The sequence below is a fragment of the Roseinatronobacter monicus genome (genome assembly GCF_006716865.1).
GTDB lineage: Bacteria > Pseudomonadota > Alphaproteobacteria > Rhodobacterales > Rhodobacteraceae > Roseinatronobacter > Roseinatronobacter monicus.
Genome location: NZ_VFPT01000001.1, coordinates 2,092,748 through 2,205,827, shown reverse-complemented (window position 1 = coordinate 2,205,827; position 113,080 = coordinate 2,092,748). Strand labels below are relative to the sequence as shown.

Genomic DNA, 113,080 nt, shown 5'->3' with positions numbered 1-113,080 from the left:
GTTTCGCGCGATCACTCTGCCCATGAACTATAGGCGCGGTCGTTGATTTCGGTCAAACTGGCAAAAGATTGGCGCCTCTTTGCCTGTGTTACAGGGTGAAATCACAAGTGACCCTTGCGCCCCTTGCGGCGGAACCGCTATCTGCGCGAAGAACACAGTAGAATTTACTAGCAGGATACGCGATTTCATGATGGTTTCACTCGTCATACTGGCTGCCGGACAAGGCAGTCGCATGCAATCCGATCTGCCGAAGGTTCTGCACCCGCTGGGGGCCGCACCCCTCGTCGTGCACGCCATGCGGGCAGGGCGCGCGCTGGACCCGGACCGTGTTGTCGTTGTGGTCGGACATGGGGGGGACGCTGTCGCACAAGTTGTGCACGCCGAGGATGAGGCCGCGATTGTCGTGACGCAAGAGGCGCAGCTTGGCACGGCCCATGCGGTGGCTCAGGCCGGCGCGGCCTTGGCAGGGGCACCCGGCGATGTGGTTGTGCTGTATGGCGACACACCTTTTATCCGTGGCGAAACCCTTGATGCGATGATCGCGGCGCGCAAAACCCATGATGTCGTGGTGCTCGGGTTTGAGGCGGCTGATCCGGGGCGCTATGGGCGTCTGGTCACAACAGGTGACACGCTGGAGCGGATTGTCGAATTCAAGGATGCGACCGAGGCAGAGCGCGCCATCACCCTGTGCAACAGCGGCGTGATTTGTGCGGATCGCGCCACCCTGTTCGACCTGATCGCGCAAGTGGGCAACGACAATGCCGCAGGAGAGTATTACCTGACCGATATTGTCGCACTGGCCACAGCGAAGGGCCTGTCTGCTGGCGTTGTCACCTGCCCCGAGGCAGAGACATTGGGCATCAACACCCGCGCCGAGCTGGCGCAGGCAGAAGTCTCTTTTCAGGCGCGCGCAAGGGCTGAGGCCGTGGAAGATGGCGCAATTCTCGTGGCCCCTGAAACCGTCTATTTCGCACAAGACACTGTCGTCGGGCGCGGCGCGATTGTGGAGCAGTTTGTCGTGTTCGGCCCCGGTGTGACGGTCGAGAACGGCGCGACGATCCGCGCCTTCAGCCATCTCGAAGGGGCGCATGTCAGCCGTGGGGCGGTTGTCGGCCCCTATGCGCGGTTGCGCCCCGGTGCGGAACTGTCCGAGGATGTGCGCGTCGGCAATTTCGTCGAGATAAAGAACGCCGAACTGGGCGAGGGGGCCAAGGTCAATCACCTGTCCTATGTGGGCGATGCGACCATTGGTGCGCGTGCCAATCTAGGGGCAGGGACAGTGACGTGCAATTATGATGGTGTGTTCAAGCACCATACCGAAATCGGCGAAGGCGCCTTTATCGGGTCGTCCACCATGTTGGTGGCCCCTGTGCGCGTGGGCGCAGAGGCGATGACCGGGTCCGGCTCTGTCATAACATCAGATGTGCCGGAGGGCGCATTGGCGCTGGGGCGCGCGCGGCAGGACACCAAGCCGGGCCTTGGCAAACGGCTGATGGACCGGTTGCGTGCGGCCAAGGCAGCGAAAATGAAAGGCTAGGGGCAGATGTGTGGAATTGTGGGCGTTCTGGGCAATCACGAAGTATCGCCGCAGATTTTGGATGCTCTGAAACGGCTGGAATATCGCGGCTATGACAGTGCTGGCATTGCAACTGTCCACCGCAATCAGTTGGACAGGCGGCGCGCGGTCGGCAAGCTGATCAATCTGTCCGACACGCTGGTCCATGACCCTTTGCCCGGCCGCGTCGGCATTGGCCATACGCGCTGGGCGACGCATGGCGGGCCAAGTGTGGCCAATGCGCATCCGCACCGCACGGGCCGCGTGGCTGTTGTGCATAACGGGATCATCGAGAATTACCGCGCTTTGCGTGACGAGTTGACCTTGCAAGGCGCGGAATTCAGCAGCGAAACCGACACGGAAACCATCGTGCAACTGACCAGCCATTATCTGGATCAGGGCATGACGCCCGTGCAAGCCGCGCGCGCGACCCTGAAGCGGCTGGAAGGGGCATTTGCCTTGGCCTTTCTGTTCGATGGCGAAGAAGACCTGATTATCTGCGCGCGGCGCGGCTCTCCGCTGTGCATCGGGCATGGCGAGGGTGAGATGTATCTGGGCTCAGACGCGATTGCGCTTGCTGAGATGACCGACCGCATCACCTATCTGGAAGAAGGCGACTGGGCGATACTGTCGCGTGCGGGCGTACAGATATTCGATGCCGACGATCAGCAGACCGCACGCCCCCTGACGCAGATCAATGTTGATACAGCCCGCGTGGACAAGGCAGGACACCGACATTTCATGGCCAAGGAAATGGCCGAACAACCCGCGGTGCTGAAAGCGGCGATGGGTTTTTATTCCGGGCTGGACCATGACCGCATAGACCTGCCGGATGCGATTGATTTCGCAAGCGCAGACCGCTTGATTATGGTGGCATGTGGCACGGCCTTTTATGCCTGTCAGGTGGCCAAATACTGGTTCGAGAAATATGCAGGGCTTGCGGTTGAATTGGATATCGCGTCCGAGTTTCGCTACCGTGACCCGGTGCTTGGGCTGTCAAACATGGCGCTGTTTGTCAGCCAGTCCGGCGAGACGGCGGATACATTGGCCGCGTTGCGCCATGTCCGTCCCCATGTCGCGCAGGTCTTGTCTGTGGTCAATGTGCCCACCTCGTCGATTGCGCGCGAAAGCGATGTGGCTTTGCCCATCCATGCGGGGCCAGAAATTGGCGTCGCCTCGACCAAGGCGTTCACGGCACAGTTGCAGGTGCTGGCACTTTTGGCGCTAAAGGCGGGCCTTGATCGTGGTTTCCTGAGCGGTGAGGATTTCGATGCGCGTCTGGCCGAATTGCGGTTGCTGCCGGGCTTTGTGGCGCAGGCGCTGGACCGGGAAGAAGAGATCAAACGCATGTCCGAAGCTTTGGCACAGGCGCGCGACGTGCTGTTCCTGGGGCGCGGGGTGATGTTCCCGCTTGCGCTTGAAGGTGCGTTAAAGCTTAAAGAAATCAGCTATATACACGCCGAAGCTTATGCAGCAGGTGAACTAAAGCACGGCCCCATTGCGCTGATCGACACCGATTTGCCTGTGATCGTCTTTGCCCCCCATGATGCGCTGTTTGAAAAGACAGTCTCGAACATGCAGGAAGTCATGGCGCGCCAAGGCAAAGTGTTGCTGATCTCGGACGCCAAAGGGTTGGCCGAGGCGGGGGATGTGCCTTTCCGGCTGCAAATGCCTACAGTGCCGGATTTCATCGCACCCATCGTTTACGCGGTGCCAGCGCAACTGATCGCCTATCACACCGCGCTGCACAGGGGCACCGATGTGGACCAGCCGCGCAATCTGGCGAAATCGGTGACGGTGGAATGAGCACATTTCAGGATATGATCGCCACGCTGAGCGCGATGGGCGACAGCACCAAGGCCGCCGAGATGGCAGCCTATCACAAGACGGCCCGCACCTTTTTGGGTGTGCCTGCCGCTGCGCTTGATGAGCTGGCGCGCGGCTTGCGCGCGGATCTGGACTTGGCGGAGCGCTGCGCCTTGGCGCAAGAGTTGTGGCAAGGCGAGGTGCATGAGGGCGGCATTCTGGCGGCCAAATTGCTGACACAGGCGCGTATCCGACCCGATGACGCGCCGGTTTGGGACATTATTTCCCAGTGGGCGCAGGGGTTTGACAGTTGGGCACTGGCCGATGCGGCCTCTATTGCGGGTGCGAAGCGTTTGCAGGCCGTGCCTGCGCGGCTGGACGCGGTGGATGGGTGGACACAAAGCGCCAATATGTGGACCCGTCGTGCCGCTTTGGTCATGACCCTGCCATGGGCGCGTCTGCCCCACCCGAAAGCTGATGATCTGGCCGTGCGCGAGCGCGTGCTGGGTTGGGCAGAAGGCTATGTGCCCGACCGCGACCGCTTTATCCAGAAAGCCATTGGATGGTGGCTGCGCGAGTTGTCGCGCCGCGATCCGGATCGTGTTGTGCAATTTCTCGAAGGGCCGGGTGCTGCGCTGACCAAAGGGGCCAAGACCGAAGCAATGCGCCTGATTATGCCGCAGTAGCGCTTAGCCTTTCAGGACGGCCAGCGCTTCGGCCAGATCCAGCTTGCCATCATACAGCGCGCGCCCGGAAATGGCACCGTCCAGCTTTGCGCCGCAATCGCGCAGTGCGATCAGGTCTTCCAGCCGCGATACCCCGCCCGAGGCGATGACCGGAATTGTCACTGCGCGCGCCAGTGCTGCCGTTGCCTCTACATTCGGCCCCTGCATCGCGCCGTCGCGGTTGATGTCGGTATAGATAATCGCCGCGACCCCGGCATCTTCAAACTGGCGCGCCAAATCAATGACATTGACATCAGTCTCTGTCGCCCAGCCCTTGGTGGCGACACGCCCCTCGCGCGCATCAATGCCCACCGCGACCTGACCGGGAAAGGTGGCTGCCGCTTCGCGCACCAGTGCGGGGTTTTCGACCGCGACCGTCCCAAGGATCACGCGCTGCAAACCGCGCTTCAACCAGCCCTCGATTGTCGCCATGTCCCGAATGCCGCCGCCCAACTGACAGGGGATCGTGACTGCATCGAGTATCGCCTCAACTGCCTGCGCATTGACCGGAGTGCCCGCAAACGCGCCATTCAGATCGACCAGATGCAGCCATTCAGCCCCTTGCTGCGCAAATGCGAGGCCCTGTGCTGCGGGGTTGTCGTTGAACACTGTCGCCTGATCCATCTCACCTTTGAACAGGCGCACACATTGTCCATCTTTCAGGTCGATTGCGGGGTAGAGGATCATCTGCGTTACCTTTGCGCCGGGGTTGGCCGCCTTCTACCGCGATGCGTGGGGCAGGAAAACAGCAATTTCTTCGCAAGGGGACGCTTTGTGGCCGAAAAGAACGCTTAGGCCTTGCCACCCTGTATCACGCGCAACGCGGGGCGACTTGGTTCAGCGGGGCTTGGCAGGGTGACGCACTGGACCGGAGTGGCCAGATCAAAGCGCCGCGGCATTGGGCCGATTGCACCCTGTCGTTCCAGCACCCCCATGACACGGGTGATCTTGCCTGCCGGATCGGTCAAGGGCAGCAGGGCAAGCGTTGCTGTCATCTGCGGATGCGTCGCTTTGCCTGCTGCGCGAAGCGACAGGGTCACACGCGCGCCGAGCGACAGTTGTGCCAGCGCTTCGGCGAGTTGGCCGCGCATCTCATTCATGAAAAGCGCAGCAACAGGCATACCGCGCATATCGACCCCTTGCAGATCCTCGATCTGGTGCCCGCAAATCCGCATCTTGGCCATGCGCGGCGTGATCAATTCTGCAAGGAAAATATGCGGCAGGGCCGCCCCCAACGCGCTGGCATCTATGGCGCTGCGTTTCGGGATTGCCCCGTTCTCGCGCAGGCTGGCCCAATAGGTGCACACGCGTGCGATCATAGAGGTGGCTGCAACGGCGTCCTGCGCCTCAAGTCCCTGTGTTGGCAGATGCTCACTCATTAAATTACCCTCTTTCATAGTCCGCGCAGCGCGACCGTTGCCCGACTCACCCGGTTGACCGCTTGCGCCGCACGTTTTAGTTATCCTGAGCGCAAGCTCTCTTAACAGCACCTTAATACCTCAAATTTTGTGCTTTTGCTGCGCAAAACTGTGGTTTTGGTTAAGGGTATCTTTACTGGTTCTCAGACGGGGAAAGGGCCCTGCATGCATTCAATGACAGGCTATGCTGGCGGGGCGGTGTCAAAGGCCATTGAGGCACAGACCGCAGAATGGGAATGGGATCTGCGCGCGGTTAATGGGCGGGGGTTGGATATCCGGTTGCGGCTGCCCGATGGTCTGGGCCGTCTTGAAAAGCCCTTGCGCGACAGGCTGTCGACACGCGTGGCGCGTGGAACAATCACGTTGGGGCTGCGCTTGCGACTTGTGCAAGGCAAGGCCGGGGTCAGAATAGACACTGCAGCGCTGTCAGACGTGCTGGTCGCACTGGATCACATCCAATCCACAGCGCAGGCAAACGGTGTGACACTCCAAGCGCCAAGCGCGTTGGAGGTATTGGGCTGGCGGGGGGTGCAGGCCCAAGGCCCCGATCTGGCCACAATTTCGCCCGAAAGCCTAGATGCGCTTTTGCTCGCGGATTTCGAGCAGGTTCTGGACGCCTTTGTGACCATGCGCCAGCAGGAAGGGCAGGCGCTGGCGGCTGTTTTGTCGGCGCAACTGGACGAAGTCGCGCGGCTGACACAGGCCGCACGCAGCCTGCTCGATCTGCGCGCAACCGAGATGGCGGCGCATTTCCACAAGGCCCTTGCGCAGGTTCTGGACAAGACCCATGCCGATCCGGCCCGCGTTGAACAGGAATTGGCGCTGTTGGCAGTGAAGGCTGATCTTGCGGAAGAACTGGACCGGCTGGATGCCCATTGCGCGGCGGGCCGCGCGCTGGTGCATGCGGATGAACCGGTGGGCCGCAAACTGGATTTCCTGACGCAAGAATTTAACCGCGAGGCCAACACCTTGTGTTCAAAGGCCCAGCATCTTGAGATGACGCGCATCGGGCTTGACCTCAAGGCTGTGATCGACCAGATGCGCGAACAGGTGCAAAATGTGGAGTAGATCAATGGCACGGCGCGGATTGCTGATTATCCTGTCATCCCCTTCCGGCGCAGGCAAATCGACCCTCGCGCGGCGGTTGATGCAATGGGACCCGTCGATCCGTTTCTCGGTCTCGGCCACCACACGCGCGCCCCGCGCGGGCGAGGTGGATGGCCGCGAATATTACTTCGCAAGCCGCGCGGATTTCGAGGCCATGATCGCCGATGGCGAAATGCTGGAACATGCCGAAGTGTTCGGCAACCTCTATGGCTCGCCCAAGGCACCTGTTGATGCCGCGTTGCAAGACGGGCGCGACATGTTGTTCGATATTGACTGGCAGGGCGGTCAGCAGGTGCGCAACTCGACGCTGGGCAAGGATGTCGTGTCCATTTTCGTGCTTCCCCCATCTATTGCCGAGTTGGAATCGCGTCTGCGGGGGCGTGGACAAGACAGCAACGATGTCATTGACGCTAGGATGCAAAAGTCGCGCAACGAGATCAGCCATTGGGCCGAATATGACTATGTCCTTATCAATGATGATCTGGACAAGACCGAGGCGGCCTTGCGGGGCATTGTCGAGGCGGAAAGGTTGCGGCGCGAGCGTCTGACTGGGCTGAACGAGTTTGTGCGCGGCCTGAATACCGAATTTGAAAGCCATACCCCGCGAAGCCACATAGAGTGATCGCTTTACCGCGCTGATGCGAGTCGCCTTGTGCCGTTGTTGCGTCGGATGCACGCTTGCACTGAGATGCGCAGTGCGTCAGCCTGACATCTCATTGCGACGGAGGCGAGGGGTGCCATGTTGACCGAGAATGTGAGCGATGAAAAGCGCGCCTTGCGCGCGCGCATGAGTGTGCAGCGCGCGCAGGCTTTTGGTGCGCCCGACGCGGATCAGCGTATGCGCGCTGCGAATGCGCGCCTGTCACAATGGCTTGCAGCGCGGTTCGCGAGCAAGCTTGGTGCGGTTGTCTTGTCCGGCTATATGCCCATGCGCGGCGAGATTGACCCCTTGCCTGCGATGCACGCCCATCCCGGCCCTGTTTGTGTGCCGGTGATCGTGGCCAAGGCGCAACCGCTGGAATTCCACCGCTGGTTGCCCAATGGTGACATGGTGGAGGGGCAGTTCAAGGCGCTGATCCCGGCGGCGCGGGAGGTGTTGACGCCACAAGCCTTGATCGTGCCGATGCTGGCCTTTGACCGGGCTGGCTATAGGCTGGGATACGGGGGCGGCTTTTATGACCGCACCTTACAACGCTTGCGCGAAAACGGGCCTGTTCTGGCAATCGGGTTTGCGTTTTGCGAACAAGAGGCAGCGCTTGTGCCGCGTGATGCAACAGATCAGCGTCTGGATGCCATCATCACCCCGTCAGAAGTGATTGCCATGCCCTAGCGCCTACTCGGCGCCGACGGCATGGCTGTAGGTGCGTTCCGGCTGTTGTTCATCCGGCAGGGTTGGGGAAGTGAGGGGGAATTCCTCTTCCGGCAAACCCTCTCTGGAGAGCAGCACCGCCACAGGCCGCGCAGACGGGATATGCGAGCACACGATCATCACGACAACCATGAAAGGGACCGCAAGGAACATGCCTGCAATGCCCCAGACCGCGCCCCAGAAAGCCAGCGAAATGATGATGCCGAAAGACGACAAGCGCAGCGTTTTGCCCATCAGCATCGGGTCGATCACATTGCCCAGCAAGAATTGCGTCATGCCTGCGATCACAAAGATCAGCACAGCAGTTTGCGGTTCGGCCACCTGAATATAGGCCACCAGTGTCACGATCAGCGTTGCAATGATCGACCCGACCGACGGGATGAAATTCAGCACAAAGGTCAACAGCCCCATAGCGGCGGCAAATTGCAGGTTGAACACGCTGAGGAGCAGGAAGATCGAGAACCCTGTCACCGATGATATCAGCGCCTTGACCAGCAGATACCGGTTCACGCGCCGGATGATCGACCCGATGATCGCACTGACCCGGCGGGCCTGAGCTTCATCGGCCATGAGTTTTTCAAGCTTGGTGCTGAACCAGATGCGCTCTGCAAACAAAAAGCCCACAAACAGGATGATGAGCACGACCTGTGACAGGATCGTTCCGGCCTGACCGGCGGCAGACCGCAGGTAGCTGGAAATCTCGATGCTGCGCACGGTTTGCAATACCGATTGCTCCACATCCTCGCCCATCCATGCAAACATCTGCGCAATCGCACGCTGGGCGTCATCCGTGTAAGACAACGTTGTACTAAGCACAGTGTTGATTTGCGAAATCACCAGCCCCGCCATTATCAGCAAGCTGGACGCAATCAGGAACACCGCCGCAATAGAGGCAAACCAACTGGCAATCCGAAACCGGCCAATACGCACGCGCGAGATCGAGTTGATGGCGTCAGATGTCAGCGAGAACAGGATAATCGCAATCGCTAGCGCGATCAGAATGAATTTCGCCTGCACCAGCAAGAACAGCACCACCGCAAAAGCGATAATCCCCATCAGCCATGTTTGCAGGCGGAATTTCTCCGTGAAGGTCAGACGCGCGACAGCGCTGATGCTCGGGGATTGTGACTCATCAGGCATGCGTGTTGGTTCTCGTTCGTAAACTCAGTTTTATCAAGTATGGGCCGCAGTGGGTGCCCGCACAAGGCTATGCGCGTTTTTTTGAATGTTTTTGGTCTAAAACAACGGCAGTTCGATGGGTTTATTGGCCTGCACGCGAGATATAGGCCGCAATCGCATCGAGTTCGCTTTTGTCCAGACGCTGAAGGCTGCGCACAACCTGTGCCATCGACCCGCCCACGACATCGAAATCTGGAGTCAGGCCGGATTCCAGATAAGCGCTGATGTCAAAAACGGTCCAGTCGAAATCGTCGCCGGCAATCGGGGGGATTCTGCCGGTGCCCGAGGGGTTGGGCGCGCCAAGAAACCAGCGCCCATGATCCAGCCCCCCCAACGCATTGCGCGGCGTGTGGCATTCGGCACAATGTGACAGCGCTTCGGACAGGTAGCGCCCGCGTTCTTCCTCGGCGCTCAAATCTCCGGTCACGACCCAATCTTCGCTCAGAAACATCGCTTTCCACAGACCCACACTGCGCCGGATGTTGAAGGGAAAGCGCAAATCATGCGGCTGGGAGGGGGTCGCGTCAGCGGGCAGGGTCATCATATAGGCATATAGATCCGCAATATCCTGGGGGTCCGCGCGGATATAGCTGCCATAGGGGAATGCAGGATAGTAATGCGCGCCCTCAGGCGATACCCCGCGCATAACGGCGTTGATGAATTGCTCGGCTGACCAATCGCCTATGCCATGATCGGGGTCGGGGCTGATATTTGGTGCAACAAATGTGCCGAAATCCGATGCAAATTCCCGCCCGCCCGACAGGATCGTGGGATCAGCTTCGCGCTCTGGTCCGATATGGCACGATGCGCAGCCAGCCGCATGATAGACCGCTTCCCCTGCGGCGGGATCACCCGTCAAGGACGCGAGGGCCGCAGACTCCACCGGCCTTGGCGCACTGATAACCCAGAGTGCGGCGCCAATGACCACACCCAAAATCGCCACGCCGATCAGCAGCTTGCGCATATCTTACCCTATGTCGGTTTTAACAGCCCCGCGCACTGGCGGCGCGCGCAGGACTTGGTGCCAGCGTCGCTTTAGCTGGCTTCGTCGCGGTAATCTTCGTGGCAGGCCTGACAGGCTTGTCCCACAGGGCCGAAACCCGCACGCATTTCATCAAGCCCGTCGCCCGTAACGTCTTGCAGGTTAGCGGCTGCATCTTGCAACGCGGTGAACTTCATAACGAAATCATCCAGATTGTCCCAGATTTCCGGGCTGGCGCGTGTTCCATCGACACTCATCGAATCTGTCCCTTCGGGCCAGAGGCGGCTTTGGTCATGGCGAGTCAGGTGAAACAGATTGTCGGCAGCCGTCTGGGCCATGTCGGCGTCATAGTCCATGCGACCCTGCACCATGCCACCCATCAGCCCGAAGTTATGGACATACAGCTTGAACTGGCCTTGTCGTTGCTCAATCGCGGGGTTCTCATCTGCGAGGGCAGGCAGCGCCAGTGCCACGCCCAATGCGATGGTTCCCAATGTTTTTCTGAATGTCATTTGTAATACTCCCTCTGCTATCATTAGATAAGACGTAGCGCGTTTATCGTTGATAGCATATTCACGGGCGCGTTATCGGGCTGTTAAACGAAACTGACCTTGCCGATATAGGGCAGGTTGCGGTTTCGTTGGGCATAATCGATTCCATATCCGACAACGAACTCGTCGGGGATTTCGAAACCGGTCCACGTGGCCTTGATATCGACCTCGCGCCGGGACGGTTTGTCCAGCAGGGCGCATACTTCCAGCCGTGCGGGGTTGCGCGCAATCAACATCTGCAACACATGGCTGAGGGTGAAGCCGGTATCGACGATATCTTCGACGACCAGCACATCACGCCCCTCAATCTTGCCGCTGAGGTCTTTGAGGATGCGCACCTCGCGCGAGGATTGCGTGGAATCGCCGTAGCTGGACGCTTCGAGGAAATCGACCTCGACAGGCAGGTCAATCTCGCGCACCAGATCGGCGATGAAAACGAACGACCCGCGCAGCAATCCCACCACCACAAGCTTTTCCGTTCCCGCGAAGGAGCGCGAGATTTCGCTTGCAAGCTCCTCAACTCGTGCCGCAATTTGTTTGGCACTGATCATCTGATCGATGACATAGGCATTCTGCGTCATAACAGCCCCTTGCTTTTTCACGCGGACTTTAGGACATGTGCGCGCGACAGGAAAGAGTGGACCATGCCAAGCCATCACGAATACCGGCACATGCCATATAGCGCCGATCAGATCTATGATCTGGTGGCCGATGTCGCGCGCTACCCGGAGTTTCTGCCCTGGACTGCCGCTGCGCGCATCCGCTCGCGCAAGCCGATCGAGGGCGGCGAAGAGATCGAGGCCGATCTGGTGATTTCCTTCAAGGTGTTCCGCGAACGCTTTGGCAGTCGTGTGCAGCTCTATCCAGATCAGGGAAAGATCGACACGGCCTATCTGGATGGCCCGTTCAAATACATGGTGTCACATTGGCACATCAAACCTGCCGAACAAGATGCAGGCTGCATCGTGGATTTCCATGTCGATTTCGAGTTTCGCAATCCGGTGTTGCAACGGTTGATCGGTGTCGTGTTCGATCAGGCCATGCGCCGCGTGGTCACCGCATTCGAGACGCGGGCTAAAGCGCTGTATGGCTGACATGGCGGGTCTAGGGGCCGGTTTGCGCCACTGCTTACGACACTGCGCGCAACATCATCGCCAGCGCATGAGCAACTGTTGCACGGCGCACTTCGGCGCGGCCAATTGCGCCGAATTCAACCGTTTCAGTTTGTGTGCCCTCGGCGCTCGCCAGCCCGAAGCAGACCCGGCCTTCGGGTTTGAACTCTGACCCGCCCGGCCCGGCGATGCCTGTCACCGCCATCGCAAGCCCAGCATCAGAGCGCGCAAGCGCCCCTTGCGCCATTTCCGCGGCGACCTGCTCTGATACGGCACCATGCTGGTCCACTGTCGCTTGCCGAACCCCCAGCATCTCGTATTTTGCCGCGTTGGAATAGGTCACGAACCCACGGTCAACAACATCTGACGATCCGGCAATATCCGTCAGAGCCGCCATGATCAGCCCGCCTGTGCAGCTTTCGGCAGCAGCGATCTTGATGCCCTTGTCGCGTGCCGCTTGCAGCAGGCGGGCGGCACTCATATGCCCATCATGCCATGCGCGATGACAGCGAAAACCGCCACCACCATAGCCGCCAATGCGCCAGCAATAATATCATCAAGCATCACGCCCAGCGGTGTGTGCATCCGGTCTGCCAGCCCGACCGGGCCGGGTTTCCAGATATCAAAGGCCCGGAATGCCAGAAACGCCACGATCCAGCCGGGCCAGAGCGCGGTAATCGACACCCCCTGAATCATAGCCCCCAGTGAGACAGGCCACAGCGCAAGCCACATGCCCGCCACTTCGTCGATCACGATTTCCGAGGGGTCCGGGTCTGACTGCCCGCGCGTTTCCTGTATCGTGACCCACCAGCCGACCAGAAATACCACAGCCGTTCCCAGCGCAAGCGCCCAGAACCCGCCCATGACATGTAAAAGCCACGCGACCGGCAAGGCCGCAACAGAGCCCCATGTTCCGGGGCCGGGGCGCAACAAACCAGCGCCGAAAAAGGTCGCAACCAGCCGTGTTCCGGTCATGTTTTTCTGCATCGCATCCCCGCGTATTGGCCCAGTTTTCCAACTTGTGACCCGAGCCATAGCGGAAACTTCGTGTCGTTGAAAGGTGCGGGGCGTGCTTTGCACCCCACCTCAGGATTGGCTTGCATCCGGTCCACTGGCCCTTTGCGGGTCATTGTCCAAAATCAGTGGAGTTGCCTGAAAATTGGGCGATACAACCTGCCATCGGCTTAATCGTGCGATCACCAGAGCCAAGACAACCCGTCCTTTCGCGTGTGCCTATGTTTGGTTCTCGCTGACCAATGCGCGCGTCTGCCCTGTATAGACAGGCCTGAATCTGCATATGTGGCGGTACAAACCCGCAACTTTTGTGCAGCAAGCGGGGAACGCATACGGGGGCAGCAGACTTGAACTGAAAGGGCGAAGCGACTACCAACTTTAGGTATAGTAGCGCATCTTGATGAATGGGCGTGGGAAAAAAGGCGAGAGAGTAAATGGTAGCAATCACAAAAGCCGTGTTTCCAGTTGCAGGCTCGGGCACGCGATTCTTGCCCGCGACCAAGGCAATGCCAAAAGAACTGTTGCCGATAATCGACAAGCCAATCGTGCAATATGCGGTCGAAGAGGCTGTGCAGGCCGGGATCACGGAGTTGATTTTTGTGACCGGGCGCAACAAACGTGCTGTTGGCGACCATTTTGATGCCAATCTTGAACTGGAAAGCCAGTTGATTGCCAAGGGCAAGATAGAATTGCGCGACATGGTGCGCAACATTGTCCCCGAAGGTGTGTCTTGCATTTTCGTGCGCCAGCCAGAGCCGCTGGGTCTGGGGCATGCAGTTTTGTGTGCGGCACCTGCGGTCGGCGACAACCCGTTTGTGGTGTTGCTGGCGGATGATCTGATGCAGGGCAAAAACCTGCCTACGCGGGCGTTGGTTGACGCGTTTGCCCGGAACCCGCGCACGCTTTTGTCCGTGTCCGAGGTGGCAGAGCAGGATGTCTCGAAATACGGGATTCTGAAAACCGGCCCTACAGCTGATGATGGGATGATCAGCGTTGAAGGGCTGGTCGAAAAACCCGATCTTGCGGATGCCCCGTCGCGCATGGCTTCTTTTGGGCGTTATGCCTTCACACCAGAGATTTTTGCCATTCTGCGCACGCTCAAACCCGGCGCTGGCGGAGAAATCCAACTGGCCGATGCCATCGACCATTTGGCCAAGGAGGGCAAGGTTTCAGCCATCCTGAACCCGGCCAAGCGGTATGATTGCGGCGACAAGTTCGGTTATCTGACAGCGATTGTTGATGTCGCGCTGGAGAACCCTGTCTATGGCGCGCAGTTCCTGTCCTTGCTGCGCGACCGACTGGCGCAGCACGACACCGCGAACGCAGCTGAGTGACACCCTTGGACGGGGGCGGGGCAGAGCCCGGCGACACGCATGTACTGGTCACAGGCGGGGCGGGCTATATCGGGTCGCATGCCTGCAAGCAGCTTGCGCGCGCGGGGTATGTCCCGGTGACATTCGACAACCTGTCGACGGGTTGGGCCAGTGCGGTGAAATTCGGGCCGATGGTGCAAGGCGATTTGCTGGACCGCGCAGCGCTTGACGCGGTTTTCGCGCAGTACAAGCCCGTCGCCGTCATGCATTTCGCAGCCCTCAGCCAAGTGGGCGAGGCGGCGCATGATCCGGGGCGCTATTGGCGCAACAATTTGGGTGGCTCGCTTAATCTGGTCGAAGCAATGGTCGCGGCAGAGTGTCTGCACATGGTGTTCTCATCAACCTGCGCGACATATGGCGACCAGGATGGCGTTGTGTTGGATGAAGACACGCCACAGCGCCCGCTCAACGCCTATGGCGCGTCGAAACTCGCGGTTGAGGGGGTCTTGCGGGATTTTGAGGTCAGCCACGGGCTTAAATCTGTGATCTTCCGCTATTTCAACGTCGCGGGTGCCGACCCGGACGCGGAAATCGGAGAGTGGCACCAGCCAGAGACGCATTTGATTCCCGTCATGATCGAAGCTGCGGCAGGCACGCGCCCTGCGCTGACCATTCATGGCGATGATTATCCGACCCATGACGGCACCTGCATCCGCGACTATGTGCATGTGATGGACCTGATCGACGCACATTTGCGTGGACTGGAATGGTTGCGCGCCGGGCGGGGTAGCCATGTCTTCAATCTTGGAACGGGCACAGGGTTCTCTGTGGCCGAGGTGATCCGAAACTGCGTTGCAAGCATAGGCCGCGACGTCCCGCGGAACTTTGGGCCGCGCCGTCACGGCGATGCGGCCGCGCTGGTGTCAGGCAGCCAGCGCGCGTCCGAGGCTTTGGGCTGGGTGGCGCAGCGCTCGACACTTGATCTGATGATCGCGGATGCGTGGCGGTGGTACAAAACAGGCGGATATTCCGGATAGCGCCGCTTTCCATCAGTCAGCACAGCAGCCGCATATCTGGATGGGACATGCGCAGGGTCAGTGGCGGGGTTGACACCGCAACGTCAGGTCTGTTGCCGGTTTTCGCAGGTCAAATCTGCTTTTCGGGCATATGAACCTTTAGGCCGTCAAGCGCATCACTCACCTTGATCTGGCACGTCAGACGAGAGCGCGCGGGGTCGGGTTCATACGCGAAATCAAGCATGTCTTCTTCCATCGGGTCTTTTTCCGGCAGCTTCTCGACCCATTCAGGCGCAACATAGACATGACAGGTAGAGCAGGCACAAGCACCGCCACAATCGGCTTCGATGCCGGGAATACCATTGTCACGTGCCCCTTCCATGACGGTCAGCCCGGTGGCAACCTCGACGATATGTTCTTTTCCGTTGAATTCGACATAGGTGATCTTGGCCATGAAACCCTCTTTCTAACGCATGTGCACTGCGCAGATAAGCCAGCTTCAGCAGTTTGACCAGTCGAATTTCGGCCATGATGCTCGGCTGTATTGTCACAGTTCAGACCCTTTTCAGCCTGAATTAACTGGCATTGTTTTCAAAATGCACTGTATGCTCCACCCTTGAGGGCCTGATATGTCACAGATAGAATCATACTCACCCCGGAAAATTGCCGCGATGGCGGCGTTTATCGCCTCACTTGCAGGGCCTGTTATGGCCGAGTCGGTCATGGCCAGCCAGGCAAATGTCCAGTTCGCAAACATCTCTTTGTCGACACCTGCAAGTCGTGAATGCTGGGCGCGCTATGTGTCAGGCACGGGGCGGACGAATGACAACATAATTGAGGAAGTCGCGTTTCGGGTGCCTTGCCCGGAGCAGATGACCCAAGGGTTCATGCATTCGCTGCAACGCAGTCTGGCCGCGCGCGGGTTCTTCTCGGGGCATGTGTCTGGCCGGCCAGATGCGGAAACACGCGCAGCCGTTCAGGCGTTTCAGCGCGCCAACGGGTTCAACAGCCCGATCCTGACATTGAAGACAGCGCAACATCTGGGCCTTGTACCGATAGAGCGGCACTGACGCAGCTTTGGCCGAACTTGAAATGGAAAAACGCGCGCCCTACGGGCGCGCGTTTCAAGTTTGAGTGGTGGAAGCAGTCAGTCTTCCAGATTCAGCGCGACAAACCGTGGATCACCGTCACGACGCAGCAAAACCAGCAGTGACCGGCGACCTGCATCGCGCGCATCCTGAGCGCGTGTTTCCAGATCTTCGACCGTCAGCAAGGGTTGTTGATTGGCTTCTGTGATCAGATCGCCGACCCGAATGCCCTTTTCTGCGGCATCGCTCGCCTCATCGATTTCGCGCACCACAAGCCCGTTGGCTGTGGCAGGCAAACCCAATTCGTCGCGCAGGGCGTCATCAAGGGGCTGCAAGGTCATTCCCAACAGGCTCGATGGTTCTGGAGCAGAGGGCGTCGATGGTGCGCTTTCGCGTGCAGCAGCTTCGAACAATTCGCGCTGTCCCAGTGTGACACTCAGAGTGACTTCCTCGCCGCTGCGAAAGACGATCACGTCAACATCGCGCCCGACACCCGCGTCACCGACACGGCGTACCAAACTGCGCGTGTCGCTTACATCGCCATCATCAAAGCGGATGATGACATCGCCAGCCAACATGCCCGCATCTTCTGACGGGCCTTCCATGACGTCCGTGACCATTGCGCCACGTGGTGCGTCAAGGCCAATGGCCTCGGCCATTTCTTCGGTCAGGTCCTGAATGCGCACACCCAGCCAACCGCGCCGTGTTGCGCCGAATTCTTGCAACTGGTCCACAACATTCACCGCAACATTCGATGACATGGCAAACCCGATCCCGATAGAGCCGCCAGTGGGCGACAGGATCGCGGTGTTCACGCCGATGACTTCGCCATCCATGCTGAACAGCGGCCCGCCAGAATTGCCACGGTTGATGGCGGCATCGGTCTGGATATAGTCATCGTAATTGCCTTGCAGGGCACGCCCGCGCGCAGAAATAATCCCGGCACTGACCGAGAAACCCTGACCCAGCGGGTTGCCAACTGCGATGACCCAATCGCCCACGCGCGCCGCTTCGGCGTCGCCCCATGGTACGAAGGGCAGCGGGGTATCATGATCGACTTTCAGCAAAGCAATATCTGTGGCCGGATCGGTGCCCACAAGTTCGGCGTCCAACTCGAGGCCCGAGAAGAACTCGATCCGTATTTCGTCGGCACCATCAATCACATGGTTATTCGTGACGATATACCCGTCTTCCGATATCACAAAACCCGACCCAAGTGCCTGATTGCGGCGGGGGCGGTTTGGCTGGCCTTCGGGGGCATCGAAAAAGTCACGAAAGAAATCCTCGAACGGCGAGCCTTCGGGCAAGCGCGGCGCGTCATCAAGTCGGGATGCGACAGAGGTCGTCGTGGTGATGTTCACAACCGCCGGGCTGACCCGCTCTGCCAGATCAGCAAAGCTCTCGGGGCGATTTGACTGCGCATTTGCGCTTGTGACATGCGCCAGAGTGACGACCAGTGCCAGCGCCAGTGCCAGCATGTGCATCATGCTCGGCCGCTCTGGTCGCATGGAAATGGCATGAGATATCATGGAACTCTCCTGTAATTGTCGTCGGTGCGGCCAGCGATATAGCTCAGCCTGCTTGGTGGGTAATGTATGGCTTATATTGTGAAACGCAATTTGCGTTTCAATCTTTCAACCAGACGTGAAAAGCTGTCAGGTGTTTGGAAATATGCGTTCAACTGGCGGCTATCAGTCCTGATACCACCACCAGCACGGCCCCCAGCACCAATGCGACAAGCCCGATCATGCGCCGCGCTTCAATCGGCATGGTCGCCAGCAGCCGCAAGATGTCTTCAATGCGACGAGGGGCCAGTACAAAGACCAGCCCCTCGAAGACCAGCACCAGCCCAATGGCCAGAACCAGTGTGTGCAATGTCATGCGCCTAAGCCTCAGTTGCCGATGATGGCTTCAAGCTCGCGCACCGCATCGGGTTCGTCAGGGTCCGACTCGGGGGCGCGCTGCATCAGCATGTCCGGGTCATCTTCAAGCGCGTCTGCCGCATCGCGTGCCGCTTGCAGCACGTTTTCGCTGGCCCCATCCGAGCGCAGGAAGGTGAAGAATTCACTATCCGGGCGCAGCACCATGGACGCGTTATCCCCGCGCAACGCGCTCTCATAGCTCTGCATAGAGCGGGAGAATGCGAAGAATTCAGGGTCCAGATTATAGGCATCTGCATACACACGGTTGCGCTCTGCGTCGGCTTCACCGCGAATGATCTCGGCTTCGCGGCGTGATGCGGAGACCAGTTCAATCACAGTACGATCTGCAAGCGCGCGCACACGCTGCGCGGCCTCGTTCCCACGCGCGCGTTCATCAGCCGCTTCGCGTTCACGTTCTGCGCGCATCCGGGCAAAGGTTGCCTCAAGGTTTTCTTGTGGCAGGTCGGTGCGGGTCAGACGAACGTCGATAACTTCGATCCCCAGTGTTTCCGATTCACGACGTGCCAGATCACGAATGCGGTTCATCAGCCCGGTGCGGTCCTCGGACAGCACAGCGGTTGAGGGAACTGCACCCAGAACCTCACGAATGGCGGCGTTCATGATGCGGTCCATGCGCCCTTGGGCTGCGCGGACACCGTCCACACCTACCGCTTCGCGGAACCGGCGCACATCTGTCAGGCGCCAGCGCAGGAACGCGTCGACCACAAGGCGACGGTCATCCAGTGGGGTGACTTCCAATGGCTGCGTTTGCAGGCCCAGAATACGCGCGTCATAGCGCACCACTTCCTGAATGAAGGGGATCTTGAACCCAAGACCCGGCTCGGTGATTTCCTGTTTCACCTGACCGAATTGCAGAACAAGCACGTTTTCGCGTTCATCGACAATAAACAGTGCCGAAAATGCCGTGACGATTGCCACAACTGCAACAGGCAGCAAAATTCCTGCTTTTTTCATCAGTTGGCACTCCTTGTGCGGCTCAGAGAGTCGAGCGGCAAGTATGGCAGGACGCCAGAGCCACCAGCTTCAGAACCGGTTACATTGTCGAGGATTGTCAGGCTCATATCACCCAACACGCGTTCCATCGTTTCCAGATACATGCGTTTGCGTGTCACTTCGGGTGCATTCACATATTCTGAGTAGACAGAGACGAAGCGTGCCGCTTCACCTTGTGCGTTGTTCACCACTTCGGCGCGGTAAGCTTCGGCTTCTTCCTGAAGCTGGGCTGCCTGACCACGGGCCTGAGCAAGGACGCGGTTTGCATAGGCATCGGCTTCACGCTCCAGACGATCACGTTCCTGACGCGCGGTCTGCACGTCGCGGAATGCGTTGATAACACCCTCTGGCGGGTCAGCTTTGTCGAAGTTGACACGAATGACGGCGATACCGGATTCGTAGCTGTCGAGCAGGCCTTGGACGGCTGCGCGCAAGTCCGCCGCAATCGAGCCGCGATCACGGTTCAGAATTGGCGACAGTTCCGAGCGCGCAATAATGTCACGCATCGCAGATTCTGACGCGGCGCGCACGGTTTCGCGCGGGTCGGCCAGATTAAACAGGAAGCGTGCAGGATCAGTTACGTTCCACACAACCTGAAACTCGATATCCACGACAGCTTCGTCGCGGGTCAGCATCAGGCCGGTATCCAGCGCGCTGCGCCCGGTGCCGACTTCGGTCACACGCTCGGTCGTGACCTGCACGATTTCATGCGACACAACAGGCCACGGGGCAAAGTTCAGACCAGGCTGGCCCGCTTTGTAATATTGCCCAAACAGCAATTCCACCGACCGCTCTTCCGGGCGCACTGTGTAGAAAGAGGCAAAAGTCCACATCACCACCAGTGCTGCCAGACCGATCAGGACGCCGCGCTTCGAGAAGCCGGGGCCGCCAAGACCTTTGCCGCCTTTGCCGCCACCACCGCCGCCGCCCATAAGGACGCGCAGTTGTTCTTGGCCTTTTTTTACGATCTCATCAATTTCGGGCATGGGGGGCTGGCCATCGCCACCGCGACCACCGCCGCCGCTACCGCGATTTCCACCGCCGCGATTGCCGCCGCCTCCCCAAGGTCCACCGTTGTTCCCAGACATCCGGACTCCATTCATTATTTTGGTTTCATGTTTCGTCAGAAGGTGGGCTGAAACCCGCCTAATTCAACCCTCATTCGGTGTGGCTGCGCGTCGCAGTCCGCATTGTGACCAGTTCCTCAGCCATGGTCGGGTGCACGGCGAGCGTTTGGTCAAAATCAGCCTTTGTTGCGTTCATGGCAACTGCCACCCCTGCAAGCTGAATCATCTCGCCCGCGTTATCCGCCACAATGTGGCATCCTAGCACCTTGTCAGTTTTGCGGCAAACAATCAGCTTCATCATCGCGCGATTGTCACGTCCCGCGAACAGGCTTTGCATGGGCCGGAAGGCCGCGCAATAGACATCGACCGGCCCCTGCGCGCGCGCTTCTTCTTCGGTCAGCCCGACAGTGCCGTATTCGGGTTGCGTGAAAATGGCGGTCGGAATCAAGCCGTGATCGAAGAATTTTGGTGTGCCCCCGAAGACCGTGTCGGCAAAGGCATGGCCTTCGCGGATCGCCACAGGCGTCAGGTTCGCGCGGTCGGTGACGTCGCCCACCGCATAGATCGACGGAACAGCCGTCTGGCTGTAGCGGTCCACCGGAATCGCGCCATTGCCCTTCAACTCCAACCCAAGCGCGCTTAGCCCCAGCCCGTCGCTGTTCGGCCTGCGGCCCGTAGCAAACATGACCGCGTCATATGTGCCATCATGCCCTGTCGTGGCCTTAACCCAAGTCTGGCCGTCGCGCCCTTCCATTTCCAGCACGTCTGTGCCCAGTTGCAAATCAACACCATTGGCCAGCATTTCATTGGCGATATGGCCGCGCGCTTCCTCGTCGAAGCCGCGCAAGATTTGCGCCCCGCGGTAGAATTGCGTTGTCTTAACGCCCAGCCCGTTGAAGATGCAGGCAAACTCGCTGGCAATATATCCGCCGCCCACGATCAGAAGTGATTTTGGCAGGCGGTCCATCAAGAACACCTCGTTCGAGGTCATGGCCCCAAATCCTTGCCATTTTTCCGGCACGACAGGGCGCCCGCCTGTGGCGATCAGGATATGTTTGGCTGTTACTTCGCGGCCATCTGCCAAGCGCACCTCATGCGGGCCTGCCAGCGTGGCGCGGCACCCGAACACCTCGACCCCTGCGCGGTCCAGATTGCCGCGATAGGCCGCTTCAAGTCGGTCAAGTTCCGTGTCCATTTTGGTGCGGAACGCTGTCCAGTCAAAGCCGCCAATCTGCGCGTCCCATCCGTAAGCCTGCGCATCGGCAACAGCGCGGGGAAAGCCGGACGCAAAGACCATCAGTTTCTTGGGCACGCAGCCACGAATAACGCAGGTGCCGCCCATGCGGTATTCTTCCGCCAGCGCAACCTTGGCCCCGTATTCAGATGACGCAATGCGCGCGGCACGCACCCCGCCAGAGCCGCCGCCAATCACAAACAGGTCGTAGTCAAAACTCATTAGTGCCCCTTAAAGGTCTGAAAAAATATTGCGCTCGTCCTCGATATTGATCTGGCGCAGGCTTGTCTCGGGGGTGCCACTGCTGAGGTCGCGCAGCTCGCAGGTGCCATCAGAATGGCCAATCACGACCTGATCCGCGATATCGACAAACAACCCGTTTTCGACCACGCCCGGCACCTGATTAAGCACAAGCGCCAATTGCCGCGCATTGCCGATCCGGCCCAGATCAAGGTCGAGAATGTAATTGCCTTCGTCCGTTACGAAGGGCTTGTCGCCGTTCACGCGCAGGGCGGATTGCTGGCCCATCACATCCATCGAGGCCAGAACCTCTTCGACCAGCGCCTTGGTTGCGCGCCATCCAAAAGGGATCACCTCAACCGGCAGAGGGAAAGCGCCGAGCGTTTTCACTTCCTTCGCGGCATCGGTAATCACGATCATCTGGTCCGAAGCCGTTGCCACGATCTTCTCTTGCAAAAGTGCGCCACCACCACCCTTGATCAGGGTCAACTCGGCGTCAAACTCATCAGCACCATCAATCGTTAGGTCCAGCCAGCGCGCCTCGTCCAGCGAAACCACGTTGATGCCAACCTCGCGCGCAAGCTGTGCTGTGCGGGTCGAAGTGGGCACAGCGATGATGCGCAGCCCCTCTTGCTTGATCCGTGTCCCGAGGCGGCGCACCATCCACGCCGCAGTCGAGCCCGTTCCAAGCCCCACGCGCATACCGTCCTGAACGAAATCGGCAGCACAATGGGCGGCAGTGTATTTGGCGCGGTCAATTGGCGTAAGCTGGTCAGTCATCGCGGGCCCTCTTTCTCGGTCGCGCGCTTTATAGGCGTTTTGCGGGGCAGGATTAAAGCAGAATCGGACTGACGGCGGTCAGATCGCTTCTGTATCGGCTCAGCGCTGGATCGACTGAAGATACGCATCCAGTGCGACGATCCGTTCTGGCAATTGCCGTGACAGTCCCTGATCCGTCTGCACTCTGGTCAGACGTCCGGTCAGCAGGTCGCCGAAATTCGGCATTTCCGCATCGGCATAGATCACTGCACCGCGTGCGTAGCCGTCCAGTTTGTCCAGCACCATGCGCTGCGGATAGGTGCCGCCAGCACGCGCTGTCAGGCCGGTAAGGTCGGGCATTTGCGCCCCGCCCCGCCCATCATCCCCGTGACACGCCACGCAATTTTGCGCATAAATGCTGCGTCCGGCTTGCGGGCTGGTCCAAGGTGAACAGGCCGCGCCCGAAAGCGCGACAACTGCAAGCCCGATTATATTTCGTCCGATCAAATTCATGATTGAAAGAATGCCGTATTTCCACGGTGCTGCCAAGAGCCTGTGACAGGAACTGGTCTGCTTTGGCGCATTCCATGTCGCAGGGCGCTATGGTCTTGCCCCGTTTTGCGGTTAGACAGGGTCAGCAACGCGAGACAAAGGGGTGCGCATGTTTTTATCAGTGTTCGACATGTTCAAGGTCGGGATCGGGCCATCGTCGTCACATACGATGGGGCCGATGGTCGCGGCTGCGCGGTTTCTGGAGCATTTACGCGGGTTGTCCTTTTCGGTGGCGGGGCTGCGGGCATCGCTGCATGGCTCGCTTGCCTTTACCGGGGTGGGCCATGCGACGGACCGCGCTGTCATCCTTGGGCTGGCAGGGTTCACCCCTGATGGCTATGATGCCGCGCGCGCCGAAGAGGCGCTGGCGCAGATCAACGCCAAGGGTGTGATCGACGCGGCAGGGCTTGGCACATTGGCCTTTGCCCCCAAGTCTGACCTGATCTTTGATTATGACACGCCGCTTGCAGGTCACGCGAATGGCCTGCGCCTGATGGCGACTGATGCGCAGGGCGATATCATCGCGCAGGAGACTTATTATTCCATCGGTGGCGGCTTTGTCGTGACCGAAGCCGAACTAAGCGCGCCGCCACGCAAATCGGATATTGATTACCCCTATCCATTCGAGACAGCGGCACAGATGTTGGCGATGGCGCGTGACAGCGGCAAGTCGATTGCCGCGATGAAACGCGCCAACGAACTGGTGACCCACAGCCCAAATGCGCTGGATCAGGGTATGCGACGCATCTGGCAGGTGATGAATGATTGCATCGACCGGGGAATGCGCACGGATGGCATTTTGCCCGGCGGGCTACAGGTGCGCAGGCGGGCCAGCGCTATCCTTGCGGCGCTGGAGGCAGAACGCGGCCTGAACATGAACGCGCCACACACGATCAATGACTGGATCAGTGTCTATGCTATGGCCGTGAACGAGGAAAACGCCGCGGGCGGGCAGGTGGTGACGGCACCCACCAACGGGGCTGCAGGTGTGGTGCCTGCAACCATCCGCTATTGGCTGGACCATGTCCCCGGCGCCTCGCCTGCGCGTGTGGGCGAGTTTCTTCTGACAGCGGCGGCCATTGGTGGGCTGGTCAAGCACAACGCCTCAATCTCGGGGGCGGAATGCGGTTGTCAGGCAGAGGTGGGTTCAGCGGCGGCGATGGCGGCGGCAGGCTTTGCCGCCGTTCTGGGCGGCACGCCCGAGCAAGTGGAAAATGCTGCCGAAATCGCGTTGGAGCACCATCTGGGTATGACCTGCGACCCCGTTAAAGGGTTGGTGCAGGTGCCTTGTATCGAGCGCAACGGGCTGGGCGCGATCAAGGCGGTGTCTGCTGCCAGCCTTGCGCTGCGGGGCGATGGCACACATTTCATGCCGCTGGACAATTGCATCGAGGCGATGCGCCAGACAGGCGCAGACATGTCCGAGAAGTACAAGGAAACTGCGCTGGGCGGTCTGGCGGTCAATGTGCCAAATTGCTGAGTAAGCTTATCGTGTGATTTGAGGCAGATCATGGTTTGTGCGCCGACCTGCCGCCATATTGGGGTGACCCATGCATGGATCAGCGGAGGCACAGATGGACGTGTTTGAGCTCGAAGTCACCTGTCCCGACAAGGACAGCGCCCGCGCCATTGCAAGCGCGTGTCTGCGGGGCAGGTTGGTGGCGTGCGCCAATCTTTTGTCAAAGGTCGAAAGCCTGTTTTGCTGGCAGGGCCAGATCGATTCCGAGAGCGAAGTGTTGCTGCGAATGAAAACACCTGCGCGCAATTTTGACGCCGTATGCGCAGCGATCCACGCCCATCACCCGTTTGAATTGCCCGCAATCATCGCATTGCCGGTGCAGGCGATGGGGCCGGGCGTCGCTGACTGGATCGCGCAGGAAACTCAGCTGGCGAAAATCTGCGACTGATCGGCATAGCCCTTGACCTCAATCGGGTTGCCGGACGGGTCGCGGAAAAACATGGTCCATTGCTCGCCCGGTTGTCCTTCAAAGCGCAGCGAGGGTGGGATAACAAATTCGACACCCGCATCCTGCAACCGTTTGGCCAGCGCTGAAAAGCGCTCTGCGTCCAGCACCAGCCCGAAATGCGGCATGGGCACCATGTGATCGCCCACTTTACCTGTCGGCGCATTGGCAAAAGGCTCGCCCCGATGCAGGCTGATCTGATGGCCGAAGAAATCGAAATCCACCCAAGTGTCGGTGCTGCGCCCCTCCGTGCATCCCAGCACATCGCCATAAAAGGCGCGCGCTTGCTCCAGATCGTGGACGTGATAGGCGAAATGAAACGGCATCAACATGGGCGTCTCCATCAGATATGCGGGCGCTGCTTCCTCACACGGGAAAGGGGGTGACTGCAAGCCAGAGTTGCCGTGCGTCGCGTCACTCCGGCCGGGGGCGGCTGCGCGGCGCAAACGGTCGTTGATCGCCGCGCCCAGTCCTTGTTCCGGCACCGGCGCGACAGCAATAGGGCGGCCAAGGGAATCGGCGTCATGCAAAACGGCAAACAGGCGTGCGGCGGCCTCGGTCAGATCCCCTGTTGCTGACAGCGTTAGGGGGGCGTTTTCGCAATCGGGGCCAAACCCGATCCAGATTTCGTCATCCATGGGGGCCGAGATGTTCAGCCGAACCTGCGCACGCGGCGCATAATGCGAGGCAAGCTGTCCCGGCGCAGTGATGTTCTGCGGCGCAGGGCGGGCAGGGGAGAGGGTGCAAACCTGCGCAATGTCCTCGCGGCTGATACCGCCTTCGCGCAACAGCACCGGCTGCCCTGCCTCAAAGCCGATGATCGTCGATTCTACCCCCACAGCGCATGTCCCGCCATCCAGCACTGCCGCGATGCGCCCTGCCAGCCCCGATAAAACATGCGCAGGCGTTGTCGGGCTGATTCTACCCGAAGGGTTGGCGGAGGGTGCGGCGACCGGGCCGCCGAATTCTGACAAAAGCGCCTGTGCTACAGGATGCGCCGGAACGCGCAGCGCCACAGTCGGTAAGCCTGCGGTGACGGCAGGGGCCAATCCATGCCCTGCGCGCAACGGGGCAACCAGCGTCAATGCGCCCGGCCAGAATGCCTGCGCCAGAAGTCTGGCCGTGTCGGGCAACAGGGCCAAGTGTTCTGCGGCGGCAAGGGACGCGAGATGCACAATCAACGGGTTAAATGATGGCCGGCCCTTGGCGGCGAAAATGGCAGCAACTGCATCCGGGTCGCGCGCATCGCCTGCCAGACCATAGACGGTTTCGGTTGGCATTGCGACCAGCTTGCCCGCCGCCAGCAAGCGTGCGGCACGCGCAATTCCATCGGGCTGCGCCCCAAGGATCTCTGTCTTCTGAACCGCTTCTTTCATTTTCGTGACGCCGCGTTTAGGTTTGGGTTTCTGCCTGTGCGCGCTAAGACGTTGACAACGCGCTGTCATATGCGCTTGATCTGCGTTTGCCAAGACAGGCCGACCCTTTGCCCAAAGGAGCCACCAATGCCCTACCGCGCCCCGCTTCGCGATTTCACCTTTCTACTGGATCACGTCGTCGCCTTCGATCAGGTGCGCCAGACAGACCGATTCAGCGAAGCAACACCCGAGACAACCAAGGCAATTCTGACCGAAGCGGGTAAATTGTGCGAAGAGGTGCTTGCCCCCTTGCAGCGTGTGGGCGACCAGCATCCGGCGCGACTGGAAAACGGCGTGGTGTGCACCAGCCCCGGATTTGGTGCCGCCTTCGCGGCTATCGCAGACGGAGGCTGGCTGGGTATGACGGCTGATCCCGAGTATGGCGGGCTTGGATTGCCGCAGACGCTTGCGACCGCGGTCAATGACATGATGTCCGCCGCTTGCCTGTCCTTGCAGCTTGCACCGCTGATGACACAAGGCCAGATCGAGGCTTTGGAACACCATGCCGATGATACGCTGAAGGCGCGGTTCCTGCCCAAGCTAAACTCCGGGGAATGGTGCGGGACGATGAACCTGACCGAACCACAGGCGGGCAGCGATGTCGGCGCGTTGCGCACCAAGGCGGAACCGAATGCCGATGGCAGCTATGCGATTTCGGGCCAGAAGATTTACATCAGTTGGGGCGACAACGACTTCACCGATAATGTCTGCCATCTGGTTCTCGCGCGCCTGCCCGACGGCGCACCGGGAACGCGCGGGATCAGCCTGTTCATGGTGCCAAAATTCATTCCCGATGCAGACGGCAATTCCGGCGCGCGCAATGGGCTGCGCGTGGTCAGTCTGGAACACAAGCTGGGCCTGCACGGCTCGCCCACGGTAGTGATGGAATATGACCGCGCCACCGGCTGGCTGGTGGGCGCGCCGCATCAAGGCATGGCGGCCATGTTCACGATGATGAACAATGCCCGCGTCGGTGTCGGGGTGCAGGGCATCGGGGTTGCAGAAGGGGCCTATCAGCACGCGCTTGGCTTTGCGCGCGACCGCAAGCAAGGCAAGACGCCCGTAACCGGGTCGGGCGCAATCGTCGAGCATGCAGATGTGCGGCGCGCATTATCCGTGATGAAAGCCGAGATATTCGCCATGCGCGCCATTGCGTTGGCCAATAGTGTTGCGATTGATATGGCACGCGCCACGGGTTCGGATGAATGGACCGCCCGCGCCGCCCTTCTGACCCCGATCACCAAGGCACATGGCACCGATATCGGGTGCGAAGTGGCAAGCGCAGGGATGCAGGTGCATGGCGGCATGGGCTTCATCGAGGAGACGGGCGCCGCGCAATACCTGCGCGATGTGCGCGTGACAACGATTTATGAGGGCACGAACGGCATTCAGGCGATGGACCTTGTCGGGCGTAAAATGATGGACAGCGGCGAGGCCGCCTTTCGGATGCTGCAAGATGTCGAGGATTGCGCCGAATCCGCGCGTGCCCTGTTGCCCGATCTGGCCGAGAATGTCTGGCAGGCGGCCGAAAGCCTGCGCGAGGCGACGGAATGGCTGGTCGCCCAAGATATGCAGGACCGCTTTGCCGGGGCCACGGCCTATCTGCGCGCTTTTGCCCGCATCTTGGGCGCACATTACCACCTGAAAGCCGCAATGGCCGAAGATGGACCGCGTCGCGCTTTGGCGCGCATCTTTATCACGCGCGTCTTGCCGGAACATATCGGGCTGCTGGCACAGGCCCGCGCCGGTGCAAGCGCCCTTTATGCGCTGAGCGACGAAGATCTGGCCGCGTGATGGACGGCACTGAAGCCACCGGTTTGCGCTACCCGTTCGAGCAAGCCCCAGACGAGGGGTGCACCACAGAAATTGCGCCCGGTGTGTTATGGGCGCGCCTGCCACTGCCGATGGCGCTGGATCATGTGAATGTTTATGCGCTGGATGATGGCGACGGCTGGACAATTTTCGATACCGGTTTCGACACGTCACGCACGCGGGGCATATGGGCAAAGTTGTTGGCCGGTCCCTTGCGGGGCAAGCGTGTCCGGCGGGTGATTGCCAGTCACCACCACCCCGACCATATCGGGTTGGCGGGCTGGTTTCAGGCCGATGGTGCCGAATTATGGGCCAGCCGCACCGCGTGGTTATTCGCCCGTATGCTGGTGCTGGATGAACAGGACCGCCCCGCGCCTGAAACGGCGGCGTTCTGGCGCAAGGCCGGTATGGACCCTGAAATTCTGGAGCGCCGCATGGATGAGCGCCCCTTCAATTTCTGCGATGTCGTGGCTCCGATGCCGCTTGGGTTTCATCAGTTGCGCGCGGGGGGTGTGTTTCATGCCGCAGGTCGTGATTGGGACATCCGGTTGGGGCAGGGCCATGCACCCGATCAGGTGACATTATGGAGCCGCGATTGCAATCTGGTGTTGGGGGCAGATCAACTTCTGCCCTCAATCTCGCCCAATCTGGGCGTCTACGCGACCGAGCCAGAGGCTGACCCGGTTGCTGACTGGCTGCAAAGCTGTGCTGCATTCCAGCATGTTGCGCGCGCGGATCAACTGGTGCTGCCGGGCCACAAGCTGCCCTTTACGGGATTGCCGTTGCGTTTGCGCCAGAAGATCGAAAATCACCACGGGGCACTGCGCCGCCTTCGTGCCCATCTGACAACGCCGCGCCGCGCGTCTGAATGCTTTGCGCCCCTGTTCAAGCGCCAGATCACTGACGGGGTCTATGGCCTTGCATTGGTCGAGGCGGTGGCCCATCTAAATCATCTGGTGGCAACAGATCAGGCGCTGCGCAGCACAGACGCTGACGGGGTCTGGATGTGGCAGACCAAAAGCTAGATGCATGCCTGCCTCAAAGGGGGTGACAGGCGCGCATTGATCGGCTATCGGAAAGTGAAAAGGTGAATCTGCAGGGGGCCAATATGGCAGAGCAAAAGCACGAACATGGCAAGATGGATATTTCGGAACAGGAGAAGACCTTTAACGGCTTCGTCCGTTGGTCCGTCTGGGGGGCAGCGATCAGCATTGGCGTTCTGATCTTCCTTGCCCTTGCAAATTCCTGACCCCGCGCAGGCAGGCAAGCAAGGTTAAAACATGACAGTTTCAAGCAGCGTCCGGGATCTGCGCGGGTCAGTCACGGCTATTTTTCTTCTGTGCGCGCTGTTTCTGCTGTCGGCTTGCGGCCAGCAGATATGGGCCTCGGACGCCGAGGTGCAGGCAGCACGTCATCACCATGGCGGCGCGCCCGAACTGACCCTTGTGACGATCATGAATTACGCGTCCAAGCGGGGCGATCACACGGCGCTGTTCATCAATGGATCAGAGCGTGTGATTTTTGATCCGGCAGGAAGCTGGACACTGGCCACGATCCCGGAACGCAATGATGTGCATTTCGGCATGACCTATGCCGCGGGCGCGTCATTCTATGCAAGCCATGTGCGCCCCTCACATTACGCGGTGGTGCAGCGTCTTGTCGTCTCGCCCGAAGTGGCAGAGCAGGCAATGGCTTTGGCGCTGCAAGCAGGCCCTGTGCCTCCAGCGCGCTGCGCGTCGGCAACATCTGCACTCTTGCGCAAGCTTCCGGGTTTTGACGGCATCAGATCGACAATCTTTCCGCAGGCATTGATGGGCAGCTTCGCACAATTGCCCGGCGTGCAGACCTATGAGTTGCACCATGATGCGCCGGAGTATCAGGCCAATCTGTTGCGGGTACAGCAACCGCTGTGACTTTCTTATGACGGATTTCATCTATGCGCCGCCCGATGCGGCCCCTGTTATCCTTCATGAAGACCATGAACTGGTTTTCGTGGACAAGCCTGCGGGGCTTTTGTCCGTACCGGGCAAGGGCGCGCATATGGCCGACTGCCTGATCGCGCGTCTGCGCGGGGTGTTTCCCGAAATCCTGCTGGTGCACAGGCTTGATCTGGACACCTCTGGGGTCATGGTCTTTGCCCGCACGCCGCATGCGCAGCGCCATCTGGGATTGCAGTTCGAGAAGCGCCAGACCCGCAAGACCTATATCGCGCGTGTCGCCGGACAGGTTCAAGCGCGCTCGGGGCATGTGGACCTGCCCTTGACGGTGGATTGGCCGAACCGCCCGCGTCAGATGGTGTGCCACGACACAGGGCGCAGCGCGCAAACCGACTGGGCGCTGATGCGTCATGAAGACACCGGGTCACGGTTGCGGCTGATGCCTGTCACCGGGCGCAGCCACCAGTTGCGGGTTCACATGCTGGCAATCGGCCATCCTATTTTAGGTGATCCGCTCTATGCCTGCGGCGCAGCGCGCGCATATCCGCGCCTGATGTTGCATGCCAAGGAATTGCGCCTGCGCCACCCCGATGGTGGGCGCGGCGTGACTATTTCTGCGCCAGTTCCCTTCTGAGACGGTAAGGAAGGGGGCTGCCGCCCCCTCTTGCGCCAAGGCGCAATTCACCCCTGCAAGTATTTGCTGCAAGAAAATGATTGATAGGTATTGCCTATCGAATAACGGATTTCTGATATTGATAAAGAGTTGATCCTTTGGCAGCACAGATAAAAGCTAGCAAAGGGTCAGCGAGATGGCATTGGATCAGGCGAATGGCAAAGGGGTCTGGAAATCGGGCCGCGGCAAGGGGCGGCATACGCCCAAGGGCCGGCAATACGAGGATCAGGCGCTGGCAGAGGTGCAGGGCTTGCTGGGCGCGCATCCCCGCAGGCGCGATCTGCTGATCGAGTTTCTGCATCTGTTGCAGGACGAATATGGCCATCTGTCGGCGCGCCATCTGCGCGCGCTGGCCCATGAGATGCGCCTGTCCATGGCTGAAATCTGGGAAGTTGCCAGTTTCTATGCGCATTTTGATCTGGTCAAGGAAGGCGAGGTGCCGCCGCCCGCGCTGACGGTTCGGGTGTGCGACTCGCTGTCTTGTGAATTGGCCGGGTCAGAGGCTTTGTTCTCGGCGCTGGAGGCTGGCATGGACCCGTCACAGATACGCGTGGTGCGTGCACCCTGTATGGGGCGCTGTGATACAGCACCTGTGCTGGAGCTTGGGCATTATCATATTGATCATGCAACGCCTGAAAAGCTGCAATCCGCGATTGATGCGGGTGCGACGCATGCGCTTATTCCGGCCTATCAGGACTTGGCATCCTATCAGGCAGAGGGCGGCTATGCCGTGCTCTCGGATCTGAGGGCGTCGGGCGATTGGGAAGCGGTACAGGAGATGGTGCTGTCCTCTGGCCTGCGCGGGCTTGGCGGGGCCGGTTTTCCGTCTGGCAAGAAATGGGGGTTCGTGCGGGCCAATGCCGGGCCGCGCTATTTGGCGGTGAATGGCGATGAGGGCGAGCCGGGCACCTTCAAGGACCGCTATTATCTGGAACGCACGCCCCACCTGATGCTTGAGGGCATGCTGATTTCCGCATGGGCTGTCGAGGCAGAGCGCTGTTATATCTATATGCGCGACGAATATCCTGCCGTGCTTGAGATATTCCGCCGCGAGATTGCAGCGCTGGAGGGGGTCGGGCTGGTTGCGCCGGGCTATATCGAGCTGCGCCGCGGTGCTGGCGCCTATATCTGCGGCGAAGAATCCGCGATGATCGAATCGATTGAGGGCAAGCGCGGGCTGCCGCGCCATCGCCCGCCCTATGTGGCGCAGGTGGGTTTGTTTGACCGACCCACTTTGGTGCATAATGTCGAGACGTTGCATTGGGTGGCGCGGGTGTGCCGCGAAGGGCCGGAGATTCTGAGCGCGGTCAAGAAGAATGGCCGCACAGGGCTGCGCAGCTATTCGGTTTCCGGACGCGTGGCGACGCCGGGTGTCTACCTGCTGCCCGCAGGCTCAACCATCCGCGATGTGATCGTGGCGGCGGGTGGCATGGCTGAAGGTCACAGGCTGAAAGCATATCAACCGGGCGGGCCGTCATCGGGCCTGCTGCCTGCCAGCATGGATGACGTTCCGCTGGATTTTGACACGTTGCAGCCACATGGCACCTTTATCGGATCGGCGGCTGTGGTCGTGCTGTCTGATCATGAGAGCGCGCGCGATGCCGCCCTGAACATGCTGCGGTTTTTCGAGGCAGAGAGTTGCGGTCAATGCACACCCTGTCGCGCAGGCTGCGAGAAGGCGGTCAAACTGATGCAGGCAGATACGTGGGACCAGCCCTTGCTCGAAGAGTTGTGCATGGTGATGCAAGACGCCTCGATCTGCGGGCTGGGGCAGGCGGCACCGAACCCGATCCGGCTGGTTATGAAACATTTTGCGGATGAGGTCTGAGCCATGAGCAGCACAGTAACATTCACACTTGACGGACGCGAAGTCACAGCGGATGCGGGGCAGACCATCTGGGAAGTGGCAAACGGCCGTGGGCTGGTGATCCCGCATCTGTGCCACAAGCCTGCACCCGGCTATCGCCCGGACGGTAATTGCCGCGCCTGTATGGTCGAGATTGAGGGCGAGCGCGTGCTGGCGGCAAGTTGCATTCGTGAACCGGCGGACGGAATGGTGGTGCATACCGACACCACGCGCGCCAAAACCGCGCGCAAGGCGGTGATTGAATTGCTGCTGGCCGACCAGCCAGAGCGCGCGGCCTCGCATGATCGGGGCAGCCATATCTGGGATATGGCGGACGCAACTGGTGTCACCCAAAGCCGCTATCCGACACTGGAAGCGGAGCGTATTCCGCTGCTGGATGACAGCCATGTGGCGATGCGCGTCAATCTGGATGCCTGCATCCAATGCGGTCTGTGCGTGCGCGCCTGCCGCGATGTGCAGGTCAACGATGTGATCGGCATGGCCGGGCGTGGGCATGACGCCTATCCGGTGTTTGATTTTGACGACCCGATGGGCGAAAGCTCCTGTGTGGCGTGTGGCGAATGTGTGCAGGCCTGCCCGACTGGCGCGCTGATGCCCGCCACCATCATGGATGACGCGCAAATGGGCGACAGCACCGATTTCGACCGCGAGGTGAAATCGGTCTGCCCCTTCTGCGGGGTGGGCTGTCAGGTCAGCCTGAAGGTTAAGGATGACAAGGTCGTCTATGTCGACGGGATTAACGGGCCTGCCAATGAAGGGCGGCTTTGCGTCAAGGGGCGGTTCGGGTTTGACTATATCCATCACCCCCACCGCCTGAGCGTGCCGCTGATCCGGCGCGACGGCGCGCCGAAGGGGCTGAACGTGGACCCCGGTAATTGGCATGAGGTGTTCCGAGAGGCGACTTGGGATGAGGCGCTTGACGCTGCCGCCAAGGGATTGGGGGGCTTGCGTGCCACGCATGGCGGGGCCAGCGTTGCAGGCTTTGGCAGTGCCAAATGCACCAATGAGGAAGCCTATCTGTTCCAACGCCTGATCCGCGAAGGGTTTGGCCATAACAATGTCGATCACTGCACGCGGCTGTGTCATGCCTCGTCTGTGGCGGCGCTGATGGAGAATGTCGGATCGGCGGCTGTAACGGCCACGTTCAACGAGATCGAAAATGCCGATGTGGCGATCGTGATCGGGGCCAACCCGACCGAGAACCACCCTGTTGCAGCGACATATTTCAAGCAATTCACCAAACGCGGTGGCAAGCTGATTATTATGGACCCGCGCGGGCAGGCATTGGCGCGCCACGCCACCCATATGCTGCAATTCAAGCCCGGCGCGGATGTGTCCATGCTGAATGCAATCATGCATGTGATCGTGGAAGAAGGGTTGTTTGACACCCAGTATATTCAGGCCATGACCGAGAATTGGGACGCGATGCGCACCCATTTGGCCGATTTCGCGCCTGAAAAGATGGAGGCGATCTGCGGTATTCCAGCCAATACCTTGCGCGCGGTTGCCCGTGATTTTGCCGGTGCAAAAGCGGGCATCATTTTCTGGGGCATGGGGATCAGCCAGCATATTCACGGCACGGACAATTCGCGCTGTCTGATCAGCCTTGCGCTGATGTGCGGCCATGTGGGCCGCCCCGGCACAGGGTTGCACCCGCTGCGCGGGCAGAACAATGTGCAAGGTGCCTCTGATGCGGGTCTGATCCCGATGTTCCTGCCAGATTACCAGAGCGTCATGGATGACACCTTGCGCGGGCGCTTCAGCGCATTGTGGAACGGGGCAGAGTTTTCGGCCGAAAAGGGGCTGACCGTGACCGAGATTCTGGATGCTGTGCATGACGGCCAGATCAAGGGCATGTATATCTTGGGGGAAAATCCGGCCATGTCCGACCCCGATGTTACCCATGCGCGCGAAGCGCTGGCGAAGCTAGATCATCTGGTGGTGCAGGATATTTTCCTGACAGAAACCGCGAACTTTGCGGATGTTATCCTGCCTGCTGCGGCGTTCTACGAGAAATCCGGCACGGTCACCAACACCAACCGTCAGGTCCAGATGGGGCGGCCCGCGGTGCCGCCACCGGGGCAGGCGCGCGAGGATTGGGCGATTACGGTGGAGCTTGCAGGCCGATTGGGTCTGGATTGGGGCTTCACCCATCCGTCGCAGGTGTTTGCCGAGATGAAGCAGGGCATGAAAAGCCTTGATAACATCACATGGGACAGGCTGGAGGGGGAGGGCGCTGTGACCTATCCGTCCCTTTCGCCCACAGACCCCGGCCAGCCGATTGTGTTCGCCGATGCCTTTCCGCGCGCGGAGGGACGAGCGAAGTTCACCCCTGCCAGCGTGATCGCGCCCGATGAGTTGCCCGATGCCGAATATCCGATGGTGCTGACCACGGGGCGCCAATTGGAGCATTGGCATACAGGGGCGATGACCCGGCGCTCGAAAGTGCTGGACGCGGTAGAGCCAGAGGCGAATTGCTCGCTGCATCCCTCAACCCTGCGCCATCTTGGGGTTGAGCCGGGCGGGATGGTGCGCCTGTCTACGCGGCGCGGCTCCATCACGGTCATGGCGCGCGCAGATCGTGCAGTCAGCCCTGACATGGTGTTCCTGCCCTTCGCCTTTGTCGAGGCGGCGGCGAATATTCTGACCAATCCGGCGTTGGACCCTTATGGCAAGATACCAGAGTTCAAATTCGCCGCCGTTCGGGTCGATGCCGTCAAAGACACGGTTGCGGCAGAATAAAGAAGGGGCGCCAGTGGCGCCCCTATTTCGTTCAAGCTGACCGGCGTTGTCGGTCATTTGCACCGCTGGGTTTGCCACCCGCGCCAGTGCGTTTGCCAAAGCTTTTCTGGCGTGGCTTGCGCGCTTGCCCATCGCTGTCACCATGACGGGCCGGACGCTGACCGCCGCCGCCATTGCGTTTGCGTGCGGCCGAACGTGCCGGGCCTGCCAGATCATCTGCCCAAGCGGCACCACCCGCGACAGCAAGCGTGATTTTCATCAGCTTCTCGATCGCGCGCAGATCACCCATTTCGGCAGGGGCACAAAATGCCATTGCGCGACCTGATGCACCGGCCCGTGCTGTGCGGCCAATACGGTGCACATAATTCTCGGGCACTTCGGGCAGGTCGAAGTTGTAGACATGGCGCATGTCAGGAATATCGATCCCACGCGCGGCCACATCCGTGGCGACCAGTACCTTGATCTTGCCTTCACGGAAGCCCTGCAAGGTGCGCTCGCGCTGGCCCTGTGACTTGTTGCCGTGAATGGAACCTGCGGGAATGCCCCAGCCATTGAGCAGTTTCATCAGCTTTTCGGCCCCATGCTTGGTGCGCGAGAAAACCAATGCGAGGTCTTCTGGGTGCTCCTTGAGATAGCCTTCAAGCACGCGCGCCTTGTCGCCTTGTGGCACAAAATGCACCGACTGGTCGATCTTATCCGCAGGTTTGCCCGGCGACGAGACCTGAATACGCTCTGGGCGGTCCAGATAGGCGTCCGCAATCTCGTTCATCTGCTTGTTCATCGTGGCCGAGAACATCAGCGTCTGGCGATCCTTGGGCAGCAAGGCTGCAATCTTGCGCAGCGCATGGATAAAGCCAAGGTCCAGCATCTGGTCGGCTTCGTCCAAAACCAGCATTTGCGTGGCTTCCAGCGACAGCGCGCGGCGGTCCAGCAGGTCCAGCAGACGCCCTGGCGTTGCCACCAGAATATCGCAACCCTTGGCGAGTTTCTGAATCTGTGGACCAATGCCTGCACCGCCGACAACGCGCTGGACTTTCAGCGGTGTCTTGAGCGCAAACTTGTTCAGTGTTTCCGCGATCTGGTTGACCAGTTCGCGGGTCGGCGCAAGGATCAGCGCCTGTGTGGTTTTCGGTTCAGGGCGGCCAGCGCCCAGCAGTGCATGCATGACAGGCAGGCCAAAAGCCAGCGTCTTGCCCGTGCCGGTCTGTGCCAGCCCCAGAAGGTCACGGCCCTGCATGATCATCGGGATCGCACGGGCCTGGATCGGGGTGGGGGTGCCGAAACCCTGAGCTTCAAGGCTCGTCATCAGCACCGGGCGCAGCCCGAACATGGTAAAATCAGTCAAAATCTGTCCTCTCACGGCCTGCAATACGCAGGCGCAATGCCCCTGATTGCTCAGGGGCGGGTTTGGGGGCGCATGGTCTATGCGCCGCCCCCCACGCGTGATGTCGGGAAGCTGTTGTCGGGCCTCATGCCCTGACTGCAACACTCAATCTAGCTCACGCGGCAAGTTGCAGATGGTGTGCAGATGGGGGGTTCTGACCCGAAAGTCAAGTATTCAATGCGGGTCGGGCTGGCGCGCCGCGAGTGCCAACACCCCTGCAAGGCCACACATTGCGATTGGAAACATGGTGAAGACGCCAAAGCCGAAGGTGAAATACATCCCCGTCGCCGAGATCAGCAACAACACCCCTGCTGCCAGATTGGCCGAGCGCGCCATTGCACCGCCCGCAATCGCAAGCACAGGTGCAAGCAGACTCATCGCACGGATCAGCCCCATATTCGCAACCCCACCTGTGTATTCAGCCAGTTCAGGATAGCGAATCAGCAAATCGGTGTAGCCGAAGCTGAAAAAGCCCACCAGCATGCCCCATAGCCCACCAATGAGTCCCAGTGTCAGGGCGGCATTGCGCATATTCTCAGCATCCTTCTTAATGATGGGCAAAACTGCGCCATGATCGACAGATATATGCAAAGGCCTTGCGTTTTAACCCGTCTATGGCAAAATTCTATTTGGGATGACAGACTTTCTAAGACCGCCTCTGTTTTCGCAGCCGGCCAAGGAAGCGCTGGCTGAACGGCCCGTGGGCAATTTCGTCACGGGGAGCGACAACGAGGAGAAGGCCGATGCCGACAGGCACTGTAAAATGGTTCAATACATCCAAGGGTTACGGGTTTATTGCGCCTGATGATGGCGGCAAGGACATATTTGTGCATATTTCCGCAGTGGAACGCGCGGGCCTGACGGGCTTGGCGGATGACCAGAAGATCGCCTATGAACTGCGCGCCGGTCGGGATGGTCGGGAATCCGCCAGCGATTTGCAGTTGCTCTAGGCCATCGATGGGCGCGCGGATTAGCCGAGGCCAAGCGCGCCCTGAACATCAGCCTTCCAGCCTAGATAGAGCGTGCCCTTCGCGCGAATGACGGGGCGCTTCATCAGTGCAGGGTGTTGCGTCAGCAGGCTATCTGGTGACGCAAGGCGCGCCTGTTCATCCAAGCCCCGCCATGTGGTCGAGGCGCGGTTGACAAGCGCGTCGCCGAATGCGGCGATAAATTCCTGGCGTTCCTCTGGTGTCAAAGGATCTGCACGGATGTCACGGAACTGCGCATCGGGCAGGGCCTTGATGGCTTTGCGGCATGTATCGCATGTCTTGAGGCCGTAGATTATGGTGGTCATGGGCGCTTCTCCTGCTTTTTGTGGGGTGATTACAGGAGCAGCGCGCGCGCTGCCACCTGATTTCAACTTACCGAGCAATGCGGTGCACACGCCCTCTTTCAGGGACCACGGAAACCCGCTAATGCACAGCGCCATGGCCAAGCTGTATTTTCATTTCTCGACCATGAATGCGGGCAAATCGACCGTGTTGCTACAGGCTGCGCATAATTACCGCGAGCGGGGCATGGTGCCGCTTTTGCTGACGGCGGCGCTGGATGATCGCGCGGGGCCGTCGCGGATTGCGTCGCGCATCGGGATCGGTGCGCCCGCGCAGACCTTCACCGCAACCACAGACCTGTTCGCCAGCCTTGCCGCCAGCGTCGAGGCGGGGCCGGTGCATTGTGTCTTTATTGACGAGGCACAATTCCTGACGCAAGCGCAGGTCTGGGACTTGGCGCGCGCAGTAGATGATCTGCACCTGCCGGTCATGTGCTATGGGTTGCGGGTCGATTTTCGGGGCCAGCTTTTCCCCGGTTCTGCTGCGTTGCTCGCACTTGCGGATGAGATGCGTGAAGTGCGCACAATCTGTCATTGCGGCAAAAAGGCCACGATGGTGGTGCGGATGGGGCCAGATGGCGTGGTGGTGAAAGATGGGGCGCAGGTGCAGATCGGCGGCAATGAAACCTATGTTTCGGTCTGTCGGCTGCATTGGCGCGAAGCGATGGACGCCGCAGATCAGGGCTGATTTGCGTCGAACAAGGCAAGGGTTGCGCGCAAGAATGCGTCGCGCGTGGCAGCACGTTCCATCAGCAATTCATGCAAGGCGCCCTGATAAACCTCCAGCCGCCCATTCGGCCAGCCTGCCATGCGCCCCTCTATTGCCGGTGCCGAAACCAGCTTTTCGCGCGTCCCAACCCCGCAAAAGGCCGCAACCTTCGGTGCAGGCAACAGTTGCAACGCCGCCGTTTCGGCCAGTGCAGCGGCCAGCCAGCGCAGACTTGGCGCGCCAAGGCGCAGTTGTGTGTGCGCCTGCACCTGTGCCTGCATCCAGGCATAGGTTTCGGCGTCCCCCGTCAGTTCATTATTGTCGAACGGGTTTTCCCACAGCCGAAATTCGACGCCCGCGCCGGGCACTTCGCGCTGGTCCAGTCTGCTCATCCGCAGGGCGGCGCGCATCACAGCAATGGCGCGACTGGTGGTGCTGTTGAGCGGCAGGCCCCACATGGGGGCGCTGAAACTGGCCGCCTGCGCGGGAAATCCATCTATAAGAGCGCGCAGGGCAATACAGCCGCCCATGGAATGCGCCAGCACAAAGCGCGGCGCATCTGGCGCGAAACGGTCGAGCACCTTGCGATACGCGGCCACGTCGAGTTGAAACTGCGCAAAATCCTGCACGTCGCCCAGCAATGGCCGGTCTGTCAGCCGGTCGGACAGGCCCTGACCGCGCCAGTCAATCGCCGCAGCCCCATACCCGGCGGCCGCCAGATCGGTGATGACGCGCCCGTATTTCTCGATAACCTCGGTGCGGCCGGGAAAGATTGCGACCATGCCCTTTGGCCCCGCTGGCCAAAGGGCGACGCGCAACTTTGTGCCCCCCTCTGCCTGCGTCCAGATGACCGAGTGGGGCGGCGGCGCATCTGCGATGTCGGCAAAAAAGGGCGCGGTGTCCGGCATCAGCTCAGGGCTGCGCCAAGCTTCATGGCCATGCCCATGTCGCCCTCGACCTTGAGTTTGCCGGACATGAACGCCATTGTCGGGTTCACATCACCTTCGATGATGCCCTGAAAGGTTTCTGCATTGGCAATCATCGTCACATCGGCGGGGTCATCACCTGCGCGGACACCGGATTCGTCGACCATGATCGACCCTTCGCCTGTGATCTCGAATTTTGCTGTTCCTTCAAACCCGTCTGACATGCGCTTGCTTAGCGCGGCGATGGCGTGGGTGATGATATCGCTCATGATCTGCTCCGTTTTGTGATGAGACGCGTATGGATTCGCGCATCAAATGCGCTACACTTGGTACTATGATGATGCGCACCGCTTTTCTCAATCCTATCGTAGCGGCATTTGCCGGGTTTTTGATGCTTGCGCCTGCGCAAGCCACTGACATGGACCCATCTGGCGAAGTTGCGAGTCTGCTGGAGCAACTCCGCGACCCAAATCAAGAGGCATGGCAGCGAATCGAGCGGCAGATCATTCGGCAATGGTCGCGGTCTGGCTCGGCCAGCGCTGATCTGTTGTTGCAACGCGGGCGTGATGCGTTGCGCCGGGGTGACAGTGTTGCAGCGATTGAACATTTCACGGCGCTGATCGATCACGCGCCAGATTTCGCCGAAGGGTATCATGCGCGCGCGACTGCGTGGTTCATGGATGGCAAGGTTGGGCGCTCTCTCGCCGATCTTCAGGATACACTCAGCCGCAACCCGCATCATTTCTCTGCCCTGACAGGTCTGGGCCGTATTTTTGAGGATCTGTCTGAATATGAGCGCGCAAAAGAAGCCTACCTTGCTGCCGAAGCTATACACCCGCATCGCAATGACGTAAAAGCCGCGCTCGAACGGCTGGAACGCCGTTTGGGCGGTGTCACACTCTAAGTGACCTGATCACGACCTTGAGGGGGTAGGGCAGATGAACATGCGCGCGCAGTCGAGGGCTGTTGCGGTGCTCGGACCCACGAATACCGGCAAAACACATTACGCAATCGAGCGCATGTTGGCGTATCGCACGGGGGTGATTGGCCTGCCGCTGCGGCTGCTTGCGCGCGAAGTCTATGACAAGATCCGCGCACTGCGCGGCCCTGATTGTGTGGCGCTTGTCACGGGGGAAGAGCGGATCGTACCGGATCGCACCCAATATTGGGTCTGCACGGTCGAGGCGATGCCGCTGGAAATCGGCGCCGATTTCGTGGCCATTGACGAAATCCAACTGTGCAACGACCCCGACCGCGGCCACGTATTCACGGACCGCCTGCTGCATGCGCGCGGCTTGCACGAGACGTTGTTCATGGGGTCCGACACGATGCGCAGCGCGATTGCTGCACTGGTGCCGGGTGTGCAGTTTCAACACCGCGAGCGGATGTCGCAACTCAGCTACTCAGGTTCCAAAAAGATAAGCCGAATGCCTGCACGCAGCGCAATTGTGGGGTTCAGTGTTGAGAATGTGTATGCGATTGCAGAGCTGATCCGCCGTCAGAAAGGCGGCTGCGCCGTGGTTATGGGCGCGCTGTCGCCTCGGACGCGCAACGCGCAGGTGGAACTCTATCAAAATGGCGACGTCGATTATCTTGTGGCGACAGATGCCATCGGGATGGGCCTGAATCTGGACATCAAGCATGTGGCCTTTTCGGCGACACGCAAATTCGACGGGCGGCGCATGCGGCCCCTTGGGCCGGATGAATTGGCTCAGATTGCAGGCCGGGCAGGGCGTTACCAGAATGATGGAAGTTTCGGTGTGACAGGCGAAGCGCGCCCCCTGCCGGATGAAGTGATCGCGGCCATCGAGAACCACCAGTTCCTGCCCGTGCGCAAGCTGCACTGGCGCAATGCGCGGCTGGAATTTGGCACGCCCGAGCGGCTGATTGCCTCGCTTGAGGCGCATACCAATAACGACTGGCTGACACGCGCGCGCGATGCAGATGATGTGGTTGCGTTGAAAACCTTGCTGGATATGCCCGAAACACGCGACCGTCTGCGCGACCCGCGCGATCTGCGCCTGTTGTGGGATGTCTGCCGTGTGCCCGATTTTCGCGGCATCTCGCCTGCGGAACATGCGGCCCTGTTGGGGCAGGTATTCGACTTCCTGCACGGTGCCGGACGCATTGATCCGGATTGGCTGGGGCGCAATATTCAGCGCATCGACCGCACCGAAGGCGATATAGATGTTCTGTCAAAACGACTGGCGTATATTCGCACATGGACGTATATCGCGCAGCGCAAGGCGTGGGTCGATGACGAAAAGCATTGGCGCGAGGCGACTCGCGCTGTAGAAGACCGCTTGTCAGACGCGCTGCACGCACGTTTGACGCAAAGATTTGTTGACCGGCGCACCAGTGTTCTGCTGCGCCGGTTGAAGCAGAAGGAGAGCCTTGTGGCTGAGGTGAATGACAAAGGCGAAGTGACGGTCGAGGACGAATTGATCGGTCGGCTGGAAGGGTTCCGCTTTCGGCAGGACCAGACCGCCAGCGCAGATGAAGCAAAAACGCTGCGGCAGGCCTCTCTGGCGGCGCTGACGCCGTTGTTCCACCTGCGCGCTGACAAGTTCTACAATGCCGCCGATACCGAGTTCGATTTCACCGAACAGGGCGGGTTGATGTGGGGCGATTCGGCTGTCGGCAAGCTGGTGCGCGGCGATGACGCGATGCGCCCGCAAGTGCATGCTTTCGTCGATGACGAGGCAGGCCATGATGTCACCGAAAAGGTGCGCCGCCGGTTGCAGCATTTTATCGACCGCAAGATCGCCGCCCAGTTCGAGCCGCTTTTGAACATGTCCCGCGATGAGGCGCTGAACGGTCTGGCGCGCGGCATTGCCTTTCAGCTGGTCGAAGCGATGGGCGTGATCCCACGCGAACGCATTGCCGCAGATATCAAGGCGCTGGATCAGGATGCGCGCGGGCTGTTGCGCAAGCATGGCGTGCGGTTCGGGCAATACACGATCTTTCTGCCGCTGTTGCTGAAACCCGCGCCCACACGGCTGCGTCTGGTTTTACGCTCGCTCGCCGAAGGGCTTGACGAATTTCCCGAAAGCCCGCCTCCGGGGCTTGTTACGATCCCGCATCTGACCGAGGTGCCTTCGGATCACTACACTATGGCGGGCTATCGCCCAGCGGGCGCGCGCGCCATCCGGATTGATATGCTCGAGCGGCTGGCCGACCTGTTGCGCGCTTGTGACAGCAGATCCGGTTTTGAGGCGACGCCTGACATGCTGTCGATCACCGGCACCACCTTGGAGCAATTCGCCGATCTGATGGAAGGGCTGGGCTACAAGGCCGAGCGCGCGGAGCGCGCCAAGGCCAAGCCGGAACAGCCCGCAGTGGCAGAAGATGCTGTGCCAGATGCACCGGACGCGCCAGCACCTGACACAGACACATCTGCGCAAGCGCCTGAGCCTGCTGTGGCTGAACCAGAAGTGGCCGCAGCGCCAGAGTCCGGCGCGCAACCGGCCGAGACAGCAGAGGCTGACCCACCAGAGGTGTTTTTCACCTTCACATGGGCGCCGCGCCCGCGCAAAGATACGCGCCCGCAGAATAAATCGCAGGATGCGCGGCCCAAGGGGGCCAAACCCAAAGGGGCCAAGCCAAAAGGCAAGAAGCCAGAGGCAAAACGCGAGTATGCGGCCTCGTCCTCGCCGCGCAAGTCGGACCGGATCGATCCTGACAACCCGTTTGCAGCGGCGTTGATGGGGTTGAAGACCAAAGGCTGACTGCGTGACAGAACCACGCCCGACGCTCAGGCTGGACAAATGGTTGTGGCAGGCGCGCTTCGTGAAATCGCGCGCGCTGGCCGCAAAGCTGGTCGAACGTGCCGGGGTGCGGGTGAACGGCAATCGCATTGCCAAACCAGCCTATAATGTGGGCGCGGAGGATGTGCTGACATTTGCTGTGGGGGAACGCATTTGCGTTGTGCGTATTCTTGCCTTGGGCACGCGCCGTGGCCCGGCACCCGAAGCGCGCACACTTTATGAAGACCTGTCGCCCCCTGCGCCACCCAAGGATATGTCGCGCCCTGTTCCTGTCTCTGGCGGGCGCCCGGACAAGCGCGACCGTCGCCGATTTGCCGCAGGACGGCCGGATGCGCTTGATTGATTGCAGGGGCTGGATTATGTCCCCTGTCGACCCCTAGCGCATTCGCGCGGATACCCAGACTGAGGATGGCTTCATGACCTATGTGGTGATCGACAACTGCATTGCCTGCAAATACACCGATTGTGTCGAGGTCTGTCCGGTGGATTGCTTTTATGAAGGCGAAAACATGCTGGTCATCCACCCGGATGAATGCATCGATTGTGGTGTCTGTGAACCCGAATGCCCCGCCGATGCCATCCGCCCCGATACCGAGCCGGAGATGGAGCCATGGGTCGAATTCAACCGGAAATATTCCGAAAAATGGCCTGTCATTATCACCAAGAAAGACCCGCTGCCCGAAGCCACGGACCGCGATGGCGAAACCGGCAAGCTTGACAAATATTTCTCGGAAAACCCCGGCGAGGGCGGCTGAGGTAAAATTCTGCTCTCATGACTGTGTCACATAACCATCACCAACATGCTTTGTTTTTCGGCAGTTTTGTGATATAGAATCATGATGATTATGAAACCGTCCCGTAGCGGCAGTTAAGCGAGCTGCCGCTTTTTTGCCGACTTCAGACTGGCTGTCACAGGAACCTTGGTATCCTGCAGTTGTTCTGTTGTCATATATCGGGCCTTGTGGGGAAGATGTGAATGTCAAAAACGAAAAAATCCGAGTTTCGCGCCAATGAATACGTGGTGTATCCTGCGCATGGCGTGGGGCAGATCGTTTCCATTGAAGAACAGGAAATTGCCGGGCTGAAACTGGAACTTTTCGTCATTTCGTTCGAGAAAGAGAAAATGACCCTGCGCGTGCCGACCAACAAGGCCGTCACAGTGGGCATGCGGTCACTGGCCTCGCCAGAGCTTGTGGACAAGGCGCTTGCGACCCTGAAGGGCAAAGCGCGTGTCAAGCGGGCCATGTGGTCGCGCCGTGCGCAGGAATATGAACAGAAGATTAACTCCGGTGATCTGCTGGCCATTGCCGAAGTGGTGCGCGATCTGCACCGCAGCGATGACCAGCGCGAGCAGTCCTATTCCGAGCGCCAGTTGTATGAAGCTGCACTCGAGCGGCTGACCCGCGAAGTTGCTGCCGTTGTCGGTGGCGATGAAGCGATCGCGCAAAAGCAGGTGAATGACATGCTGGTCTCGCGCGCTGCCTGATTGCGGTGCTGATCGACCTACAGACAAAACGCCCGCATTTGCGGGCGTTTTTCATGTTTGTCCAGTGTGCAAGGGGCTTGCGGCTGCCCATCCCACTGGTCTAAGACGCGCTAAGCGTGATACGAATATCGGAGGATTTCATGGCAGGCCATTCCAAATGGGCCAATATTCAGCATCGCAAGGGCCGTCAGGATGCGGTGCGCGCGAAGCTTTTCTCGAAGCTCTCCAAGGAAATCACCGTGGCCGCCAAGATGGGCGATGCGGACCCCGACAAGAACCCGCGTTTGCGGCTGGCCGTCAAAGAGGCCAAGGGCGTCTCGATGCCCAAGGACAATATCGAGCGCGCGATCAAGAAATCTCAGGGGGGGGACGCCGAGAATTATGACGAAATCCGCTATGAGGGGTATGGGCCGGGCGGGGTCGCCGTCATTGTCGAGGCGATGACCGACAACCGCAACCGGACCGCGTCGAATGTGCGCTCTACCTTTTCCAAGCACGGCGGCAATCTGGGCGAGACAGGCTCTGTCGCCTTTATGTTCGACCGCAAAGGGCAGGTGGTTTACCCCACCACTGCGGGCGACGCCGATACAATCATGCTGGCCGCAATTGATGCGGGCGCGGAAGATGTCGAAACTGGCGAAGACGAGCATGTGATCTGGTGTGCAGACACTGATCTGGGCGCAGTTTCATCTGCGCTGGAAGATGCCTTGGGTGAAGCGGCCAGCACCAGACTGGTCTGGAAGCCGCAGACCACAACCGAGCTTGATCTGGACGGCGCGCGTACGTTGTTGAAGCTGATAGATGCTCTGGAAGATGATGACGACGTTCAGAATGTCACGGCCAATTTCGAAATCTCGGATGAGGTGATGGCAGAGCTTTGACACGCTTTGATCTGTGCGCTGTGTCGTGTGGGGCATGTGGCATCTCTGGTCATGCCTGATGCGTGTCACTCGGCTGCTTGCGCGCGCCGCGCTTGCCTGCGCAAAACCGCCTCGCGCCAGGTTATGAACAAAACCGACGACATAATGACCACCCCGCCCAGAACAACGAACAGATCAACCCCTTCGCCAAATACCACAGCGCCAAGGATAACAGCCCAGACAAGCTGCAAAAACGTGACAGGCTGGGTAAGCGTCACCGGGGCGGCAGCGAAGGCCAGGGTCATGGAGAAATGGCCGGCGGTGGCAAAGGCCGCGACCCAGAACAACCAAAATAGCTGCGTCGCGCTTGGCGCAACCCAGACCGCGAATGCAAACGGTGCCAGACAGATCGTGACTGTGATAGACAGCATACCCACCACGACCGAGGCATTGACCTGCCCGGACATGCGTTTTGCCATGAGGTAAGACGCGGCGAATAAAATGGCCGTGCCGATCATCGCCACATGCCCCGGAGAGATTTCCCGCAAGCCGGGCCGCAGGATGATCAGCGCGCCGATAAAGGCCATGATGACAGCGATAATGCGCCGCATCGCCAGTTTTTCACCCAAGAATAGCGCCGCACCAAGCGTGATATAGATGGGGGAAAGGTAATTCATGGCCGTGACCTCTGCCAAAGAGATCTGCGTCATTGCGTAAAACCACAAGATGACCCCAAGTGCATGAAGCAGACCGCGCAGGCCAAAGAAGGTCAGGCTTTGACGGGTAAAGGTGACTGCGCGCAGGGATGACAGCATTGGCAGCAAAAAGACCAGCCCAAGCGCGTAGCGCAGAAAGGCAGATTGCGCGGCGGGCATGTCATCGCCCAGATATTTCACCAGAGCGGTCACTGCGACAAAGCAAAGCCCTGTCACAAACATCCAGAAAACTCCCAAAAGTGGACGGGCTTCGGCCTCGGTATTTATCATGTTCACTATCTCGCATGACTCTTGCAGTTCGGCAAGTGCTGCGAATAGTGATAAATACCTGCGGTTTCGCGCGCAGGCTCAGGCCATTTCGGTTGGCAGGCGCAGCTGCGCATGGACCGTTTGCGTGAACTCCACCAAGGAAAAGGGTTTGCCAAGAAAGGTTGCATTGCTGATCCGCGCCTGCGCCGCAACGCGGCTGTCTTCGGCGTAGCCAGACATGAACACCACAGGTGTGTCGGGAAAGCGAGGGCGGATTTGTGCGATCCAGCTTGGGCCATCCAAACCGGGCATGATGACATCAGTCACGAAGCAATCGGGCACAATGCTGGGGTCTTGGAGGATGTCCAGCGCAGCCTCGCCGCAATCGGCCTCGATCACGCGGTGGCCCTGCAATTCCAGCGCGCGGGCCGCGAAAGAGCGCACAGGCGTCTCATCCTCGACCAGCAGAACAAGCGCATGGCGCGATTGTAAGGCGCTGCTGTGCAGCCCCTCGCGCTTTGGCAAATCCCGCAATGCAGGCTCGGGGGTCTGGGCTGCGAAATACAGGGTAAAGGTTGTGCCTACGCCTTCTTCGCTTTCAATGAAAACATAGCCCCCCGACTGTTTGACGATCCCATAGACGGTGGACAGGCCGAGCCCGGTTCCTTCGCCCTGCCGCTTTGTGGTGAAGAACGGATCAAAGACCTTACCCAGCAGCGGTTGGGGAATACCAATCCCGTCATCGCTGATCTTGATCAATGTATAATTCCCCGCTGGAAGCTGCACATTCTCGCGGATCAGTCCTTTGGGCAGGGCGCAGGAGGCTGTCTCGATGCGGATTTCGCCCCCCATGGGCAGCGCATCGCGCGCATTGACGACAAGGTTCATCAAGACCTGTTCGAATTGGCGCTTATCGGACCGGATCGGCGCGACATTTTCACCATGGCGCAGACTCAGCGTGACTTTTTCGCCAACCAGACGGTTGAGCAGATGAATCACATCATCCATCGTTTCTTGCAGATCAAGTGTGACGAATTTCAAGGTTTGTTGGCGTGACAGTGCCAGCAACTGGCGCACAAGCGCGGCTGCGCGGTTTGTGTTTTGCTGGATCTGCATCAGATCGGGGTAGTTCAGGTCGCTGCGGTCGTGGCGCAGCAACAAAAGATCGCAATGCCCTGAAATCGCAGTGAGAAGATTATTGAAATCATGTGCGACACCGCCTGCCAATTGGCCAATGGCCTGCATTTTCTGGCTTTGAGTGAACTTTGCTTCCAGCGATTTCAGCTCTGTGACATCGCTGAAAACGGCCACGATGAAGTTGACCCCTTCTCGCGGCGGGGTGGTCAGGGTGACTTTCAGATAGGTTTCGTTCAGAGTGCAGTTCAGCCGCAAAACTTCGGTCGAACGGGCCATGCGTCCGGATGCGATATCTGCGATCCATTCCAGAACCGGACGACCAAGCCCTTCCAAAGCATCGCTCAGGACTGGCAGATATGTATCGCGCAGACGCAACAGGCGGCGGGCCTCGTCGTTCACATAGGTCAGTTGTCCGTCCAGAGTGATATGCGCAAGGCCCACAGGCAAATTCTGGAGGTGACGTGTTTCCCCCGGTTTGATACTGTGTTCCGGCATGTCCAAGCCGTGCTGTGGGGGGAGGAACAAAACGGTTTCGGTCGCAGCACCCTGCGACTCTAGCCGGATTGCCAAACGCTCAATCCCCGCCGCACTAAGTGTGACGGGGGCGATCTGTCCGTGCGGGGGCGGGGTGCCTTGGAAAAGCTGGTCTTTCGAGATGCGATTTTGTGACAAATCCTGCCGCAATGCGGGGCTGATATAGTCAAGCCGCCCGTCAGGTTGAAATTGCGCGAACTCGAAAGGCAGGGCGTCGCGCGTGTCCGCTCGGGTTTCCAGCGCGATGCGCCAGAGAAACTGGTTATCCCCCAGTTTTTCGACGCGGTAGACACGCTCGCAATTCTGAAGCTTCAGGCGATGATCTGCGCGGCCAGACAGTGATGCCAGATCCTGAAGGCGGGTGACAAACCCGTCGGGGTCTGCGTGCAGATCAGACAGGACAGTGGTGATCTTTTGCGGTGGGGTCAGGTTGAAATGTTCAACTGCTGCGGCGTTGCACCACTCAATCGCGCCCGTGTCGCTGTCAGCTAGGATGCATACCATCTCGGCATCGCCCAAAAGGCTGTCCAGTCGCTGATGATCGCGCCGTCGCTGCCATGCATCAAAAAACCTTACCGTCCATGCAACACCTGCGAGCAAGAGCAAGGACAGCCCTGTCGTCAGCGCGGCCAGAGCTGCGGGTTTCGCACCGCCTGTCGCAAGGCCAATCAGGCAGAGAGCCAGCGCGGCCAATGCCAGCCCTGTAATCGCGGCTTTTGGCAATGCGACAGTGACCCGCGACATCTCGCGGCATGAAAGTGCTAATCGTGAAAACGGCAAGGGCGACCCCAATCGGAACTCTGAAATGCAAGATGCTGAAAAATAATTAAATTCAAGTTAATGCAAAGCTAGAGTCAGCGCAGAAGTTTTGCAACCATTAGCTGTGCCAAATCATCCGATGCGTGTCCGTATCAGCGCGAGATAGAAGCCATCCCCCCCCTCAAGGGGTGTCCACTGCATGTCCTGCACCAGTTCCAGATCAGGGTGCCTTGCCAGAAAAGCGGTGATTTGCTGTTGGTTTTCTACCTCCAGCATGGAACAGGTCACATAGGCCAGCCATCCTGCGGGGTGCATGTGCTGCCTTGCGTTATCCAGAATTTCCGTTTGCGTTGCGCATAGGGTATCAAGTGCCTCTGGCGTGAGGGTCCATTTTGCGGCGGGGCTGCGCCGCCAACTGCCCGAGCCAGAGCAGGGGACATCAGTCAGCACCAGATCAAACAGGCCAGTCGCACGCTCCTTGACGGCAATACTGTCACGCGCGCGCGCGGCCCTGTTCGGCAGATCGCTCATGCGGGCGCGCTTCGCGTCATGCGCGGTCACATGTGCGCCCAAAGCGGCCATAGCCAAGGCTTTGCCGCCCCCGCCTGCACAATAATCCAGCACTGTTTTGCCAGTCAACGCAGGAAGGGCCGTGATCACCGCTTGCGAGGCTGCATCCTGCAACTCGACCAGACCCTCGAGATAGGCCTGACTGCGCTGGATCGCGCGCGGGTTGGTGTGAACTTCGAGCGCGGTTGCGGCCAAGGGGTGCGCGCGCGCCTCAATCCCGTCGCGGGCCAGCAGGGTTGCGGCCTGCTCTCGGGTGGTGCGGCCGGCATGCACACGCAAGAAAACCGGAGCGCGTTGGCGCAAGGCTTGGAGTGCGGGTTCAAACCCTGTGCCAAGGCTGGAACTGAATTGCGGCACCAGCCAATCGGGACAATCCAGCGCAACGGCTTCGGGCATGGGCGGCGGGATGTAGCTTGCCTCGTCCTCTGACAGCGGGGCGGGGGCGTGGCCAGTGCCAGTGAAATGATCTGCGGGGTCGGCGCCTTGGGCGCGCAGACCTCCCAAGATCAGGCCGCGCCCTGTCTCGGCCCCGCCCAGATGCGCAAAAGAGCGTTTGCAGCGCAGGGCGTCAAAAACCAGATCACGGATTGCGGCGCGGTCTTTGGACCCGGCAAAGCGGCTGTTGCGCGCCCAGCGTGTCAGGGCTTGCTCGGCGGGGGTGCTGTTGAGGATCGCGTCCAGAATTTCAGCAGCGGCCTGAAGGCGGGCGGCAGGGGTCATGGGGGCCTCGGATCATGGAATTTGCGCGTCTTTATCAGAGGTGGGCGCTGCGGGGAAGCCGGGTCGCCGCACAGGCGCCCACCCGCCCACCCTGTCGGCGCAGGGCCCGAAGGGGGCCCTGCGCCTTGCGCCTGTGCGGCGACCCGGTCGCAACTGTGGCACTCAGGTGGACGGGGGGATCGAATAGGTCAGCGAGGCGCGCGCTGCCGGGGTGTCTTGCCCCTCGGAGTAGATCAGACACTCCCCCACTGCGAGGACGCGCCCCAGTTTCAGCAGGCGTGTCTTGCAGATCATATCGACACCGGCGGCGGGTTTGCGCATGAAATCAATGGCGCAATTCGTGGTTACACTGAGCGCTTTTGGGCCGATCATGGCCATGATTGCCAGATAGACCGCCACATCGGCCAAAGCGAACATCGCCGGACCCGAGACAGTGCCGCCGGGGCGCAGGTGGCGCTCGTCATGCAGCAGGCGCACGGTCACGGCCATCGGTTCCAGCGCATCAATGGCAAACATCTGTGCGACTTGCGGAAACTCGCTCTCAAGGAAGCGGGTCAGGGCGGCACGGTTCATTTGCAAGGGGGGGGAGGTCACCTGTTTCTCTCGATCTGCCGCCATTGGCTTTGTTGAACATGTTATTTGTCAGTATCCACACCAAAAACAGAGAGATACGCAAGTCGGAAGATGAATTTATACCAGTGTGACGTTGCGGAGCACGAGCGCTGAAGCTGCCCGGTCTGTGCCGGTTGCGGTGCAAGACGCAAGATCGGTGCTTATTCAGCAGATTGGGCAGGGCAGTGGGGGGCTATTGCGCCCCGCGCCTGCCCGCCAATGCCGCGATGACCGAGGCGCGCGAGACATGGCCGATGCTCTGGCCATGTCGGGTGACGTTCAAAACATCGTGCTGCTGGTCAAACTGGTCCATCACCACCCGTATGGGGGCATCACTATCTATGCTGCGCGTGGGTGTTGGTGCTGCATCCGCGCTCAAGGCGTCGCATGCGCGCAGCACGCCCAGCGGGTTCATATTTGCCACGAAATCGGCCACATACTGATTGGCGGGGCGCGAGAAAATCTCGGACGGGGTGCCGAGTTGGATCATGCGCCCGCCTTCGAGAATGGCGATGCGGTTGCCCAATTTGAACGCTTCGTCCAGATCGTGGCTGACAAAGATGATGGTGCGCTTCAAGCGGTCCTGTAGTTCCAGCAACTCATCCTGAAGACGTGCGCGTATCAACGGATCAAGCGCCGAGAATGGCTCGTCCATCAGCAGGATCGGGGCATCGGTGGCGAAGGCGCGCGCAAGGCCCACGCGCTGCTGCATTCCCCCCGACAGCGCGCTGACAGGTTGTTCTGCCCATTGTGACAGGCCCACCAGTTCAAGCTGCTCGTCAATCTTCTCGCGCCGTGCGCGTTTGCCCATGCCTGCAAGTTCCAGCCCCAGCCCCACATTCTCGCGCACCGAGCGCCAGGGCAGCAGGCCGAATTGCTGAAACACCATCGCCACGCTTTTCATGCGCAACTGGCGCAGCTTGGCGCGACTTGCCTTTGGGACAGAGACAAGCTCTGTCCCGTCATTCACCAGCACATCGCCCTGAATGATGGGATTCAGCCCGTTTACCGCGCGCAAAAGTGTTGATTTACCCGACCCTGACAGGCCCATCAGCACGACGATTTCGCCCTGTGCCACATCAAGCGAGCAGGCATGCACCCCCAGCACCTGACCTGTGGCGCGTTTGATATCGTCGCGGCTCTGGCCGGTTTCCATCAGCGGGACGGCTTTGTAGGGGTTTGGCCCGAAAACAATCGAGACATTCTCGAAGCGGACGGCGGGATCTGTCATCGCGTCACCTCCACGCGCAGCATTCGGTCGAGCATGATTGCCACGGCCACGATGACTGCGCCCGCTTCAAACCCAAGGCTTGCATTGACTGTATTGAGTGCGCGCACGATGGCCACGCCAAGGCCCGGTGCCCCCACCAGCCCGGCGATCACGACCATCGATAACGACAGCATGATCGTCTGGTTCAGTCCGGCCATGATCTGCGGAAAGGCATAGGGCAACTCGACTTTCGCGATGCGCTGCGCGGTGGTGGCACCGAAGGCCGTTGCGGCCTCGGACAAGGCGGTCGGGGTTGAGCGGATGCCCAGTTCCGTCAAGCGGATTGAGGCGGGCATGGCAAAGATGACTGTGGCGACCAGACCCGGCACCATGCCAAGGCCGAACAGCACCAGAACCGGGATCAGATACACGAAAACCGGCAGCGTTTGCATCAGGTCCAGCACCGGTGTCAGCGCGCGGTAAAAGCGGCGGTGATGGGCCGCGTAAATGCCCAGTGGCACACCAACCCCCATGCACACGATACAAGATGCAATCACCAGCGTCAGGGTTTGCATGGTCAACACCCAATAGCCCTGATTCAATGCAAACAGCGCACAAGCCGCGACAATGGCGACAGGCACAAGTTTGCGCTGCAACACCCATGTGATGGCGCAGAACCCTGCAATCACTGCAAAAGGATGGGGCGTCTGCAAGGCCGAGGCCAGCAGGCCGATAATCCCACGCAACCCCGCCTCCAGCCCGTCAAAGGCTGTGATGAACGTATCTTGCAGCCACTCGAATGCATTGGCGACGCTGCGCCCCACTGGGATTTTTGCGTCGGTAATGGGTTTGGTCAGAAAATCAGACATCGTATTCCCATGCCATAGCGACAGGCCCCGGTGGGGTTCCGGGGCCTGTCGGGTTTCGGTCTATCAGTCCAGTGCGGCCATGACGGCGTCATGCGCGTCACCACCGTCGAGGGTTGTGACACCGTTCAGCCAAGGACCGATCGCGTCACGATTTGCCGAGAGCCATGCACGGGCGGCGGCTTCGGGCTCTGTCCCGTCATTCAGGATGGCGGCCATAATCTCGTTTTCCATCTCTAGCGTGAATTCCAGATTGTTGAGGAACACGCCCAGATTGGGGCATTCTTCGACCAGACCTGCGCGGGTATTGGTATAGACTTCGGCGCCACCGAAATCGGGGCCAAACCAGTCATCGCCGCCTTCCAGATAGGTCATGTCGAAACTTGCATTCATTGGGTGCGGTTCCCACCCCAGAAAGACAACGGGTTCGCCGCGCCGGTCTGCGCGCGCAACTTGTGCCAGCATTCCCTGCTCAGAGCTTTCGACCACAGTAAACCCGCCCAAGCCAAAGGCGTCATCCTCGATCATATCAAGGATCAGGCGGTTGCCGTCATTGCCCGGCTCGATCCCGTAGATGCGGTTTTCAAGCGCTTCGGCATTCGTGGCAATGTCGGCGAAATCGGCAATGCCCAAAGCCGCACCGTGCACATTTGTGGCCAGCGTGTATTTTGCGCCTTCGAGGTTGCGGCGCACAGTGTCAACCGATCCTGCCTCACGGTATGGGGCGATGTCGGCTTCCATTGTGGGCATCCAGTTGCCAAGGAACACATCAATATCGCCATTCGCCATAGAAGTGTAAGTCACAGGCACCGACAGCACCAGCGTGTTGGTTTCATAGCCAAGCGCGTCCAGCAGCGTGGTAGCTGCGGCCGTGGTGGCAGTGATGTCGGTCCAGCCGACATCCGAAAATGTGACAGAGGTGCATTCGGCGAATGCAGGGGCGGCGGCGATTGTCGCAGCGGTTGCAAGGGTCGTCAGACGAAGGGTCATGGTATCTCTCCCGGTTGTGGTGTTTTTCTTGATTGACCAATCAATAAACAATCGGCTAGTCATAATGCAACGGAAAACTGACATGCAAGTTGCAGGAATGACATATGCCAAAGCTCGGGATGGAGCCTATCAGGCGCGACGCATTGATCAAGGCCGCGATTGTCGAGATCGGGCAGACCGGTTCGCTTGATGTGACGGTCAGCCGGATTGCAAAGCGTGCGGGCATGTCATCGGCGCTCGCGCATCACTATTTCGGGTCGAAGGAACAGATGTTTCTGGCGGCCATGCGGCATGTGCTGGCCCTCTATGGTGCAGAGATACGGGGCGCGCTTGTGGCCGCAGAAAACCCGCAAGGGCGTTTGCGCGCACTGGTACGCGTGTCGTTCACCGGCACAAATTTCCGGCGGGAAGTGGTGGCGGCATGGCTGAATTTCTACGTCATGGCGCAGCGCAACCAAGAGGCGGCGCGCTTGTTGCGCATCTATCAGGCGCGTCTGCGCTCGAACCTGCGCCACGCCCTGCGCCCCCTTGCAGGACCCGGCGCGAATGACCTGGCCGATGGGGCGGCCGCGATGATTGACGGGGTCTATCTGCACGAAGCGCTGGGCACAGGTGAGCCTGATGGCGCGCGCGCCGCACAGCGGGTGCAAGACTGGATCGAGGCCGCGATTGCAGGAGGCAAGACATGAGAGCACAACCAAAAGCCAGCCATTTCATTGCAGGCGCATGGATCGAGGACCGGGCAGGCGCAGCGTTTGAAAGCATTTTCCCTGCCACTGGTGAGGTTGTGGCACAGCTTCATGCCGCCACGCCTGCGGTGATCGATCAGGCCTTGGCGGCAGCGGCCGATGCGCAGCATGCGTGGGCCGCGCGCCCGCCGGTTGAGCGGGGGCGCGTGTTGCGCCGCGCGGCAGATATTCTGCGCGCGCGCAATCATGACCTGTCCGTCCTTGAGACGTTGGATACAGGCAAGCCGTTGCAGGAAACGCTGGTGGCCGATGCGGCCTCGGGGGCGGATGCGCTGGAATATTTCGCGGGCTTTGCGGCAACTGTGACGGGGCAGACGATCCCGCTGGGCCGCGACATGGCTTATACTTTGCGCGAGGCGTTGGGCGTTTGTGTGGGCATCGGGGCGTGGAACTACCCCATGCAGATCGCGTGCTGGAAAGCGGCCCCTGCGCTGGCCTTTGGCAATGCGATGGTGTTCAAACCCTCGGAAGTGACACCCTTGTCTGCGCTGGCCCTGGCAGAAATCCTGCAAGAGGCGGGCCTGCCGGATGGTCTGTTCAACGTGGTGCAGGGGATGGGCGAGGTGGGCGCACAGCTTGTGACCGATCCGCTTGTGGCCAAAGTGTCGCTGACAGGGTCGGTTCCAACTGGGCGCAAGGTCTATGCCAGCGCCGCACAAGGGATCAAATCCGCCACGATGGAGCTGGGTGGCAAATCGCCCTTGATCATATTTGACGATGCCGATCTCGATAATGCTGTGGGTGCCGCGATGCTGGCGAATTTCTATTCTGCCGGGCAAATCTGTTCAAACGGGACGCGGGTCTTTGTGCATCGCAGCATCAAGGCCGCGTTTCTGGACAAGCTGGCCGCACGCGCGGGGGCCATCGTGCTGGGCGATCCGCTGGACGAGGCCACGCAGATGGGGCCGCTGGTCTCGGACGGACAACTTAGCAAAGTGCTGGGCTATATCGATCAAGGTAACGCAGAGGGCGCGCGGCTGGTTTGCGGCGGTGCGCGTGTGGGCACAACGGGGTGTTATGTGCAGCCCACAGTCTTCGCCGATGTGACCGATGAGATGGTGATTGCGCGCGAAGAGATTTTTGGCCCGGTAATGACCGTGCTGGATTTCGATGATGAGGCCGATGTCATCGCGCGAGCCAATGCCACCGAATACGGGCTGGCCGCAGGCGTTTTCACGCGCGACATCATGCGGGGGCACCGGGTTGTGAGCCAGTTGCAGGCAGGCACCTGCTGGATCAACGCCTATAACCTGACGCCAGTAGAAATGCCCTTTGGCGGGGTCAAGGCCAGTGGCGTGGGCCGCGAAAACGGTCATGCCGCGCTGGAGCATTATACACGGATCAAGTCGGTCTATCTGGGGCTGGGCGATGTGGATGCCCCCTATTGATGATGCGCCCGGCTGACCGGGTCTGACCAAATTGCCGCGCCAAGGGGCGCGAAGACATGCATTTGGCGGGCCATTCGGCCCGCGCGCCCGGCCCCCGAACACGGGGCGAAATCCTTGGTGGCACAGCGGCATCAACGCGTAAGGAATCGACATGACAGAAGCAGATTACATTGTCGTTGGTGCAGGCTCTGGCGGCTCTGCTGCGGCCTATCGTTTGGCCGAGGCAGGGCATTCGGTGCTGGTGATTGAGGCAGGCGGCAGCGATGCGGGGCCGTTCATTCAGATGCCGGGTGCGTTGTCCTACCCGATGAATATGCGCCGCTATGATTGGGGCTTTCAGACCGAGCCGGAGCCGTATCTGGGCGGCCGCGTTCTGGCCTGTCCGCGCGGGCGCGTCGTCGGGGGGTCATCCAGCATCAATGGTATGGTCTATGTGCGTGGCCATGCACAGGATTATGACCATTGGGCCGATAGCGGTGCGGATGGCTGGCGCTATGCGGATGTGCTGCCGTACTTCAAGCGTATGGAAGACTGGCATGGCGGCGACGGGTCGGACTGGCGCGGGCAGGGCGGGCCAGTGCATATCAGCCGTGGTGCGCGCGAGAACCCGCTCTTTGATGCCTTTATCGAAGCGGGGCGGCAGGCAGGCTATCCGGTAACCGAAGATTATAACGGCGCGCAGCAAGAGGGGTTTGGCGCGATGGAGGCCACGATCTGGCAGGGCCAGCGCTGGTCGGCAGCCCGCGCCTATCTGCGCCCTGCTTTGGCCACAGGGCGCGCAAAGCTGGTGCGCGGCGATGTCGCGCGGGTGCTGTTTGATGCGGATAACCGTGCCTGTGGCGTGGCCTTGCAGGACGGGCGCGAAATTCGGGCGCGGGCGGAAGTGGTGCTGGCGGCCTCTAGCATCAACACACCGAAACTGCTGATGCTGTCGGGGATCGGACCTGCCGCGCATCTGGCCGAGCATGGGATTGCGCTGCGCGCGGATCGCGCTGGCGTGGGGCAGAATTTGCAGGACCATCTGGAATTGTATCTGCAATATTCCGCAAGCCTGCCAATCACGCTTTATAAATACTGGAACCTGCCCGGAAAGGCATGGGTGGGCGCGCAATGGCTGTTTGCGCGCAAGGGGCCGGGTGCCTCGAACCAGTTTGAGGCTTGTGCTTTCATCCGCTCGCGCGCGGGCATCAGCTATCCAGACATTCAATATCATTTCCTGCCCATCGCCGTGCGCTATGATGGCAAGGCCGTGGCGGAAGGGCATGGGTTTCAAACGCATGTCGGGCCGATGCGGTCCAAAAGCCGGGGCTGGGTCAAGCTGCGGTCCGCCAATGCACAAGACGCGCCACGCATCTGTTTCAACTATATGAGCGATCCACAGGATTGGGAGGAATTCCGCACCTGCATCCGCCTGACGCGCGAGATCATGGGGCAGGCGGCGTTTCATCCGTTTTTGCGCAAGGAAATACAGCCTGGGGCAGATGTGCAGGACGATGCCGCGCTTGATGACTTTATCCGCGCGCATGTCGAGAGCGCTTATCACCCGTGTGGGACGGCCAAAATGGGGCGGGCCAGCGACCCGATGGCGGTGGTCGACCCGCATGGCCGTGTGATCGGGGTCGAGGGGCTGCGTGTGGCCGACAGTTCGGTCTTTCCGCGTATCACAAATGGCAATCTGAATGCGCCCTCAATCATGGTGGGCGAGAAGATCGCAGATCATATGCTGGGCCGAAGCCTGCCTGCGGGCAATCAGGAGCCTTGGATGCATCCGGATTGGGCAAATGCGCAACGCTGAGGGACAGGTGCAGTTACTCTGCGCATTGCGTTCATAAAAGTTAACAAACCCTTTGACGTGGTTGCGTCACATGCGGCATGACTTCACCCATGTTAAGGATTTGTTCGCTTTTCGTTGCCATGCTTGTTGCGCTACCCCTTTGGGCGGCGCAGCCTGAAATAGCGGGCGCGCCGCGCATCATTGATGGCGATACGCTGGAAGTTGCGGGCCAGCGTATTCGGCTTGGGGGCATTGATGCACCCGAGATGCGCGAGCAGTGTCAGGATGCCTTTGGGCAGAAATGGCCTTGCGGGTCTTGGGCGAAAGAAGCAGCGAAGGCGATGTTGGCAGGGCACAAGCTGCGATGTGTCGATCTGGGCCAGCGGAGTTACGACCGCGTTGTCGGGCGCTGCTATCTGGATGGCCGTGATATCGCCGTTGACCTGATCGAAGCTGGCGTGGCGCGGGTGTGTTTGCGCTTTGCGCGTGAGCAAGGGCAGGAACAGACCTATCTGAACGCAGAGCAGCGCGCAGTGAAGGCGCGGGCAGGTGTATTTTCAGGGCCGCTTAATCCTGTGGCGGGGTTTTGCGCGGCGTCAACCGCTTCTGCGCAGCACGTGGCGCCAGTGGTGCCGCCTGCGCCCGACTGCGCCATAAAAGGCAATGTGTCGTCGAACGGTCGGATCTACCATCTGCCGGGGCAGCGCCATTACGATCAGGTCACGATGCGCGGCAGTGAAACACGCTGGTTTTGCACAGAAGACCAAGCGCAGGCTGCGGGCTGGCGGCGCGCGCTGCGGTGATGGGTTGCGCTATACTGTGAGCGGTCCTGAAACGACCATCTGAAATCCAAACAAAAACCCCCGCAGGCGAGGCCTTCGGGGGTTGCTGTTTCCAAAACGGGGCGTAAGCTCCATCTCAGAGCGTATGCCGGTTCAGAGGCCGTTTTCGCGCTGCGCTTTCTTGCGCGCCAGTTTGCGCGCACGGCGGATCGCTTCGGCTTTCTCGCGGGCTTTCTTCTCGGAGGGCTTCTCGAAATGCTGCTTGAGCTTCATTTCACGAAACACACCTTCACGCTGGAGTTTCTTCTTCAGCGCACGAAGGGCCTGATCGACATTGTTGTCACGAACGGATACCTGCATGTGGTTTTCACCACCTTTCCAAGTTAGAGTTACGTTCAAGTGCAGGAGTGGGTCGTCTAGCAAAACCTGTGCGCTATGTCCACCCGCACGCTGAAACGGAGAAATGCCATGCGTGACCAGATTGATATCTTGCTTGATGCAGCCCTTTTGCATGTTCCTTTCGATGGCTGGAGTGATGAAGCCCTGAAGGCCGCCGCGAATGATTCCGGTATGGATATCGCCACGGCGCGAGCTTTGTTCCCGCGTGGCGGTGTCGATCTGGCGCTGGCCTATCACCGGCGCGGCGATGCGCAAATGGCTGCAAAGCTGGCAGCCGAGGATATAAGCCATTTGCGGTTTCGGGATCGCATCGCATTTGCTGTGCGCACGCGGATCGAGGCGGCAGAAGATCGTGAACTGGTCCGGCGCGGGGCCGCGCTGTTTGCGCTGCCCCCCTATGCACCGGATGGCGCGCGCGTCATCTGGGGAACTGCTGATCTGATCTGGAACACGCTCGGGGACAGCTCGACCGATTACAACTGGTATACCAAACGGGCCACGCTTGCGGGGGTCTATTCCTCGACGGTGCTGTATTGGTTGGGCGATGACAGCCCGAATGCGCAAGCGACATGGAATTTTCTGGATCGGCGGATTGACGGGGTCATGCAATTCGAACGCGTCAAAGGCGCTGCCGAGAAGAACCCGCTGCTGCGCGCGGCCCTTGCAGGGCCAAAGGCGATTCTGTCGTGCATAAAGGCACCGGCACGCGGGCCGCAATCCGACCTGCCGGGCCATGTCAGCCCGCCACCCACGCAACAGGGTTGACGCCCGCGCGATTGCGACGCAGTTTGCCGCCCAAGAGGTACCGGGCGGGAGAGGGCGGAACATGGCAGTCGGCAAGGACATCGTCACATGGGTGGATGGCCAATGGCATAAAGGCAACGCGCCGATCATCGGGGCGGCCGATCATGCCGCATGGCTTGGCTCGCAAGTGTTCGATGGGGCGCGGCAGTTTGAAGGGGTGCGCCCTGATCTGGACCTGCACGCCGCCCGCATCATCCGGTCCGCCGAGGCGATGGGCATGGTGGCACCTGTCGATGCGGCAACCGTTCAAGGATTGATGGAAGAGGGCTGCGCCAAGTTTGCGCCCGATGCGGAGTTGTATCTGCGCCCGATGATGTGGTCGCGCGAATCCAGTCCCGGAATTATCGACGCCCTGCCCGACAGTACCGGCTTTGCAATCTGCATCGAGGCGCTGGAAATGCCCGCACCAGGCGCGTTTTCGCTGACCGTTTCGCCATTTTGCCGCCCGCGCCCCGATATGGCGCTGACCGAAGCCAAAGCAGGATCACTCTATGCCAACAACGCGCGCATCATGGCAGAGGCGCGTAAGCGGGGCTATTCCAACGCGTTGTCGCTGGATGTGGACGGGCATGTGGCCGAGACGGCCTCGACCAATGTGTTTATGGTGCGCGACGGGGTGGTGCTGACGCCGGTTCCCAATGGCATGTTCCTCAATGGTATCACCCGCCAACGCGTGATCGCGCTGTTGCGCGCAGACGGGGTAGACGTGGTCGAGACCAGCCTGACGCTGGAGGATTTTCAGCAGGCGTCAGAGATTTTTGTGACCGGCAATATTGCAAAAGTGATGCCCGTGACACGCTATCTGGAGCGCGAATTGGGCACCCCACGCATGGGGCTGCGGGCGCGCGAACTGTATTGGGATTACGCGCTGTCACATCGGGCATAAGGGGGCGCTGCCCCCTCTGGCGCGGAAACCCGCGCCATTCACCCCCGGAGTATTTCGGGCAAGAAAATGAAGCTGGAGGATGACCCATGGACTTGCCCGATACAATGCGTGCAATCGAGATATCAGAACCGGGGGGGCCGGATGTTCTGCGTGAGGTGAGCCGGCCTGTGCCTGTGCCAGGGGCGGGGCAGGTGGTGATCCGCATGGCCTATGCCGGGGTTAACCGGCCTGATGCGCTGCAACGCGCAGGCGCGTATGACCCACCCGCCGGTGCCAGCGATCTGCCCGGACTGGAAGGCGCGGGCACCATTGCGGCCCTTGGGGCAGGCGTGACGCGTTGGAGCGTCGGGGACAAGGTATGTGCGTTGTTTCCGGGCGGCGCTTATGCCGAGCATGCATTGACGGATGCGGGGCAGGTGCTGCCTGTGCCGGAAGGAATGGGGCTGCGCGAAGCGGCCTGCCTGCCCGAGACATTTTTTACGGTCTGGTCCAATGTCTTCATGCGCGGGGGCTTGCAGGCAGGCGAGCGGTTTTTGGTGCATGGCGGATCTTCGGGCATTGGCACGACCGCAATCCAGTTGGCGCATGTCTTCGGCGCGCGGGTGTTTGCAACCGCGGGCTCGGACGAGAAATGTGCAGCCTGTGTGCAGCTGGGGGCAGAGCAGGCGATCAATTACCGCGACGCGGATTTTGTTGAAATCCTGAAGAAAGAGGGTGGGGCGAACCTGATTCTGGATATGGTCGGCGGCGAGTATCTGCCGCGAAATCTGCGCGCCCTGGCGGTGGATGGGCGGCTGGTGCAGATTGCCTTTTTGCAAGGCCCTAAAGTTACCGTGAATTTTGCCCCTTTGATGATGCGCCGGCTGACGATCACCGGCTCTACGTTGCGGCCACAATCGGATGCGGCCAAAGCGGCGATCGCCGCGCAGTTGGAGAGCGAGGTCTGGCCGCTGCTGGCGGCAGGGCGACTGGCGCCGGTGATGGACAGTGAATTCGCGCTGAATGATGCGCGCCTTGCACATGCGCGGATGGAAAGCTCGGCGCATATTGGCAAAATCGTGCTGCGAATCGAGGGCTGAGGTGGCCAGATAGGGAGCATCTGCATCTATTTTGGGGTGCCCTTGCATAATTTGATCAAGTTTTGGCGCAATCGCCTAAAACGGGGTTGCCAACCCCCCCACTTTTCTTGTGAGATGCATGAAATAACACATGCCAGTCATGGCACGGGCCGAAGACCGCCTGCGCCTGACTGTCCAACAGGGAGATGAACATGTCAGATACATCAGGACAGCAAATCTATCGGGTTGCGATCGCTGCGGGGGCCGCGCTTGCGTTGCAGGGCAGCATGGCTGCGGCCGAAACTGTCAATGTGTTCAACTGGTCCGATTACATCACCGATGAAGTGCTGGAGCAGTTTACCGAGGAGACGGGGATCACCGTCAATTACGACGTCTATGACAGCAACGACACGCTGGAGGCGCGCTTGCTGGCGGGGTCATCGGGGTTTGATGTGGTGGTTCCAACGGGAACATTTCTGCAACGCCAGATTGGCGCAGGCGTGTATCAGCCGCTGAACCGTGACTTGCTGCCGAATATGGAGAATATGGACCCCGACCTTATGGCCGCTGCGGGCGCGCATGATCCCGGCAACGAGCATGCGACCATCTATATGTGGGGCACGACCGGCATTGGCTATAACATCGACATGGTGGCGGAACGCCTGGGCGAAGATTTCGAGGTCGATACCTGGGCGATGATCTTTGACCCGGAAATCGCCGCGCAACTGGCCGATTGCGGCATTTCGTGGCTTGATTCGCCGACTGACATGTTTCCGGCCGCCTTTGCCTATATGGGGCTGGACCCGCAATCCACCGATGCCGCAGATTTCGAGGCAGCGAGCGATATGATGCAGGCCGCGCGCGAACATGTGCGCTATTTCCATTCTTCGCAGTATATCTCTGATCTGGCCAATGGCGAAACCTGTGTTGCAGTCGGGTGGTCGGGTGACGTGTTGCAAGCCGCAGAGCGGGCCGAGGAAGCGGGGCAGGGCGTGAATGTCTGGTATGCCATCCCCCGCGAGGGCGCGATGCAGTGGTTTGACATGATGGGTAATCCCGCAGATGCACCCAATCCTGAAAACGCGCATGCCTTCATAGATTTCATCATGCGCCCCGAGATCAGCGCAGCGATCACGAATTATGTCTGGTTCCCCAATGCCAATGCCGCCTCATGGGACTTGGTTGATGAGGAAATCTTCACCGACCCTGCCATTTTCCCGACCCCGGAGGTGACGGAAACCCTGTTTACAGGGGTCAGCTATGACAGCCGCACAGACCGCACCGCGACGCGCCTGTGGACACGGGTCCGCACCGGTCAGTAAATGTACGCAGCCTCTGCCCCCAAGGGGTGGGCAGGGGCATTTCACTTTGCCAAGACGGGGTCTTATGCCACAGTCAGCTATCGCAGCCGATACAAGGCCCTGGCGACGTGAGGGCGCGCGGCCCTTTATTTCGGTACGCGGGGTCACCAAGAGCTTTGGTGATTTCACTGCCGTCTCCAATATTGACCTCGACATTTATCAGGGTGAATTGTTTTGCCTGCTGGGCGAATCCGGGTGTGGCAAATCCACATTGTTGCGCATGTTGGCAGGGTTCGAGCAGCCGACAAGCGGGACGATGACTATTGATGGCGAGGATATGGCCCGCGTGCCCCCTGACCGCCGCCCCACCAATATGATGTTTCAATCCTACGCGCTGTTTCCGCATATGAGTGTCGAGAAAAATGTGGCCTATGGGCTGTTGCGCGAAGGGTTGAAGAAATCCGAAGCCTATCACCGTGCGGGCGAGATGCTGCGCATGGTCAAGCTGGAGAAGCTGGCGCGGCGCAAGCCGGACCAGTTGTCAGGCGGCCAGCGCCAGCGGGTGGCGTTGGCGCGCGCGCTGGTCAAGCGGCCCAAGCTGTTGTTGCTGGATGAACCCCTTGGTGCGCTGGACAAAAAGCTGCGCGAGGAAACGCAGTTCGAATTGATCAAGATTCAGGAAACGCTGGGTGTGACATTCATTGTCGTCACGCATGATCAGGACGAGGCGATGACTTTGGCCACCCGCATCGGCGTGATGAAAGACGGCGGCATCGAGCAGATTGGCGAGCCGCGCGAGATTTACGAGACGCCAAATTCACGCTTCGTTGCGGATTTCATCGGTTCGGTAAACCTGTTCGAGGGCAAGGTCGATGCGGTCGCCCCTGATATGATGCGCATTGAAACGCAGGAATTGGGCGCTGTGCTGTTGCCGCCGCAAGGGGGGCTGACGCGGGCGCAAAAGGTCTGGGGCGCTGTGCGGCCCGAACGCTTTGCGCTGTCGCGGATCAAGCCCGAAAATACCCCGAATGTCTGGCACGGCGTGGTCGAGGAAATGGGCTATATCGGCCATATGTCGCAGTATCGCATCCGGCTGGAGAATGGTGTCCTGATCCGTGCCAGCCAGTCGAACCGCCTGCGCGACGAAGACCCGATTTCATGGGATGAAAAAGTCTGGATTTCGGTTCAGCCATCTGCATTTCGGGTGCTGACCCGATGAGCGCTGGCAATGCCTTGACCCGATCGGCGCCATGGCGCGGCACTGCATGGGTGATGGGCAAGTTGGGGCTTAGTGGGCGCACATTGGTGATTGCCATTCCGATGCTGTGGCTGGGCGTGTTTTTTCTGGCACCGTTTTTTGTTTTGGGCCGTATCTCACTGGCCGAGGCGCTGATCGCCCGCCCGCCCTACACGCCCTTATTCGAGCGCGGGCCAGACGGGTCGTTGCAGATCATCGCCAGCCTAGAGAATTACCGCTTTCTGATGACGGACGCGCTGTATCGCAACGCCTATCTGTCGTCGATCCGAGTGGCGTTTGTCTCGACCATATTCGCGCTGCTGATCGGCTATCCGATTGCCTATTACATTGCCCGCGCGCCAGAGCCGAAACGCTCGATCCTGCTGCTGATGGTGATCTTGCCGTTCTGGACCAGTTTTCTGCTGCGGGTCTATGCGTGGATGGGGTTTTTGCGCTCGAACGGGGTGATCAACAACACGCTGATGTCGCTGGGACTGATCGACAGCCCTATCCAGATGATGCAGACCGATTTCGCGGTGTATATCGGGATCGTCTATACGTATCTGCCCTTCATGATCCTGCCGCTCTATGCGAACCTGACCAAGCTGGACGGCGCTTTGCTGGAAGCGGCGAGCGATCTTGGCGCGTCACCCACAGTGACATTCTTCACGGTAACATTGCCACTGTCGCTGCCCGGTATCGTCGCGGGGTCTATGCTGGTGTTTATTCCTGCCATTGGTGAATATGTCATTCCCGCACTTCTGGGCGGGCCGAATACGCTGATGATCGGGCGGGTGTTGTGGGATGAGTTCTTCTCCAGCCGCGATTGGCCTGTGGCCTCTGCGGTGGCTATCGTGATGCTGGTGCTGGTGGTTGCGCCAATCATGTGGCTGCAATCGGTCCAGAACCGGCGGGAGGAGCGCTGATGCGTGGGTGGTTCCTGCCTATGGCTGTCGTGGTCGGCTTTGTGTTCCTTTATGCGCCGATCATCTCGTTGGTGGTGTTTTCCTTCAATGAAAGCCGCCTTGTCACGGTCTGGGGCGGGTTTTCAACGCGCTGGTATGGCGAGTTGCTGCGCGACCGCCAGATACTCGGCTCGGCATGGATCAGCCTTCAGGTCGCCTTTGCCAGCGCCACGCTGGCCACAATCATCGGCACGCTGGGCGCATTTGTGCTGACGCGGTTCAGCACGTTTACGGGGCGGTTGTTGCTGACCGGCATGATTACCGCGCCGCTGGTGATGCCAGAGGTGATTACCGGCCTGTCTCTGCTGTTGTTGTTCGTCTCGATGGAGTTGTCACTGGGCTGGCCCGCAGGGCGCGGCCTGACCACGATCATCATTGCACATACGACGTTTTGCGCAGCCTTCGTCGCTGTGATTGCGCAGTCGCGCTTGCGCAGCATGGACGAGTCGTTGGAAGAAGCCGCGCGCGATCTGGGGGCGGGGCCGGTACGGGTGTTCTTTGACATCACGCTACCGGTCATAACGCCTGCGCTTGTGGCGGGGTGGCTGTTAGCCTTTACCCTGTCGCTGGATGATCTGGTCATTGCAAGTTTCGTGTCCGGCCCCGGTGCCTCGACCTTGCCTATGGTGATCTTCTCGAAAGTGCGCCTTGGGGTCAGCCCCGATATTAACGCGCTGGCAACCATCATCATCGGCTTTGTGCTGATCGCTGTTCTGATCGCGGGCTGGTTGATGCGGCGGGCATTGCGCCAAGGGGGATAAGGTGACTCGCGTAATAATAATTACTGATGGTAAGCATCAGTAAAAGAAACTTAACCTGATGTATAATACCTGTTAGAACCGTTCCAGAAATCCACAGATGGAGGGAATCATGGACGGTTCTGATAAAGCGGGCAAATGCCCAGTCATGCATGGCGGACAGACCAGTACGGGCAGCGCCGTAATGGATTGGTGGCCAAAGGCCCTTAACCTCGACATTCTGCACCAGCACGATACCAAGGTGAACCCGCTGACAGGGTTCAGCTACCGCGAAGAGGTGAAAACCCTTGATTTCGCAGCCCTGAAGGCAGACATCCACGCGCTTTTGACCGACAGTCAGGACTGGTGGCCCGCAGATTGGGGTCATTATGGCGGGTTGATGATCCGCATGTCTTGGCACGCAGCCGGCACTTACCGGGTACAGGATGGACGTGGTGGCGCGGGCACTGGCAATCACCGTTTTGCCCCGCTCAATTCATGGCCCGATAACGCCAATCTCGACAAGGCGCGCCGCCTGCTGTGGCCGATCAAGAAGAAATACGGCAACAAGCTCAGCTGGGCCGACTTGATGGTTCTGGCGGGCACCATTGCCTATGAAAATATGGGCTTGAAAACTTTTGGCTTTGCCTTTGGCCGCGAAGATATCTGGCAGCCCGAAAAGGATATCTATTGGGGTGCGGAAAAAGAATGGCTTGCCCCGTCGGACGAGCGGTATGACAATGTGGGCGACGCGTCCACAATGGAAAACCCGCTCTCGGCTGTGCAGATGGGCCTGATCTATGTGAACCCCGAAGGCGTGAACGGCCAGCCCGACCCGCTGAAAACAGCCGCGCATGTGCGCGAAACCTTTGCGCGTATGGCAATGAATGACGAAGAAACCGTCGCTCTGACCGCAGGGGGCCACACTGTTGGCAAAACCCACGGCAATGGCCGCGCAGAAGACCTCGGTCCCGCCCCTGAAGGTGCGGCACTGGAAGAAGGTGGCCTTGGCTGGATGAACCACAAGGCGCGCTCTATCGGCCGCGACACTGTGACGTCGGGGATTGAAGGCGCTTGGACAACAGAGCCTACGAAATGGGATATGGGCTATTTCAAGCTGCTGTTCGGCTATGAGTGGGAATTGAAAAAATCCCCCGCCGGTGCATGGCAGTGGGAACCCATCAACATCAAGGAAGAAGACAAGCCGGTTGATGTCGAAGATCCCTCGATTCGCCTGAACCCGATCATGACCGATGCCGACATGGCCATGAAGATGGACCCGGCGTATCGTGCCATCTGCGAAAAGTTCATGGCGGACCCTGCCGTGTTTGACGACGCTTTTGCCCGCGCATGGTTCAAACTGACCCACCGCGACATGGGGCCACAAGAACGCTATATCGGGCCGGATGCCCCTAAAGAGGTGCTGATCTGGCAAGATCCGGTTCCTGCGGGCAATTCTGACTATGATGTGGCCGCAGTGAAGGCAAAGATCGCGGCCAGCGGTCTGTCACTGTCCGAGATGGTGGCAACAGCTTGGGACAATGCGCGCACCTTCCGCCAGTCCGACTATCGCGGCGGGGCCAATGGCGCGCGCATCCGTCTGGCACCGCAAAAGGATTGGGTCGGAAACGAGCCTGACCGCCTGCAAAAAGTGCTGAGCGTGCTGGAGCCGATTGCACATCAAACCGGCGCTTCGGTTGCGGATGTGATCGTGCTGGCAGGCAATCTGGGTGTCGAGCAGGCGGCGAAAGCTGCGGACTTCAACATCGAGGTACCTTTCGCGCCGGGTCGGGGTGACGCGACTGACGAGATGACAGATGCCGACAGCTTCAAATGGCTGGAGCCGGTTGCCGATGGTTTCCGCAACTGGATGATGAAGGACTATGTCGTCTCGGCAGAAGAGTTGATGCTGGACCGCGCGCAGCTTATGGGGCTGACTGGCCCTGAAATGACTGTCCTGCTGGGCGGTATGCGGGTCATGGGCACCAATCATGGCGGCACGATGCACGGTGTCTTCACCGACCGTGTGGGTGCGCTGACCAATGACTTCTTTGTCAATCTGACGGATATGGCATGGAAATGGGAACCCAAAGGCCCGAACCTGTACGAGATGCAGGACCGCAAGACAGGTGCGCCGAAATGGACCGCCACACGTGCTGATCTGGTGTTCGGGTCGAACTCGATCCTGCGCGCCTATGCCGAGGTCTATGCACAGGACGATGCGTCCGAGAAGTTTGTGCGCGATTTCGTTGCCGCATGGGTCAAGGTGATGAATGCCGATCGTTACGATCTGGCCTGATATCCAAGACAATCTTTATGCGCGGCGTGCCCTCGGGTGCGCCGCGTTTTTTATGGCGCAAGCTTGTAGCGGGCCAGCCGGTCGTAATAGGGCAAGGCGGCGTCACTGATCGCGCGCAAGGGTGCGGGCAATTCGGGCAGTGGCCCCTCAGCCCCGGCAAACCCTGTGGAGCGATGCACCGCCTCATACCAGACCGGTGCCCAGACCCCGTCATAGGGTTTAGGGCCAGCGGGCCAGTTCAGCATCTCCGGACGATAGTCGAGACCTAGCGCTTTGCAGAGCGCGCGCATCATCCCGTCGGGGTCAGCGCGGATATCGGCGCTATCGATCACCAGCGGCGCATTTTTCGCCTGCTGAAATTCGCTTTCAGAAATCAGCGAAATTCCTGCCGGATTTCCAGCAATGGCATTGTTCTTCTGAAAAACGCTTTCAAAAATCTCTGCCTGTTGCACAAATCCGATATCTTGCAGCGTCACATCGGCATATTTCGCCCCGAAACTTGCCAAAACCCGATCCGGATGCCGGATCAGAAAGACATTGACCACATCCGACATCCAGTCGCGTGGTATTCCGTCGATCATATGCTGACACATATGTTTTTGATAGGTGATCCGCGCCCCCTCGGGCGCAACCCGGCGCAGATCGTGGGCAATCTCCGCCGGGCTGCGCGGGTCCGCCGCCATGATTTCCACCGCCATCGGGTGCGCCAGACCGGTTGCGCGCAGGTAGCAGGCATAGAACGGCTCGTCCCAGACGGCGCAATCGCCGCGCGCTGCAAACGCATACATCAGCGCGGTCGACAGGTTGCGCGGGCCGGACCACATCGCAATCCGCATCACACCCCTACCAGTGCCATATACAGATCGCGGATACGCGCGGTGACCGGCCCCAATTTCTCGTCACCGATCTGGCGGCCATCAATCATGGCAACTGGGGTTTGCGCTCCAAATGTGCCGGTTAGAAAAGCCTCATCCGCGCCATAGCAGTCCACCAGCGAGAAATTGCGCTCATACACGGGTATATCATTGTCGCGGCATATCTCGATCACCTTCGCCCGCGTGATCCCGTTCATGCAGTAATCGCCGGTCGAGGTCCAAACCGCGCCCTTGCGCACGATGAAGAAATTGCAGGCATTGGTTGTGTTCACAAAGCCATGCACATCCAGCATCAGCGCTTCATCCGCGCCCGCCTTCTCGGCGGCGATACAGGCCAGAATGCAGTTGAGTTTTGAATGGCTGTTCAGCTTGGGGTCTTGGGTCATGGGCAGGCCGCGCAGATGGGGCACAGTTGCCAGCCGGATGGGCCGCCCGATCTGGGCGCGCGAATGCTCCATGATGATCGCCACAGTCGGACCAGAGCGCGACAGGGCGGGGTGCTGGAAGGGGCGTGTCTTGACCCCGCGCGTGACCATCAGGCGGGCATGGGCATCATGCGTCATACCATTGGCCGCGCGGGTGTCTTCCAGTGCGGCAATTAGCGCGGCGCGGTCCATACCGATATCAAGATCAATGGCCTTCGCGGCCTCGAACAGCCGGTCAAGATGCAAGTCCAGAAAGGCCCATGTACCATGATACAGGCGCAACCCTTCCCAAACACCATCGCCCAGCATGAAACCGGAATCGTAAACAGATACCAACGCTTCGGCGCGCGGTTTGAGAGTGCCATTGATCCAGATCAGGATGCTCTCGTTGCGGGCATCGTCGTCAGCTTGATGGGTGAATGTCTCAATATCCATGACACGAGGCTAGCGCGGTGGATCGCCCGTGAAAACCCGCAATCCTCACAAACGGGTTTGCAACAGAAACGCCCGCGTTCGGGCGACGGCGCGAAACTCGCTTCTGGTCTTGCCCTTGATCCGGTGAAGCTGCGACGCGGGCCATGCCAGCGCCTGCACCCACCACAGACGGCGGGCAAGTGCACGCGTGCGTGCACACAGGCCCAGACTGTCACCGGCCTGATAGCCAGCCCATATATGCGGTGCGATGTGATGATGCTCGGGTGCCATCGCAAACACGGAATTGAGCAACAAGATAACATCGCGCGCCTGATCGCGTGGGGTCGCACGGAGTTTTGCGCCAGCTTCCAGATCGATGAATGTGATCTGTGCGCCATCCCAACACAAGTCACGGATGGCAGGACGCCCATGCGCCAGCCCCAAAGCGTGCAACCGCGCAAGCGCGCGCCCTGCCTGTGTCAGTATCTGCGGGCTGATGCTGCCTTGGGTGACCATTGCGGAGAGTGTCTCGCCGCTATGTGTCATGACAATCCGCGTTGCATCAGACGCGGCAACATGTGGAACGGGCGCTCCTTTCGCGGCAAATTCCTTCAAAAGGGCCAGTTCGCGCGCGAAGGCTTTGTCAGGGTCGCCCTTTTGCACCCGATCAAGCAGGCTGGCGTGACGCTCGACGGATTTGACGATATAGCGTGCGCCCTTGTGGGTCAGCCGGTTGATACGCCCTGTGGACAGCTGCCCTGCGGCATTCAACAACTCATCAGCGCTGGCAGGGTGTTCAGTCATATCTGTCATTGGTGCCTGATATCGGATCAAGTTGCGCTGTCAATATCGGTACGGGATGTGGCGTTTTATACATGCAAGCACTGTCGCAAACCGATATAGCGGCCAAATGGCAGATGCGATAACGACATTGGTTTTATTGGCATTCGGCGGTGGGCTGGGCAGTGTCTTGCGGGCGGTGCTGTCGGGCCGGGTGGCGCGGTATGCACACCCCGCTGTCGGTGTGTTTGTTGTAAACCTGTCGGGCAGTTTTCTGATCGGGTGTGCATGGTCCGCGCTGGCGACGATGAATGGCCAGTATGACACCATTTTTCAGGATTTCTACTTTCAGATTTTTGCCCTTGGTGTGCTGGGCGGGTATACGACCGTCTCAAGCTTTGCGCTGCAAACTTTTGAGTTATGGCAGTCAGACAGGCGCGGGGCGGCGGTTTTCAACAGCGTAGGCTCGGTTCTGGCCTGTCCCGGTGTGGCGGTGTTCGGGGCTTGGGTGGCGGCTGCGCTCCTTGGCGGTGGCACGCCATGACGCGCGGGGCAGGGGTCCTTGTTGCAATAGCGATGGGCGGTGCCCTTGGGACCGGGGCGCGCGCAGCGATCAGCATGGTCGGAATGCAAATTCTGGAAGAAAACGCCTATCTTGCGACCTTGCTGGTCAATGTCCTTGGGGCGGCGTTGATCGGGTATCTGGCGACACGCGCACTGGAACCGCGCGCGCAAGCGCTCTGGATGACCGGTTTTTGCGGCGGGTTTACCACTTTTTCCCTGTTCTCGCTGGAAATCCTGCTGTTGCTGGAACGCGATCTGGTGCTGGCGTTTGCCTATGGCGCAGGCTCGCTCGGGCTGTGGCTTGTCGGCGTGTGGGCGGGATACCGCTTTGGCCGCGCACGTCCGTAAGCATCGCGTCAGATATTCTCGACCTGTGGCATACCCATGACGTGATAGCCGCCATCGACATGGACAATCTCGCCCGTTGTATAGGCCCCATAATCGGATGCCAGATACACAGCAGTCCCGCCGACCCCTTCAAGGGTGGCGTTGCTGCGCAGCGGCGCATTCGCTTCGGCGTGGCGAAAGGTCTTGCGCGCGCCGCCAATTGCCGCGCCCGCCAGCGTTTTCATCGGGCCGGGGCTGATGGCGTTGACGCGGATGCCCTCTGGCCCCAGATCATTGGCCAGATAGCGCACGGAACTTTCCAGCGCCGCTTTGGCCACGCCCATGACATTGTAGAACGGGGTGACAGTGTTGGAGCCCTGAAATGTCAGCGTCAACAAAGTGCCGCCCTTCGGCATCAGTTCCGAGGCGCGGCGGCCAAGGTCGATGAAGCTGTAGCAACTGATCTCCAACGATGTTTTGAAATTCGCGCGGCTGGTGTCGCGGAACCGTCCTGTCAGCTCGTTCTTATCGGAAAAGGCGATGGCATGGACCAGAAAATCCATTTCGCCCCAGCGCGCCTTCAAGGTGTCAAATGCGGCGTCGAGCGAGGCTTCGTTGGTGACATCCACATCCAGCAACATGTCAGACCCGAGCGACGCCGCGAGCGGCTCAACCCGCTTGCCGAACGCTTCGCCCTGATAGCTGAAGGCCAGTTCTGCGCCCTGATCGGCCATCGCTTTCGCAATGCCCCACGCGATAGAGCGTTCATTGGCGACGCCCATGATCAGCCCGCGTTTGCCCGCCATCAAGCCTGACATGATATTACCTTTCAGTCACGATACGCGCTCATGACAAGCGTCGCATTGGTGCCGCCAAAGCCGAAACTGTTGGACAGGACGGTGTCCAACTCGACATTCTCGACCAGTTTGGTGGCGATTTCGCCCTCTTTTATGGCGGGGTCCAACTCGGTCACATTGGCCGATGCTGCAATAAAGCGCCCCTGCATCATCAGCAGCGAATAGATCGCTTCCTGCACGCCGGTCGCGCCCAGGCTGTGGCCGGTCAGTGATTTGGTCGAGGAAATGGGCGGCACGTTGCCGAGCCCCCAGATCCGGCGGATGGCGTCCACTTCCGTCACGTCGCCAGCGGGGGTCGAGGTACCATGCGCATTGATATAGCTGACCTTGCGCCCTTCGGGCAATGTGTCCAAGGCCAGCCGCATCGACCGCTCGCCACCTTCGCCCGAGGGGGCGACCATGTCATGCCCGTCTGATGTCGCACCATAGCCCGTGATCTCGGCATAGATTTTTGCGCCGCGTGCTTTTGCGTGTTCCAACTCTTCCAGCACCAGCATCCCGCCGCCGCCGCCGATCACAAACCCGTCGCGTGTCGCGTCAAAGGCCCGTGCAGCGGTTTCAGGTGCGTCATTATATTTAGAAGACATCGCCCCCATCGCGTCGAAGAGGCATGACAATGTCCAGTCCAGTTCCTCACCGCCACCGGCAAAGATGATGTCCTGCTTGCCCATCTGGATCAGTTCCGCCGCGTTGCCGATGCAATGCGCCGATGTCGAACAGGCAGAGGTGATCGAGTAATTCACGCCCTTGATCTTGAAGGGCGTGGCCAGACAGGCCGAATTGGTCGAGGACATGCAGCGCGTGACCATGAAGGGGCCCATACGCTTGGGGCTGCCCTTTTCAATCACGATCTTATGGGCCTGAAACAGGTTCGCCGTCGATGGCCCGCCAGAGCCGGTAATCAGCCCTGAACGTGGGTTGGACACATCGCTTTCTTCCAGCCCGGCATCGGCAATTGCCTGCTCCATCGACAGAAAGTTATAGGCCGCACCTGCCCCCATGAAGCGCAGGTTGCGCTTGTCGATATGGTCTTCCAGCACGATCTGTGGCTGGCCGTGGATCTGGCTGCGAAAGCCGTGCTCGGCATATTCGGGCGAAAAGACAATTCCTGAACGCCCGGCGCGCAAACTCTCTGACACTTCTGTGGCAGAATTCCCGATGGGCGAGATGATCCCAAGCCCAGTGATGACAACACGACGCATACCGCCTCCCATTTCAAACTTCTTGCCTGTCTAGGACAGCAGGGCCCTTGGGGCAAGTCAGAAGCCAATTCCCGATCAGAGCGTGTCGCGCGCAGGTATGCGCTGCAACAACGGCATCAAGGATGACATATCCGGCCCATGTGCCTGCCCTGTCAACGCCTTGCGCAGTGGCATGAACAAGCCTTTGCCCTTGCGCCCTGTTGCCGATTTGACGGCGCTGGTCCAGTCTGACCACGCCTCTGGCCCGTATGGCGGGGGGGGCAGCAGTTTTAGGGCCTCGGCCACGAATTCGGCATCTTCGGGCGCAATTTCGGGCGCGGCCCCGTCACGGCACAAGGCCCACCACGCGCCCAGATCATCCAGTCGTGTGATATTCTCGCGGGCAACCTGCCAGAATTGTGGCCCCAAGTCGGCGGGCACGCCAAGGCTTGCGATCTGATCGGCCACCGCCTCAAAAGGGCGGGACTGCACATCGGCGCGGGTCAGTGGCCACAAGTCCTCTACATCGAATTTCGTGGGGGCCGCGCCGAACTGGTCCAGATCGAAGCTTTCAGCGATTTCGTCCAGCGTCATGCGCAATTCAACTGGCTGGCTGGACCCAAGGCGCGCCATCAGCGACAACAACGCCGCTGGTGTCACCCCCTGCGCGCGCAAATCGCGCAAGGACAATGTGCCAAGGCGTTTGGACAGCGCCTCGCCCTGCGGGCCGGTCAGAAGTGAATGATGCGCAAAGCTGGGGGCCGTGCCGCCCAATGCTTCGATGATCTGGATTTGCGTGGCAGTGTTTGTCACATGGTCCGACCCGCGCACGATATGGGTGATGCCCATATCCATGTCATCCACCACCGAGGCGAGCGTATAAAGCACCTGACCATCCGCGCGGATCAGCACAGGGTCCGACACGCTGGCCGCATCAATCGAGAGTGGCCCCAATATGCCATCGTCCCATTCAATCCGGGTCTGGTTCAGCAAGAAGCGCCAATAACCCGCGCGCTCTGCCCGCAGCCTGACCCTGTCTGCATCCTCCAGTGTCAGGGCCGCGCGGTCATAGACGGGCGGTCGGCCCATATTCAGTTGTTTCTTGCGCTTGAGGTCCAACTCGCCCGGCGTCTCGAAGCATTCATAGAAGCGCCCATCGGCACGCAACCGCTCTGCCGCATCCGTGTAGCGGTCCAGCCGTTTCGACTGCTGCTCGATCCGGTCCCATGTCAGGCCCAGCCATTCAAGGTCATGCTGAACACCGTCGATATACTCTTGCTTAGAGCGTTCGGCATCGGTGTCATCCAGCCGCAACACGAATTCACCGCCTGATTTGCGCGCAATCAGGTAATTGAACAGCGCCGTGCGCAGATTGCCGATATGCAGATATCCGGTCGGGGACGGGGCGAAACGCGTGACGATACGGGACATGGCGGAAACCTCCTGAAGCCAGCCTTCCTTTTTCACAAGGTATGGCACAGTGCAAGGCCTGCACAGCACCGCACCAAGGCTGCGCGTGCTGACAGCTTTGGCTGCAAGTCACGAATTTACGCGCAAGGGTGATACAGATTATTTTGACCGAGACACAATGCAACGCCAAAGTTAGACTCTGCAATGAACGGCAGGTTGCGTGATCGGTTGGGGGACTACATGCGTTTGATAAAGGCTATTGTTGCAATGTTGATTGGGGTCGCCATCCTGCTGGGGGGGGCGTTGTTTATATTGCCGACAGAACGTATCGCCATTCTGGCGGCGCAACAGTTTGAAGCCGCAACCGGACGCAGCGTGCAATTTGACGGTGAAGTCAGGGCCAGTTTCTATCCCGTGATCGGGGCCACTGCGCAGAATGTGCGCATCGGCAACCCGCAATGGGCGGGCGAGGCACCCCTGCTCGCCGCCGCCGAGATGGATATAGGCCTGAATCTGCTCGCGCTGATCCGCGGTGATATCGTGGTCGAGCGGATACTGCTGCAAGACCCGCAATTGCACATGCTGCGCGATGCCGAAGGTCAGTTGAACTGGGGCTTCCGGTCCGGCACCAACGATGCCGGTGCCCCAGATACCTCAGAGGGGGCCTCAATACGCCGCCAACGCAATGTTTCGCTGACCGAAGCCCGCATCAGCGGCGGCAGTCTGCATATCGAGGATGCACAGTCCGGCACAGATATGCGCATCAGTGGTCTGGATGCCACCTTGCGTCTTGAAGGGCTTGCTGGCCCGGCTGACCTCAGCGCGTCGGGCACGCTGAACGGGCAATCCTTTCAAGTGACAGCCACCACGGATAATGCCGAACGTATGATCTCTGGTGCGGTCAGTGCGGTGACTGTGGACGCAATCGCTGCGGGGGTGACCCTTGTCTTTTCAGGGCGCGCCGGGTTGCAGGATCTGGTGTTTGAGGGCCAGCTTCAGGCGCAAGCCCCGGCGGTGCGCCCGCTGATGCAGCTTGCAGGGCAGTCAGGGGGCGTGGTTGCACCCCAGTTTTTGCCATTGGGTCTGACAGGACAGGTCACACGCACCGCTGATGGCACGCTGTATGGCCGTGATTTGCAGCTTCGGGCCGGAGGGGTGCGCCTGACGGGGGCGGCGGATCTTGGCTTTGGGGCGGAGCGCCCGCGCCTGTCGGGTCAGCTATCGGGCGATGTGCTGGATCTGCGCAGCGCGGGGGCCACAGGGCAGGGCGGGCAGAGTGGCCAGTCAGGCGGATCAGGCTGGTCGCGCGCGCCGATAGATGCCAGCGTTTTGGACGGGCTGGATGCAGATGTCTCGCTGACGCTTGCGGGCGTGCGGACTGATATGACCAGTCTGGGCCGCATGCGGGTCGGGGTTGCGATTGACCGCGCCCGTGCCGTGTTCGATCTGCGCGAAGTCGCATTGTTCGGGGGGCAGTTGGCGGGTGAATTCGTGATGAACAACCGCTCTGGCCTGTCCGTGGGCGGTGATCTGCGCTTGCGCGGGATTGATTTGCTGCCACTCCTGACCGAGATGGCGGATTATCGGCGATTGCAAGGCATGGCGAATATGGACCTGCAATTTCTGGGTGTGGGCAACACCTTGCATGACATCATGAATTCCTTGCGCGGCGAAGGGACGTTGGCGCTGTCGCAGGGCGAGATTATCGGCTTCGATCTGGCGGGTATGCTGCGCAATCTGGACATGTCCTATATGGGCGAGGGGAACCGCACGGTCTATCAGTCGGTCAATGGCAGTTTTACCATTGCCGACGGGGTGTTGCGCAATGACGACCTGCGGCTGGAGGCGCGGCAGTTTAACGTCACCGGGCGCGGTCAGGTGGGGCTGGGCCAGCGCAATCTGGACTACCGCATCGTGCCTGCTGCGGTGCGCGGTGATGATACTTTGCGCGTACCACTGATGATGACAGGGCCGTGGGATTCCCCGCGCTTCCGACTGGACATGGAAGCGCTGGCACGCGAACAGACGCGACTGGAGCGCGAGCGGCTGGAAGAAATCGCCCGCGAAGAAGCCCTGCGTCTGGAAGAGCGGACGCGCAGTCAGGTGGAGCGGCGCTTGCAGCGCGATCTCGGGGTCGAGCGCCAAGAGGGTGAGCGGATTGAAGACACACTGCGCCGTGGGCTGGAGGCCGAGATCGGCAACCGCCTGCGCGGATTGCTGGGCGGGAATTGATGGCGGTGTCCAAGGGTGCGCACGCCGACAGCCAGTAACATGGCTGGCGGCCTTGCGCATAACGGTGGTGGAAGGTGTTTGGGGATAGTCGCCTGTCGCCCAACGGCATCAAAAGTTGATGGCACGCCTACACGCTACCCCGGAGCGCCATTGGCTGATACAATGCGCGGCGTTCCCCTCAGGTCTTCTTCGGTCCTGCAAGGAACCAGATAATCAAACCGATAACGGGAAAGATAAGAACAAGCAGTATCCAGAGAACTTTTTGTCCCTGCGTCGCGCCTGAGCCCAGAATTGACACTGCCGCCCAGACGACCAGTGCAAGGTGAAGAATGCCCAGCAAGCCAGTATAATTGGTGTTCATATTGTCCCTCAACATATTTTCAGTCTGATACTGGGCAACGCTCTGCCTGCGGGTTTGGTTCCATGCGAAAGGAAACTTGCGCAAGTGCCGGTCTGGCCCCGGCGTATAATAGCGCGGCATATCTGTGGGGCGGGCAGACCCTCTCGACAAAGGCCCTATTCCCGCGCTAGGTCACATCTTATGACACCTGACCTGATCCCTGTGCGCGGCACACTCACACCGCAAAAACCGCTTGATACGCTCACATGGCTGCGCGTCGGCGGGCCTGCCGATTGGCTGTTTCAACCCGCTGATGAGGCGGATCTCTGTGCATTTCTGGCAGCCCTCGACCCAGAGATTGCAGTGTTCCCGATGGGTGTCGGCTCGAACCTGATTGTGCGTGACGGCGGTATTCGCGCTGTGGTGATCCGATTGGGGCGTGGTTTCAACGCCATCGAGACGGGCGAGGCGATCACAGCCGGTGCGGCGGCCCTTGATGCGCATGTGGCCCGCAAGGCGGCGGATGCGGGGCGCGATCTGACCTTTTTGCGCACCATTCCCGGCAGCATTGGCGGGGCTGTGCGCATGAATGCAGGCTGCTATGGCACTTATGTTGCGGATCACCTGATTGATGTTACAGTGATTGACCGCCAAGGCCAGCGCCACACCATCCTAGCTGGCGATCTGAACCTGCGCTACCGCCAGTCCGATTTGCCCGAAGGCATGGTCATCACACGCGCACAGTTTCATGCACCCGAAGGCGCCCCGAGCGCGCTGCATGCACGGATGGTGGACCAGTTGGCTGCGCGCGATGCAACCCAACCCACCAAAGAGCGCAGCGCAGGCTCGACCTTTCGCAACCCTGCCGGATTCAGCTCGACCGGGCGCGCGGAAGACAGCCACGAGTTAAAGGCATGGAAGGTGATAGAGCAGGCCGGGCTTCGCGGCGCACGCCTTGGCGGCGCGCAGATGTCGCCCAAACACCCGAATTTCCTGATCAATGCCGGTGGGGCCACAGCGACTGAATTAGAGGCGCTGGGCGAGGAAGTTCGAAAAAGGGTTTTGCAAGCGCGCGGTATTTCGCTACAGTGGGAGATACGACGTGTAGGCGAAGCAGGGCCTGACGGCGTATTGCCGCAACTGGAACTTGGTTCTGGCGCGGCGCAGACTGAATAAAACGCCCTGAAACTGGGGCAAAAAAGGCCGCAAAGGCCATGAGGCAGACGGAATGGGCATGTCGAGCAGGGCAGCCCCCCGGATATGTGTTCTGAAAGGCGGACTCTCGGCTGAGCGCGAGGTGTCGCTGTCGTCAGGGCATGAATGCGCGAAAGCGTTGCGGGTGGCAGGGTATGAAGTGATCGAGTTGGATGCGCGCGGCGATGTCGTGCAGCGTCTGGTCGAGATTGCGCCTGACGTGGTTTTCAACGCATTGCATGGCCGCTACGGCGAAGATGGCTGCATTCAGGGCATTCTTGAATGGCTGCGCATCCCTTATACGCATTCGGGCGTCCTGGCCTCGGCGCTGGCAATGGACAAGGAGCGCTCCAAGGCCGCGTTTCAGTCTGCTGACCTGCCAGTTGTGCCCAGCATAATCGCCGCCAAAGAAGATGTCATGGCGCGCCATCTGATGGCGCCGCCCTATGTCGTGAAGCCCAATAACGAGGGCAGTTCGGTCGGTGTATATTTGGTGCCGGACCGCGCCAATTCACCGCCACAATTGGGGTCGGAAATGCCCGCGCAGGTCATGGTCGAGGCCTTTGCGCCGGGGCGAGAACTGACCACCACGGTCATGGGGGACAGGCCTTTGGCGGTCACGGATATTCTGACCGATGGCTGGTATGACTATGACGCCAAATACACGCCCGGTGGCTCGCGCCATGTGGTGCCTGCCGATATTCCTGCGCCGATCCATGCGGCCTGCCTTGATTACGCATTGCGTGCCCATCAGGTGCTGGGTTGCCGTGGTGTCAGCCGCACCGATTTTCGCTGGGATGAGGACCGTGGGCTGGACGGGCTGATCCTGCTGGAAACCAACACCCAGCCCGGCATGACGCCCACCTCGCTTGTGCCCGAGCAGGCTGGGCATTGCGGGATCAGTTTTTCTGAACTGTGCCACTGGATCGTGGAGGATGCTTCATGCGACCGGTAGGCCCTCATGGCGCGGGAGATCCGCGCCGCACATATGCCAATAGCGATCATGCAGCCCTTGATGATGCAGGTGCGCCAGTTTCGGCGCTGTCACGGCCCCATAGCTTCTGGGATCACCTGAGTGCGACACGCGCTGAGGAATACGCGCAGGATGATATTCTGCCGCATGTGCTTTTGCCCGAGATGGCACAGGATGTGCACGGGGCGCAGCGCCTTGAGACGGCCCTCTATCAGGCGTTGGATATGTCGGAAATCCAGACAGCCAGTCTGATCGAGACGCTGGATTCATCCTTGTATGGCGCGTCGGATGTCGAATTTTCGCCAGAACCCGGCGCGCAGATGTCAAGAGATTGGTCTGTGCCCGACGGGTTCGGGCAGTGGCAAGACCCGCAAGATCACGTAGAAACCCCTGACGCCCCTTTTCTGTCCAAGCTGGAAGACCGCCCGCAGGCGCGCCGCGTGCGCAGCAGATCACTGCGCGACAGCCGCTTTGGATATCGCCTGCAAAGGATGTGGCTGACGCCGGGGTACCGGGTGTTTGTAAAATTTTGCGCACCGCTTTTGGCCGTCATGTTGGCGGCTGTCGTGTTCTTTGCGGATGAAGCGCGGCGCGTGGCCATCGCCACTCAGATTGATGCCGTCTATGACGCATTTGTCGACCGCCCCGAATTCATGATTACCAGTCTGGACCTGCCCGAAATGACGCCGGAGCTGGAGCAGGCCTTGCGCCAGAAGCTGGATCTTGACCTGCCGCTATCCTCGTTCCGGGTCGATCTGGACGCGCTGCGCGAAGAGGTCGAGACACTTGACTGGGTGCGCTCTGCCGATTTGCGGTTGCTGTCTGGCGGCGTAATTGCGCTGTCTGTTACCGAACGCAGCCCCACCATTCTTTGGCGTTCCGACGAAGGGTTGGAATTGCTGGATGCCGAAGGGGTGCGCGTCGCCTATGTCACGCATCGAAATGTGCGCTCTGACCTGCCGCTTATCGCAGGGAAAGGGGCCAACACGCAGATATCCGAGGCGCTGCAACTGCTCGATTCCGCATCGCCGCTTGGGCACAGGCTGCGCGGGCTGGTCCGTATGGGCGAGCGGCGCTGGGATGTCGTGCTGGACCGCGAACAGCGCTTCCGGCTGCCCGAGGCTGGTGCAGTGGCCGCGCTCGAACGCGTGGTCGCGCTGGAACAGGCGCAGGATTTGCTGTCGCGCGATCTGCTGGTCGCTGACATGCGCAACCCGTCCCGACCCATTCTTCAAATTAGCGAGGGGGCAATGGAAACCCTGCGCGATATCCGTTCACAGACGATGGAGGCTTTACAGTGATGACCGACCCCTATGCCTCGCAACGCGCTATGCGCCAGATGCGCCGCGCCGCGATGCAGCGTGGCGTTATTGCCACGCTAGATATTGGCACCTACAAAATCGCGGCCCTCGTGCTCAAGCTGGACCCTGACAGCAGCACATCCGATCATCCGGGCATTGGCAATATGGCAGGGCAGGCGGCATTCCGAGTGATCGGGGCGGGAACAACGCGCTCTCGTGGGGTGCGCTTTGGCGAAGTCTCGGCGATGGCTGAAACGGAAAGCGCCATTCGCACCGCCCTGCAAGCGGCACAGAAAATGGCGCAGACGCGGGTGGATCATGTGATGGTCTGTCTGTCGGGCGGCAATGTGCGGTCATACGGGCTGGCTGGCGAAGTCGCGATTGATACGGGCACAGTCGCAGAGAATGATATCGCCTGCGTCATGGCGGCGTGCGAAATGCCCGATTTCGGGGCAGGGCGCGATGTGCTGCATGCCCAGCCGATAAACTTTGCGCTGGACCATCGCACGGGGCTGTCAGACCCGCGTGGGCAAAGCGGAAGCACACTAGCCTGCGATATGCATTTGCTGACTGTCGATGCCAGTCTGATCCAGAATGTCTGCAACTGCCTGAAGCGTTGCGATGTCGAACTTGCCGGTATTGCCTCAAGCGCCTATGCGGCGGGCATGTCCGCGCTGGTTGAGGACGAGCAGGAATTGGGGGCGGCCTGCGTCGATCTGGGCGCGGGGTCAGCAAGTGTGTCGGTGTTCATCAAGAAACACATGATCTATGCTGACAGCGTTCGGATGGGGGGCGCGCATGTGACCTCGGACATCTCGAAAGGGTTGCAGATCGACTTCTCGATGGCCGAACGGATCAAGACGGTACATGGCGGGGTGCAGGCCACCTCGATGGATGACCGCGAGATGATCGCGTTGACAGGCGACAGCGGTGATTGGGAAAAAGACCGCCGCAGTGTCAGCCGGGCAGAGCTGATCGGGATCATGCGCCCTCGTATCGAGGAAATTCTGGAAGAGGCGCGCGCCCGACTGGATGCCGCAGGCTTCAACCATTTGCCCAGCCAGCAGGTCGTGCTGACGGGCGGCGGCTCTCAGGTGCCCGGCATTGACGGATTGGCGGCGCGGATTTTCGGGCAGCAAGTGCGATTGGGTCGCCCCGTGCGTGTGCGCGGCCTGCCGCAAGCGGCCTCTGGCCCCGCGTTCTCGAGTGCTGTGGGCCTAAGCCTGCTGGCAACGCACCCGCAGGACGAGTGGTGGGATTTTGACTTGCCCGTCGACAGTTACCCCGCACGGTCGCTGAATCGGGCGGTAAAATGGTTCAAGGACCACTGGTGACATCAAAATGTTGTCAGTTGACCGAAACACGGCGGAAAACAGGAAGAAAATTGCCATATCTGGTGTTGCTTTGTGACTTTTTTGATGACCTCGGCCCGCAACACCTGTAGGATTCTTGCAAAAGCGGTATTCCGGCGCAAACTTGTGGCAGCGCGCGTCGGCTAAAAAAGAGAGGCGGAGTGAGCAGATGGCACTAAACTTCACAGAACACGCGCAGCATGATGACCTGTCCCCCCGGATCACAGTATTCGGTGTTGGCGGCGCGGGCGGCAATGCAGTCAACAACATGATCGAAAAGGCACTGGAAGGTGTCGAATTCGTGGTTGCAAACACTGACGCGCAAGCCCTTCAGCAAAGCCGAGCGCCCGGTCGCATCCAGATGGGTGTCAAGATCACCGAAGGTCTGGGCGCTGGTGCGCGGCCCTCTGTGGGGTCTGCCGCAGCCGAAGAAACGATCGAGGAAATCATCGATCATCTTGCTGGCTCGCACATGTGCTTCATCACTGCGGGGATGGGCGGCGGCACCGGAACAGGTGCTGCCCCGATCATCGCGCAGGCCGCACGGGAATTGGGCGTCCTGACAGTCGGTGTCGTGACCAAGCCGTTCCAGTTTGAAGGCTCCAAGCGGATGCGTCAGGCCGAGGAAGGGGTCGAGGCGCTGCAAAAAGTGGTCGATACACTGATTATCATTCCCAACCAGAACCTGTTTCGCCTTGCGAATGAAAAGACGACATTTACCGAAGCTTTCGCTATGGCCGATGACGTGCTGTATCAGGGCGTCAAGGGGGTGACCGATCTGATGGTCCGTCCGGGCCTTATCAACCTCGACTTTGCCGATGTGCGCGCCGTAATGGACGAAATGGGCAAGGCCATGATGGGCACAGGCGAGGCGACAGGCGAAGATCGCGCCATTCAAGCCGCCGAGAAAGCCATTGCGAACCCACTTCTGGACGAAATCAGCCTGCATGGCGCGCGCGGTGTCCTGATCAATATCACCGGCGGGTATGACCTGACGCTGTTTGAACTGGACGAAGCCGCCAACCGCATCCGCGAAAAGGTTGACCCTGAAGCAAATATCATCGTCGGCTCGACGCTGGACCCTGCAATGGAAGGCGCGCTGCGTGTGTCGGTTGTTGCAACTGGTATCGACGTGGCCCCGAATTCGCAAATCGAAGCGACGCCACGGCGCAGCATGTCAACGCCTGTGCGCCCTGAAATGGCAGAGCGCCCCGCGCCACAGCCTGCCCCGCAAGCGGCACAGCAGCCTAGCCCAGCGGAATACGCACAATCCCCAACCGCACGCGAGGCAGAAGAGCGCGCCGAGCAGAGAAACCTGTTCGAGCGTATGCCCAACCCAGAGCCCGCCAGACAGCCCGCGCCGCAATACACGGCCCAGCAGCCTGAGTATGACGCGCCGACCTATGCGCCGCAGACCAATCGTGCCGCCGCTCCGGCCGAGCAGTATCAGCAACCTGCACCGCGCTATGCGGGCAGGGGGCAGCAGCCTGTAGAGCAGTATGACGATCAGTTCGACATCGACTCTGTTCTGGCCGAAAAGCAGCAGACAGTTGCACCGCGGCCCATGCCCGGTGCGGATTACACGGCACCGCGCCGCCAGTCGCCCGGAACCCCATCCCCTGAAACGCTGGCGAAGCTACAGCGCGCCGTGCAAAAAGCGCCCGGATCAGGCTATGGTCGTGCCCCTGCCGAGCGTGAAGAGGCATCTGGCGGAACAGCTGAGAGAGGGTCCAGATTTGGGATCGGGTCTTTGATTAGCCGCATGTCGGGTCAGCCCTCCGAAGGCGGGCAAGCCGCAGCACAGCGCCGGATGTCGCCACCGGTCACGCAGTATGACGAAGACCCTGCACCCGCGCCCTCGGATGATCGTATCGAGATTCCGGCGTTCCTGCGCAGGCAGGCCAACTGACGCGCGCGCGACACAACTGAATATCTGAAAAGAGCCAGCGCGATGCTGGCTCTTTTCTTATGTGGTGGGTGGGGGGTGTCCGTTAGCGCCTATTGTGCAGATCGGGAAGGCAGATGTCGCAGCATTGGCGACCGCCTGATATTGCAGGCATGTGATCGGATGCGCAAATGAGCGACCGAGTTCAATATGGAGGCTGTGCCTCAAAAAAACCGCGTGCGCCGAGGGGCAATCCGGTGCTTGCCTGCTTGCAAAGCATGTCCGAAACCCTTAAGTCCTGCATCGAGAGGCTGGCGCGGGCGGACGCCTTGCCAACCCGGTCAGGTCCGGAAGGAAGCAGCCGCAGCATTTTTCGTCTGGGTCGCTGTCCAGTCTCTCACCTTCCTGAAATCAGCTTGGTTCAGTTCGAGAGTTCGCGCAGATACTCGAACAACTCGCGCGCACCGCTGCGCAGTTGAACATGCATGCCGCTTTCAGCGTCTGGGTTGCCGGTCACTTCTTGCAGGAACTGGTCCGGCTCTGCCAGATAGGCGACGAAATTGTCTTCTGTCCAACGCAAGCCCGCCGTCCCGGCAGCACGCAAATCATTAGAGTAAAACCGGAAAGCCGAATCGCTGGCGGCAGGGCGGTTGGCGATCCCGTACAGGTTTGGCCCACTGCGCCCGCCCCGCGCCAATTCAGCCCCGTCAGGTGCCGTAACCGCGTGGCATGTGCGGCAATCGCGCCAGCGGACTTCACCAGCCATAGCAGATGTCGCAACGCCCAAGCCTAAAGCACAGGCGATGATCAGGGTAGGGATGTTCATATTGGACCCGCCATTATCATAATGTCGTTATTGTATCAGGTCTCATGGCGCAAACAACGTGTCGTCGCTCACGAGTTCGGCACGTGTTCAGGGCTTCAGCCGATAGCCTGTCCGCAACCAATACCAGCACAGAGCCCCGACGGCTGTCGTCGCACCCGCCACGACAACGACACCCAAAACAGGCGACGCATCCGACGCGCCGATCATGCCATACCGCGCCCCGTCAATCAGATAGAAAACCGGATTGAAGCGGCTGAGGGTTTCCAGCGTCGGGGGCAGGGTCGAGATGGAGTAGAATGTCCCCGATAGAAACGACAGCGGCACAACGATGAAATTGGTGATTGCAGCAATCTGATCAAACTTGTTTGAGATGATGCCTGCGGCGATGCCCAGAACACCCAGAAACGCCGCGCCCAGACTGAGGAACAGCAACAACCAGAGCGGGTTTTCAATCGGTTGGCCCAAAAGCAACCACAATGACAGCGCGATTACTGCACCGACCATCAGCCCCCGCGCCACGCCGCCAGCCAGATAGCCCAGCAGCAATTCCATCGGCGACAAGGGCGGCATGAGCGTGTCGACAATGTTGCCCTGGACCTTGGAGATCACGATAGAAGACGATGTGTTGGCAAAGCTGTTCTGAATAACAGTCATCATCAGGATGCCCGGTGCAAGAAACACAATGAAGGGCACGCCCAGAACTTCGCCGCGTGCCGGACCGATCGCCAGCGAGAAGACCGCCAGAAAAAGCCCTGCTGTGACAAGCGGTGCTGCCAGTGTCTGCGTCCAGACCACCAGAAAGCGCTGCACCTCCCGGTTGGCCAATGCGCCCAGCCCAAGCCAGTTCACCCGGCCAAACCGGCGCGCCCCCATCTGAAAATCTCGTGCCGTATCGCTGGGCATGCCTGTCCCCCCGTTACCTGAATAAAAAGCAGGTCGTGTTTTTCCTGCCCTTGAGCGATTGTATTTAGCCCCATTGCCATGTATTTCATTCACTCGCCCGATACTATGGGCAACTTATTTTACAAGGGATGCCTTGCGCCCCTTCCGCCGGCCGGAGAAACACAGATGTCCTGGACTGATGAGCGCGTCGAGCTGCTTAAGAAAATGTGGAATGAGGGGCACTCTGCTTCTCAGATCGCCAAAGAATTGGGCGGGGTCACGCGCAATGCCGTGATTGGCAAGGTCCATCGACTTGGCCTGTCCAACCGCAATGCCCCCGAGGCAGAGCCGAAGGCAGATACCAAGCCCGAGGTAAAGGCAGAACCGAAGGTCATTGTTGATCCGACACCGACGCCCGCGCCGACACCGCCAAAAGCGGCCCCAAGTGCTGCGGCCCCCAAACCCGCATCTGAAACGCCGGTTGTCGATCTGGCGCAAGCCAAGGCTGAACGTGCCGCAGCCGCCAAGGCCCCTGAGGTTGAAGATCCTGAGGACGCGAATGACGAACCTGAGGTATACACCCCGCGTGCGATCATTCCAGCGGGCCAACCCCTGCCACCGCAGCCGTCAGCGAATGAGATTGACCCCGCAGCACTGGCAACCGTGCGCGAAGTCGAGAAGACCGCGCGCAAGCTGACCTTGCTGGAACTGACTGAGCGGACATGCAAATGGCCAATCGGCGATCCAGCGACAGAGGATTTCTGGTTTTGTGGCCTGCCTGTTAAGCCCGGCAAACCCTATTGCGAAGCCCATGTATCGGTTGCTTTCCAACCGATGAGTTCGCGCCGCGACCGCAAACGCTAAGTCACGAGATAATAGGCGCGCCGTCTTTCCGGTCAGGACAGACGGCGCGCCCAAGAGTTTCGCAGCCTTGGGCGGCCAATCAGATCAGCATGATCCGTGCAAGGCCGGTGCTTGTGGCGTAGTTACACCGCACCTCGATTTCGGACCCGTTGCGACGGACCCGCAGCATGACGTCGCGCGACGGCTCGCCATTCGTGTCGGTTGCGCTGCGCGATCCGACAACACCGACCACATCCAGATTGCGTTCGCGCCCTGCACCCATACAGGCCTGCTCTGCCGCAGAAGCGCTGTCTGTGGTGCCCGTTGTCTGCATGTCTGACGGTGCGGTGCCTGTGACAGGTGCGCTTGGGGCAACCGAGACGGGCCGTGGCGCAGGGGTGCCAAGCGGGTTCAAGGTGCAGCCAGCCAACAAAAAGACGGCAGCAAGGCAGGTTATGTGGCCTTTTCCGGGGCGGGCAATGCCGGGGCCTGTAAGGTTGAATTTCATCTGATCTCTCCGTCCTGTGGGGGAATCCCGGTCGCACCCGCGCGCGGCACTAGGCAACCGGGCGCGCGCCCAGCAATTCTTGCGCAGCGGCGCGCGCTGTATCGGTGATCGTATCACCCGACAGCATTCTTGCAATCTCTTCGATCCGGTCATCGGCGGAAAGCGGCACAACACGCGATAATGTCATCTCATTCGTGATCTGCTTCTCGACGCGCCAATGATGCTGCCCAAGTGCCGCAACCTGTGGCGAATGTGTCACCACCAGAACCTGCGCGCCAGATGCAAGTGCCAGCAACCGACGCCCGACCGCGTCGGCGGTGGCCCCACCGACACCGCGGTCGATTTCATCAAAGATCATCGTCACGCCAGTTGTCTCGCGTGTCAGGCAAACTTTCAGCGCCAGCAGGAAACGCGACAACTCCCCCCCCGAAGCAATACGCGACAACGGCCCCGATGGCGCGCCGGGGTTGGTGGCCACTTCGAAGCTGACAAGATCCTGACCGTCCGGGCCGGGATCGCAGGGGGTGATGGCTGTCCGAAAGACCGCGCGTTCCATCTTCAATGGTGCAAGTTCCTGCGCCATTGCCTTGTCCAGATGCAGTGCCGCGCGCGTCCGTTCTTGTGTCAGAAGGGTTGCGGCTGTGTCATACGCGGCCTGTGCTTTGGATTTGATGCGGGCAAGCTCTGCAATCTCGCGTGCGCCATTGTCCAGCCGGGCCAGTCGTGTCGACAGGTTTTCGGCCAGTGTTGCCAGTTCATCGGGCAGACACGAATGCTTGCGGGCCAGCCCGCGTAAGGCAAATAAGCGGTCCTCCACGGCTTCCAACTCGCCGGGATAGATGTTCAGCGCCTCGACGCAGCTTTCGACACCTTGCTGGGCATCGCCCAGTGCATCCAAAGCGCGGGCAAGCGCTTCGAGGGGGGCGTCTGCCTGCCCCTGAAGGCCATCAGCGGCCCCTTCCAGCCAGCGCACCGCATCAATCAGCAGGCGTTCCGCCCCATCTTCGGACAGGGCCGTATGCGCGCGCGCCACATCTTCGCGCAACCGTTCGGCGGCCTGCATCTGGCGGCGTCGCGTATCAAGGGCTGCTTCTTCGCCCGGTTCGGGCGCAAGGGCTTCAAGCTCTGCAACCGAATGGCGCAGATACTCTTCCTCAGCCGCCATTTCTTGCAGGCGTGTGGTTTCTTCGCTGTGGGCCTTGGTGGCCTGCCGCAAGGCGCGCCACGCTGTGCGACACCCGGCCAATGTCGTGTCCGATGTGCCGAATGCATCCAGAAGCGTGCGATGCTCACGCGGGTTCAGCAGCCCTTTGTCGTCTTGCTGGCCGTGCAATTCCACCAGCGAAACCGACAGTGCGCGCAACACCTCGCCCGAGGCGCGGCGGTCATTGACCCAAGCGGTCTTGCGTCCGTCCCGAGAGTTGACGCGGCGCAGCAACAGCGTATCGGTGCGCTCAAACCCGGCTTCGGCCAGAATATCTTGGGCGGCATGATCTGGCGAAAGTGCGAATTCGGCCACCACTTCGCCCTGATCGGCCCCTTGGCGCACCAGATCGGCACGGCCACGCCAGCCCAGAACAAACCCCAGCGAATCCAAGAGGATCGATTTGCCTGCACCCGTTTCGCCGGTCAATACATTCAGGCCGGGCTGAAAGCGAAGCTCCAGCCGGTCAATGATCAGCACATCCCGAATATCGAGCGACAAGAGCATGGTCCTGCTCAGCCCCTTGCGTGAGAGTGTTGCGTGGTATCAGATCCAGTCGCCACGCAAGGCCTGTCGGTAAATCGTCTGCAGCCACCCTTCGCCACGTGCTTCGGGTTCCAACCCTTGGCCTGTCAGCAGACGGAAACTTTCCTGATAGAAAGGGTTCGCCTCGAAGTTATATCCAAGGATGGCGGCGGCCGTTTGCGCTTCATCCCGCAGGCCAAGCGACACATAGGCCTCGACCAGACGGTGCAGCGCTTCGGGCGTGTGGGTGGATGTCTGGAAATCCTCGACCACGACACGGAAACGGTTGACCGCAGCGTTGAAATTGCCGCGCCGCAGGTAGTAGCGCCCGATTTCCATTTCCTTGGCCGCAAGATGATCAAAGGCCAGCTCGAATTTAAGAATCGCCGAGCGCGTGTAATCGGTATCGGGATATTCCTCGATCAGGCGGCGCAAATGCTGAAGGGCCTGAAAGGTCAAACCCTGATCGCGCCCGACTTCGTCGATCTGGTCATAGAAGGACAGCGCCAGCAGGTAGGCGGCATATGGCGCTTCTTCATCGCCGGGATATGTGTCCAGAAAACGCTGTGCCGCAGAACGGCTTTCTTCATATTCGCGCGCCCTGTGATGGGCATAGGCTTGCATGATCAAGGCGCGACGCGACCATTCTGTATAAGGATACAGGCGCTCTACTTCCTGGAAGTAGCGCAAGGATGACGCACTGCGCCGCGACGTCTCTAACTCATACTCGCCGCGCTGAAAGATCTCTTCCGCCGAAAAATCGGCGAGCGACTCGTCAGGTCCAGTGTTCCGGTTACAAGCAGACAGGGCCGCCACAACCAGGACGACGGTCCCCAGTTTTCGGATTCCAGACTTTGAAATCATCTCCTGCCACCCCATCGCATTTCTGACTTTGAGTTCTGTTATCACAGAAAAAACGGTGGCGCAAAATGCCTTTTTCCAATTAGGCACTGATTACATGGCCAAGCGCAATTAGGCCGATAGGCGCAAATCATCAATTGACAGTCCAAGTCCGGGCAATGTTGCGCAAACCGTGCTGTCACATTCGACAAATTCATAATTTGCAGGGTCCGAGAACAGTGCTTGAAGCACACGCCCTGTCAACGCATGGCCTGCGCGTACCGCCTCATAACGACCGATCAACGGATAGCCTGCGACATAAAGGTCACCCATCGCGTCAAGTATCTTGTGACGCACTGGTTCATCTGAGCGCCGCAATCCACCGGGACTTAGGACATCGCCTTCGTGGAACACCACAGCGTTTTCCAGCGTGCCGCCCAACGCAAGCCCGTGTTCCTGCATGGTTTCTACATCTTTGCGCATGCAGAATGTGCGGCAATCACTCACTTCGCGCAGGAATGTGCCGTTGCGCATATTCAGGTGCTTGTGCTGATACCCGATGGCAGGATCTGCGAAATCAATCTGGAAATCGATTTCCAGACGGTCAGACGGCAAAAGCCGTGCCGATGCGTCACCTTTTGTGACAGTGACCGGCCTGAGCACCCGCAATGCCAGCAATGGTGCATGCAGGGGCTTGATGCCTGCATCAAGGATGGCCCGCACAAACGGATCAGCGCTACCATCAAGAATAGGCACTTCGGCGCCATCAATCTCGATTACTGCGTTATGAATGCCACAACCATGCAGCGCCGCCAGAAGATGCTCTACTGTGCTGACGCGGATACCGTCGCTGTTTTGCAGAACGGTACACAGATTCGCCTCGACCCAGTTTTCGGGGCAGACCTGAATCATTTGTTGCGGTTTGGGCATATCGACGCGGCGGAACACCAGACCGGTATCGGCAGCAGCCGGGCGCAGACGCAGACGCACCGGCTTGCCACTGTGCAACCCGGTTCCAACGATCTGTTTTTCTGTACCGATAGTGTTCTGCATTTACCCGACCCGCGCTGCTCTTTTATTCTTTTTGCTGTTAACGGAAAGTATCCTTTGCGGATCAGGGTCGCAATTCACAGATTGTGACCTGCTGAAACAATAGCATTTCTGTGCTACGGCGCAGGGCGTGCCGCGCGGTCTTGGTGCATCTAATCTTATGATTTATAGGATTAATTCGCTCACTTGGCGCAGCAGATCAGCGGCCTTCACCGCTTCTTGCCTTTCGCGCTTTCTGCCATCTTGCGGGCCGCCTGTGCTGCGGCGCGCAACTCCTCGGCGATTTCATCGGCCTCATCAGGGTCGAAATCCAGTGGCAGGTCGACGCCATCACCGGCAACATAGATCCGAACCATGCCAATGGTGGTGGGTCCGATCTGCAAATGTGCCGAAATCTCGCTTTCGGAATTGATGCCCATGGTATGCTTTCCTTGTCTGATGACTATATCCTTTTCTGCGATACGTCGTCAGAAGATGATATTCAAGCTTTCGCCCCCTTGCATTCATCCGCATCCAAGGTTAAATCGCGCAAAGTGCCGCCTTAGCTCAGTTGGTTAGAGCGCTGGATTGTGGATCCAGAGGTCCCCCGTTCAAGCCGGGGAGGCGGTACCACTTCTCCCCTCAGATGAATCACTAGATCGCGCGCTTGTCAGCGCGGCATGACACCCGTATCTGGGACTGACGTTGCCATACACAATTTAAGGTTTGCGCGTCATGCCAGTGCTGCCCCGACATGATCTGCCATTCGCGCCGCGCAGGGCCTCGGTCGGGCTGTTTGGGGGATCGTTCGATCCCGCACATGAGGGGCATGTGCATGTGACGCGACATGCGTTGCAACGCCTAGAGTTGGATCGGTTGTGGTGGCTTGTCTCGCCTGGCAATCCCCTGAAGTCGTTTGGCCCCGCGCCGTTGCAGGCACGATTGACGCAGGCGCGCAAGTTGATGCGCCATCCGCGTGTCGATGTCACCCCGGTCGAGTCGCTTTTGGGCACGCGCTACACCGCCGATACGCTGCGCGCGCTAATGCATCTGTATCCTGAACGCCGGTTTGTATGGATCATGGGGGCAGATAATCTGGCGTCGTTTCATCAATGGGACAATTGGCGCGTGATTATGGAAAGCCTGCCTATTGCTGTTGTGGCGCGCCCCGGTCAGCAGTTGCGTGCGCTGTCCTCGGTTGCTGCGCGGCGCTATGCGCGCGCGCGTATCCCCGCGCGGTCCGCACCCCTTCTCAGCATGGCGCAGGCCCCTGCATGGTGTTTCCTGACCGTGCCGTTGCGCGATATCTCTTCCAGTCATTTGCGGGCACAGGGGAACTGGCTTGGTACCGGCCATCTGTAGCCGCGAAGCACGGAATTATGAGGGGGTATTTTTGCGAAAAGCTTGCTTGATGCGCAAAAGTTTCTTTAGATGCGACAAGCTGGGGAAGGCTGCACGTGAATATAAAGAATAAAGAATCGCTAACTGCGCTCAATATGTTGCTGTGGTTGCGGGGATGGTAATGCAGAATCTGATGCACCGCCGCAGATGCTTAAATCTTCTGATGGGGGGCGTTGCGATGGTGGCGATGCCCGCCTGCGCCAATGCGCCCGAACGCTCGATTCGCCCGACCCTGAAACCCGCACCGCCCGTCGAGGGGATCGTGGCGCGCTCTGCCCTTGGGGGTGATCTTGCCTTTGCCGTGATCGACATCCAATCGGGCAATCTGCTGGAGGGGCAGGGCGCGAACACCGCTTTGCCGCCCGCCAGTGTCGCCAAGGCGATGACCGCCCTTTATGCGCTGGAAGCGTTGGGGGCGGGGTATCAGTTTCGCACACGGCTGGTTGCGACCGGGCCTGTCAGTGATGGTGTCTTGCGCGGTGATCTGATCTTGGCGGGCGGGGGCGACCCGACGCTTGAGACAGACATGCTCGCGGCACTTGCTGCCGATCTGGTGCGCGGTGGTGTGCGGCAAATTACCGGCAAGTTTCTGGTCTGGGGCGGGGCCTTGCCCTTTGTCGAGGCAATCGCCGACGATCAGTCCGCGCAGGCGGGCTATAATCCGTCGGTGTCCGGGCTGAACCTGAATTTCAACCGCGTGCATTTTGGATGGGAACGCGCCGGCTCTGACTATGCGGTGACGATGGACGGGCGCTCGAGCCGGCACCGCCCCGCAGTGACAATGGCGCAGATGCAGGTCGCAAGCCGGTCCAGCCCACTTTATACATATCGTCGCACGGCCACGCAGGATCAGTGGAGCGTTGCGCGCAGTGCGCTTGGCAATTCAGGGTCGCGCTGGCTGCCTGTGCGTCAGCCGGAACTGTATGCAGGCGAGGTGTTTCGCAATCTGGCGGGCGCGCAAGGTCTGACGCTGCCTGCGCCAGAAGTTGCCCGCGCCGCGCCCGCAGGGCAGGATCTGGTGACGCATCGGTCGCAACCGCTTCAAACGGTGCTGCGCGATCTGTTGCGGTTTTCAACCAATATCAGCGCCGAGGCGGTGGGCATGACAGCCAGTGCTGCGCGCGGTGGGCGACCTGCCAGTCTGGGGGCCTCCGCCGGGCAAATGTCCGATTGGGCACGGACACGCTATGGCATGTCCAGCACGCGGATGGTGGACCATTCGGGCCTTGGTGCGGACTCGCGCGTGTCGATGACCGACTTGGCGAATATGTTTCGGCTGGCCGGGCAGGACGGGGCCTTGCGTGCGATTCTGCGCGAACACCCGTTCCGCGACAGCAATGGCAACCTGCGGCCACGCACCGATATGGATGTGCGCGCCAAGACAGGCACGCTGTATTTCGTCTCGGCGTTGGGGGGGTATTTACGCGCACCCGGCGGGCGCGATCTGGCCTTTGCCATCTGTTCTGCCGATCTTGCGCGGCGCGCGCGCGTGGCAGGCGGGCAGGTGGACCGGCCCGAAGGCACCGCCGCATGGGCGCAGCAAGCCCGTCAGATGAAACAGGAATTGCTGGTTCGCTGGGCGCAGGCGCATTCGTGACATAGGGGCGGCAGATTGCCTGCCGCCGCTATGGGTCAGGGTGTGAGTGTCTGCGCGAGGAATTTTTCCAGCCAGTGAATGTCATAGGTGCCATGCTGGACATCCGGTTCTGACAAAAGCGCGCGAAACAGGGGCACGGACGAATCCACCCCGTCGATGATCAACTCACCCAAGGCACGGTTCAGCCGCGCCAGTGCTTCGGGCCGGTCGCGGCCATGCACGATCAGCTTTGCAATCAGGCTGTCGTAATAGGGCGGGATCGTATAGCCGGAATAGAGCGCTGAATCCATCCGCACGCCCAGCCCGCCGGGTGCATGATAGGTTTCGACACGCCCCGGACAGGGTGTGAAATTCGGCAGTTTTTCGGCGTTGATGCGCACCTCGATGGCGTGGCCATTCAGGTGCAGGTCATCTTGCGTGAAAGACAAGGGCAAGCCCGACGCGACGCGGATTTGTTCGCGCACAAGGTCAACCCCGAAGATCGCTTCGGTCACAGGGTGTTCGACTTGCAGGCGGGTGTTCATTTCGATGAAGTAGAATTCGCCGTTTTCATACAGAAACTCGATCGTGCCCGCGCCCCGGTAGCCAATTTTGGCGACAGCATCCGCGCAGGTTTTGCCAATGCGCGCGCGCAATTCGGGCGTGATCGAGGGGCCGGGCGCTTCTTCCAGCACTTTCTGGTGGCGGCGTTGCAGCGAACAGTCGCGCTCGCCCAAGTGAACGGCAGTGCCCTTGCCATCGCCAAAGACCTGAATCTCGATATGGCGGGGCGTGTCCAGATATTTTTCCAGATAGACCTCGTCATTGCCAAAGGCGGCCTTGCCTTCGGAGCGGGCTGTGCGGAATGCGGTTTCCAGTTCTGCCGCGCTGCGCGCCAGTTTCATACCGCGCCCGCCACCGCCTGCCGTGGCCTTGATGATGACAGGATAGCCGATTTCCTCGGCCACGCGTTGGGCCGTCTCGTAATCGGGCACGCCACCTTCTGACCCCGGCACACAGGGCACGCCAAGTGCCTTCATGGTTTCCTTGGCGGTGATCTTGTCGCCCATCATGCGGATATGTTCGGCTGACGGGCCAATAAAGGTGATGGCGTGATCTTCGACAACCTGCACGAAGGCTGCATTTTCGGACAAAAACCCATACCCCGGATGGATCGCATCTGCGCCCGAAATCTCGCAGGCGGAAATGATGGCGGGAACATGCAGATAGCTTTGGTTCGACGGGGCCGGGCCAATGCAGATCGCCTCATCTGCCATGCGCACATGCATGGCGTCAGAATCGGCGGTGGAATGGACCGCGACGGACGCTACGCCCATTTCGCGGCAGGCCCGGATGACCCGCAAGGCGATCTCGCCGCGATTGGCTATCAGGATTTTCTTTAACATCATCCGCGCCTTATTCGATGATCATCAGAGGCGCGCCAAATTCGACGGGGCTGCCATCGCTGATCAGAATGCGTTTGACCGTGCCTGCATGCGGGGCGGGAATGTGGTTCATGGTCTTCATCGCTTCGATGATCATAAGCGTATCACCTTCCGCGACCTGCGCGCCGATGCTGACAAAATTTGCAGAGCCGGGTTCTGCGGCCAGATATGCGGTCCCTACCATGGGCGATGTGACAGCGCCGGGATGCTGCGCGGGATCGGCAGGGGCTTCGGGCTTGGGCGCTTGTGCTGGCTGTGCTGCCGGGGCCGCTGCGGGCTGTGGCGCATATTGCATGGGCGCGGGATGTGCGCTGATCTTTGACACCTTCACGTTAAGGCTGTCATTCTCGCCATAGTCGCGCTTGACGCTGACTTCGGACAAGTCATTCTCATTGAGAAGTTCCGCAAGGGCTTTGATAAAGGCGACATCTGCGTCATTGCGGCTCTGCGTCATCATGTTCCTCGAGTGTTGGGCATGTCGGTTCGTGGCGCCTGCGCGCCCTGAATTTCGCGCGCTTATACTTGAGGCTGTCCCCGCTGTGAAGCCGCCTTTTTCGAGATTGCTCTGACAGAGCTGTGTCAATACTTGAAAATGGGGCTTCCCTCTTTTGTAAATCTTCGTAAATTGAGCCGGAAAAGGGGACATTGAGATGCCGCGCACAGCTTTGACAGGAACCCGAATTCGCGCGCGGCGCAACCTGCGGGGCTTGCGTCAGGCGGAGTTGGCACGATTGGTCGGCGTCTCGCCGTCATATCTGAACCTGATCGAGCATAACCGCCGCAAGGTCGGCGTGGATTTGCTGAGTGCGCTGGCGCAGGCGTTGGGTGTGTCTTCTGATGCCTTGGTCGAAGATACCGATGCGCGGCTGGTTGAAGGGGCGCGTGCAGCGGCGCTGCGCTGCAACGCCGAGTTGGTCGAGTTGGAGCGTATCGACGAATTCACAGGCCGCTTTCCGGGCTGGTCCAAGGTGCTGTCCGAAACACAAGCCCGCGTCGAGCGGCTGGAGCGCGTGGTCGAGCAGTTGAATGACCGCATGACCCATGACCCTTATCTGGGCGAGGCGCTGCACGAGATCATTTCTGCCGTGACCTCGGTTCAGTCTACGGCCACGATCCTGAACGATTCAGCCGAGATCGAGCCGGATTGGCAGGCCCGCTTTCATCAGAATATCCTGCATGACAGTGCGCGCCTGGCAGAAGGGGCGGTGGCGCTGGTCAATTACCTTGATGCAGGCAATACGGATGAAACCGGGCTTGCCGCCCCGCAGGAAGAGGTCGAGGCGTGGCTGGCGACGCGGGAGTTTCATCTGCCCGATCTTGAGAATGACACAGCCGATCCGCAAGCAATGGTGTATGGGCAGGTCGATTTGTCGTCCGAGGCGTCCCGGTTATTGGCGCTGCAATGGATCGGGCGCTTTCAGGCCGATGCGCGGGCATTGCCATTGCCCGAATTTCTGGCCGCGCTATTCCAGCATGGCCTTGCGCCTGACGCTTTGGCGCACCAGTTCAATGTGCGCTTCGATCAGGTGTTGCGGCGTTTGGCGATGATGCCGCCCAATGCGCTGCAAAATCTGGGTCTGCCTGCACCGGGGTTGGTGATTTGCGACAATTCCGGCACATTGATCTTCCGGCGCGGGGTCGAGGGGTTTGCCTTGCCGCGCTTCGGGGGGGGCTGCCCGCTCTGGCCGCTATATCAGGCATTGCAGCGCCCGCATCAGCCCTTGCGCCAGGCACTGGTGACGGCAGGGCGGATGGGGCGGAGCTTTGTGGCCTATGCCTATGCGACAACCGAGGTGGTGCTGGGATATAACCGGCCAACTGTCTTGCAGGCGAGTATGCTGATTGTACCTGCCGACAGCCTGTCGCAATCCGAAGCGGCGCCCCCTGTTGTCGTTGGGTCAAGTTGCCGGACCTGTGCGCAGCTAGATTGCCCTGCACGCAGAGAGCCATCGATACTGATGACTGCCACCGATCCCGGTCTGGAGCTTTGACACAAGACAGAAATGCAGGGTAAATGAAATTGCGGGGCGGCTGGAGGAAGTTTGCCGTCTTGCACAGGTGATCTGGACGCGCACAGAACAGTTGCGCCCTCAGATCCCCGCAAGGCAGGGAGGAACCTTGTGATGGAGAAGCGTGTGCTGGTCATCGAGGACGAGCCAAACATATCAGAGGCTTTGCGCTTCATCCTGACCCGGAACGGGTGGCGGGTCGATGTCTCTGCCGATGGGCATGCAGCGATGGGCGCTATGCGTGATGATCCGCCTGATCTGTTGATTTTGGATCTGATGTTGCCGGGGCTGAGTGGATTCGACATTCTCAGATCGCTGCGCGCCGAAGAAGGCACGCGCAATCTGCCGGTGTTGATGCTGACCGCCAAGGGCCAAGCTGCCGACCGGTGTGAGGCAGAGCGTCTGGGTGTAACCCGCTTCATGACCAAGCCTTTCGCCAATGCCGAGGTCATCGAGGCCGTGCGCGAATTGGCGGGGCCATGAGGCCGCCGCACAGCCCCCAGTTTCTGGCCCGCGGCACTTACCGTATCCGGCGCCTTATGGATGCTGCGCGCTTCTTGCCGATACTTGGGTTGGTGCTGCTGCTCTTGCCGCTCATGCGCCACGATCACGGCACTGACGCACCGCCAACCGCTGTCGAAGGGGTGTATCTGTTTCTGGTCTGGATCGGGTTGATTGTGGCGGCATTTGTGATGTCCTTGGGGTTGCGCCGCACACTTGACCCGCCAGAAACGCGCCTCACGCGCCTCACGCGCCTCACGCGCAGAGACGCGCCCCGCCCCGCCCCGGATGAGGAAGGCTAGGCGCATATGTCCTTCAACCTTCTGGTGCTGACATGTCTGGGCTATGTGATCTTGCTGTTTGCCGTGGCGTCGGCGGCGGAACGCAGCGCTGCCGAAGGGCGCGCAGGCTGGCTGCGCTCGCCCTTGGTGTATACCTTGTCCCTGTCTGTCTATTGCACCGCATGGACATTTTACGGCGCTGTTGGCTATGCCGCGCGCTCTGGTCTGGAATTTATGACCATATATCTGGGGCCGACGCTGGTTTTCGCGGGCTGGTGGGTGATCTTGCGTAAGCTGGTGCGTATCGGGCGCGAGAACCGTGTCACGTCAATCGCGGATATGATTTCGGCGCGCTATGGCAAATCCAATCTGCTGGGGGTGATTGTCACGCTGCTCTGCGTGTCTGCCGGCACGCCTTATATTGCGCTGCAACTTCAGTCGATTTCGCAATCCTTCACTGTGTTTGCAACTGACCCGACAGGGACCGGCCTTGCGACGGACCGCAATCTGATTGCGCTATGGGTTGCGGGCGGGCTGGCATTGTTCACCATTGCCTTTGGCACGCGCAATCTGGATGCGAATGAACAGCATCCCGGCGTTGTTACTGCCATCGCGGTCGAGGCAGTGGTCAAACTTCTGGCGCTGATTGCGGTGGGCATTTTCGCGGTGTGGTTTGTGGCCTCTGGTCCGGCGGATATTTTGACGCGCATTGACGCACAGGCCTTGCCGGAATGGCAGATTCAACCGGGTCGCTGGACCGGGCTGATCCTGCTATCGGCCATTGCCATCATCTGTCTGCCGCGCATGTTTCAGGTGATGGTCGTTGAAAACACCAATGACCAACATCTGGCCACGGCAAGCTGGGCATTCCCGCTATATCTGTTTCTGATCAGCCTGTTTGTGCTGCCCATAGCCGTGGTCGGGCTGGAGGTCATGCCACCCGGCACCAACCCCGATATGTTCGTGCTGACATTGCCGCTGCATTTCGGGCAGGACGGGTTGGCGCTGCTGTCGTTTCTGGGCGGGTTTTCGGCGGCCACCTCGATGGTGATTGTTGCCTCTCTCGCACTGGCGACGATGGTGTCCAACCATATCGTTGTGCCGCTGTGGCTAAAGGTGCGGTCGGCGCAAAATCTGGACACGGGCGATATGCGGCTGCTGGTTCTCAGCGTGCGGCGCTTGTCGATCACGCTCGTGCTTGGGTTTGGGTATGTCTATTACATCGTCACGGGCGGGTCTGCGGCACTGGCGGCGATCGGGCTGATTGCCTTTGTGGGGGTCGCGCAGATTCTGCCCGCGCTGTTGGGCGCTTTGTTCTGGCGCGGGGCCAGCCGGACAGGGGCGGCCCTTGGGTTGGTGGTGGGCACGGTGTTGTGGTTCTATACGTTGTTCCTGCCAAGCTTCGGCCCTGACATCTTTTTGTCCGCGCAGGTCATGGAACAGGGGCTTTTGGGGCAGTCATGGTTGCGCCCCTATAATCTGTTTGGTTTGACGACGCTTGACCCGCTGCTGCATGCGCTGTTCTGGTCGCTGGCCCTGAATGCGCTGTCGTTTTGCATCGGCTCTTTTCTCAGCTTTCCAAGCCCGATTGAGCGCGTGCAAGGCGCGTTGTTCGTCAATATCTTTGACCGGCCCGGACCGGCGCGCAGTTGGACCAGACCTGTGGCCGAGGCTGAAGATCTGCTGCCCATGACCCAGCGCATTCTTGGCGCGACCGAGGGGCAGGCCTTTTTCAGTGCGCAGGCGGAAATTCAGGGAAAGCAAGGCTTTCTGCCCGATATTACCCCCGAGTTTCTGGAGGCGCTGGAGTTGAAACTCTCTGGCTCTGTCGGGGCGGCCACGGCACATGCGATGCTTGCGCAAAGTGTCGGCACCGCTGTCGTCTCGGTTGAGGATCTGATGGCGGTGGCGTCCGAGACAGCGCAGATCATGGAATATTCTGCCCAGCTGGAAGCGAAATCAGATGAGTTGACGCGCACGGCGCGCAAGCTGCGCGAAGCTAATGAGATGCTGCAAAAACTGTCCGTCCAGAAAGATGCGTTCCTCAGTCAGATCAGCCATGAATTGCGCACGCCCATGACCTCGATCCGGGCCTTTTCAGAGATTCTGATGGACAATGATGGCATGTCATTGGAAGAGCAAAATCACTTTGCCCAGATCATCCATGACGAATCAATTCGGCTGACGCGGTTGCTGGATGATCTGCTGGACCTGTCGGTTCTGGAACATGGTCAGGTGCAGTTGAACATCGCGCCCGCCAATTTGCGTGATCTGATCGACAAGGCCATGACGGCCTCGAATTCGGTTCAGGCGGACCGCAAGTTCCGGATTCTGCGCAGCCGTGATCCCGAAGCGATTGAGGTGATAACCGACGCCGGACGATTGACCCAAGTGTTCATCAACATCATGTCGAATGCCCGCAAATATTGCGATGCGGCTGACCCGCAACTTAAGATCCATGTCCGCCAGCGCAAGTCTAAGATCGAGGTGGATTTTATCGACAACGGATCAGGTATCCCGCGTGACAAGCAGGCGCTGATTTTCGAGAAATTCTCGCGCCTGACCGATTCCATGCAGGCGGGCGGGGCAGGGCTGGGTTTGGCCATCTGCCGCGAGATCATGCACAATCTGGGCGGTGACATCAGTTATGTGCCCGGTCAGGGCGGTGCCGCGTTTCGCGTCAGTTTTCCGCGCGAACTCAAACCCCGCGTGACGCCCGAGCACTCTGTCACCAAGCCCCAGATCGCGCTGGAGTAAGCGTCTAGGCGGGATATGGGACAGGACTTTAGTTCCTGTATCCTGCCGGGGCGGGCATTCCGATGCTGCTATGACCTTAACTGACGCAAATTTAGGCAATCTGAAAAAATTTTACTAATTGATAAAATTTTTGATCCGTGGTTTCATCATCTCCACAAGAGCCAGTCATGAAAAGGCCAGCCATATGTCCAACAGTCTGACCACACCCGGAATCGCTGCCGCGCGCCTGAACCCGGACGCTTATGCAGACCATTTCGACGACCTTTATCCCGATTATGACCCGCACGAGGCGATGGTCGCGGCAGATCGCTGTTATTTCTGCCATGATGCGCCCTGCATCACAGCGTGCCCCACGGAAATAGATATTCCGCTGTTCATCCGCCAGATACAGGCGGGCCAGCCCGAAGCGGCGGCGCGCACCATCTTCGACCAAAATATCTTGGGCGGTATGTGCGCGCGGGTCTGCCCGACCGAAACCCTGTGCGAAGGGGCCTGTGTGCGCGAAGCAGCCGAAGGCAAGCCGGTTGAGATTGGCCGCTTGCAGCGCTATGCGACCGAGACATTGATCACACGGAACACGCATCCCTACACACGCGCCGCGCCGACTGGCAAACGCGTGGCGGTTGTGGGGGCAGGGCCTGCGGGCTTGGCTGCCGCGCATCGTCTGGCGATGAAGGGGCATGATGTCACGATCTTTGACCGGCGTGAAAAACCCGGTGGGCTGAATGAATATGGCATTGCTGCCTATAAGGCCGCACATGATTTCGCACAGGCCGAAGTGGATTGGCTGATGCGAATTGGCGGGATAACTTTGCGACAGGGGTGGGCCCTGGGGTCCGATGGAACTTTGGCCGACTTGCAGGCAGAATTTGATGCGGTGTTCCTTGGCATGGGTTTGGCCGGTGTGAATGCCTTGGGGCTATCTGGTGAAGACGCGCACGTCGCGCGCGATGCCGTCGAGTTCATTGCCGAGCTGCGCCAGACGGATAATCTGTCCACGCTGCCCGTGGGTCGGCATGTCGTGGTTATCGGGGGCGGCATGACCGCAGTGGATGCGGCAGTCCAATCGCGCCTGCTGGGGGCCGAACATGTCAGCATGGTGTACCGGCGCGGGCGCGACGCGATGAGTGCGTCCGACTATGAGCTGAGCCATGCCGCGAACGAAGGTGTGCAGATCATCACCAACGCAATGCCGATTGCCGTGCACGCCAATGGCGCTGTGCGCGAGGTCGAGTTTGCATACACCCATGCAGGCGAGACAGGCATGGAACCCACAGGCGAGACATTCCGGCTGAAGGCGGATCAGGTGTTCAAGGCCATCGGCCAGACGCTGGAGGGTGCACCCGAAGGCCTGGCGCTCGATGGGCGCAAAATCAAGGTCGATGAAACCGGGCGCACCTCGGTTCCGGGGGTCTGGGCCGGGGGTGATTGCACCGGCGGCGGCGAGGATCTGACCGTGACGGCCGTGGCGCAAGGGCGCGACGCCGCCGAGAGCATCCATGCCAGCCTGATGAAAAGCGGCGCGTAAGAACACGCCCCAAACGGAGTTTTTGACATGGCAAACCTGACGACGAATTTCATCGGCATCAAATCGCCCAACCCCTATTGGCTGGCGTCGGCCCCGCCGACAGACAAGGAATACAATGTCGTGCGCGCCTTCAAGGCGGGCTGGGGGGGCGTGGTGTGGAAGACGCTAGGCTCTGAGGGGCCGCCCATCGTCAACGTCAACGGCCCGCGCTATGGCGCGATCTGGGGCGCGGACCGCCGCCTGCTGGGTCTGAACAACATCGAGTTGATCACCGACCGGCCCTTGGAAATCAACCTGCGTGAGATCAAGAAGGTCAAACGCGACTGGCCCGACCGCGCAATGGTGGTCAGCCTGATGGTCCCCTGTGACGAAGAATCTTGGAAAGCGATTCTGAAACATGTCGAGGATACCGAGGCTGACGGGGTCGAGTTGAATTTCGGCTGCCCGCATGGCATGTCCGAACGCGGCATGGGTGCGGCTGTGGGCCAAGTGCCCGAATATATCGAAATGGTTACGCGCTGGGTGAAGCAGCATTCGCGTATGCCCTGCATCGTGAAACTGACGCCCAACATCGCCGATATCCGCAAACCCGCTGAGGCCGCCAAGCGTGGCGGGGCCGATGCGGTCAGCCTGATCAACACGATCAACTCGATCACAAGCGTCAATCTGGACACATTCAGCCCCGAGCCGATGATTGATGGCAAGGGCGCGCATGGCGGCTATTGCGGCCCGGCGGTCAAACCGATTGCACTGAACATGGTGTCCGAGATTGCCCGCGCGCCCGAGACGGCAGACCTGCCCATCAGCGGTATTGGCGGCGTCACCACTTGGCGCGATGCGGCGGAATTCCTGACACTGGGGGCAGGCAATGTGCAGGTCTGCACGGCGGCCATGACCTACGGGTTCGGGATCATCAAGGAACTGACCGCAGGTTTGTCGCAATATATGGATGAGAAGGGCTTTACCTCGGTTGACCAGCTTGTGGGCCGCGCGGTGCCGAATGTCACCGATTGGCAATATCTGAACCTCAATTACGTCACCAAGGCCAAGATCAATCAGGATTTGTGCATCTCCTGCGGGCGCTGCTATGCGGCGTGCGAAGATACCAGCCATCAGGCGATTTCCATGTCGCCGGATCGTGTGTTCGAGGTGATCGACGCCGAATGCGTGGCCTGCAACCTGTGTGTCAATGTCTGCCCGGTGCAGGATTGCATCACCATGGAGGAGATGCCCAAAGGGGCAACCGATCCGCGCACAGGCGAGGTGGTCAGCGATTGTGGCAACTGGACCTCGCACCCCAATAACCCGATGGCCAAAGCGGCCGAGTGATCAGGGGACAAGCAGGCGGGTATAGAGATGCTCAAGAAATGCCTCAGCCCCGTCGGTGGGGTCATGGTCGTCCCCCCGGATCATGGCGATCTGGGGGGCGAAATCGGCATAATGCTGCGTCAGGGACCAGATCGAGAAGATCAGGTGATAGGGGTCTATCGGCGCAATGCGCCCCGCGTCTGCCCATGCCTGCAAAAGCTGCGCCTTTTCATCGACAAGTGCGCGCAAATCGGTGCGGATGAACTCTTCCATCCGCGGCGCACCTTGCAGGATTTCATTGGCAAACAGGCGGCTTTCGCGCGGGAAATCACGCGACATTTGCAGTTTGCGGCGCATGTAGGCCATGATTTCCGCTTGTGGGTCACCGCGTGCATCCAGCATGCGCAACGGGTCCAGCCAAGTGTGCAGCAACCGCGTCAGCAATTCGCGGTGAATGGCGTCCTTGCTGTCAAAATAATACAGCAGGTTGGGCTTGGACAGGCCAGCTTGGGCGGCGATCTGGTCCAGCGTTGCCCCGCGAAAGCCATGGGTCGAAAACACGTCCAGCGCGGCATCCAGAATGATCTGGCGATTGCGCGTCTGGATACGCGAGCGCGCGGGCTTGCCCGCGCTGCCGGGTTTTTCATCGACTGGAAGGCGCGGCACGGTCATGGCGGGACAAGCTTCTTGACTGGATGGTCAAACTTGATAGCGTCCCTTCGGAATGAGTGCAAGCAATGCAGATGCAAACCCGTATCGCGTGCCATCGTCCCCGGATGACCAAAGATGACAAGAACGGCGAAGAAATGCCGTCACGACAGGGAGTTTACTATGTCTTCACCCGCTGCGAACATGAAAATCAACAGCGAGAGGCTTTGGAACAGCATTATGGAAATGGCCCGGATCGGGCCGGGCATCGCCGGAGGGAATAACCGCCAGACCGTGACCGACGAAGACAGCGAGGCTCGCCATCTGTTTCAAGACTGGTGCACGCAGGCGGGCGGCACCATGGGCGTGGATGACATGGGCACGATGTTCGCGCGGTTTGAAGGCACCGACCCTGATGCCTTGCCGGTCTATGTCGGCAGCCATCTGGACACACAGCCTACGGGCGGCAAATATGACGGGGTGCTGGGTGTTCTGGCGGGGCTGGAAATTATCCGCAGCATGCGCGATCTGGGCATCAAAACCCGACGCCCCATTGTTGTGACCAACTGGACCAATGAAGAAGGCACGCGCTTTGCGCCTGCCATGCTGGCCTCTGGCGTCTTTGCCGGCGTGTTGGAGCGCGACTGGGCGTATGCGCGCGTCGATGCACAGGGCAAGCGGTTTGGCGACGAGTTGGAGCGCATTGGCTGGAAGGGCGACGAGCCGGTGGGCGCACGCAAGATGCACGCATTTTTCGAGCTGCACATCGAACAAGGCCCCATTTTGGAAGCCGAAGGCAAACAGGTCGGCGTCGTCACCCACGGGCAGGGATTGCGCTGGATCGAATGCACTGTCACCGGCAAGGGCCAGCACACCGGTTCGACGCCCATGTATATGCGCCGTAATGCGGGCCGTGGCCTCGCGCGGGTGACAGAGCTGGTGCATGAAATCGCACTCAAGCATCAGCCCAATGCTGCTGGGGCCATCGGGCAGATTGATGTCTATCCGAATTCGCGCAACATCATCCCCGAAAAAGCCGTCTTCACCATCGATTTCCGCTCCCATGTGCTGGAGACGCTGGAAGCGATGGTGGCCGAACTCGACGCCCGCGCACCCGGTCTTTGTGCTGATATCGGGGTCAAATTTTCGTCTGAACTGGTGGGTTTTTTCGACCCGCCCGCCTTTGACGAGACATTGGTGGGGCGCGTGCGTGATGCGGCTGAACGTCTGGGTTACAGCCATATGGACATCATTTCCGGCGCAGGGCATGACGCATGCTGGATCAACCGCCTCTACCCGACCACGATGGTCATGTGCCCCTGCGTCGATGGCCTGTCGCATAATGAAGCCGAGGAGATTTTCCCCGAATGGGCCGAAGCGGGCGCAAATGTGCTGATGCATGCTGTGCTGGAAACAGCCGAGGTGGTGGGGTGATCCCCTCAATGGAATTTATGCGCGAGACATGCGCGCAGTTGAAACAGGGAGAAATCAGATGAGCACCGTTATCAAGAACGGCACCATTGTCACCCATGACTTGACCTACAAGGCCGATATCCGCGTTGAGGGCGGCAAGATTACCGAAATCGGCCCGAACTTGTCAGGCGATAGCGAACTCGACGCGACAGGTGCTTATGTCATGCCCGGCGGCATAGACCCGCACACCCATCTGGAAATGCCCTTCATGGGCACTTATTCGACGGATGATTTCGAATCCGGTACCCGCGCGGCTTTGTCGGGCGGCACGACGATGGTGATTGATTTCGCGCTGCCAAGCCCCGGTCAGGGGCTGCTTGACGCGCTGAAAATGTGGGACAATAAGTCCGGCCGCGCGCATTGCGACTATTCCTACCACATGGCTGTCACATGGTGGTCGCAACAGGTGTTCGACGAAATGCCCGAAGTCGTCGCGCGCGGTATCACCAGCTTCAAGCATTTCCTCGCCTATAAGGGCGCGCTGATGGTCAATGATGACGAGCTGTTCTCCAGCTTCCAGCGCCTGCGCGAATTGGGGGCCATTGCCATGGTCCATGCCGAGAATGGCGACGTGGTGGCCGAATTGTCCGCCCGCCTGTTGGCCGAAGGCAATACCGGCCCCGAAGGACATGCCTATTCGCGCCCCACGCAGGTCGAGGGCGAGGCCACAAACCGCGCCATCATGATTGCCGATATGGCGGGTGTCCCGCTCTATGTGGTGCATACATCTTGCGAGGAATCGCATGAAGCGATCCGCCGCGCAAAACAGGCAGGCAAGCGCGTCTGGGGCGAGCCGCTGATCCAGCACCTGACACTGGACGAGTCCGAGTATTTCCACCCCGACTGGGACCATGCCGCGCGCCGCGTCATGTCGCCCCCTTTCCGCAACAAGATGCATCAAGACAGCCTGTGGAACGGTCTGGCCAGCGGCAGCCTGTCGGTTGTGGCAACCGACCATTGCGCTTTCAGCACCGACCAGAAACGCTATGGGTTGGGCGATTTCACCAAAATCCCCAATGGCACTGGCGGGTTGGAAGACCGAATGCCCATGCTCTGGACCAATGGCGTGCGCACAGGGCGCATCACCATGAACGAATTTGTTGCTGTCACCTCGACCAATGTGGCCAAGATTTTCGGGATGTATCCGCGCAAGGGCGCCGTGGCAGTGGGCGCTGATGCCGATCTGGTTGTCTGGGACCCCGAGAAATCCAAGACCATCACCGCCAGCACGCAGCAATCCGCAATTGATTACAATGTGTTCGAGGGCAAAGAGGTCACAGGCCTGCCGCGCTTCGTGTTGTCGCGTGGTCGGGTCATGGTACGTGACGGCGCCTTTGACGGGCACGAAGGGCACGGCCAATTTGTCGCGCGCGACGCAAATGGCCCTGTCAGTCAGGCGCTCTCTGCATGGAAAGACCTGACCGCACCGCGGCCTGTGCAGCGCTCAGGCATTCCGGCGACGGGGGTGTGATGCGCGATACCCTGACAGCGCCTGTCATTTCAGCAAAGAACCTCAGCCTGACATTCCAGACGAATGACGGGCCTGTCCATGCCCTTAAGGATGTGTCGCTCGACATTGCCAAAGGGGAATTCGTCAGTTTCATCGGCCCGTCGGGCTGCGGCAAGACCACGCTTTTGCGCGTGATTGCGGATCTGGAACAACCGACCGAAGGCACACTGACCGTCAATGGCATGTCGCCCGAAGCTGCACGCAAGGCACGCGCCTATGGCTATGTGTTTCAGGCGGCGGGCCTGTATCCGTGGCGCACCATCGCGGGCAATGTGAAACTCCCGCTAGAGATTATGGGGTTTTCCCGCTCTGAACAGGAGGCGCGCGTCGAAAGGGTGTTGGAACTGGTGGAACTGTCAGGCTTTGCGCGCAAATTCCCGTGGCAGTTGTCAGGCGGGATGCAGCAGCGCGCCTCTATCGCCCGCGCGCTGGCCTTTGACGCCGATATCCTGCTGATGGACGAACCCTTCGGGGCATTGGACGAAATCGTGCGCGACCGGCTGAATGAGCAATTGCTGGAACTCTGGGCGCGCACCGAAAAGACGATCGGTTTTGTCACCCATTCGATCCCCGAGGCGGTCTATCTGTCCACCAAGATCGTGGTCATGTCGCCGCGTCCGGGCCGGATTACGGATATCATCGACAGCCCTCTGCCGCGCGAGCGGCCATTGGAATTGCGCGACAGCCCCGAATTCATCGAGATTGCGCACCGTGTGCGTGAAGGGCTCAGGGCAGGGCATCTGGATGACTGAAGCATCATTTTCTTGCGTCAAATACTCCGGGGGGCGAGGGGGCAGAGCCCCCCGAAAGGTGCACCAGTCATGCGCAATCTGATCCCTGTTCTTGTGGTGACGGCAACCTTGATCGCGCTCTGGTATGCCGCAGTTGTGCCGATGAATGCGCAATGGGCGCAGGATCAGGCCCGCCGTGCGGGTCAGGATCTGGGCTTTGCAGCGCTCATCTCCGAGACGATGACGCAGCAACGCCCGCGTCTGCCCGCCCCGCATCAGGTGATGGCAGAGTTGTGGAACTCCACCGTCGTGGAGGAGATGACGGGTCGGCGGGGGTTCATGAACACTGGCAGCCTGTCCAATCGCAGCCTTGTCTATCACGGCTGGGTCACGCTCTCTGCCACGCTTTTGGGTTTTGCCATCGGGTCTGCCCTGGGCGTCGCGCTTGCAGTGGGGATCGTGCATAACCGTGCGATGGATGCGAGTGTCATGCCTTGGGCGATTGCCAGCCAGACCATTCCTATTCTGGCCATCGCGCCCATGATTATCGTGGTGCTGAACGCCATCGGCATCACCGGGCTGATCCCCAAGGCGATCATTTCCACTTATCTAAGTTTCTTTCCAGTGGTTGTGGGCATGGTCAAAGGGTTGCGCGCGCCAGATCACATGCAGCTGGACCTAATGCGAACCTACAGCGCCAACGGCGTGCAGGTGTTTGGGAAACTGCGCTGGCCCTCCTCAATGCCGTATCTGTTCGCCTCGCTGAAAGTGGCGATTGCCGCCGCTTTGGTGGGGGCGATTGTGGCCGAATTGCCGACGGGCGCTGTGGCGGGGTTGGGCGCGCGTCTGTTGTCGGGCAGCTATTACGGGCAGACGGTGCAGATCTGGTCCGCGCTGTTTGCAGCCGCGATCCTTGCGGCCAGCATGGTAGCGCTGATCGGGTTGATACAGCGCGCCACCTTGAAACGTATGGGGATGGCGGCATGATGGTTCTGCGCGACAGCGGCGGGGTGCAATGGGCCGGTATGACGCTGGGCCTGCTTGCGGCCATCGCCTTCGGGATGACCGGCGCCGAGGGGCAGCCCGCCTTTCTGCCGCTTGCGGCCTTGCTTGCGGCCTTGCTTGTGTGGCTGGCCCTGCCAAGGGCCGACGGGATGGCGCATCTGGCGTTACTCGCCCTCATGACAGGGGCTGTGGCCCTTGCAGCCTGGGGGCTGGTTGTCGGGCCGATGGGGCATGTGGGTTTCTGGGCCGCTGTCATTGCGGTCTGGCTGGGGGCGTGGATGCTGGTGGCGATCTTTGCTGATCTGCCGCGCGCCGATGGGCTGGTGGGCCGCCTGCAATCATTGCTGGCCCCGTTGACCTTTGGTGCCACCCTGTTGTGGCTGTGGGAAGTGACTGTGCGCGCGCTGGAAGTGCCGCGCGTGATCCTGCCTGCGCCAAGTGCTATCTGGGCACGTATTCTGCGCTCGACCGATGTGCTTTGGGTGGATTTCGTGCAGACCTTCGTCAAGGGTGCCCTTTCTGGCTATGCCATTGGTGTAGGTGCTGCGCTGGTCTTTGCGCTGTTGGTGGACCGCTCGGACTTCCTGCGCCGCGGCCTGTTGCCGGTGGGCAATTTTCTGGCAGCATTGCCGATTATCGGGACCGCGCCGATTATGGTGATGTGGTTCGGATTTGACTGGCCGTCCAAGGCGGCGGTGGTCGTGGCGATGGTGTTTTTCCCCATGCTGGTCAACACTGTGCAGGGTTTGGCCGCGACCGAGGCGATGCAGCGCGACCTGATGCGGACCTATAATGCAAGCTGGGGGCAATCACTGCTGAAGCTGCGCCTGCCTGCGGCGATGCCCTTCATCTTCAATGGGCTTAAAATTGCATCAACGCTTGCGTTGATCGGGGCCATAGTTGCTGAATTTTTCGGCTCTCCCACGCGCGGGATGGGCTTTCGCATCTCGACCGAGGTGGGGCGGTTGCAACTGGATATGGTCTGGGCAGAAATTGCCGTCGCAGCCCTTGCGGGGTCGCTGTTCTACGGCATTATTGCGCTTGTGGAAAAGGGGGTGACCTTTTGGCACCCTTCGCAACGCGGGCGTTAACTCCTGCACCCGAAACGGGGCAGGCAACATGGAGGTAGTGAAAATGAAAAAGACAGTTTACGGGTCAGTGGCGGCCCTTGGTCTGGGGCTTGCGCCCGCGGCATGGGCGATGGACGATGTGACCTTGCAGCTCAAATGGGTGACGCAGGCGCAGTTCGCGGGCTATTATGTTGCGCTGGAAAACGGCTTCTATGAAGAAGAAGACCTGAATGTCACGATCCGCGCAGGCGGCCCCGATATCGCGCCGCCACAGGTCATCGCGGGCGGTGGTGCCGATGTTATTGTCGAGTGGATGCCAGCCGCTTTGGCCGCGCGTGAAAACGGCCTGCCGCTGGTCAATATCGCCCAGCCGTTCAAAGCTTCGGGCATGATGCTGACCTGCCTCGCGGAGACGGGCATCACCGGCCCAGAGGATTTTCCGGGCCGCACATTGGGTGTGTGGTTCTTTGGCAATGAATACCCGTTCCTAAGCTGGATGAGCACGCTTGGCATCCCGACCGATGGCGGCGATGAAGGCGTCGAAGTTCTGCGTCAGGGCTTCAATGTCGATCCGCTGCTGCAACAGCAGGCCGATTGCATCTCGACCATGACCTACAATGAATACTGGCAGGTCATCGATGCAGGGATCAGCGAGGACGAACTTGTCACCTTCAAATATGAGGATCAGGGCGTCGCCACGCTGGAAGATGGCCTCTATGTGATGGAAGAGAACCTTGAAGACCCTGACTTCGTCGACAAGATGGCCCGCTTCGTGCGCGCCTCGATGCGCGGCTGGGAATGGGCGGCCGAGAATGTCGAGGAAGCGGCCATGATCGTGCTGGAATATGACGACACGGGCGCACAAACCGAAGAGCATCAGACCCGCATGATGAGCGAAGTGGCGCTTCTGCTCGAAGGGTCGAATGGCACGCTGGACATGGAAGACTATGCCCGCACAGTGGCGACACTGCTGGGGGGTGGTTCTGATCCGGTCATCACGTCTGAGCCCGAAGGGGCTGTGACCTCTGCGGTTACAGACGCGGCCTTCAACTAAGGCGCAACTTCAGCGCAATATTGTATCCCGGCAGATATGCCGGGATACACTCATCTAGCCCAGCATCCGCCCGACCATTTCGCCCATGTCGCGGCTTATACCAAGTCTCGCGAAATCTGACTCTTCTGAGGGTTTTGGGATTCCCAAATCTATGAAGATCTGACTCAATGGCGTCAGATTTTCTGGGGAGGGCCTCTCTATGGGCGCAGCGCTCGCGTTACGGACAGACTACGACGGCATGAAGTTGAGAGAACTTGCGCGAAAGACAAAGGATGCCAACCAAGCCCGCAGGCTTTTGGCGCTGGCGGAGATCTATGATGGCGGTCGGCGCAGCGATGCTGCTCGGATTGGTGGTGTTGGCCTACAAATTGTCCGTGACTGGGTGGAGCGGTTTAATGCCCGCGGGCCTGACGGCTTGATCAACGGCAAAGCTCCTGGTCAGCAGTCTAAGCTTAACGATGAGCAGCGCAGGGCGCTTGCTGCAATTGTTGAGAGCGGTCCGACCTTATCGGTCCATGGGGTCGTCCGCTGGCGCCTGAGTGATCTGAGGAAATGGATTGCAGACACATTTGGGATTTCACTTCACGAGACGTCGATAAGCCGGGAACTCAGGGCGCTTGGTTATGTCAAACTCACAGCACGCCCGCGCCATCACGCGCAAGATACAGCCGCACTGGAGGACTTTAAAAAAAAGGGTTTGCAGCCGCAGTAGCAAAGCTCCGCGCACGGCTCCTGCAAGGCACTGTGATCGAAGTCTGGTTCCAAGATGAAGCGCGTGTCGGCCAGAAAAACAAGATCACGCGCCGATGGGCGAAGCGCGGTACGCGACCTTCCGCCCCACATGATCAGCGCACGAGTTCAAGCTACATCTTTGGAGCGATTTGCCCAGCCCTCGGGAAAGCTGCAGGTCTTGTGCTGCCAGCGTGCAATACCGAAGCGATGGCCCTGCATCTTGCTGAAATCTCCCAAACTGTCGCACCCAAAGCACATGGGGCTGTGCTCGTGGATCAAGCCGCATGGCACATGACTGACAAGCTGGTCATTCCGGACAACATCACCATCATCCCGATCCCCGCAAAATGCCCAGAACTCAATCCAGTCGAAAACATCTGGCAATTCATGCGAGACAACTGGCTATCAAACCTCATCTTCGAAACCTATGAAGACATCGTAGATCATTGCTGCAAGGCTTGGAACAAATTGGTCAGCATGCCCGACACAATCACCTCCATTGGAACCCGCGACTGGGCTCAAGAGTTCTGATCAATGCTGATTGGTATTAGATTGTCTTGCGACCTGATCCGTTGCAGTTCCGCCCGGATCAATGCCTGCCGCGACGCATCATAGCGCCGCCACGTCTCGAACAGGGTTGATAGCCG

General features: G+C 59.9%; 111 protein-coding genes, 1 tRNA gene, 1 other RNA gene and 1 pseudogene (1 of these 114 only partly in view). 65 read left to right on the top strand and 49 right to left on the bottom strand.

The window, feature by feature from the left end; genetic code table 11:
- The first annotated feature begins 187 nt into the window (after window positions 1-187).
- Genes glmU through BD293_RS10490 form a run of 3 tightly spaced genes read left to right on the top strand, consistent with a single transcriptional unit; the run spans window position 188 to window position 4,047 of the window.
- Window positions 188-1,537 (top strand): bifunctional UDP-N-acetylglucosamine diphosphorylase/glucosamine-1-phosphate N-acetyltransferase GlmU, encoded by a 1,350-nt coding sequence (glmU, locus tag BD293_RS10500; protein ID WP_142081485.1) that lies wholly within the window; start codon window positions 188-190, stop codon window positions 1,535-1,537.
- 6 nt (window positions 1,538-1,543) lie between these two features.
- Window positions 1,544-3,361 (top strand): glutamine--fructose-6-phosphate transaminase (isomerizing), encoded by a 1,818-nt coding sequence (gene glmS, locus BD293_RS10495; RefSeq protein WP_142081483.1) that lies wholly within the window; start codon window positions 1,544-1,546, stop codon window positions 3,359-3,361.
- Window positions 3,358-4,047, top strand: coding sequence for a DNA alkylation repair protein (locus tag BD293_RS10490; RefSeq protein ID WP_142081481.1), 690 nt, complete (start codon window positions 3,358-3,360; stop codon window positions 4,045-4,047). The genes glmS and BD293_RS10490 overlap by 4 nt, the downstream gene beginning before the upstream one ends.
- A 3-nt stretch (window positions 4,048-4,050) precedes the next feature.
- Here BD293_RS10490 and hisA read toward each other — a convergent pair whose 3' ends face one another.
- Both hisA and BD293_RS10480 read right to left on the bottom strand, forming a co-directional pair.
- The gene (gene hisA, locus BD293_RS10485; RefSeq protein WP_142081479.1) at window positions 4,051-4,773 is read right to left on the bottom strand and encodes a 1-(5-phosphoribosyl)-5-[(5-phosphoribosylamino)methylideneamino]imidazole-4-carboxamide isomerase; all 723 of its coding nucleotides are present in this window, start codon (window positions 4,771-4,773) and stop codon (window positions 4,051-4,053) included.
- A 104-nt stretch (window positions 4,774-4,877) separates the two neighbouring features.
- Complete coding sequence (locus tag BD293_RS10480) at window positions 4,878-5,465, bottom strand: PAS domain-containing protein (protein WP_170207105.1); 588 nt, start codon at window positions 5,463-5,465, stop codon at window positions 4,878-4,880.
- 204 nt (window positions 5,466-5,669) lie between these two features.
- On the opposite strand from BD293_RS10480, the gene BD293_RS10475 reads away from it, so the two are divergent.
- From BD293_RS10475 to BD293_RS10465, 3 genes are all read left to right on the top strand, one after another.
- Window positions 5,670-6,572, top strand: a complete 903-nt coding sequence (locus BD293_RS10475) for a YicC/YloC family endoribonuclease (RefSeq protein WP_342781399.1) — start codon at window positions 5,670-5,672, stop codon at window positions 6,570-6,572.
- Between the two features lie 4 nt (window positions 6,573-6,576).
- A complete protein-coding gene (gmk, locus tag BD293_RS10470; RefSeq protein WP_142081476.1) occupies window positions 6,577-7,233 on the top strand; it encodes a guanylate kinase in 657 nt (218 codons plus the stop codon).
- A 117-nt stretch (window positions 7,234-7,350) separates the two neighbouring features.
- On the top strand, window positions 7,351-7,941 hold the full coding sequence (locus BD293_RS10465) for a 5-formyltetrahydrofolate cyclo-ligase (RefSeq protein ID WP_142081474.1): 591 nt from the start codon (window positions 7,351-7,353) through the stop codon (window positions 7,939-7,941).
- A gap of 3 nt (window positions 7,942-7,944) precedes the next feature.
- Here the strand turns inward: BD293_RS10465 and BD293_RS10460 are convergent, their stop codons facing one another.
- The 4 genes from BD293_RS10460 to hpt all read right to left on the bottom strand — a co-directional run bounded on the left by BD293_RS10460 (window position 7,945) and on the right by hpt (window position 11,273).
- Window positions 7,945-9,120, bottom strand: a complete 1,176-nt coding sequence (locus tag BD293_RS10460) for an AI-2E family transporter (protein WP_211841012.1) — start codon at window positions 9,118-9,120, stop codon at window positions 7,945-7,947.
- A gap of 121 nt (window positions 9,121-9,241) precedes the next feature.
- The gene (locus BD293_RS10455; RefSeq protein ID WP_142081472.1) at window positions 9,242-10,123 is read right to left on the bottom strand and encodes a c-type cytochrome; all 882 of its coding nucleotides are present in this window, start codon (window positions 10,121-10,123) and stop codon (window positions 9,242-9,244) included.
- A 71-nt stretch (window positions 10,124-10,194) separates the two neighbouring features.
- Window positions 10,195-10,653 (bottom strand): c-type cytochrome, encoded by a 459-nt coding sequence (locus BD293_RS10450; protein ID WP_170207104.1) that lies wholly within the window; start codon window positions 10,651-10,653, stop codon window positions 10,195-10,197.
- A gap of 83 nt (window positions 10,654-10,736) precedes the next feature.
- Window positions 10,737-11,273 (bottom strand): hypoxanthine phosphoribosyltransferase, encoded by a 537-nt coding sequence (gene hpt / locus BD293_RS10445; RefSeq protein ID WP_142081469.1) that lies wholly within the window; start codon window positions 11,271-11,273, stop codon window positions 10,737-10,739.
- A gap of 63 nt (window positions 11,274-11,336) precedes the next feature.
- On the opposite strand from hpt, the gene BD293_RS10440 reads away from it, so the two are divergent.
- A complete protein-coding gene (locus BD293_RS10440; RefSeq protein ID WP_142081467.1) occupies window positions 11,337-11,786 on the top strand; it encodes a type II toxin-antitoxin system RatA family toxin in 450 nt (149 codons plus the stop codon).
- A 34-nt stretch (window positions 11,787-11,820) separates the two neighbouring features.
- Here BD293_RS10440 and BD293_RS10435 read toward each other — a convergent pair whose 3' ends face one another.
- Both BD293_RS10435 and BD293_RS10430 read right to left on the bottom strand, forming a co-directional pair.
- The gene (locus BD293_RS10435; RefSeq protein ID WP_142081465.1) at window positions 11,821-12,285 is read right to left on the bottom strand and encodes a CinA family protein; all 465 of its coding nucleotides are present in this window, start codon (window positions 12,283-12,285) and stop codon (window positions 11,821-11,823) included.
- A complete protein-coding gene (locus tag BD293_RS10430) occupies window positions 12,282-12,779 on the bottom strand; it encodes a phosphatidylglycerophosphatase A family protein (RefSeq protein ID WP_142081463.1) in 498 nt (165 codons plus the stop codon). The genes BD293_RS10435 and BD293_RS10430 overlap by 4 nt, the downstream gene beginning before the upstream one ends.
- Before the next feature lie 473 nt (window positions 12,780-13,252).
- Between BD293_RS10430 and galU the strand changes: the two genes are divergently transcribed.
- Together galU and galE are read left to right on the top strand one after the other, a co-directional pair.
- A complete protein-coding gene (gene galU / locus BD293_RS10425) occupies window positions 13,253-14,152 on the top strand; it encodes a UTP--glucose-1-phosphate uridylyltransferase GalU (RefSeq protein ID WP_142081461.1) in 900 nt (299 codons plus the stop codon).
- Window positions 14,149-15,168: a UDP-glucose 4-epimerase GalE gene (gene galE, locus BD293_RS10420; protein WP_246086268.1), complete on the top strand. Its 1,020-nt coding sequence runs from the start codon at window positions 14,149-14,151 to the stop codon at window positions 15,166-15,168. The genes galU and galE overlap by 4 nt, the downstream gene beginning before the upstream one ends.
- A gap of 109 nt (window positions 15,169-15,277) precedes the next feature.
- Here the strand turns inward: galE and BD293_RS10415 are convergent, their stop codons facing one another.
- Complete coding sequence (locus BD293_RS10415) at window positions 15,278-15,601, bottom strand: 2Fe-2S iron-sulfur cluster-binding protein (protein WP_142081460.1); 324 nt, start codon at window positions 15,599-15,601, stop codon at window positions 15,278-15,280.
- A gap of 175 nt (window positions 15,602-15,776) precedes the next feature.
- Here BD293_RS10415 and BD293_RS10410 point away from each other — a divergent pair, with 175 nt between their 5' ends.
- Window positions 15,777-16,217 (top strand): peptidoglycan-binding domain-containing protein, encoded by a 441-nt coding sequence (locus BD293_RS10410; RefSeq protein ID WP_142081458.1) that lies wholly within the window; start codon window positions 15,777-15,779, stop codon window positions 16,215-16,217.
- A gap of 77 nt (window positions 16,218-16,294) precedes the next feature.
- On the opposite strand, the gene BD293_RS10405 is transcribed toward BD293_RS10410, so the two are convergent.
- The 7 genes from BD293_RS10405 to BD293_RS10375 form a co-directional block, all read right to left on the bottom strand.
- Window positions 16,295-17,764, bottom strand: coding sequence for a Do family serine endopeptidase (locus BD293_RS10405; RefSeq protein WP_142081456.1), 1,470 nt, complete (start codon window positions 17,762-17,764; stop codon window positions 16,295-16,297).
- Window positions 17,765-17,912: 148 nt separating this feature from the next.
- A complete protein-coding gene (locus BD293_RS10400) occupies window positions 17,913-18,116 on the bottom strand; it encodes a DUF2065 family protein (protein ID WP_342781398.1) in 204 nt (67 codons plus the stop codon).
- Window positions 18,117-18,127: 11 nt separating this feature from the next.
- The gene (hflC, locus tag BD293_RS10395; RefSeq protein WP_142081455.1) at window positions 18,128-19,132 is read right to left on the bottom strand and encodes a protease modulator HflC; all 1,005 of its coding nucleotides are present in this window, start codon (window positions 19,130-19,132) and stop codon (window positions 18,128-18,130) included.
- Window positions 19,132-20,259, bottom strand: a complete 1,128-nt coding sequence (gene hflK, locus BD293_RS10390) for an FtsH protease activity modulator HflK (RefSeq protein WP_142081453.1) — start codon at window positions 20,257-20,259, stop codon at window positions 19,132-19,134. Before hflK ends, hflC begins: the two co-directional genes overlap by 1 nt.
- Before the next feature lie 70 nt (window positions 20,260-20,329).
- Window positions 20,330-21,694 (bottom strand): glutathione-disulfide reductase, encoded by a 1,365-nt coding sequence (gorA, locus tag BD293_RS10385; RefSeq protein WP_142081452.1) that lies wholly within the window; start codon window positions 21,692-21,694, stop codon window positions 20,330-20,332.
- Between the two features lie 9 nt (window positions 21,695-21,703).
- Window positions 21,704-22,492, bottom strand: a complete 789-nt coding sequence (gene rpiA, locus BD293_RS10380; RefSeq protein ID WP_142081450.1) for a ribose-5-phosphate isomerase RpiA — start codon at window positions 22,490-22,492, stop codon at window positions 21,704-21,706.
- Between the two features lie 99 nt (window positions 22,493-22,591).
- Window positions 22,592-22,984: a c-type cytochrome gene (locus tag BD293_RS10375; protein ID WP_142081449.1), complete on the bottom strand. Its 393-nt coding sequence runs from the start codon at window positions 22,982-22,984 to the stop codon at window positions 22,592-22,594.
- Window positions 22,985-23,132: 148 nt separating this feature from the next.
- Here BD293_RS10375 and BD293_RS10370 point away from each other — a divergent pair, with 148 nt between their 5' ends.
- Both BD293_RS10370 and cutA read left to right on the top strand, forming a co-directional pair.
- Window positions 23,133-24,503, top strand: coding sequence for an L-serine ammonia-lyase (locus BD293_RS10370; RefSeq protein WP_142081447.1), 1,371 nt, complete (start codon window positions 23,133-23,135; stop codon window positions 24,501-24,503).
- Window positions 24,504-24,597: 94 nt separating this feature from the next.
- Window positions 24,598-24,930 carry a divalent-cation tolerance protein CutA gene (cutA, locus tag BD293_RS10365; RefSeq protein ID WP_142081446.1) on the top strand — a complete coding sequence of 111 codons (333 nt, stop codon included), beginning with the start codon at window positions 24,598-24,600 and terminating at the stop codon, window positions 24,928-24,930.
- Here the strand turns inward: cutA and BD293_RS23075 are convergent.
- Both BD293_RS23075 and BD293_RS10360 read right to left on the bottom strand, forming a co-directional pair.
- Window positions 24,906-25,313 carry a VOC family protein gene (locus BD293_RS23075; protein WP_246086365.1) on the bottom strand — a complete coding sequence of 136 codons (408 nt, stop codon included), beginning with the start codon at window positions 25,311-25,313 and terminating at the stop codon, window positions 24,906-24,908. The genes cutA and BD293_RS23075 overlap by 25 nt on opposite strands.
- Before the next feature lie 99 nt (window positions 25,314-25,412).
- Window positions 25,413-26,363: pseudogene (locus BD293_RS10360) on the bottom strand (L-threonylcarbamoyladenylate synthase); the annotation flags it as partial.
- 126 nt (window positions 26,364-26,489) lie between these two features.
- On the opposite strand from BD293_RS10360, the gene BD293_RS10355 reads away from it, so the two are divergent.
- From BD293_RS10355 to fdhF, 7 genes are all read left to right on the top strand, one after another.
- Window positions 26,490-28,196 carry an acyl-CoA dehydrogenase gene (locus BD293_RS10355; protein ID WP_142081442.1) on the top strand — a complete coding sequence of 569 codons (1,707 nt, stop codon included), beginning with the start codon at window positions 26,490-26,492 and terminating at the stop codon, window positions 28,194-28,196.
- Window positions 28,196-29,239, top strand: a complete 1,044-nt coding sequence (locus BD293_RS10350) for an MBL fold metallo-hydrolase (protein ID WP_142084503.1) — start codon at window positions 28,196-28,198, stop codon at window positions 29,237-29,239. The genes BD293_RS10355 and BD293_RS10350 overlap by 1 nt, the downstream gene beginning before the upstream one ends.
- A gap of 83 nt (window positions 29,240-29,322) precedes the next feature.
- The gene (locus BD293_RS10345) at window positions 29,323-29,463 is read left to right on the top strand and encodes an aa3-type cytochrome c oxidase subunit IV (RefSeq protein WP_142081440.1); all 141 of its coding nucleotides are present in this window, start codon (window positions 29,323-29,325) and stop codon (window positions 29,461-29,463) included.
- A gap of 31 nt (window positions 29,464-29,494) precedes the next feature.
- A complete protein-coding gene (locus BD293_RS10340; protein ID WP_142081438.1) occupies window positions 29,495-30,127 on the top strand; it encodes a hypothetical protein in 633 nt (210 codons plus the stop codon).
- A 7-nt stretch (window positions 30,128-30,134) separates the two neighbouring features.
- Window positions 30,135-30,785, top strand: a complete 651-nt coding sequence (locus tag BD293_RS10335; RefSeq protein ID WP_142081437.1) for a pseudouridine synthase — start codon at window positions 30,135-30,137, stop codon at window positions 30,783-30,785.
- A 175-nt stretch (window positions 30,786-30,960) separates the two neighbouring features.
- On the top strand, window positions 30,961-32,652 hold the full coding sequence (locus BD293_RS10330) for an NAD(P)H-dependent oxidoreductase subunit E (RefSeq protein ID WP_142081435.1): 1,692 nt from the start codon (window positions 30,961-30,963) through the stop codon (window positions 32,650-32,652).
- Between the two features lie 3 nt (window positions 32,653-32,655).
- Window positions 32,656-35,433, top strand: coding sequence for a formate dehydrogenase subunit alpha (gene fdhF / locus BD293_RS10325; protein WP_142081434.1), 2,778 nt, complete (start codon window positions 32,656-32,658; stop codon window positions 35,431-35,433).
- A gap of 31 nt (window positions 35,434-35,464) precedes the next feature.
- Here the strand turns inward: fdhF and BD293_RS10320 are convergent, their stop codons facing one another.
- The gene (locus tag BD293_RS10320) at window positions 35,465-36,778 is read right to left on the bottom strand and encodes a DEAD/DEAH box helicase (protein ID WP_425467925.1); all 1,314 of its coding nucleotides are present in this window, start codon (window positions 36,776-36,778) and stop codon (window positions 35,465-35,467) included.
- Window positions 36,779-36,991: 213 nt separating this feature from the next.
- A complete protein-coding gene (locus BD293_RS10315; protein ID WP_142081432.1) occupies window positions 36,992-37,348 on the bottom strand; it encodes a hypothetical protein in 357 nt (118 codons plus the stop codon).
- A 212-nt stretch (window positions 37,349-37,560) separates the two neighbouring features.
- On the opposite strand from BD293_RS10315, the gene BD293_RS10310 reads away from it, so the two are divergent.
- Entirely contained in the window at window positions 37,561-37,767 is a 207-nt protein-coding gene (locus BD293_RS10310) for a cold-shock protein (RefSeq protein WP_142081431.1), read from the top strand.
- A gap of 20 nt (window positions 37,768-37,787) precedes the next feature.
- On the opposite strand, the gene BD293_RS10305 is transcribed toward BD293_RS10310, so the two are convergent.
- Complete coding sequence (locus BD293_RS10305; RefSeq protein ID WP_142081429.1) at window positions 37,788-38,111, bottom strand: arsenate reductase family protein; 324 nt, start codon at window positions 38,109-38,111, stop codon at window positions 37,788-37,790.
- A 133-nt stretch (window positions 38,112-38,244) separates the two neighbouring features.
- Here BD293_RS10305 and BD293_RS10300 point away from each other — a divergent pair, with 133 nt between their 5' ends.
- On the top strand, window positions 38,245-38,835 hold the full coding sequence (locus BD293_RS10300; RefSeq protein WP_142084499.1) for a thymidine kinase: 591 nt from the start codon (window positions 38,245-38,247) through the stop codon (window positions 38,833-38,835).
- Here BD293_RS10300 and BD293_RS10295 read toward each other — a convergent pair.
- Together BD293_RS10295 and BD293_RS10290 are read right to left on the bottom strand one after the other, a co-directional pair.
- Window positions 38,826-39,764, bottom strand: coding sequence for an alpha/beta fold hydrolase (locus tag BD293_RS10295; RefSeq protein ID WP_142081427.1), 939 nt, complete (start codon window positions 39,762-39,764; stop codon window positions 38,826-38,828). The genes BD293_RS10300 and BD293_RS10295 overlap by 10 nt on opposite strands.
- On the bottom strand, window positions 39,764-40,051 hold the full coding sequence (locus BD293_RS10290; protein ID WP_142081425.1) for an SCP2 sterol-binding domain-containing protein: 288 nt from the start codon (window positions 40,049-40,051) through the stop codon (window positions 39,764-39,766). Before BD293_RS10290 ends, BD293_RS10295 begins: the two co-directional genes overlap by 1 nt.
- A gap of 29 nt (window positions 40,052-40,080) precedes the next feature.
- Here BD293_RS10290 and BD293_RS10285 point away from each other — a divergent pair, with 29 nt between their 5' ends.
- The 6 genes from BD293_RS10285 to BD293_RS10260 all read left to right on the top strand — a co-directional run bounded on the left by BD293_RS10285 (window position 40,081) and on the right by BD293_RS10260 (window position 45,916).
- Window positions 40,081-40,686 (top strand): tetratricopeptide repeat protein, encoded by a 606-nt coding sequence (locus BD293_RS10285; RefSeq protein ID WP_246086267.1) that lies wholly within the window; start codon window positions 40,081-40,083, stop codon window positions 40,684-40,686.
- A 40-nt stretch (window positions 40,687-40,726) separates the two neighbouring features.
- Window positions 40,727-43,510: a helicase-related protein gene (locus tag BD293_RS10280; protein ID WP_142084495.1), complete on the top strand. Its 2,784-nt coding sequence runs from the start codon at window positions 40,727-40,729 to the stop codon at window positions 43,508-43,510.
- A gap of 4 nt (window positions 43,511-43,514) precedes the next feature.
- A complete protein-coding gene (locus tag BD293_RS10275; RefSeq protein ID WP_142081423.1) occupies window positions 43,515-43,892 on the top strand; it encodes an RNA-binding S4 domain-containing protein in 378 nt (125 codons plus the stop codon).
- A gap of 73 nt (window positions 43,893-43,965) precedes the next feature.
- Window positions 43,966-44,304 (top strand): ferredoxin FdxA, encoded by a 339-nt coding sequence (fdxA, locus tag BD293_RS10270; protein ID WP_142081421.1) that lies wholly within the window; start codon window positions 43,966-43,968, stop codon window positions 44,302-44,304.
- 221 nt (window positions 44,305-44,525) lie between these two features.
- Window positions 44,526-45,035, top strand: coding sequence for a CarD family transcriptional regulator (locus BD293_RS10265; protein ID WP_142081418.1), 510 nt, complete (start codon window positions 44,526-44,528; stop codon window positions 45,033-45,035).
- 140 nt (window positions 45,036-45,175) lie between these two features.
- Entirely contained in the window at window positions 45,176-45,916 is a 741-nt protein-coding gene (locus BD293_RS10260) for a YebC/PmpR family DNA-binding transcriptional regulator (RefSeq protein ID WP_142081416.1), read from the top strand.
- 65 nt (window positions 45,917-45,981) lie between these two features.
- On the opposite strand, the gene BD293_RS10255 is transcribed toward BD293_RS10260, so the two are convergent.
- From BD293_RS10255 to choX, 7 genes are all read right to left on the bottom strand, one after another.
- Complete coding sequence (locus BD293_RS10255; RefSeq protein ID WP_142081414.1) at window positions 45,982-46,881, bottom strand: DMT family transporter; 900 nt, start codon at window positions 46,879-46,881, stop codon at window positions 45,982-45,984.
- Window positions 46,882-46,959: 78 nt separating this feature from the next.
- Complete coding sequence (locus BD293_RS10250) at window positions 46,960-49,275, bottom strand: hybrid sensor histidine kinase/response regulator (protein ID WP_142081412.1); 2,316 nt, start codon at window positions 49,273-49,275, stop codon at window positions 46,960-46,962.
- A 147-nt stretch (window positions 49,276-49,422) separates the two neighbouring features.
- Window positions 49,423-50,580, bottom strand: coding sequence for an RsmB/NOP family class I SAM-dependent RNA methyltransferase (locus BD293_RS10245; RefSeq protein ID WP_142081410.1), 1,158 nt, complete (start codon window positions 50,578-50,580; stop codon window positions 49,423-49,425).
- A gap of 162 nt (window positions 50,581-50,742) precedes the next feature.
- The gene (locus BD293_RS10240; protein ID WP_142084493.1) at window positions 50,743-51,153 is read right to left on the bottom strand and encodes a PaaI family thioesterase; all 411 of its coding nucleotides are present in this window, start codon (window positions 51,151-51,153) and stop codon (window positions 50,743-50,745) included.
- Window positions 51,154-51,385: 232 nt separating this feature from the next.
- On the bottom strand, window positions 51,386-52,423 hold the full coding sequence (gene choV, locus BD293_RS10235) for a choline ABC transporter ATP-binding protein (RefSeq protein WP_142081408.1): 1,038 nt from the start codon (window positions 52,421-52,423) through the stop codon (window positions 51,386-51,388).
- Window positions 52,420-53,271, bottom strand: a complete 852-nt coding sequence (gene choW / locus BD293_RS10230) for a choline ABC transporter permease subunit (protein WP_142081406.1) — start codon at window positions 53,269-53,271, stop codon at window positions 52,420-52,422. The genes choV and choW overlap by 4 nt, the downstream gene beginning before the upstream one ends.
- A 63-nt stretch (window positions 53,272-53,334) precedes the next feature.
- A complete protein-coding gene (choX, locus tag BD293_RS10225) occupies window positions 53,335-54,258 on the bottom strand; it encodes a choline ABC transporter substrate-binding protein (RefSeq protein ID WP_142081403.1) in 924 nt (307 codons plus the stop codon).
- A 104-nt stretch (window positions 54,259-54,362) separates the two neighbouring features.
- On the opposite strand from choX, the gene betI reads away from it, so the two are divergent.
- From betI to BD293_RS10205, 4 genes are all read left to right on the top strand, one after another.
- Complete coding sequence (betI, locus tag BD293_RS10220) at window positions 54,363-54,947, top strand: choline-binding transcriptional repressor BetI (protein ID WP_142081401.1); 585 nt, start codon at window positions 54,363-54,365, stop codon at window positions 54,945-54,947.
- On the top strand, window positions 54,944-56,395 hold the full coding sequence (betB, locus tag BD293_RS10215; protein ID WP_142081399.1) for a betaine-aldehyde dehydrogenase: 1,452 nt from the start codon (window positions 54,944-54,946) through the stop codon (window positions 56,393-56,395). The genes betI and betB overlap by 4 nt, the downstream gene beginning before the upstream one ends.
- 151 nt (window positions 56,396-56,546) lie before the next feature.
- Window positions 56,547-58,190 (top strand): choline dehydrogenase, encoded by a 1,644-nt coding sequence (betA, locus tag BD293_RS10210; RefSeq protein WP_142081397.1) that lies wholly within the window; start codon window positions 56,547-56,549, stop codon window positions 58,188-58,190.
- A gap of 119 nt (window positions 58,191-58,309) precedes the next feature.
- Window positions 58,310-58,972, top strand: coding sequence for a thermonuclease family protein (locus BD293_RS10205; protein ID WP_170207103.1), 663 nt, complete (start codon window positions 58,310-58,312; stop codon window positions 58,970-58,972).
- Window positions 58,973-59,104: 132 nt separating this feature from the next.
- Here the strand turns inward: BD293_RS10205 and rpsU are convergent, their stop codons facing one another.
- Window positions 59,105-59,311, bottom strand: a complete 207-nt coding sequence (rpsU, locus tag BD293_RS10200; RefSeq protein ID WP_071470372.1) for a 30S ribosomal protein S21 — start codon at window positions 59,309-59,311, stop codon at window positions 59,105-59,107.
- A 108-nt stretch (window positions 59,312-59,419) separates the two neighbouring features.
- Between rpsU and BD293_RS10195 the strand changes: the two genes are divergently transcribed.
- From BD293_RS10195 to katG, 8 genes are all read left to right on the top strand, one after another.
- A complete protein-coding gene (locus BD293_RS10195) occupies window positions 59,420-60,115 on the top strand; it encodes a COQ9 family protein (protein ID WP_142081393.1) in 696 nt (231 codons plus the stop codon).
- Window positions 60,116-60,176: 61 nt separating this feature from the next.
- Window positions 60,177-61,040: a branched-chain amino acid aminotransferase gene (locus BD293_RS10190; RefSeq protein ID WP_142081391.1), complete on the top strand. Its 864-nt coding sequence runs from the start codon at window positions 60,177-60,179 to the stop codon at window positions 61,038-61,040.
- Between the two features lie 92 nt (window positions 61,041-61,132).
- Window positions 61,133-62,119: an NAD(P)H-quinone oxidoreductase gene (locus BD293_RS10185; RefSeq protein WP_170207195.1), complete on the top strand. Its 987-nt coding sequence runs from the start codon at window positions 61,133-61,135 to the stop codon at window positions 62,117-62,119.
- Between the two features lie 191 nt (window positions 62,120-62,310).
- Entirely contained in the window at window positions 62,311-63,420 is a 1,110-nt protein-coding gene (locus BD293_RS10180; protein ID WP_142081387.1) for a polyamine ABC transporter substrate-binding protein, read from the top strand.
- A 64-nt stretch (window positions 63,421-63,484) separates the two neighbouring features.
- Entirely contained in the window at window positions 63,485-64,618 is a 1,134-nt protein-coding gene (locus BD293_RS10175) for an ABC transporter ATP-binding protein (RefSeq protein ID WP_142081385.1), read from the top strand.
- A 53-nt stretch (window positions 64,619-64,671) separates the two neighbouring features.
- Window positions 64,672-65,562: an ABC transporter permease subunit gene (locus BD293_RS10170; RefSeq protein WP_211841066.1), complete on the top strand. Its 891-nt coding sequence runs from the start codon at window positions 64,672-64,674 to the stop codon at window positions 65,560-65,562.
- On the top strand, window positions 65,562-66,362 hold the full coding sequence (locus tag BD293_RS10165) for an ABC transporter permease subunit (protein WP_142081380.1): 801 nt from the start codon (window positions 65,562-65,564) through the stop codon (window positions 66,360-66,362). Before BD293_RS10170 ends, BD293_RS10165 begins: the two co-directional genes overlap by 1 nt.
- 109 nt (window positions 66,363-66,471) lie before the next feature.
- Window positions 66,472-68,637, top strand: coding sequence for a catalase/peroxidase HPI (gene katG, locus BD293_RS10160; protein ID WP_142081378.1), 2,166 nt, complete (start codon window positions 66,472-66,474; stop codon window positions 68,635-68,637).
- A gap of 50 nt (window positions 68,638-68,687) precedes the next feature.
- Here the strand turns inward: katG and BD293_RS10155 are convergent, their stop codons facing one another.
- From BD293_RS10155 to BD293_RS10145, 3 genes are read right to left on the bottom strand one after another with little or no spacing between them, the layout of a single operon-like run.
- Entirely contained in the window at window positions 68,688-69,473 is a 786-nt protein-coding gene (locus BD293_RS10155; protein ID WP_142081376.1) for a sulfotransferase-like domain-containing protein, read from the bottom strand.
- Window positions 69,473-70,372: a D-amino acid aminotransferase gene (locus BD293_RS10150; RefSeq protein ID WP_142081374.1), complete on the bottom strand. Its 900-nt coding sequence runs from the start codon at window positions 70,370-70,372 to the stop codon at window positions 69,473-69,475. The genes BD293_RS10155 and BD293_RS10150 overlap by 1 nt, the downstream gene beginning before the upstream one ends.
- Before the next feature lie 45 nt (window positions 70,373-70,417).
- Entirely contained in the window at window positions 70,418-71,164 is a 747-nt protein-coding gene (locus BD293_RS10145) for a lipopolysaccharide kinase InaA family protein (protein WP_142081372.1), read from the bottom strand.
- 97 nt (window positions 71,165-71,261) lie between these two features.
- Here BD293_RS10145 and BD293_RS10140 point away from each other — a divergent pair, with 97 nt between their 5' ends.
- Window positions 71,262-71,675 carry a fluoride efflux transporter FluC gene (locus BD293_RS10140; RefSeq protein WP_170207102.1) on the top strand — a complete coding sequence of 138 codons (414 nt, stop codon included), beginning with the start codon at window positions 71,262-71,264 and terminating at the stop codon, window positions 71,673-71,675.
- On the top strand, window positions 71,672-72,043 hold the full coding sequence (locus BD293_RS10135; protein ID WP_142081369.1) for a fluoride efflux transporter FluC: 372 nt from the start codon (window positions 71,672-71,674) through the stop codon (window positions 72,041-72,043). The genes BD293_RS10140 and BD293_RS10135 overlap by 4 nt, the downstream gene beginning before the upstream one ends.
- A gap of 8 nt (window positions 72,044-72,051) precedes the next feature.
- Here the strand turns inward: BD293_RS10135 and BD293_RS10130 are convergent, their stop codons facing one another.
- The 3 genes from BD293_RS10130 to gltX form a co-directional block, all read right to left on the bottom strand.
- Window positions 72,052-72,840, bottom strand: coding sequence for an enoyl-ACP reductase FabI (locus BD293_RS10130; RefSeq protein ID WP_142081367.1), 789 nt, complete (start codon window positions 72,838-72,840; stop codon window positions 72,052-72,054).
- A gap of 11 nt (window positions 72,841-72,851) precedes the next feature.
- A complete protein-coding gene (gene fabB / locus BD293_RS10125) occupies window positions 72,852-74,081 on the bottom strand; it encodes a beta-ketoacyl-ACP synthase I (protein ID WP_142081365.1) in 1,230 nt (409 codons plus the stop codon).
- Between the two features lie 75 nt (window positions 74,082-74,156).
- Complete coding sequence (gene gltX, locus BD293_RS10120) at window positions 74,157-75,491, bottom strand: glutamate--tRNA ligase (RefSeq protein WP_142081363.1); 1,335 nt, start codon at window positions 75,489-75,491, stop codon at window positions 74,157-74,159.
- A gap of 219 nt (window positions 75,492-75,710) precedes the next feature.
- Between gltX and BD293_RS10115 the strand changes: the two genes are divergently transcribed.
- A complete protein-coding gene (locus BD293_RS10115; RefSeq protein ID WP_170207101.1) occupies window positions 75,711-77,702 on the top strand; it encodes an AsmA family protein in 1,992 nt (663 codons plus the stop codon).
- Between the two features lie 178 nt (window positions 77,703-77,880).
- On the opposite strand, the gene BD293_RS10110 is transcribed toward BD293_RS10115, so the two are convergent.
- Complete coding sequence (locus BD293_RS10110) at window positions 77,881-78,063, bottom strand: PLDc N-terminal domain-containing protein (RefSeq protein ID WP_142081359.1); 183 nt, start codon at window positions 78,061-78,063, stop codon at window positions 77,881-77,883.
- A gap of 180 nt (window positions 78,064-78,243) precedes the next feature.
- Here BD293_RS10110 and murB point away from each other — a divergent pair, with 180 nt between their 5' ends.
- From murB to ffs, 6 genes are all read left to right on the top strand, one after another.
- The gene (gene murB, locus BD293_RS10105) at window positions 78,244-79,218 is read left to right on the top strand and encodes a UDP-N-acetylmuramate dehydrogenase (protein ID WP_142081356.1); all 975 of its coding nucleotides are present in this window, start codon (window positions 78,244-78,246) and stop codon (window positions 79,216-79,218) included.
- A gap of 52 nt (window positions 79,219-79,270) precedes the next feature.
- Window positions 79,271-80,191, top strand: a complete 921-nt coding sequence (locus BD293_RS10100) for a D-alanine--D-alanine ligase (RefSeq protein WP_142081354.1) — start codon at window positions 79,271-79,273, stop codon at window positions 80,189-80,191.
- The gene (locus BD293_RS10095) at window positions 80,179-81,510 is read left to right on the top strand and encodes a cell division protein FtsQ/DivIB (RefSeq protein ID WP_142081352.1); all 1,332 of its coding nucleotides are present in this window, start codon (window positions 80,179-80,181) and stop codon (window positions 81,508-81,510) included. Before BD293_RS10100 ends, BD293_RS10095 begins: the two co-directional genes overlap by 13 nt.
- Window positions 81,510-82,844, top strand: coding sequence for a cell division protein FtsA (gene ftsA / locus BD293_RS10090; RefSeq protein ID WP_142084491.1), 1,335 nt, complete (start codon window positions 81,510-81,512; stop codon window positions 82,842-82,844). Before BD293_RS10095 ends, ftsA begins: the two co-directional genes overlap by 1 nt.
- 187 nt (window positions 82,845-83,031) lie before the next feature.
- Window positions 83,032-84,771 (top strand): cell division protein FtsZ, encoded by a 1,740-nt coding sequence (gene ftsZ, locus BD293_RS10085; protein WP_142081351.1) that lies wholly within the window; start codon window positions 83,032-83,034, stop codon window positions 84,769-84,771.
- A gap of 280 nt (window positions 84,772-85,051) precedes the next feature.
- Window positions 85,052-85,150: signal recognition particle sRNA small type (gene ffs, locus BD293_RS10080), an RNA gene on the top strand.
- An 18-nt stretch (window positions 85,151-85,168) separates the two neighbouring features.
- Here ffs and BD293_RS10075 read toward each other — a convergent pair.
- Window positions 85,169-85,573, bottom strand: coding sequence for a c-type cytochrome (locus BD293_RS10075; RefSeq protein ID WP_142081349.1), 405 nt, complete (start codon window positions 85,571-85,573; stop codon window positions 85,169-85,171).
- Between the two features lie 87 nt (window positions 85,574-85,660).
- Window positions 85,661-86,476: an ABC transporter permease gene (locus BD293_RS10070; protein ID WP_246086266.1), complete on the bottom strand. Its 816-nt coding sequence runs from the start codon at window positions 86,474-86,476 to the stop codon at window positions 85,661-85,663.
- 165 nt (window positions 86,477-86,641) lie between these two features.
- Between BD293_RS10070 and BD293_RS10065 the strand changes: the two genes are divergently transcribed.
- Window positions 86,642-87,319, top strand: a complete 678-nt coding sequence (locus BD293_RS10065; RefSeq protein WP_142081347.1) for a GcrA family cell cycle regulator — start codon at window positions 86,642-86,644, stop codon at window positions 87,317-87,319.
- A gap of 79 nt (window positions 87,320-87,398) precedes the next feature.
- Here BD293_RS10065 and BD293_RS10060 read toward each other — a convergent pair whose 3' ends face one another.
- The 5 genes from BD293_RS10060 to BD293_RS10040 form a co-directional block, all read right to left on the bottom strand.
- Complete coding sequence (locus BD293_RS10060; RefSeq protein WP_142081345.1) at window positions 87,399-87,806, bottom strand: hypothetical protein; 408 nt, start codon at window positions 87,804-87,806, stop codon at window positions 87,399-87,401.
- Between the two features lie 49 nt (window positions 87,807-87,855).
- On the bottom strand, window positions 87,856-89,517 hold the full coding sequence (gene recN, locus BD293_RS10055) for a DNA repair protein RecN (RefSeq protein WP_142081343.1): 1,662 nt from the start codon (window positions 89,515-89,517) through the stop codon (window positions 87,856-87,858).
- 39 nt (window positions 89,518-89,556) lie between these two features.
- Window positions 89,557-90,399, bottom strand: coding sequence for an outer membrane protein assembly factor BamD (locus BD293_RS10050; protein ID WP_142081341.1), 843 nt, complete (start codon window positions 90,397-90,399; stop codon window positions 89,557-89,559).
- Window positions 90,400-90,507: 108 nt separating this feature from the next.
- Window positions 90,508-91,428: a UDP-3-O-acyl-N-acetylglucosamine deacetylase gene (gene lpxC, locus BD293_RS10045; protein ID WP_142081339.1), complete on the bottom strand. Its 921-nt coding sequence runs from the start codon at window positions 91,426-91,428 to the stop codon at window positions 90,508-90,510.
- A 206-nt stretch (window positions 91,429-91,634) separates the two neighbouring features.
- Window positions 91,635-91,844, bottom strand: a complete 210-nt coding sequence (locus tag BD293_RS10040) for a DUF6324 family protein (protein ID WP_142081337.1) — start codon at window positions 91,842-91,844, stop codon at window positions 91,635-91,637.
- Window positions 91,845-91,960: 116 nt separating this feature from the next.
- On the opposite strand from BD293_RS10040, the gene BD293_RS10035 reads away from it, so the two are divergent.
- The 3 genes from BD293_RS10035 to dacB all read left to right on the top strand — a co-directional run bounded on the left by BD293_RS10035 (window position 91,961) and on the right by dacB (window position 94,402).
- A tRNA-His gene (locus BD293_RS10035) sits at window positions 91,961-92,037 on the top strand.
- A 102-nt stretch (window positions 92,038-92,139) separates the two neighbouring features.
- Window positions 92,140-92,766 (top strand): nicotinate-nucleotide adenylyltransferase, encoded by a 627-nt coding sequence (locus tag BD293_RS10030; RefSeq protein WP_142081335.1) that lies wholly within the window; start codon window positions 92,140-92,142, stop codon window positions 92,764-92,766.
- Window positions 92,767-92,926: 160 nt separating this feature from the next.
- Window positions 92,927-94,402 carry a D-alanyl-D-alanine carboxypeptidase/D-alanyl-D-alanine endopeptidase gene (gene dacB / locus BD293_RS10025; RefSeq protein WP_246086265.1) on the top strand — a complete coding sequence of 492 codons (1,476 nt, stop codon included), beginning with the start codon at window positions 92,927-92,929 and terminating at the stop codon, window positions 94,400-94,402.
- 35 nt (window positions 94,403-94,437) lie between these two features.
- Here the strand turns inward: dacB and accC are convergent, their stop codons facing one another.
- Together accC and accB are read right to left on the bottom strand one after the other, a co-directional pair.
- On the bottom strand, window positions 94,438-95,787 hold the full coding sequence (gene accC, locus BD293_RS10020) for an acetyl-CoA carboxylase biotin carboxylase subunit (protein ID WP_142084486.1): 1,350 nt from the start codon (window positions 95,785-95,787) through the stop codon (window positions 94,438-94,440).
- Window positions 95,788-95,797: 10 nt separating this feature from the next.
- Window positions 95,798-96,280, bottom strand: coding sequence for an acetyl-CoA carboxylase biotin carboxyl carrier protein (accB, locus tag BD293_RS10015; protein ID WP_142081334.1), 483 nt, complete (start codon window positions 96,278-96,280; stop codon window positions 95,798-95,800).
- A gap of 196 nt (window positions 96,281-96,476) precedes the next feature.
- Here accB and BD293_RS10010 point away from each other — a divergent pair, with 196 nt between their 5' ends.
- From BD293_RS10010 to preA, 6 genes are all read left to right on the top strand, one after another.
- Window positions 96,477-97,817 (top strand): helix-turn-helix domain-containing protein, encoded by a 1,341-nt coding sequence (locus BD293_RS10010; protein WP_142081332.1) that lies wholly within the window; start codon window positions 96,477-96,479, stop codon window positions 97,815-97,817.
- 132 nt (window positions 97,818-97,949) lie between these two features.
- Entirely contained in the window at window positions 97,950-98,318 is a 369-nt protein-coding gene (locus tag BD293_RS10005; RefSeq protein ID WP_142084484.1) for a response regulator transcription factor, read from the top strand.
- Window positions 98,315-98,638: a hypothetical protein gene (locus BD293_RS10000; RefSeq protein ID WP_246086264.1), complete on the top strand. Its 324-nt coding sequence runs from the start codon at window positions 98,315-98,317 to the stop codon at window positions 98,636-98,638. The genes BD293_RS10005 and BD293_RS10000 overlap by 4 nt, the downstream gene beginning before the upstream one ends.
- Window positions 98,639-98,644: 6 nt before the next feature.
- Window positions 98,645-101,374: an ATP-binding protein gene (locus BD293_RS09995; RefSeq protein WP_142081330.1), complete on the top strand. Its 2,730-nt coding sequence runs from the start codon at window positions 98,645-98,647 to the stop codon at window positions 101,372-101,374.
- Window positions 101,375-101,558: 184 nt separating this feature from the next.
- Window positions 101,559-102,902: an NAD(P)-dependent oxidoreductase gene (locus BD293_RS09990; protein WP_142081328.1), complete on the top strand. Its 1,344-nt coding sequence runs from the start codon at window positions 101,559-101,561 to the stop codon at window positions 102,900-102,902.
- Window positions 102,903-102,929: 27 nt separating this feature from the next.
- Window positions 102,930-104,231 (top strand): NAD-dependent dihydropyrimidine dehydrogenase subunit PreA, encoded by a 1,302-nt coding sequence (gene preA, locus BD293_RS09985; protein ID WP_142081326.1) that lies wholly within the window; start codon window positions 102,930-102,932, stop codon window positions 104,229-104,231.
- Here preA and BD293_RS09980 read toward each other — a convergent pair whose 3' ends face one another.
- A complete protein-coding gene (locus tag BD293_RS09980) occupies window positions 104,232-104,882 on the bottom strand; it encodes a TetR family transcriptional regulator C-terminal domain-containing protein (RefSeq protein ID WP_142081325.1) in 651 nt (216 codons plus the stop codon).
- A gap of 159 nt (window positions 104,883-105,041) precedes the next feature.
- Between BD293_RS09980 and BD293_RS09975 the strand changes: the two genes are divergently transcribed.
- From BD293_RS09975 to BD293_RS09945, 7 genes are all read left to right on the top strand, one after another.
- Window positions 105,042-106,292, top strand: a complete 1,251-nt coding sequence (locus BD293_RS09975; protein ID WP_142081323.1) for a Zn-dependent hydrolase — start codon at window positions 105,042-105,044, stop codon at window positions 106,290-106,292.
- A 58-nt stretch (window positions 106,293-106,350) separates the two neighbouring features.
- Entirely contained in the window at window positions 106,351-107,802 is a 1,452-nt protein-coding gene (gene hydA, locus BD293_RS09970; protein WP_142081321.1) for a dihydropyrimidinase, read from the top strand.
- Window positions 107,802-108,593, top strand: a complete 792-nt coding sequence (locus BD293_RS09965; protein WP_211841011.1) for an ABC transporter ATP-binding protein — start codon at window positions 107,802-107,804, stop codon at window positions 108,591-108,593. Before hydA ends, BD293_RS09965 begins: the two co-directional genes overlap by 1 nt.
- A 69-nt stretch (window positions 108,594-108,662) precedes the next feature.
- Window positions 108,663-109,559, top strand: a complete 897-nt coding sequence (locus BD293_RS09960) for an ABC transporter permease (RefSeq protein WP_142081319.1) — start codon at window positions 108,663-108,665, stop codon at window positions 109,557-109,559.
- A gap of 296 nt (window positions 109,560-109,855) precedes the next feature.
- Window positions 109,856-110,668 carry an ABC transporter permease gene (locus tag BD293_RS09955; protein ID WP_246086363.1) on the top strand — a complete coding sequence of 271 codons (813 nt, stop codon included), beginning with the start codon at window positions 109,856-109,858 and terminating at the stop codon, window positions 110,666-110,668.
- 43 nt (window positions 110,669-110,711) lie between these two features.
- Entirely contained in the window at window positions 110,712-111,701 is a 990-nt protein-coding gene (locus BD293_RS09950; protein ID WP_142081317.1) for an ABC transporter substrate-binding protein, read from the top strand.
- A 199-nt stretch (window positions 111,702-111,900) separates the two neighbouring features.
- Window positions 111,901-112,964, top strand: a protein-coding gene (locus tag BD293_RS09945) for an IS630 family transposase (protein WP_142079576.1) whose coding sequence is annotated in 2 segments (ribosomal slippage) — window positions 111,901-112,386 and window positions 112,389-112,964 — 1,062 coding nt in all. Because the reading frame shifts where the segments join, the coding sequence is not laid out codon by codon here.
- Here BD293_RS09945 and pepN read toward each other — a convergent pair.
- Window positions 112,952-113,080, bottom strand: partial view of an aminopeptidase N gene (pepN, locus tag BD293_RS09940; protein WP_142081315.1) — the 3' portion only. 2,421 nt of this gene lie beyond the right edge of the window; only the last 129 of its 2,550 coding nucleotides appear in the window; the start codon falls outside the window, past its right edge; its stop codon occupies window positions 112,952-112,954. The genes BD293_RS09945 and pepN overlap by 13 nt on opposite strands.

Bases quoted from the DNA above. Each gene is read 5' to 3' on its own strand.
- glmU (WP_142081485.1), top strand. From the start codon at position 188: ATGATGGTTTCACTCGTCATACTGGCTGCCGGACAAGGCAGTCGCATG.
- glmS (WP_142081483.1), top strand. From the start codon at position 1,544: ATGTGTGGAATTGTGGGCGTTCTGGGCAATCACGAAGTATCGCCGCAG.
- BD293_RS10490 (WP_142081481.1), top strand. From the start codon at position 3,358: ATGAGCACATTTCAGGATATGATCGCCACGCTGAGCGCGATGGGCGAC.
- hisA (WP_142081479.1), bottom strand. From the start codon at position 4,773: ATGATCCTCTACCCCGCAATCGACCTGAAAGATGGACAATGTGTGCGC.
- BD293_RS10480 (WP_170207105.1), bottom strand. From the start codon at position 5,465: ATGAGTGAGCATCTGCCAACACAGGGACTTGAGGCGCAGGACGCCGTT.
- BD293_RS10475 (WP_342781399.1), top strand. From the start codon at position 5,670: ATGCATTCAATGACAGGCTATGCTGGCGGGGCGGTGTCAAAGGCCATT.
- gmk (WP_142081476.1), top strand. From the start codon at position 6,577: ATGGCACGGCGCGGATTGCTGATTATCCTGTCATCCCCTTCCGGCGCA.
- BD293_RS10465 (WP_142081474.1), top strand. From the start codon at position 7,351: ATGTTGACCGAGAATGTGAGCGATGAAAAGCGCGCCTTGCGCGCGCGC.
- BD293_RS10460 (WP_211841012.1), bottom strand. From the start codon at position 9,120: ATGCCTGATGAGTCACAATCCCCGAGCATCAGCGCTGTCGCGCGTCTG.
- BD293_RS10455 (WP_142081472.1), bottom strand. From the start codon at position 10,123: ATGCGCAAGCTGCTGATCGGCGTGGCGATTTTGGGTGTGGTCATTGGC.
- BD293_RS10450 (WP_170207104.1), bottom strand. From the start codon at position 10,653: ATGACATTCAGAAAAACATTGGGAACCATCGCATTGGGCGTGGCACTG.
- hpt (WP_142081469.1), bottom strand. From the start codon at position 11,273: ATGACGCAGAATGCCTATGTCATCGATCAGATGATCAGTGCCAAACAA.
- BD293_RS10440 (WP_142081467.1), top strand. From the start codon at position 11,337: ATGCCAAGCCATCACGAATACCGGCACATGCCATATAGCGCCGATCAG.
- BD293_RS10435 (WP_142081465.1), bottom strand. From the start codon at position 12,285: ATGAGTGCCGCCCGCCTGCTGCAAGCGGCACGCGACAAGGGCATCAAG.
- BD293_RS10430 (WP_142081463.1), bottom strand. From the start codon at position 12,779: ATGACCGGAACACGGCTGGTTGCGACCTTTTTCGGCGCTGGTTTGTTG.
- galU (WP_142081461.1), top strand. From the start codon at position 13,253: ATGGTAGCAATCACAAAAGCCGTGTTTCCAGTTGCAGGCTCGGGCACG.
- BD293_RS10415 (WP_142081460.1), bottom strand. From the start codon at position 15,601: ATGGCCAAGATCACCTATGTCGAATTCAACGGAAAAGAACATATCGTC.
- BD293_RS10410 (WP_142081458.1), top strand. From the start codon at position 15,777: ATGTCACAGATAGAATCATACTCACCCCGGAAAATTGCCGCGATGGCG.
- BD293_RS10405 (WP_142081456.1), bottom strand. From the start codon at position 17,764: ATGATATCTCATGCCATTTCCATGCGACCAGAGCGGCCGAGCATGATG.
- BD293_RS10400 (WP_342781398.1), bottom strand. From the start codon at position 18,116: ATGACATTGCACACACTGGTTCTGGCCATTGGGCTGGTGCTGGTCTTC.
- hflC (WP_142081455.1), bottom strand. From the start codon at position 19,132: ATGAAAAAAGCAGGAATTTTGCTGCCTGTTGCAGTTGTGGCAATCGTC.
- hflK (WP_142081453.1), bottom strand. From the start codon at position 20,259: ATGTCTGGGAACAACGGTGGACCTTGGGGAGGCGGCGGCAATCGCGGC.
- gorA (WP_142081452.1), bottom strand. From the start codon at position 21,694: ATGAGTTTTGACTACGACCTGTTTGTGATTGGCGGCGGCTCTGGCGGG.
- rpiA (WP_142081450.1), bottom strand. From the start codon at position 22,492: ATGACTGACCAGCTTACGCCAATTGACCGCGCCAAATACACTGCCGCC.
- BD293_RS10375 (WP_142081449.1), bottom strand. From the start codon at position 22,984: ATGAATTTGATCGGACGAAATATAATCGGGCTTGCAGTTGTCGCGCTT.
- BD293_RS10370 (WP_142081447.1), top strand. From the start codon at position 23,133: ATGTTTTTATCAGTGTTCGACATGTTCAAGGTCGGGATCGGGCCATCG.
- cutA (WP_142081446.1), top strand. From the start codon at position 24,598: ATGGACGTGTTTGAGCTCGAAGTCACCTGTCCCGACAAGGACAGCGCC.
- BD293_RS23075 (WP_246086365.1), bottom strand. From the start codon at position 25,313: ATGCCGTTTCATTTCGCCTATCACGTCCACGATCTGGAGCAAGCGCGC.
- BD293_RS10355 (WP_142081442.1), top strand. From the start codon at position 26,490: ATGCCCTACCGCGCCCCGCTTCGCGATTTCACCTTTCTACTGGATCAC.
- BD293_RS10350 (WP_142084503.1), top strand. From the start codon at position 28,196: ATGGACGGCACTGAAGCCACCGGTTTGCGCTACCCGTTCGAGCAAGCC.
- BD293_RS10345 (WP_142081440.1), top strand. From the start codon at position 29,323: ATGGCAGAGCAAAAGCACGAACATGGCAAGATGGATATTTCGGAACAG.
- BD293_RS10340 (WP_142081438.1), top strand. From the start codon at position 29,495: ATGACAGTTTCAAGCAGCGTCCGGGATCTGCGCGGGTCAGTCACGGCT.
- BD293_RS10335 (WP_142081437.1), top strand. From the start codon at position 30,135: ATGACGGATTTCATCTATGCGCCGCCCGATGCGGCCCCTGTTATCCTT.
- BD293_RS10330 (WP_142081435.1), top strand. From the start codon at position 30,961: ATGGCATTGGATCAGGCGAATGGCAAAGGGGTCTGGAAATCGGGCCGC.
- fdhF (WP_142081434.1), top strand. From the start codon at position 32,656: ATGAGCAGCACAGTAACATTCACACTTGACGGACGCGAAGTCACAGCG.
- BD293_RS10315 (WP_142081432.1), bottom strand. From the start codon at position 37,348: ATGCGCAATGCCGCCCTGACACTGGGACTCATTGGTGGGCTATGGGGC.
- BD293_RS10310 (WP_142081431.1), top strand. From the start codon at position 37,561: ATGCCGACAGGCACTGTAAAATGGTTCAATACATCCAAGGGTTACGGG.
- BD293_RS10305 (WP_142081429.1), bottom strand. From the start codon at position 38,111: ATGACCACCATAATCTACGGCCTCAAGACATGCGATACATGCCGCAAA.
- BD293_RS10300 (WP_142084499.1), top strand. From the start codon at position 38,245: ATGGCCAAGCTGTATTTTCATTTCTCGACCATGAATGCGGGCAAATCG.
- BD293_RS10295 (WP_142081427.1), bottom strand. From the start codon at position 39,764: ATGCCGGACACCGCGCCCTTTTTTGCCGACATCGCAGATGCGCCGCCG.
- BD293_RS10290 (WP_142081425.1), bottom strand. From the start codon at position 40,051: ATGAGCGATATCATCACCCACGCCATCGCCGCGCTAAGCAAGCGCATG.
- BD293_RS10285 (WP_246086267.1), top strand. From the start codon at position 40,081: ATGGATTCGCGCATCAAATGCGCTACACTTGGTACTATGATGATGCGC.
- BD293_RS10280 (WP_142084495.1), top strand. From the start codon at position 40,727: ATGCGCGCGCAGTCGAGGGCTGTTGCGGTGCTCGGACCCACGAATACC.
- fdxA (WP_142081421.1), top strand. From the start codon at position 43,966: ATGACCTATGTGGTGATCGACAACTGCATTGCCTGCAAATACACCGAT.
- BD293_RS10265 (WP_142081418.1), top strand. From the start codon at position 44,526: ATGTCAAAAACGAAAAAATCCGAGTTTCGCGCCAATGAATACGTGGTG.
- BD293_RS10260 (WP_142081416.1), top strand. From the start codon at position 45,176: ATGGCAGGCCATTCCAAATGGGCCAATATTCAGCATCGCAAGGGCCGT.
- BD293_RS10255 (WP_142081414.1), bottom strand. From the start codon at position 46,881: ATGATAAATACCGAGGCCGAAGCCCGTCCACTTTTGGGAGTTTTCTGG.
- BD293_RS10250 (WP_142081412.1), bottom strand. From the start codon at position 49,275: ATGTCGCGGGTCACTGTCGCATTGCCAAAAGCCGCGATTACAGGGCTG.
- BD293_RS10245 (WP_142081410.1), bottom strand. From the start codon at position 50,580: ATGACCCCTGCCGCCCGCCTTCAGGCCGCTGCTGAAATTCTGGACGCG.
- BD293_RS10240 (WP_142084493.1), bottom strand. From the start codon at position 51,153: ATGAACCGTGCCGCCCTGACCCGCTTCCTTGAGAGCGAGTTTCCGCAA.
- choV (WP_142081408.1), bottom strand. From the start codon at position 52,423: ATGACAGATCCCGCCGTCCGCTTCGAGAATGTCTCGATTGTTTTCGGG.
- choW (WP_142081406.1), bottom strand. From the start codon at position 53,271: ATGTCTGATTTTCTGACCAAACCCATTACCGACGCAAAAATCCCAGTG.
- choX (WP_142081403.1), bottom strand. From the start codon at position 54,258: ATGACCCTTCGTCTGACGACCCTTGCAACCGCTGCGACAATCGCCGCC.
- betI (WP_142081401.1), top strand. From the start codon at position 54,363: ATGCCAAAGCTCGGGATGGAGCCTATCAGGCGCGACGCATTGATCAAG.
- betB (WP_142081399.1), top strand. From the start codon at position 54,944: ATGAGAGCACAACCAAAAGCCAGCCATTTCATTGCAGGCGCATGGATC.
- betA (WP_142081397.1), top strand. From the start codon at position 56,547: ATGACAGAAGCAGATTACATTGTCGTTGGTGCAGGCTCTGGCGGCTCT.
- BD293_RS10205 (WP_170207103.1), top strand. From the start codon at position 58,310: ATGCTTGTTGCGCTACCCCTTTGGGCGGCGCAGCCTGAAATAGCGGGC.
- rpsU (WP_071470372.1), bottom strand. From the start codon at position 59,311: ATGCAGGTATCCGTTCGTGACAACAATGTCGATCAGGCCCTTCGTGCG.
- BD293_RS10195 (WP_142081393.1), top strand. From the start codon at position 59,420: ATGCGTGACCAGATTGATATCTTGCTTGATGCAGCCCTTTTGCATGTT.
- BD293_RS10190 (WP_142081391.1), top strand. From the start codon at position 60,177: ATGGCAGTCGGCAAGGACATCGTCACATGGGTGGATGGCCAATGGCAT.
- BD293_RS10180 (WP_142081387.1), top strand. From the start codon at position 62,311: ATGTCAGATACATCAGGACAGCAAATCTATCGGGTTGCGATCGCTGCG.
- BD293_RS10175 (WP_142081385.1), top strand. From the start codon at position 63,485: ATGCCACAGTCAGCTATCGCAGCCGATACAAGGCCCTGGCGACGTGAG.
- BD293_RS10170 (WP_211841066.1), top strand. From the start codon at position 64,672: ATGGGCAAGTTGGGGCTTAGTGGGCGCACATTGGTGATTGCCATTCCG.
- BD293_RS10165 (WP_142081380.1), top strand. From the start codon at position 65,562: ATGCGTGGGTGGTTCCTGCCTATGGCTGTCGTGGTCGGCTTTGTGTTC.
- katG (WP_142081378.1), top strand. From the start codon at position 66,472: ATGGACGGTTCTGATAAAGCGGGCAAATGCCCAGTCATGCATGGCGGA.
- BD293_RS10155 (WP_142081376.1), bottom strand. From the start codon at position 69,473: ATGCGGATTGCGATGTGGTCCGGCCCGCGCAACCTGTCGACCGCGCTG.
- BD293_RS10150 (WP_142081374.1), bottom strand. From the start codon at position 70,372: ATGGATATTGAGACATTCACCCATCAAGCTGACGACGATGCCCGCAAC.
- BD293_RS10145 (WP_142081372.1), bottom strand. From the start codon at position 71,164: ATGACAGATATGACTGAACACCCTGCCAGCGCTGATGAGTTGTTGAAT.
- BD293_RS10140 (WP_170207102.1), top strand. From the start codon at position 71,262: ATGGCAGATGCGATAACGACATTGGTTTTATTGGCATTCGGCGGTGGG.
- BD293_RS10135 (WP_142081369.1), top strand. From the start codon at position 71,672: ATGACGCGCGGGGCAGGGGTCCTTGTTGCAATAGCGATGGGCGGTGCC.
- BD293_RS10130 (WP_142081367.1), bottom strand. From the start codon at position 72,840: ATGTCAGGCTTGATGGCGGGCAAACGCGGGCTGATCATGGGCGTCGCC.
- fabB (WP_142081365.1), bottom strand. From the start codon at position 74,081: ATGCGTCGTGTTGTCATCACTGGGCTTGGGATCATCTCGCCCATCGGG.
- gltX (WP_142081363.1), bottom strand. From the start codon at position 75,491: ATGTCCCGTATCGTCACGCGTTTCGCCCCGTCCCCGACCGGATATCTG.
- BD293_RS10115 (WP_170207101.1), top strand. From the start codon at position 75,711: ATGCGTTTGATAAAGGCTATTGTTGCAATGTTGATTGGGGTCGCCATC.
- BD293_RS10110 (WP_142081359.1), bottom strand. From the start codon at position 78,063: ATGAACACCAATTATACTGGCTTGCTGGGCATTCTTCACCTTGCACTG.
- murB (WP_142081356.1), top strand. From the start codon at position 78,244: ATGACACCTGACCTGATCCCTGTGCGCGGCACACTCACACCGCAAAAA.
- BD293_RS10100 (WP_142081354.1), top strand. From the start codon at position 79,271: ATGGGCATGTCGAGCAGGGCAGCCCCCCGGATATGTGTTCTGAAAGGC.
- BD293_RS10095 (WP_142081352.1), top strand. From the start codon at position 80,179: ATGCGACCGGTAGGCCCTCATGGCGCGGGAGATCCGCGCCGCACATAT.
- ftsA (WP_142084491.1), top strand. From the start codon at position 81,510: ATGACCGACCCCTATGCCTCGCAACGCGCTATGCGCCAGATGCGCCGC.
- ftsZ (WP_142081351.1), top strand. From the start codon at position 83,032: ATGGCACTAAACTTCACAGAACACGCGCAGCATGATGACCTGTCCCCC.
- BD293_RS10075 (WP_142081349.1), bottom strand. From the start codon at position 85,573: ATGAACATCCCTACCCTGATCATCGCCTGTGCTTTAGGCTTGGGCGTT.
- BD293_RS10070 (WP_246086266.1), bottom strand. From the start codon at position 86,476: ATGCCCAGCGATACGGCACGAGATTTTCAGATGGGGGCGCGCCGGTTT.
- BD293_RS10065 (WP_142081347.1), top strand. From the start codon at position 86,642: ATGTCCTGGACTGATGAGCGCGTCGAGCTGCTTAAGAAAATGTGGAAT.
- BD293_RS10060 (WP_142081345.1), bottom strand. From the start codon at position 87,806: ATGAAATTCAACCTTACAGGCCCCGGCATTGCCCGCCCCGGAAAAGGC.
- recN (WP_142081343.1), bottom strand. From the start codon at position 89,517: ATGCTCTTGTCGCTCGATATTCGGGATGTGCTGATCATTGACCGGCTG.
- BD293_RS10050 (WP_142081341.1), bottom strand. From the start codon at position 90,399: ATGATTTCAAAGTCTGGAATCCGAAAACTGGGGACCGTCGTCCTGGTT.
- lpxC (WP_142081339.1), bottom strand. From the start codon at position 91,428: ATGCAGAACACTATCGGTACAGAAAAACAGATCGTTGGAACCGGGTTG.
- BD293_RS10040 (WP_142081337.1), bottom strand. From the start codon at position 91,844: ATGGGCATCAATTCCGAAAGCGAGATTTCGGCACATTTGCAGATCGGA.
- BD293_RS10030 (WP_142081335.1), top strand. From the start codon at position 92,140: ATGCCAGTGCTGCCCCGACATGATCTGCCATTCGCGCCGCGCAGGGCC.
- dacB (WP_246086265.1), top strand. From the start codon at position 92,927: ATGCAGAATCTGATGCACCGCCGCAGATGCTTAAATCTTCTGATGGGG.
- accC (WP_142084486.1), bottom strand. From the start codon at position 95,787: ATGTTAAAGAAAATCCTGATAGCCAATCGCGGCGAGATCGCCTTGCGG.
- accB (WP_142081334.1), bottom strand. From the start codon at position 96,280: ATGACGCAGAGCCGCAATGACGCAGATGTCGCCTTTATCAAAGCCCTT.
- BD293_RS10010 (WP_142081332.1), top strand. From the start codon at position 96,477: ATGCCGCGCACAGCTTTGACAGGAACCCGAATTCGCGCGCGGCGCAAC.
- BD293_RS10005 (WP_142084484.1), top strand. From the start codon at position 97,950: ATGGAGAAGCGTGTGCTGGTCATCGAGGACGAGCCAAACATATCAGAG.
- BD293_RS10000 (WP_246086264.1), top strand. From the start codon at position 98,315: ATGAGGCCGCCGCACAGCCCCCAGTTTCTGGCCCGCGGCACTTACCGT.
- BD293_RS09995 (WP_142081330.1), top strand. From the start codon at position 98,645: ATGTCCTTCAACCTTCTGGTGCTGACATGTCTGGGCTATGTGATCTTG.
- BD293_RS09990 (WP_142081328.1), top strand. From the start codon at position 101,559: ATGTCCAACAGTCTGACCACACCCGGAATCGCTGCCGCGCGCCTGAAC.
- preA (WP_142081326.1), top strand. From the start codon at position 102,930: ATGGCAAACCTGACGACGAATTTCATCGGCATCAAATCGCCCAACCCC.
- BD293_RS09980 (WP_142081325.1), bottom strand. From the start codon at position 104,882: ATGACCGTGCCGCGCCTTCCAGTCGATGAAAAACCCGGCAGCGCGGGC.
- BD293_RS09975 (WP_142081323.1), top strand. From the start codon at position 105,042: ATGTCTTCACCCGCTGCGAACATGAAAATCAACAGCGAGAGGCTTTGG.
- hydA (WP_142081321.1), top strand. From the start codon at position 106,351: ATGAGCACCGTTATCAAGAACGGCACCATTGTCACCCATGACTTGACC.
- BD293_RS09965 (WP_211841011.1), top strand. From the start codon at position 107,802: ATGCGCGATACCCTGACAGCGCCTGTCATTTCAGCAAAGAACCTCAGC.
- BD293_RS09960 (WP_142081319.1), top strand. From the start codon at position 108,663: ATGCGCAATCTGATCCCTGTTCTTGTGGTGACGGCAACCTTGATCGCG.
- BD293_RS09955 (WP_246086363.1), top strand. From the start codon at position 109,856: ATGCTGGTGGCGATCTTTGCTGATCTGCCGCGCGCCGATGGGCTGGTG.
- BD293_RS09950 (WP_142081317.1), top strand. From the start codon at position 110,712: ATGAAAAAGACAGTTTACGGGTCAGTGGCGGCCCTTGGTCTGGGGCTT.